Here is a 115,343-nt window from a genome sequence, read left to right as displayed (position 1 = left end):
AGTTCCAGCTTCTCGGTCGCGGGATCGAAACAGAAATCGCGACCACTGATGCCGACCGGCTCCGACTTTGGATATTGGCCCGAACGAATCTGTCCGCCGTTTTTCGAGGTGCTGGCATAAATCTTTCCGTCCAGGCCCCAGGTCAGGCAATTCACCGAGCCTTGTTCGTTCTGCGTTCCAAAGCCAGCGAAGACGACGCGACGCTCGTCTGCCACGCCATCACCGTCGGTATCCTTGAAAAAATAAACGTTCGGCGCCGCAGCGACATAGACTCCATGATTCGAGCAAACGACACCGGTCGGCCACAGCAGTTCGTCGGCGAAGGTTGTGCTACGATCGTAGCGGCCATCGCCATCCGTATCGGTGAGCATGCGAACGCGGCCCGTCGGTTTGTCCCCTTCCTTGGGACGGAACGGATAGTCACGCATCTCGGCAACGAATAGATGCCCTTGCTCGTCGAAGGCCGCCGCCACGGGGTCGACGACATCGGGCTCGTGCGCGGCCAGCTCTATGTGAAATCCAGGTATCGCCTCGAAGGTCTTTAGTGCCTCGGCCGGTTCTTTGGGCGGCGTCGGCTTCAGCAGTTCATCCAATTCCAACTGTGGCAAGACGCTCGCTGGTATGCGCGCAGGCTGATTCGCAGTCGACGCCGTTTGCGTCATGGTCGACGAGGGCGCAGCACGTGCGATCTTCGAGTGCGCGCGATGTCTTCCTGGCAAGAGGCGTCCCGCAAGGAGCGCAACGAAACCAAGCAGACAGATAATAAAAAAACGTGTCGCGGTGGACATGATTCTCCCTACGCCAAACCGGCCTTCGCCGTGCGATTTGTTAGTCTTCACATAATAAGCCAGCGAGCAGCGCCTCGAAAGCCATCGACTTCGAGCCTTTACAAGCGATCTTGGCAGGCTTTACAGTTGAGTTGCTGGAACGAGAAGCGCGCACACGGTTCAGGGGGGCGGCCATGATTGAAGTCCGTCATCTTCGCAAGCAATACGACGGTAAAGTTGCGATCGCTAACCTGAACCTGTCGATTCCGGCCGGCGAAGTCTATGGCCTGATCGGGCCCAATGGTGCGGGCAAAACAACCCTGATCCGCATCCTGGCCACTCTGCTCGAACCGACCTATGGTCAGGTGACCATCGGGGGGATCGATGTTTGCGAGCGGCCACTCGATGTCCATCCGCTGATCGGCTACATGTCCGATTTCTTCAGCCTGTATGACGACATGCTGGTGTGGGAATACCTCGATCACTTCGCTGGCTGCTACCGGATCGAGCGATCGCGGCGCAAGCAGCTCATCGACGATGTGCTTGAACTGGTGAGCTTGGAAGTCCGCCGCGATGACAAGATCAAGGCTCTCTCGCGCGGCATGCGGCAGCGACTGTGCTTCGCCAAGACTCTCTTGCACCAGCCGCAAGTGCTGCTGCTGGACGAGCCGGCATCGGGACTCGATCCGGCCGGGCGCATCGAGTTCCGCGAGATCCTTAAGAAGCTGCACGAGATGGGGCGCACGGTTTTGATCTCGAGCCACATCCTCACCGAGATGGCCGACTTCTGCACCTCGATTGGCATTGTCGAGCAGGGACAGTTGCTTGCCAGCGGCCGCGTCGAAGACATCCTGCGACAGTTGCAATCACGGATGCGGCTGGTGATCGAGGTGGCCGACGGACAAACCTTGCAGTTGGCGCAATTGCTCGAGCAGGAGGTCGCCGCCGAAAAAGTCGATCATTCGAACGGCCAATTGACATGTACTTGGGGAGGTAGTCGCGACGAATTGCCGGCGCTGCATCGCCGCATCGTCAACCAGGGAATACCGCTCGTCTCCTTCAGCATCGAACGTGACAACTTGGAAGATATTTACATGCACATCTCGGGTCATAGGACCAGTTAGCGAGATCTATGCGCCTGGATTATTGGAATAACCCGCTAGTGGTCAGCGCCTATCGGGTTCGCTTTCGCGGCGGAACGCCCGCCTTTATCGCCGCGACATACTTTTTGATCCTAGTGGGTCTCGGCGGCATTCTGCATTACAACCTGGCCGACGATCCGAACGTTTCGTGGGTGGCCGTATACTGCGTCTCGTTGTTTGCCGTCGAAACGGTTATCGCCGGCGTGTCGGCTATGATGGCCACGCATCAATCAATGCATGCCGAGGTCACCAACCGTACCCTCGATTACCAGCGCATTGCCGCGGTGCCGCCGCGCGACATCCTGCTTGGGAAATTGCTGGGCGAGCCAGCCCAGGGATACCTGATGGCGCTGGCCGGGGTGCCGCTACTGATTTGGTGCTGGGGCATGGGAGCGGTGACGTTCGGCGTGCTCTCGGCGCTCGCCTTGCAGATTGTGACCACGGCGTTTTTGCTCGGGTCAATCGGATTGATCTATCCACTGGATGCCGGCGAGAAGACGCGGGGCGCCGGACGAATGATCCGCATTGTGGTCGTGGTGCTGGCCTTTATCTACACCGCGCCGCTCGTGATCATGGCCCCCTTTCTCACGACGAATCCCCTGACGCAAATCCCCGTGGGCTTTCTAACCCCGGTGCTTGGCATTGTCGGCCTGGCACGCGGCAACGCGACGCTCGACCGGCTACCGGTCTTCGACTGGCAGATTCCCTACTTGCTGATTACCCCTCTGACACAAGTGATCGTGGGCGTGGTTTTCTTGCATTCGATCTCGCGACGAATGATCAGTCCCGTCAACGTGGCGCTCGGCAAGCCGCTGGCCTATGGAATTGTTGCAGCTATCGATGTCGTGGCAGCCGGGGTGCTGGGTGACCCGCGCACGATGACGCCGACCTTGGGGGCAAGCGTGGCGACGTTTTGCTTAATTCACATCGCCTTTTCGCTGCTGATGACAATGGCTGTGACTCCCGGGCGTGAATGTCTGCGTAGCTGGGTGTGGAGATTCCGCGGCCGAATGCCGTACTGGCGCGATTTGTGGTACGGCGAGCGATCCGAAAATATCGGGGCGCTAGTCACTTTTTGCGCGATGGGAGTCGTTGCCACGGTGTTGCTAGTAATCATGCCTGTCGGAGCAAAGGCGGCAGCGGGGCCCGATTTCGCGGCCTTGCTTGCCAACGAGTCGGACAAGCTCGTAGCGTTGTGCCTGCTGATTTTAAGCGTTGGCGCCGCGTACCAATTGGTGGTTTCAATCGGGCCGGCACTACCTATGGTCTTTGCAGCCTTTTTAGCCGCGCTAGTCATTGCGCCCCATGTAGCGGGCCTGTACTTGCAATGGCCGATCATGATGGCGATAAGCCCTTCAGCGCAATTCGCTCACTGGATCGGCCACGAGCCATCGGAACTACCGTTTTGGCCCTTTGTGGCAACGTATGGAGTGATTCTCGCCTTGGCGAGAATTGCGATCTCACGGCGCATTGCTTCCGCGATTCGATTGGTCGACGCACGCGTTCTTGAAATGATTGTCGTCGCCGAACCGCCCTCTGGCATTGCCGCGACGCAATCCACCGACTTTTCGGCAAGCGAGGCAGCGCGCTGAATTCATGAACTTGCGGCGCACGAGACGAAGCGTTAAGGACCGTGTCTCGTCACGCTTCGCGACGCACCATGCCGGCCGACCACGCCAAGAATCCATTGCCGCCGCCCGGCTCTGCGAAACGGAACGGGCGGATCCATACGACGTCAAACAGCGACGCAAATTCGGCCCGGATTTCGTCTTCCCGGACACGCGGCGGGCCACCTCCGGGAAGAGTTTCGTTAGCGTTACCAGCCAGCAATAGGAACTTTGAGCCTGGATGCGTCAATCGCTCGACCGCGGCCTGATAACCAGTGAGATCCACGCGCCGGACGGCGTGATAGCAACCGCGGTCGAACACAAAGTCGAGCGGCTCGATTTGCGGCGCCGCAGCCACATCAGCCACGAAAAAATCGACGCGCACCGCCGCGGCCTGTGCCTTCTGCCGCGCGCGGTCGATCGCAAGGGGCGAGAAATCGATCGCCGTGACTTGAAAGCCGCGCTCGGCAAGGTAGATCGCATTCGTGCCAGTGCCGCAACCGAACTCCAGCGTGCGGCACGGCGTTACGAATCCCTCGCCCAGCACGCGCATCAATTCCGCGGAAGGGCGCTGAGTATCCCAAGGGAGATTATTCGTTCGGTAGCTATCGTCCCAATCCTCGGCGGAACTGTGACGGGGTCTGTCGGCGTCGCTCATCATCGCTGGCTCCTTCACGATTAGCCCCCTCGGTCGTCATCCGTGATGGAATTGTATTCCGGCGGACAGCTTCGAACTGTCCATCTAGCAAGGAATGTCAGGCCCTCACCTTTGGGGCATACGATAAAAGCACTTGCGTGAGCACGGATCAGCACGGATACAACGGTTCTAGGGCAGAACGGGCCAGGTTTTAGGCTCCTCCGGTTTGACCATTTCCAGCGGTCCCTTCACAATGGTCACATATGACTTCCCACGATGCCAGCCATGCCGTCGACGTCGCCGAGTACCGGCCCGATTTCCTCGTACGACTGGGTGTTATGCTTCCTTGCTCGGAACAGGACGTGAAAGAGGCTTACCTGGCCAAGGTCAAGCATGCGCATCCTGACGCTGGGGGAAATCAAGAGGATTTTGTTTCGCTCCAAACCGACTTCGAGCGCGCGCTCGAGTACAGCAAGTTTCATTCGGGGCGTAGCCGTTGGCTGGCCGAGAGCATCGAGCGTTACATTGAGCAGCAGCAGCTCGTGACCGCGATCGAAGCACGCGGCGGCCGCGTCACGCTCGAACACATCGATTGGTTGAAGCGCGAAGTGGGCGAGGATTTTGCCCAGGTCCTGGACACGATTGCCGGCATCCGAATGTCCGGGCCGAATGCCACGGACGCCGACATCGACTTCCTACTCACGCACCGCCCAATGCTCGAGACGCTACACTGGCTCGACTTCTCGCGATCGAAAATCACGAATCAAGGATTGGCCAAGCTGGCCTCCTTTTCGAATCTCCGAAAAATCGACCTCCGCGGTACGCACGTCGGCAACGCCGTGAGGCAGCTCGTCAAAGCGCTGCCCAAGCTGGAATGGCTTGGGATTACCGGCAGCGGCCTGGGCTGGTTCGGCCGCTTTCGTCTGCGCCGCGGGCATCCCGAGTTGCAACTCGGTTAGCACCGCGGTTTGACCATTGGCCGTTAGCGCTTAGGCCGCGTCTTCGAGTTTTGACAGCATCTCGATCGCCAGCCGGGCGTTGGCGACGCCGCCGATCTGGTCGACGAATTCGCGGACGGCCAGGATTTCTTCGATACCCAATTCGACGTCCGCAGCGTCGATGGCAGCTTCAATTTCGGCGGGGGTCAAATCTTGGATGCGCATGAATCGATCCATAGCTGGGTCCTTCCTTGGCTCCAGGGGGAAATGCGTGCGTGCTCACATTGAGGCATCGGAAGCACGCGGCCGCGAATTGAGCGATTTGCCCGAAGTGTGGGAGCCATTTCCGATTAGGTAACCTTCGACAGCGCCGTGCCTGCCAGCAGCGAGCGTCGCACTGTCATCAGTGCCACAATTGACAGTAGTACGGATGCCAGTATGTCGTGGCCAGCGCGCATTGCTGTACGACGATCGCGTCGCATACTTGGCAGCATCGAATTGACACCATCGAGCTTGGTGACTTGTTCAACACGCCACGGGCACCAGTGACAACGCCGGCGTGCCCCGCATGCCGATCGCGACGATGTGCGAGACGGCAGGTTCGTCGGATAGCCCATAGCGGGCCAGCACTGCGGGAAGCACGTCGCAAAGACGGCAAACCCCGGAAACAGCCCCTTGGTCTTCTTCAACGCCCAGGTTCGATAGGGGCTTATCGCAAAGTGACGACATAGGCTTGGCCTCCTTGGGGCGAACCGTCGTTTCCTTCGTCGTTCCATTCGCTCTTTGGCGATTGTACGCATTAGTGTACAAACGTCAACTATTTCGTAACGATTGCTGCCTCGGTTCTAGAGACAGGGCCGTTTTCCAACGGCACCGACGTCCGCCGCGACTCGACAATCGGCCCCTCGACTGCAGTTCTGGTCGATTAAGGCAACCTGGCAAGACAGGAAAAATAAACGTCCCACCAAGCTTGCACGAACAAGGTGGGGGTCGATCCGCCGATGCAAACCTTGCGGCGTATAGCGCATCTTCCTGGGGAGTCATCTGCGGATGAAAGTCTCAGTTCCGTTCGACCCCGTTCACCACCTGGTGGTGCGAATCATGGGGGAACTCGGCGAAGCCGTCACAGACGAGTCCCAGATCATCAAAAGTGTTCTGGTCCGCGAGGGGCATTACTGCGGACGGGCTTTCAAATGCGGCGATATTCGCGCCGTATGGTTTGCCGACGCGAATGAATTGAAGTTCTACCGCGATCGCGGGCCATTGCTGCGGGCCGTGCGTCTGAACGAAGCCACGGCGCCGTGCCGGGCGGCCGCCTAGCGCACCGCGCTGCCCAATGCTGCGAGTGGGCATCGTGAACCGCTGGGCCGCGCCCGGGAGGAAAGCCGAGTGCGTGTCGCCGAGCCTAACGTCCGGCGATAGGGTGCGCCGTAGTCGCTAATAGCGGCGCTACTTCGCTCGCGGCGCGTTCGCCCGATTGAATAGCGCCATCGAGATAGCCCAGCCACTCGTCGGCGGTCTCGGTCCCAGACCAATGAATCCGCCCGCAAGGGCGCTGCAAAGCGTGGCCGAAACTGGTCAGAGCGCCGGGGCTGGTGACCCCTACGTAACAGCCCCGGCTCCAAGGATCGTCGTTCCAGTTCTTTTCGACGTAGTCCGTCGGCGTTAAGGCCTGCGGGCCGAAGAATCGCGCAAGCTCTGCCAGCACAGCCGTGCGCCGTTCGTCAGCCGTGCGTTCGCCCCATACCCGGGCTACTTCGCCATCGCTGAATGTCACCAAAGCCGGCTGCGCGCCGTCGTGCGACGAATCATCGAACGTCGTCACAGTGGGCCCGGTGTCACTAAAGGCCTCGCCTGACAGGCCCGCCTCGCGCCAAAAGGCCTTCTCATAGGTAATCACGTACTTGATCACGGACCCCATTGGCATGCGAGCTGTGATCTGATCGCGGGCCGCGGGCAGCGGCGATTCGTAGTGAATCCTGCCGGCCAAAAGTGGCGGCACCGCCACGATCACGCGTTGGGCTGTAAATCGCCCGGCATCGCTGTGTACGACAACGCCGTCGGCGTGTTGCACGATCGTTCGCACCGGGGCACTGGTGACGACGCGTTTGCCGAGTTGCTCCGCCAACTTCTGCGCAATCTGTTGGGCACCGCCGACGAATCGTTCTTGCTGCGCGCCACCCCGAATCGAGATCAGGCTTTCCAACCCCCGGCCCGAGCGCAGGTAGTTGAGAAAGTATAGAAATGATAAATCCCGCGGCTCGGATGTGAGGACAGCTCGCGTCACGATATCGAGAAACAGTCGCGCCCCGGCGGACCGCATATTGCGACGTTTCCACGTTTCGAGCGTGATGCTGTCCCACTCGCGAGCGTGCTGCGCGTCCCAAGGCCGCGCGGCGGGAATCTCACGCTGAAACTTCTCCAGTCGCTTGCTCGCCCACAGCAGTTCCAGTTGCGCCAGGATCGAAAGCCGGGGCAAGTCCCCTTCGTAGCGCTGAATCTTGCCACCCCAAGAGAGAATCTTAGTGCCGGTGTCGTACTGGGGAAAGCGTTCGATTGCGAGCTCGGCAGCCAGCGCGGCCAAACGATTCTGCGTGGGACCGATCCACTGCCCACCTAGGTCGATCGTATCGTTCCCCAGCCGCTGGCTGAGCGTGCGTCCTCCCACGCGATCGCGCGCTTCGAGCACGACACAACGAATCCCGCGTCGCGTCAGATCGCGCGCAGCGCACAGGCCAGCCAGCCCAGCGCCAACGACGATGATATCGACGGTTTTATCTTCGATCGAGGCACTTGAGTCGTGCGCGAGCGTCACGTGCGATTCCTCGGCAGGGGCGGAGATGACTCAGCGCAAGTACCGAATCCGTGCGCGCTGGCTTGCCGTCAGGCTAACCCGCTTAAATGGTGCCGGTCAACCGTGGGGCCTCGAACCGCTGGCCAGGCAGATGGCCAGGAGTTCGCGCTCTACAACTGCCCACAATCCTGAATGACAATCCGCGCCGCAGTGTCGCCCGACTCCGAGCCCAGGCTTTCGATTCTTTGCAGAACGTCGAATCCTTCGACGACCCGACCGAAGACGACGTGCTTGCCGTCGAGCCAGGGTGTTTTCTCGGTACACATGAAAAACTGGGAATTATTCGTGTTCGCACCCGAGTTGGCCATGCTGAGGATTCCAGGGCCGGTGTGCTTGAGAGCGAAATTCTCGTCGGGAAACTTTCCGCCGTAAATCGACTTACCGCCGGTGCCGTCGCCATTGGTGATATCGCCCCCTTGGGCCATAAAGCCGGGGATCACGCGATGGAACTTCGACATCTTGTAACCGTAGCCGCGTTCGCCAGTGCATAAGGCGCGAAAGTTCTCGGCCGTCTTCGGCACCACGTCAGGGCGCAATTCGATCACGATACGGCCCAATTTGCGGCCGTCGGCCGTAACGTCGAAAAAGACACGGGGCAACGGCCGGAGTTGCTGCTGCTGTGGTTGTTGCTGTGGCTGAAACTGTTGACGCTGCTGCAGTTGCTGAGCTTGCATGATCGATGGTGCGAAGGCGAACCCGAGTAGCGTGAGCACTGCGAAACGGTATTTCATCACCATCTCCCGTAGAAGTTTCTCGATCGACTTATCGACCTGGCAACGCGGCATTCGCGCGCACCGCCAACAATTGGGCGAGCATTGTTGCCGCAGCCTCTTAAAGCTGCAAGACGAACTGGCTTGCGAAGTCATCGGCCAAGAGGACGCCGTCACAGCTAGCGGCGCTGCGGCAGATCGTCCGCGACGATTGATTCCGGCGTGTTGACATCGGCCTCGACCGCTTCGGCGTCGGCGACCGAAACCGCCGGGGCTTGCTCATGAGGTTTTGTGGCTCTCTGTCGTTGCCACCAGGCGACGAGCTTAGGTTGTTCGAAGACTTTGTCCCCCTTAATGACTTCGATCGTGCGCACGATCTGCCGCTTGTCGTAGTGGACTTCAACACGAACATCGGTTCCGTCCGCCAGTGATTCGGCCGGAATGCCGACAACTTCCCACAAGCCGAACGTGGCGACGTCTGCCGCCCCGTGGATCAAGGCTCGTCCCGCCTTCACTCCCTTACTGTATCCCTGCTTGAAGGCGAAGACGTCCACGATGTCGCCGTCACGTTCATCGCTCCAGATGGGCGCTCCAAGCTCTGCGATCACATGCGTGCGTGGCATGCCCTGATTGAGCACGCCCAAATCCTTCTTGCCCGGCTGCTGCGTCGCTTTCAGCGCAGCACAACCCGAAACTGATGCCGAGATAGCGGTCAGCATCCACGCGGCGCAAGCGATGCGATGTACGCGGTTCATGCGTCATCCCGGTACGGGGGGCCAAAAGCAGCCCGATAGTAGATCGCCCGTGATTTCAGGGTCAATCGCGAACCGGTGCCCCTTCTGCAAGCAGACCGCATCGCTAGCTGCGATTTGCGGGCGTTTTTCGTCCGCGGCACCGAAAGAAAAAGTGAGACATAAAAGATTCTCAGCCGCCAATCTGATACATGGCGCGCTGCGGCTTCAAGAATTCGTCACTGTTGATGCCATGTCCCGCTTTTTTCGCACCAACGCTTGCCCGGACAAGCGCTGCCAGTTCCGTGTCGCTCGCCCCTCGGCGTAGCAACGCCCGGGCGTCCCACTCGGTCGTTGAGAACAGGCAGTTTCGCACCTGGCCTTCGGCGGTCAGCCGCAGCCGGTTGCAGTCGCCGCAAAACGGCTGCGTCACGGGATTGATAAAGCCGACCGTGCCACCACCATCGACAAATCGATAATCGGTCGCCGGTTGGCTGGGATCGACGACCGGCAGTGGCTCCAAAGGCGCGATCGCGCTTTCGAGCACATGCCGGATCTCTTTTCCGGATAAGACCTGCGAATTATCCCAGGCGTTGTCCGCGTCCAAAGGCATAAACTCGATAAAACGCAGTTCGAAGCCATGCTGTCGGGCGAAACGGCCCAAGGGCACGATTTGCGCCTCGGTGATACCACGAATCGCCACGGCGTTAAGCTTGATGTGATGAAATCCGGCCCGCTGTGCTGCGAACAGGCCGTCCAAGATACGTTCGAACCCATCGCGCCGCGCGATGCGGCGAAAAGTTTCGGCATCGAGCGCGTCGAGGCTGACGTTCAATCGCTTCAGCCCAGCGTCGTGTAAAGCCTGGGCGTGATCGGCTAACAAAATGCCATTGGTTGTCAGTGCGATGTCGTCGATGCCGGGGATGTCGGCCAGGGCTGCCACCAACCGGTCGATGTTCTGCCGCACCAAGGGCTCGCCCCCCGTCAGGCGCACCTTGTTGACCCCCAGCCGGGCGACGACGCCCACAAAGCGCACGATTTCTTCGAACGATAGAATCTCGTGGCGTGGCTTGAACTGTACGTTCTCAGCCGGCATGCAATAGAAGCAGCGAATATTACAGCGATCAGTGACGCTGATTCGCAAGTTATTATGCACGCGACCGAAACTATCGACGAGCGGATCCTTGGCGCCGCGAGGGGCGTCGGCTCGGTGGATGTTCGAGGTCGCGATGCTCATAGGATCAATCATCACGCAATAGCCACGCAATTGCAACGGATCGCCTACTGCGAGGAATCGCGAGGCTCAAGATCGCGTCCGGGCGTAAATCCGGGATGCACCCACTCGGTGGTGCCATCGGCCCAGTTTTCCTTTTTCCAAATCGGCACAACCGCTTTCAGCGTGTCGATCAGCCACTTACCGGCGGCAAACGCCGCGTCCCGATGCGCCGCACTGACGGCCACGGCGACGCTCGCTTCTCCCAATCCGACGTGCCCTAGCCGATGTACGACGGCGCATTCGACGAGCGGCCATTGTCGGCGCGCCTCGGCCTCGAGCTCGGCAAGCTTTTGCTGCGCCATTTCGGGAAAGCACTCGTAGTCGAGTGATGCGGTACGACGTCCGGCCGTGAACTCGCGCGTGGTTCCGACAAATAGCACCACAGCGCCGGCCGCGTTAGAACTGACGCGCGCCAGTAGCGCCCCGGGGTCGATCGGACCGGTCGTTAATTCCACCATCGCTAACCTCCGCTCACCGGAGGAATGCACGCGACTTCGACTCCCTCGACTAGCGGCTGCGCGTCGTCCGCATACTCCGTGCCGATCGCGAACATGACATGTCGCGCCACCTTTTCCAGTTCGGGCGCCGCGACGACAAGCGCCGCGCGCAATCCGCCAACCGTGGCTCCGGCAGGAACCGTAATTTCGAGCACGTCCCGACCTGTCAGCTCGCGCGCCACGGCAAATAATTTCACCCGCACCGTCATGTGACCACCAGTTCCTCGCCGCGCGCCGTCAACAGCGCGGCCGCCTCGGGCATGGCACCATAGGCCAGGGCAAGGATCTTCAGCGGATGAATTGTTGGTTTGGACGTTCCTTGCTCCATCTGCATTTTACATGCGCTGCATTCGGTGGTGCCGGCCTGAAAATTGCCGCTGCGCATCGCCGAAATCAATTCCCAACCGGCGCGCAAGCTGCTGCGGTAATTCTTGCGTGACAGTCCGTAAGTGCCGGCCATGCCTGAACAGCCGTGCTCGGCCCGTTCGACGGACAGGCCGGGGATCAATCGCAGCAGGCTTTCGCCAGGCGAGCCCACCTGCAAGGCCTTCATGTGGCACGGCTGGTGATAGCCGACCGTGGCATTGACGGGCTTAAAATCGAGTTGCAACTGCCCCGTTTGGTGCATCTGCCACAGATAATGGCAGGCTTCGAATGTGTTGGCCGCTACTAGCCGCGTATCGTCGTCATCGAGCAGCAGCGGGTATTCGCGCGTCAGGCACAGCGCCGCCGACGGCTCGGCCGTTACGATCGTGTAGCCCTGCCGGATCGCCTCGGCCAGCAGGCGAACGTTCACCGTGGCAATTTTGCGTGCGGGGTCGATCGCTCCGCGCGACACCAGCGCCATGCCGCTGGCGCGCTGTTCGGGATGCGCGAACACCGGAACTCCGTTGTGCTCCATCACGGCCACGAGCGCCTCGGCCAATTGCGGGTCGTGATAGTTGGCATACACGTCGACAAAATACAGCACCTTGCGGCCGCTGCGCCGCGTCGGTTGCGTCAGGCGGCGTCTCGCGGCGCGGCGCAGAAAGCTGCGAGAAGCGAAACGCGGTAGCTTCCGCCGCTGGGCAATGCCAAGCGTCTTTTCCACTATCCACCGCGCTTGGCGATTGCGAATGATCCAGTTCGTGAACGGGCTCAATAGTCCGCCGATGGCGCCGACCGTCTCAAGACGAGTCATGATCCAATCGTCCAAGCGCAACCCGTTCATGGCAACATAATTGGCCTTGGCTTCGATCATCAGCTTGGGAATATCCACGCCGGCCGGGCACTCCAGCCGACACATCTGACAGTTGACGCACAAGTCGGCGACGGACTTGAACGAATCGGACGCCAGCGTCTGGGGCGACATCTCGCCGGTCAGGATTGCGCGGATTAGGTTCGCCTTGGCCCGCGGCGACGCTTCTTCGCTGGGCGCGAAACGAAAGATCGGACACATACGCACCGTGGCATCCTGCGCGCGACAGGCGCCGCAGCCGTTGCAACTGGTGGCGACGTTGATCAGCTCGGTCGGCGTCCAATTCAATTCGAGCGATATCAATTCTTCAGGCTCTTCGCCAGCCGCTAGGGCGTCTGCCGGCGGCGGAGCCGGAGCAGGAAGCACCGCCGGACGCAGGCTGCGCGTCATCAGGTCGGGATCGTCACCAATGATCTTGCCCGGGTTCAGGACGTTGTGCGGGTCGAAGATGCGCTTGACCTCGCGCAATACCGGATACAGTTCGCCGTACTGCCGCTCGACGAACTGTGTGCGGCTCAATCCGTCGCCGTGTTCACCGCTGATCGTGCCGCCGACTTGAAATACCGCTTCGTACAGATCGCTCGCCAGGGAGGCCATCGTACGCACGTGCTCGGGATCGGCCAGGTCGAGAAATGGTCGAATATGTAGTTGCCCGTGCCCAGCATGGCCGAACAGGGACGCCGTGACTTGATGGCGTTTCAACACATTCTGCATCTCGACCAGGAAGGCCGACAGTGCTGCCGGCGGAATGGCGATATCCTCGACGAACGGCAGCGCCTGAGTCGAACCCTTCAATCGATAAAGGGTCGGCACGACCTTTTGCGCCAATCGCCAGGAGAGTTCGATGTCGTCGTGCCCGAAAGCCGATCGCGAATCAAAGGCCAAACGTTTGCGGCGCCGCAGGCGATCAGTTAACTGGCGCATTCGCTCGCGCAACTCTTGGGCATCTTGCCCCTCGAGTTCGACCAACAACAATGCTTCGGCTTCGGCAGGTATCAGAGCCGCATAGCGCGAGTCGGTTTCGCGCGCCAAGCTTAAATGGCGCCGATCCATGATGTCACAAGCGACGGGGCCTGCTGGCATGATTTCTTCAACAGATCGCGCGGCCTTTTCTAAGAGGTCGAAGAAGAACAGCACCGTACCGACATGCTTGGGAAGCGGGTGCGTGCGCACGGTAATTTCCGAAAACAGCGCCAAGGTTCCTTCGGACCCGGCCAGTAGCCGCGGCATGTCCAAATACCCGTCATTCAAGACGCCCGCCAGTTCGTACCCCGAGCGATTCAGCAAGCTCTTCGATTGATGCGATTGAATCAGATCGGCATGACGCGAAAGTAATTCGGCCAGTTGATTCAGCAAATCACGTTTCGCCGGATCAGGATCGTGACTGGCGCCGGCGACCAACGGCTCGCGTCCGACCGTCATCTCGGCTCCGTCCGCCATCAGGATGCGCAATTGCTCGATGTTGTCGCGCGCCGAGCCGTACTTCAGCCAGTGCGCGCCCGAGGCGTCGATGGCCACCACGCTCCCCATCGTCGTGACGTGACTCATCGCCGGATCAGGGCCCAAGTGGCGGCCAATTTCGCGCAGCTCTTCATTCAGCCGCTCGTGAACCACGCCCGGCTGCACGCGCGCCCAATCGGCGCCGATGCCAATAATGCGGCGAAAATGCCTTGAAAAGTCGATCACCAAACCAGGTCCGAGTGATTCGCCAGCCAATCCGGTGCCGGCCCCCCGCGCGTGGACCGGGATGCCATTCTCGCGGGCGTACCGCAGGCAGGCCGCGACGTCAGCCGTGCTGCGCGGGCGAATTACCCCCAGCGGCTTGATCTGATACAGGCTGGCATCACTGGCATAAAGCTGCAGAAAGACGTCGTCGCAGCGCACTTCACCAGCCACTAGGCCGCGGAGGTCTTCCTGAATTCTCGTGCGCTGTTCGTCCATGGAAACCGATTGGCGACGGCGAGCGTCACGTCAGGCGATTGCGAATTTTAGTTTCCGCTTTCGAAGGGGATTTCAAAGCCGCTGCGCCGGCCGATAAGCGGCGCCCTGCCTTTTGCGCCACTCGATCGTCCAGGTCGCTCGCGCAACTAACCGTTCGACTGGTCGTGGCCGGCTTCCGCTTCGCCCGTCGCGACCCCGGCGGGCACGTTGCGCCCCAGCCGCGCGGCCTGCTGTCGATATCGTTCGTGCGTTTCCAGGCTGAATGGCCCGTGCTCGACCATCGAGGGCAGCCGCCGATATTCGGCCTGGCATCGATAGCAAACCAGGCTATCCCCCACGACAAAAAATAACACCATGTCCACCAGCGCGGTTGTAAATAGCACGGCGAACGTCAGATAGGTCCAATAAAAATACCAGGTCACGCAACTCAGCGCAAAACCACCGACGACAATCGCTAGCCCGAGCCGGTGAGGGAAATCCTTGCGAACGAACAGGTCATGGCTGCCGCAGACCAGGCATCGCGTCAGGTCCTGGCCGGACCAGGCGCCCGGGGGTGTCGGCAACACGGCTTGGCAATGCGAGCAGGCAATCGAGGGACCATCGACGGCAATGGCTGCCTGGGCGGTCTTATCACAACGTGGGCAGGCGAACGTGACGTTCATAGGTCGACAAACTCAAGTCAAACAACGATCGACCGGACGCGGCCGGTCAAGCCTTTATCATAAAGGATAGGTTGCCTGGGCCGACAGTAGCCCTGAAGCCAATTCGCCGAGGAACGTCGTAATCACGGCGACGTAAAGAATTCCGGTCGCGCTCTGCGTATTGGGGATTTTCAAGGTCTGCCAGGCCATGACGGCCAGGATCGCCGTCCCGACAAGCCCTCCGATCCAGCGCATTCCCAGGAAAATCGTTTCGGTCACATCGGGCCGGCCGGCCGCATCAATTTCCAAGCCCAACCCTGCCCCGCACACAATCACGCGCAGTATCACGGCCACGCCCAACAGGCCAATCAGACGCACCAGTGGCGCGAGCGGCATGCCCGGTGCATTCAGGTACCAATGTCCCAATAGCATCGCGGCCATGGTCGTTCCGAGCACCAAACCACCCGAGGCTGGATCGAGCCCAGCAAGCAACCAAGTCGCGGATGACGCGCTGGTCGCGGACGTAGCGCCCCAGGCCGCGGCTAAATCCGTCACGGCGATCGCGCCGAGAAATCCCAATCCGAGCGTCGGACGCTCATAGAGCCACGCCACGGCTCCGAAGTAGCTGAGTATTGCCGCCGCGATCGCGGACGACGCCGCGGCTAACGAATGTTCGGCCGTGCCCAGCGCCAGCGCGGCCAATGAGTTCAAGCCCAGCAGCACGTAGAGATTGTTGCGATAGTAACCGCTCGTCACATCGCGCGGCGGCACCAGCGTCATCGCGGCAGCCATGCCAAAGGAAAGGCGAAGGATGAATTGGATCAGAATAGCCACGGGGCGGGGCCTTCAATTCTTGGCGGCGGGATGCGGGGATCGGAGTACCGTTGCCCTAACCAGCAACGGCTGCGTCACGATCGCTCAAGCATGCGTGAGGAAATGTTGCGCGATTGTCGGTTGACCTCAGCGCCGGTCGCCGTATATCAAATTCATGATTTCCGAGCGGCTCGACAGGTTCGAGCGGAACACGCCACGCATGGCCGAGGTCACACACACGCTGCCGGGCTTGCGCACACCGCGGATCGTCATGCACGAGTGCGACGCCTCGATCACGACCGCCACTCCCTTGGCCTGCAATTCCTCGACCAATAAATCGGCGATAGTTTCGGTCATTCGCTCCTGCACTTGCGGGCGGCGCGACACGACTTCGATCACACGGGCGATCTTGCTGAGCCCCACCACGCGTCCGTTTGGTAGATACCCAACATGCGCCGTGCCCATGAAGGGGAGCATGTGATGCTCGCACATGCTATTGAAGCTGATGTCCTTGACCAGCACGACTTCGTCGTACTTTTCGGTAAAGAACTTCTTCAAATGGTGCCGGGCGTCGTCATGCAGGCCGCTGAAAAGCTCGGCGTACATCCGCGCGACGCGGGCCGGGGTTTCGCGTAGTCCTTCGCGGTCGGGGTCTTCGCCGACGGCAGCCAGGATTTCGCGAACCGCCCGGCGAATGCGAGCCTGATCCACGTGGCCGGCGCCTGTTTCTTGATTTGCGGCGCCTTCGTCAAGTTCCGCCGTCAATGATTCGAAAACCGAATCGGTCGCGTCCGCCATATTAGCCATCCCAAGCCGACCAAGTATTAGGTGTCTCTGGATATTAGGGTGGGCGGGCGGGGGGGTCAAGCGGCCCTCGGATACGCGCGATTTCGCAACTCGTGTCGCCCGCAGATGTTGCGCACCTCTTCCCTGCGCTGCGAGCTTGCGGAATAAAGAAGAACTCCTTGATCGCTGCGCGGTGACGCGGGTCTCGAACAGAGACAGGTCTCCCCATTCGGTCAGTTCGCGCTAAAATCGGGCGGAAACGTCGCCCGGGCCTTCGCATCCTGACCTTCCAGTCGCACGAGTAACTGCTTTGCACGCGCCGATACGCTGCACTCCGCTAACAGCCCGATTTTCGTCGTCAAATCCAGATCGAGCGTGTATGCGATGATGTCCGTGAGCGCTCCCAGGTCAATGTTGTTTTGCAGCAACTGGGTCAACGGCACCTGCGCCTCTTTCGTGTTGGGTAATGCATCGCGAAAGACTGCCAGCAATCGATGCGTCAGCGCCTCGACCATCGACGCGCTCGCCTCGGTTGACACATCCACACACAGCGACGCTGGCGCACTGCGATACAGGGTGGTAACAGGAAGCTCGCAGCCCAGTCGCACTCGCGACACTCCGGCCAACAGCAAATTGTGCCGCCCGTCCGGCAACCGGACATGAGTAACGATCTGGCCCAGGCAGGCCATAGGGTACACGGGTGGCCGCCCCTCGTAATCATTTTCCCAGCCGGCTTGCAGTAATGACATAGCGATCAGACGATCGTCCGCCAACGCCGCTTCGAGCATCTCGCAATAGCGTGGCTCGAAAATGTGCAGCGGTTGCAGCACATGCGGGAACAGCACCAGGTTCGGCAGAGGAAACAACCGCACTACGCCCGAGAAAGAACCGGGATCGAATTTCAAGTTCTCGGGTAATGACATGAGGCGTTCGCGAACGCTAATGCGCGACGAAGAAACGGTGCAGGTTATCGAACCGTGAAAGTCTAACTTTCCGCGGCGCCCGGCGCCGGATCGAGATGTATCTCGGGGATCTCATCGGCCACGATCTCAACCGCCGGAAAATCCTCGTCGCTGTTGATGATACTGGCGAAACAGCGCTGCATCTCTGCAAAGAACTTGTCCAGGTCGATTCCCTCGTGCAGCGGCCGATACGGCTCCAGATACCCCAGGCTGGTGTAATAAAGCTTCTTCGCGCCGCGAATATTGCCGTTGCCAAAATGATGCAAGGCGACGGCCGCTTGGATCAGGCCCTGGTAAAATTTCCGCGACGGGCCTTGATATTCGGTCCACAGCTCTTCCCAGGCCTCGTGACTTTCAAAGAACTCGCAATCGTTAAAAAACTCGATGCCGCGCAAGTAGAGCGGGTCGTATTCGGCCGTCGGCATGACGAATTTGCCTTCACGAGAAGAGGAAAACGGCAACTTGCACGAGCTTTCGCGATTATAGCCGCGCTGCTCTAAGACGACCATGAGCGACCAGATCACCGGCACAGCGTCCATCTGCTTGACAGGATTCTCCGCCCCTTCAAAAATTGAGGCCGGCGCGTCGTGTCTCTGGTTGCGGGAATCATCACGGGAAACGGGTAAGTGGCGTACGGCAATGGCCGGCGCGGCAGGCCCGTCTTGGCACGCATGGGTAGTACCGTCACAGCCCGGACACATGCGGCCCGCGTCGCGCGCAAGCTTGCCGAGCTTTATCCCGACGCCGAATGCTCGCTGGTATACGATTCACCGCTCGAGCTGCTGGTCGCGACGATCCTTTCGGCCCAGTGTACGGATGAACGGGTCAATATCGTGACCCAGGAGCTATTCCGCCGCTATCGCTCGGCCGAAGACTTCGCTAGCGCCCCGCTGCCACAACTCGAAAAAGCCATCAAGAGCACCGGCTTCTTTCGGAACAAAGCCAAGAACATCAAGGCCTGCTGTCAGGCGCTGGTCGACAATCACGGCGGCCAGGTGCCCCACGATCTGCAAAGCTTGGTCGTCCTGCCGGGCGTGGGACGCAAGACGGCCAACGTCGTTCTCGGCACCGCTTTTGGCCTCGCGACGGGGATAGTCGTCGATACTCACGTCGGGCGACTCAGTAATCGCCTCGGTCTGACCAAAAGCGCCGACCCCGTGAAGATCGAACAAGACTTAATACGCGAACTCCCTTCGACGGAGTGGATCGCCTTCAGCCATCGCATGATTCAGCACGGCCGGCGGGTTTGCATGGCACGCAATCCGCAGTGCGAAGTGTGCGCGATGGCGGATATTTGCCCACGCATTGGAGTCGCGGATCGGACGACCACCGCCAGTGCGGCAACAAAAAAAATGCCAGACAAGGTGGGCCGCTTGACCAAAGCAAACGCCACCAAGGCCAAAGTCGCGGCAAAAGTCAAAAAGCCAACGCAACCAAAGAAGGTAAAGGCGAATGCCGGGCGCTAGGCGACGCGCGGCGGTCGTCCGGTTTCGGGTCTCCATTTCGACGGCAAGGAAAGCGAGCGACCACGAATGATTCTCTCAGGCCACGAGATTCGCGCGCAACTCGGCTCGAACATCGTCATCGATCCGTTCGATCCCGCGCGGCTCAACCCGAACAGCTACAACCTGTCGCTGCACGACGAGGTACTGGTCTACGAAGAGGTGGTCCTCGACATGCTGAAGCCCAACCGCGTGCGGCGCATCACGATCCCGCCGCAAGGGCTGGTGCTGAATCCACATCAACTTTATCTGGGACGGACTATCGAACGTACCGAGACGCACAACCTGGTGCCGATGATCGAGGGACGGTCGTCGATCGGCCGGCTCGGCCTATTCGTTCACGTGACGGCCGGCTTTGGCGACGTTGGCTTCTGCGGCTTCTGGACACTCGAAATGTTCGCCGTCCAACCGGTGCGGGTTTATCCCGGTGTGCCGATCTGCCAGATCTTTTACCACCAGATCGCAGGCAGCTACACCGAGTACGAGAGCGACAAGTACCAACACAACCACGACATTCAGCCAAGCATGCTCTTCAAAGAGCTGAATCCCGAATCGTCCAACGATCCGCAATTGCAATTGGCGTTCGGAATGGAGCGAGTGATGGATTGAGCCGGCGCGCTACTCATTTCTCCGGCAAATTCAGCGGCGCGTAGTACGGTTTGTCACCCAGACCGCGGACTTTCGTCAGCCAGTTGCCGAGCGCTTCCTTCGGCGTGTACGACCATTCTTGTCGATGATAGTTCCAACTGTCGGGATTGAGCGCTTGCGCTTCCTTCCAGTGGCGGGCCGCAAGTTCCGGTTCGTTGTGTTCCTTGAAATACGTGGCCAGCTTGAAATGCGCATCCGCAGTGGCTTCTTTTGGGGGACGCACTCCCAGGTTATCGCGAAGCTGTTCGGGAGTCATCGCGTACTTGCTCTTGGCACCGTTTTCGACCCAATCGCGTAAACCCGCGACATAATCCGATCCGTTGACTTTGATCGACATCAGTGCAACATCGCGCGAATAGGCGACCTCGGCCGGGCGAACGACGTGCCCTTGCTCGTCGATCCACACGCCGGTTGGCACGTTGACCATATGAAACAGCGAGCTCACGACATGGTCTGGATCGAGAAGTGTCGTGTAGGTCGCCTTCGCGCGGTCGTACCACTCGCCCGCGGCCTCTTCGCCGGCCGTGTCCTCGGCCACGGCCACGATCGCCAGATTCTTATCCTTCAGTTCTTCATGCAATGCCTGCCAGCCTGACAGGTCCAGCTTGCAGCCACACCACGAGGCCCAGGTTACTAGGAAGACCTTCTTCCCATGAAAGTCCGATAGGTGAACGATTTTTCCAGTGCGATCAGGCAGCGAAAAATCAGGGGCCTCGGCCGTGGCGGCCGCGGCCGATCGAACGGCCGGAATTTCACCGAAGCTGAATACTCCCCGGTCTGCCTCGGCGACGACTGGCTGGTTGAGTGTTCGTGCAAGCTTCGAGAGATTGAAAAAACTCTTACCATCGACATCGCGCACGAATCCGGCCGACGGTGTGCGATCCACCGGAATGCAAATCGCGCCGCAGCAGGCTCCCTGCGGCTTGAGCTCGAAATGGTTGATCTGTTGCAACTCGTCCGGCGTCACCCATAAATCGTTGTCGATAATCTGTGCTTTCGATAATTCGGAGGTATGGTCGGGCGTAATCACTGTGACCCTGCCGGCCGTCGCCCGCCCCGCCGGGATGACCGCCAGCGCGAAGACCAACACAAGCCAATGGCCGAATCCCTGATTAATCATTTCCAAGCTCCACGAGTACAGCACATGACATGCCGAGTGTTTATCGACGGATAAGTTTGAAGATTGCGCACGGTAATACGAGAGAGTGGCACCGTAGGATTCATTTCAACGGCGGTACGATCACGATACTCCAACCGCGAGTCACGGCATAGCATTCGCCACGGACGAATCGCGAATTAAGGATCCTGCCGCCGACGCTTTTGGCATCGCGCGATTACGGTTCCGGCCAGCGCGATAAGAAGTAATCGCACGCCCGGCGGTTCAGGCACTGTCGCCGTGCTGCCCGAGGATTGCAGCTAGTTGGCCGAGATCAGTGCCAGATCCTGCCCATTGACGATACCATCTTCATTGGCGTCCGCGGCAAGCCCGGAACCCGTTTTCAGCCAATTGCTGGCTACCTGCGCTAGGTCTTGCGCATTGACGATGCCGTCGCGGTTCAGGTCGCCGGTCAAAACGACGTGATTCAGGGCCGGATTTACATCAAGCACCATCGTGGCAACGTTGTTGGCGGCGTTGCGGAAGTCGAAATAGGCGTGATTCAAATAACCGTCCGGGCCGCCGAACAGCGTGTTCAGCCAACCGCTGGTCAGAAAGTCCATGCCGAACACTCCGGCAACGCTCGGATCGATGTCATACACGCCGACCTGCAAGCCGGTCCAAATCAGATTCACCCCTTCAGTAGTTTTCACCGCCAAAGATCCCACGTCCACGATCGGCACGGTGACCGTTCCGGCAATGCCGCTCAGATCGAGAGAATCGACCGCGTCACGCGACGGATCGATTCCCAGCGCTGCCGCTGTGGCCGTCGAGATGATGGATATCTGCGCGCCGGTATCGACGATGAACTGCGAGTTGAGGACGTGATTTTGATTCGCAACCGCGACAGGCGCCGTGACCAGCGGAGCGAAAGTGGGCAGCGGATCGCCCGCGTTCTGTTGCCCGGTCGGAGGAAAACTCTGTAGCGTCAGCGGCACGTGATACTGCGCAGCTGCGATCGGCGGAGCGGAATTCGAAAAACTGGTCTGCAACGTATCGAAATTGCCACCCGACCATGCAGACATATTGATATCAGTCGTCCGTCCCATCAAGGCCGGGGTGCCGACGATGCCGTCGAAACCAACGTCGGCATCCGGATTCGACAGCAGCCGAGTATTCGGCAGCGCGATCGGCACGCCATCGTCGCCGGCGAAGTTGAGCTCGTACGGTTTCGAAACGTCCATCGTGGCCGTTCCGCCGATGCCGAAGTCGTTGTACTTGGCCACCGTCTTGTAGCCCGACGATTGCAGTTCGCTGTAAGCGTTACCTCCGACCAGGATGTCATTCGCCCCCGTATCGAGCAGGAAACTGTTCGAAGATTCAGGGCCGAGATTGTTCTGCGTCGCGGGATCGACAACGGCCACGCTCACCCGCGGTTGATCCAGGGCAACGCCGTCCGAGGGCCCTAGCGTGATCGAGCCAGCGGCCTGCAATTGCTGCGGCGCAAGCAAAACCAGGGCGAATAAGAGAAGAGCCAAACTATCGCTGATCGACAAACGGGCAGGCGCAATCATACGGCAATGCTTTCCATAGGGCGACTATAGGCCGCACCCAAAAATCGCAATTGCCCCCGAAGAATTGTCATCACGGCTGTTTCGCCGCGACCGGCTTAGGAGAAATCGTAACGGCTTCTCGCGAATTCGCCCACCACGAATTGCGATTCGATCATCGATTTTCAAAATGTCGGCGGTTACCAAACGGTCGCGGGATGCTTGCTGTACAGCGGCACGCGTGCGAGCAAGAATACCAACAAGCTATGCCGACTTCAAAGAGAACTGATTAGCGAAGGATAGTCCGTGCGCCGAATTTACTTCTTCGTCTTAATGATCTTGATCCCGCTGGCCACAGGCGTGGTAGTTGCGCAACCACCATCGATCCCGCGCAAGCCCTCTGATATTCCCAATCCACGCACCGCGGGCGATTTCCAAACGCGCGGTGAGCTATGGCGCCGCGAGGGAGATTCGGATAAAGCCGTTGCGGATTTCACCGCGGCCATTGAACTCGATCCGCAAAAGCCAATCTTTTACCTGGAACGCGGCCTGACACTGGCGGCCAAGAAGGAGAACGAGAAAGCAATGGCTGATTGCGATCAGGCCTTGCGATTGGACCCCAAGTATCAGTTGGCCTACGTGCTACGTGCGCAGTTATGGACCGAGCAGCGTAAATACATCTCGGTCCGCAACGACCTGGTCACGGCCTGGCGACTCGACAATAAAAATGTCGTCGTCTGCGGCAACCTGGCGTGGTTGCTGAGCACCTGCCCGCTGGACGAAATTCGCAACGGCCGCCGGGCCGTGGAACTGGCAACTTTTGCCTGCGAGTTTGGCAAATATCAGAATCCCGCGGCGATCGATACGCTCGCGGCGGCTTACGCCGAGGTTAGCAATTTCGATGCCGCCATCAAGTGGGAAGAAAAGGCGATCGAGCTGGGCGCGAGCGATCAAGGATTCAAGGACCGACTCACGCTCTACAAGCAAGGCAAACCTTATCGAACGCCGTAACGACGAATTCGCCCCGGCCCCTCACGACTTGCGTTACACGTCACGTTCCACGATCACTTACGCAGAATCAGCTTCCCGCTGCGTGTCACGTTCAAGCGGTATAGCTCATTGCCGTGGCGGATCACGATTTCGCGATCGCCCCGCATCAAGTCCAGCGAGTTAATCTCGCGCGGCACTACCGGCTGCGGCGATGATATCGAGGGCACATCTTGGGGCACGTCGTTTGTCATAGGAAACCTGGCGGATCGCGAGGCGAGTGTGGAGCGATTAAGGTTTGTTCTGCCGCCGCGCAACCATGAGGCCAGCGGCGCTTGAGCCGTTGGCGTCGCACCAGGCGAAAGCCAGCGTGCTGCCGGAGCGCCCGGCGGTTGGTCGCAGACTCTTTGTTCGAACATGGATACCTCGTGTGCAAGAAATAGATGTTGTCACGTTCTTCACGGCTTCGTTCGTCACTGTTTAGTGATTGCGGTCAGCTGGATTCGATTTCAGTTCATAGCTCGCTGTCAGTGCGGCACCCGATTTGGTCGCCGGTACGTCCAATCGAAACGGCGATCTGTGCGAGTAATCAGGCGGTAACTTTCGGCGTTTTACTTTCGGTTTACCCTGCGCCGCGCCAGCCGCAGCGTGCTCGCTCGCGCCGAGCGGCGGGGCATCGACGATCTCGACACGGTACGTACCTGGGAGCAGTCCGTCCTTTACCGGCAATGTGTATTTTCCGTCGACAATCAGGGCCGCCGTCTTGCTGCGACCGTGATCGAGTGGCACGAACATAACAGCCGCTTCTTTCAGTGGATTTCCGTCAAGCGTCACCTCGCCTTCGACCGTTCTCGGCGACGGCGCGCAACCAAGTGCGCTCGCGCAAACGAAGCCCACGATGATCGCACTCACCGTTCTTTTAGAACGGTTCGACCGCTTGCCCATCGTTGCGCTTCGCTAGGTATTTGAGTGTGTCAGGGTGGGTAAATTTCTGCATAAAATGGACCGAGCCATCGACCATCAGCATGTTCACACCATTGATGTGATCGCTTCGAAATGTGTCGAGCTCGAAGAAGGTACCGAGGATCACATTCCGGTTGGCGTCAAAAACGCCGCTCGTCGAGGCGGTACTGCAAAACGGGTAACTGCTTGCCCACTGCCCGGCTCCCCCCTGAGGATTCGTTTCGGTCGGATAATTGAGAATTCCAAAATTCATCTCTCCGGCGAGGAACGTGTGTGTAGTCCCGTCCTCGCTGAGAATCTTGTTTATCGACGTAGGGCCCCAGCCGATGTTGACGATCGCTCCATTGTCGAACTCAGGATCGGTGTCGTTCGCAAAATGGTTAAGAACACTTCCCGTGCAGACGGCGTAACTCGCCCACCCCGGATACAACGCGAGGGCAGCGTCGTTAATCAACATCGACGGACAACTGTAAACGGGCAGCGGGACATTAATCAGTGCCGCGTTCCCCGCGTCCGACATAGGTTTGGAAAGGTTGTATTGTTGGAAGCGCGCCGTTTCCTCGAGAAACGGCAATATGCTGAAGAAGGCGCTCAGGCCGATTAACTTATCTTTATCCTTGTCAGACATTACTGGCGTCCCTGGCGGAATGTACGATGATGGGTCGAGTCTTGCCGGCAAGGCGCCGCGAACCTGGTCGAACATTTGCATTGCCAGGCCGATTTGCTTCAGATTGTTGACGCACTGCGTTCGTCGCGCCGTTTCGCGCGCCGACTGCACCGCTGGCAACAGGATGGCAATCAAGATGCCAATGATCGCGATGACGACCAACAGCTCGACGAGCGTGAATCCGAGGCGCGATCGGCAGCGTAGTAATTGCCTGCGACAATCCATGAATGACGTCTCCCTGCCAGCGATCGGGCGTAGCCAGTAGCGGCTGCACGTTCCGCCGGCGGGAAGGCTCGCGGCGAACTACACCTGCGCGAGTTCGACACTGAATAGGCCGCCGGCACGAATTATTAAGATTCCGGAAGGTGGCGCGCGGGCGAAAAGCGGGCTGGCTGACTATTGAGACTTTGTCTCAATTCCGGTCCGTTGATAATACCCGAGCGCACGCGCTCGTCAAGCGACTTCTGCCGATATCGCGCAAAACTTGCGGCTTTTCCGGGGAAGTTCCGGGGTTACCCCTTGGAACAAAGTTCTTGACAGCAACGTCCACGCAACTAAAATGCGTGCCAGTGAGACTCAGTATCAATAAAGATTTGAGTCCTCAGACAGAGCGGCTCGCCAGCTAATCTCTCGCCCGCCCGCCTCTCTTAAGCGCAGCAACCAAGAGTTGCCCGCGCGGCATCGCGAAGCTCTTCGCTCAATGGCTATTTCGAGGTGGGCCCTCGCGGCCAGAGCGAACGTGTTTTTTCAAAATACGCAGCGGGCTTATCGCTTTTTCCGTAGGGACGCTCTTTACGTTTGATTCGTGTCCATCAAAGCAGTTCACCAGCCATTGGCCCGCTAGCCGCTCGCCCGGTTAACGCCCGGAACGTGGCCTGTCGCGACGACAAGAAATGCGGGAGAGACGCTAATGCAAAGCAACAATTCGACGTGCTTTTGCCAGGCTTAATCGGCCAGTGATCTGATAATCCACCTTTGAAGGACACATATACATGACGCGGACGTTTGTCGGAAAATATTTTTACGCCACGATGACGCTTGTTTCATTGACCATCACGAGCAATTTGGCCCATGCCGGAGCGCTAAACACGCCCGTGCTGCCGGTCTGGGGGCGTCCGACCACCAACGCTCAGGCCACGGCCAATCTCAGCACGTATCAAGAATGGAACTCGATGTCCCCCACCGCCTCGGTCCCCACCTCGGGCAGCCCGTTGGCCGCTCCGACGCTGTTGAATCCGAACGCTGGCGGATCCGTGCAGCCGGTCTTCTACGACAGCACCGCACCCGGCGACGGCGCCTTTCAAGCAGGCACAGATATTTACTCGTTTAGCGGTGTGTTGACCCCCGTGGTTGTAATTCCCGGCTACAACCAGGCGGGGCACAACCTCCGTGTTTCGATCGAAGTGCAGTCATTCGGCAGCCTGATCGATCCGACCAACCTGACTGCGACGTATACCGATCCAGGCGGCAACGCCCATTCGTTCCAGGTAAACACTTTGCCGTCTTATGCGTACTCCCAGGCCTTCAATGACGGTGGCTCGGACTTCGGTGGACTAGGCACTGCTTACACGGTCGACAATCTGTGGACTTTCACCCTTCCGCAAGACACGTCCAGTCTGACGCTGACCTTGGGTTGGGGCGTCACGTCCGCGGCCATCGAAGCCGTGTCGGTCGATACTCACGCGTCTGCCGTGCCCGAACCGTCGACCGTCGCGCTGAGCCTGATGGCCGGCCTGGGGTCGGTCGTGCTATGGAACGTGCGCCGCCGCAAGGAATCGCGTTCGTAATCACTTTTCAACGACGAGGCAAACACGGATGATTCTGCCCAATCCAAGTTCGATCGGTAACGGAATGCCCAAGCGTTCCGTCGTAACTAAACGTCGTGCCCGGGCTGGCGTAGCTGTTAGGGGCCAGCCCGGCACGACGGTTGCTCTCAATTGCGGCGCACCATTGCCGCGGAGGAGTTCCGTTTTGCTATCTCACCGTCGAAATGCAAAACCAATGACCCGTTGGCTGCTGCTGGCAACGCTATGCGGCATGGCGGATGTAGCCCAGGCCCATTTCGTATTTGTCGTCCCGCAGGCGGACGGGGCCAAGGCCAAAGTCGTTCTCAGCGAAGATCTTTCGCCTGACGCCGAGGTCGACTTGATCTTGAAGGACAACGCCAAACTGTATGTTCGCGATGAAAGCGGTCATGATGCACCGCTGGTGCTTCGCAAAACCGCCGATGACAGCGCCGAGACCGAGCTCCCGGGCCACGGCCAGCGCGTCGTCCATGGCATCGCGGACTTGGGGGTTATGCAACGCGGCAACACCAAGCCCTTTCTGCTGGTTTATCATCCGAAGACGATCCTTGGCGACGCATTCGATCCGCACGCCTCGCTCGGGGACAAGGCCCCCGTCGAGATCATTTCAATCGGCAAAGCAGGGGCGGTCGCCTTCCGCGTCGTAGCGCAGGGCAAGCCTGTGGCCAACGCGGAAGTGAACGTGGTTCTGCCCGACGGCGAGCGGACAAAGACTATGACCGACGCCGCTGGCCAGACGACCACCTTTCCTCAGACAGGCCGTTTTGGTGCCTGGACGCGCCACTTCGAAGCCAAAGGGGGCGAAAGCGGTGGCAAACCTTTTGAAGAAACACGACATTACGCGACGCTCGTGATTGACGTTGGCGTTGCAAAATAAGCCGCTAACCTACGAAGCGGCGTACCCGCTGTAGGGCACAGCAATACAACCGCCCAAATTCCGAACCCATTTTTTAAGGCCAGTTATTCATGTCCATTCGCCAATTCGTTTATGCCGTACCTTGCCTGCTGCTTGCGATGCTGCCGGTGGGGATGTCGACCTCCACATTCGCCGAAGAAACGCCCCCGGCGAAGCATTACGCCGACATGCCCGTGGCGGCGTCCAGTTTCGGCGCTGTCGGCTGCGACGGCTGGCTGTACACATACGGCGGCCACATCGCCCGCGTACACACTTACTCGACCGAGGCTGTTTCCGGTCGCTTCGCGCGCTTGAAGCTGGCCGACGGAAAGGCGTGGGAAGAACTCCCGGGCGGTCCCGGACTGCAAGGCATGAATCTGGCCAGCCACGCCGGCAAGGTCTACCGCATCGGCGGCATGGAACCGCGCAATAAGCCTGGTGATCCGACCGACAATCATTCGGTAGCGGACGTCACCTGCTTTGATCCGGCGTCCGGCAAGTGGCAGGCGCTGCCTTCCCTGCCAGTGCCACGGTCGTCACACGACGTGGCCATCATCGACGGCAAACTGTACGTCCTCGGAGGCTGGAACATGCGCGGCGAGGACGGCGAGGATTGGCTCGACAAGGCTCTCGTGCTCGACCTGCAGGGCAAGGAGCCCACCTGGCATGAGATCGAGCAGCCCTTCCAGCGGCGTGCTTTGATCGTCGCCGTTCACGGCGGGCGAATCTTCGTCATCGGCGGATTCAACGAGGATAATCAGCCGCTACGACGCGTTGACATTTACGACCCGGTCACCAAGAAATGGAGCACTGCCCCCGAACTGCCAGGCGCGGATCATAACGGATTCGCGCCCGCGTCCTGTGCGTTGGGAAATAACCTGTACGCCAGCGTCGCGGACGGTTCGCTCCTACGGCTGGACGAAGCCGGCAACAAGTGGGATTTCGTTGTAAAGCTGAAACCGCGCATCGTGCATCGCCTGGTGCCACACGGCGACGAAATCCTGATCGTCGGCGGCGCACGCGGAGGGGATAACCTTGCCACGATCGAAGCCGTGCCCGTTGGCCCGACCAAGCAGGCGAAAGCCGAACGGGCCCTATCAGGCGACGTTGCCCGCTGATCAGATTCGTTGCCTAGAAAAGTGTCGTGGTCGGCAATACGTGTCGCGGCAACGGCTTGTCGGTTTGCCGATGCGCGCCCGTAGGAAGTCGGCAACCTCAGCGCCAGCACGCGAATCGGGAGCACAACTCCCGCGGCTCGGCTTTCGCCGCGACTTACGAAGAAACAGGCGTTGTCGTACTCACTTTTTCCAAACGGCATGCAAGTCGTCCGAGTACTGCTTGCGCACGCCGTTGTCGGTCAGGATATCTTCGGTCGCGTCGAACATCTCTTGCCGACGGAAGACCAGCGTCTCGACTTCGGTCTCGGCGAATTGGAATTCCAGAAACTCGTCCTTGCTGTCACGCAGCAACTCGACCAGGTGCGCCAGGTTCTTTACCGGTACGTCGTTTACTTTTGCCACGACGTGCAGCGCCGGCGAATCGTATCCCTTGGTCAATCGGTGCGAAAAGAACGGAGAGGGAATCATTACCAGTTCCTCTCCTTCGAAAGCCGGCTGATCATTCACGCGCGACACCAGCGGGCTCTTCTTACCAGACATGAACGCCAGGTAGCGCTGATCGCTGAAGATGCCGCCGACCAGTTCCGCGCTGGCGGTCGTGAACACCATCGGTCCCAGGATGAAATACGAGGGATAAGCGCCGTCTAAACGCGGTATCACGCGTGGGCGACGCGCCGCGACCGGCGCATCGATCGCAATCGATTCCCCTCCGCGCAACACCGTCAGCGGCACGATGCCATCATGCGCCAGCTTGGGCACGTAGTAGGTGAACATGACCTGCAGGTCGTCTCCTAGCCGCACATTTCCGCTGCGGTCGAGTACGTGCGGACCGATCTGCGTCACGACATCATGCTCGTGCAGCGGGAGTTCAGTTTCGCTCTTGCGAGATCGGGTGATCATGCACCCGCCGGCCTCCTTGGGAATTTTCAGCCACGTGCGCAGGGCGTCATTCTCCGTGGTTTGAAACTCCTCCCACAATTGCTGCTTACCATCGTAATGGCCGTCGGCAACATCGCTGAGAAAAGTACGTACTTCCTCGGCTGGAATCAAATAACCGATATTGTCGGCCGTGGTCAGCCCGCTAAAGGCCACCCCGATGACACGACCGTCCGAAATGGCCGGACCGCCACTGTTTCCCGGATTCAGCGCGGCATCGATTTGAATTCGTAAACCGGAGACGCCGAAATAATAGCCCGTGTACTCGACGCGCGACGAGATGCCTTCGGTGACGCTCATCTGATCGCCGCCGACGGGAAAGCCATACACGTTGACCGGCGCCTTCACACGCGGCAATCCCTCGTCGAGCGACAGCGCCGGCCGGTCGTCGAAGAACGTCTCGTCTTCGACGCTGAGAATCGCCAGGTCGATTGGCGTGGCGATCGCCACCACCTTGGCCAGAAATTTCTCGGCCGATTGGTACGGCTGCACGTAAATCTGGCTCGGATATCCCACCACATGGGCGTTGGTCAGGATACGCTTGCCGTCGATGACAAATCCGGTTCCCGACATTTCACGCGACGAGGATTTCGTCCACGGCCGGAAGAAGTCGGGCAATCGCTGTGTCGTATGGATTTTGACGACCGACGGGCGAATGGCGTCCTGCTCGGCCTTTGCCGGGAGATTGTGTCCAAGCGAACTTGCGGTCCACGCTATGCAAAACGCTCCCAGGAAACGCAGATGAACTTTTCGGGTCGCGTGCAATCGCGTCATACAAGCCTGAGGGTGCGAAGGAATCATGGACGTGGGAATGCTTCCGTTATTCTGAGGCAACAGATGTAACGTTGCAACCGAGCGGGCGCTATGCGTCGCGATCGCTACTCGGTAATTCGATTGCCGCCAAAGATCCGACGTCATTCTTCGCCCGGCCGATACGACTTGATGGCTTGGGCTTTGATCTCCTCAGCGGTGAAAGCGGCGGGCTTCAAGCGATTGGCGCTGAATAACGGTGCCTGGTCCGCAAAATGTGGCGAGTCCGACACACCACTCTGGCTGTAGGCGACGTTGGTAAACGCACGCGGCGGATCGCTGAACTCCACGGCAAAGACGAAGCTGTCGCCGCTGTTGGCCACCATCCGCCGATCGTGGTCTTTGCGGAATTCGATCACGCGAAAGCAACCCATCAAGCCCGGTCCGCCCGAAACCGGCAAATCGACGTTGCCTTTGCGAATCCGATGCGCGTCGCCCCAAGAGATGTCCGTCGCCCCGTAGGAGCTTATCACGTCATCAAGTCCGCGGCCAAATGCCTTCACAGCGCGCTCACGATCCGCCAGGCCGCGTGGCGTGGTCATCGGCTCGGCGGCGTTCCAGGCTAAGGAAAACGTTTCCTTCGCCTTGTCGTAATACCGATCCCACCAGGCGGCGAACAATGCCCCGCCCCGACTACCCGCGGCCACGGTGTTGTCCCACTTGTCTAAAATCGTTAGTGCCGCTTCGACCTCGGCCGTGGGACCAGTCGCACGCATCACCTCGATCAAGTCCTTCTTCACCCGATCCGCCAGCAACATCCTTGGGCTGTGCTTCAGGCGAATGACTTCGTCCAACGACAGCTTGCGATCGTTATCGATCAGTTGCAGGCTGTGCTGCGTACGCAGACTAAGGTCATTCGGCGAAAAATGGGTGGGGAACCTCGCCGGATCCAACGGTACCCGTAAGTTCGTCAAATAGGGCGGAGAATTGCAGTTCTGCACGTAGCCGCCACGCGGATTCAAAAGCTGTGGCAACTCGTCCGTGCCATGAATCCGCGTCCAAACATCGGCCGTACCCGCGGCAGGTACAGGTTCGGCACGATGGGCCGGGTGGGGCAGGTCCGGAACGGTGCCGTTCCAAATGAAGAAGATATTACCGACCCGATCTGCATAGCAAATGTTGAACATTGGCAGCAGATTCAATGCGAGCGTGCTGCGGAACTCGTCGAGATTCTTTGCCTGCGACATCCTCAGCCATTGCTCGTAAGGCCGATAGTTCTCGTAGCTGGCATTGCGCAGGATGTACGCTTTCTTATCGGTGCGATATACGACAGGTCCAAGAGGTGCATGCCAGAACGTGCGCATACTATCAGTGCGGTCGGTGCCGGAGCGAATGCTGATCGTCACGTCGTCGCGCGTAAGCGGCACTGATCCGCCGTCAAACAGGTAATGATCCGGCCGCGCCGGATCGAGAGCGACTTCGTAGATTTCCTCCAGGTCAGGCTGGTTCACCGTGTGCGACCAACCCAAATGTTCGTTCCAGCCGCTAGTGAGGATCGGGCGCCCGATGAATGTCGAGCCGTAAAAGTTCATCCGCCCCGGCACGATCACATGGGCTTCGTAATAGGTCGAAACCGGCGCCCACGGCTGGTGCGGATTGCCCATCAGCATCGCGTGCCCCGACTCGCTACGACTGGGAGCAAAGGCCCACATGTTCGAGCCCGTCATGGTTTCGTCCGGCTCGTGATCGAACATGGCCGTCTTTACATTCTGCTCGGCCAGAAACTCTTTCAAGATGTTGTTGCGATTAAATGCAAACCGCATCACGCCAGCGACACCATACGCGGCAATGTCATGCGCCGTGACCTCAGGCATCCACGGCGGCAACTGGTCGCGGTGCCGGCCGGCGAAGAAGTTCAGTCCTCCGGCGAATCCGGCGAGCATCTCGCGATAGTCGGGATCCAGCGTGTGATACGAGGCAATCGAGCGCTCGTAAACGCGAAACTGGCGATTGAAGAAATCCGACTCGACGTTTTTGCTCTCTTCCCCTGCGCCGAAAGAGTCGGCCAGCGTGCCGCGAACTGCCAAAACACCGCGCATAATGTCCAGACAATGATCCTCGGCCTGGCAATAGCCCAGGCCGAACGCCGCGGCACCCAGAGTGTCGCCCGTGATATGCGGCACGCCGTATTGCGTCCGCTGGATCTGCACTCGCTTTGCCAAAGGCGGCGCATCGGCGGCTAGCCCGACCGTCGACAGTACAACAGTCACGGCCCCGATCAAAAGCGAGACGCCTACACCACATTTGACTTGTCGATGTCGTGCCATGAAAAGTGACTCCACCCGTATTGAACTGCACCAGGTGCCCATCGCCCGGCCACAACGCCGAGCGCAGCTTAGCCGCCACGACTGACGGCTTCAATAAACTTGCCGGGCGAGCCTCTCGGCGGTTGCTATTCATTGCTTTCCACAATCGACGCCGTGTCGATGAATCCGGAGTCCTGCATGTTGCCACGACTCACGATGCGCCGGACAATACGCCGCGGCCGCTCGCGCCCCTTTCTTCGTCGATACTTCGTTCACACTCGTCGAGGTGGTTGTCATGCCCACATCGTTGCGCGTTCAATTTCGTTCGGCGTTTTGCATACAGGCCTCGCTCCTGCTCCTAGTCGGACCAGGGGCAGCGATTCTGGCTCAAACGGCCAGGGCTGAAGAGCCCCTCACCGTCGAAGGTGGCAAAATCGTCGGTGCTGTCGATCAGCATGGCATACGTAGCTACAAGGGAATCCCCTTCGCCGCTCCACCGGTGGGCGCGCGGCGCTGGCAGTCGCCGCAGCCGATCGTGGTCTGGGAAGGGACGCGCGACGCCACGAAGTTCGGCGCCGTCTGCCCGCAAGCGCCCTATCCCGAAGGGTCGATGTATGTGCAAAAGCCGCAGCCGCAGAGCGAAGACTGTCTCTTCCTGAACGTCTGGACCGCGGCCAAGAGCAACACTGAGAAGCGGCCCGTACTGGTGTGGATTCATGGCGGCGCGCTGACGCGCGGCTCAGGCTCGATCCCCCCCTACGACGGCACTTCTCTTGCGCGACAAGGGGCGGTGGTTGTCACGCTGAACTACCGTCTGGGCCCGTTCGGTTTTTTGGCATTACCGGCCTTGAGCAAGGAATCGGATCACGCCTCGTCGGGCAATTACGGCATGCTCGACCAGATCGCGGCGCTCGAGTGGGTTAAACGAAACATCGCCAGCTTCGGTGGCGATCCAGCGCGAGTGACGATCTTCGGCGAGTCGGCCGGATCGTGGAGCGTTTGCTACCTGGTCGCTTCGCCGCTAGCCAAGGGATTGTTTCACGGCGCGATAGGACAAAGTGGCGGCGCGTTCGCGCCAATGCCATTTTTGAAAGAGGAACGGCACGGCGTCCCCTCGGCCGAAAAGGTCGGTGAGCGTCTGGCACGCGAGCTTGACTGTGATACGGCCGACGATCCGGCGGTAGCCCTGCGCGCTAAATCCGCTGAGGAACTGTTGGCCGCGGCCGACAAAACGGGCATACGCATTCGTCCCAACGTCGATGGCTGGATCCTGCCCTACGATGTTTACGCAATCTTCGCCGCTGGCAAGCAAAACCCGGTGCCCGTAATTGTCGGTTCCACGGCCGACGAAGGGACAACTTTGTTCCCAGGGCCGACTCCCAAGACGATCGACGCCTACACCGCCGCTGTGCGCGCCAAATACGGCGACCTGGCTGATGATTTCCTGGCCGCTTACCCGGCCAAGACAGACGAAGACGTTCGTTCAGCATTCCTGGCGGGCATACGCGACGAATGGTTCACCTGGGAGATGCGCACCTGGGCCCGTCTGGCCGAACGCTCAGGCAATAAGGCCTATCAATATTACTTCTCGCACGTACCGCCGTCGCCGCGGAGTGCCGAAGTAGGTGCTTATCACGCGGCCGAGATTCTGTACGTCTTCAATAATCTGCCGGTAGTAGAGTGGCCATTCACGGACGTCGACCGCAAGCTCGCCGAAGACGTTTCCGGCGCCTGGGTTCGTTTCGCGGCTACAGGCGACCCCAACGGCGGTTCGCTCCCCACCTGGAAGCGGTACGACGCGGCCTCGCAAAGCTATCTCGAATTCGGTGACGCGGTAAGGCCCGAGCATGCGCTGCTTGAAGCCCAGTGCAACTTCTTCGAGAAGTATTACGCCGCGAAACGCGACAAGCCGTAGCTATCGTTTGTGTACCGTGAAAGCCTTGCACGGCTCCCTTCGCGTTGCGAGCTGGCGGCGTCAGTTTGCTGGCTGCGCGGCTGCCACTATTCCTCTCTCTGGTAACCAAAAGCCGAGAGAAACACTTCGTCGCCTGGCGATTTCCCAATTGCGAGACGTTTGGCGCGCCAATTGCAATTCGCAGCAACGCCCAATGCATGGCACGCCAAATCGAGCGGCCGGTATGGGCGGCTAGGCAATCAGTTTCAGGAGGAATCGAACCATGTCGCGCACTCTATCGAATCGTCTGAGGAAAGAGAGCCCCATTAAGGATTCCTGCCGCCGGATGCAAGCATCCTGGTCGAACGAGACGCGTCGGTATCGGCAGCTCGTGGCCAACCGTCGCCAGCAAACGCTGTGGGAAATGCTAACGACGGCCAATCCCAATCCGACGCCCGAAGGAGAGATCCTGGCAATTGGTGCTCCCTCGATGGCCGATCTGGTTCGCTTCGCCGGGTAGTGTTGGCCGACCACCACGCGGCCAATCCTATCGAAGCGCGCAGATGCGTTGCCCGTGAGGAGTCGCGGCTCGTTCGGGACGCGCTCCCCAACGGCTATCGCGAGCATTATCATGCTATTCAGTCGGCCTCACTCCGAATGATCGCCAGCGAATGAAGGAATGCTCGATGGTGCGCGTAGCTGTGTTTAATGCTGCTGGTCAGCTTGTGGGCCCAGTCGAGTCGCCTCGAATCGAACTGTCGGACGCCCAGTGGCAAGAGCGCCTGCCGCGCGATGTGTACGAGATCGCTCGGGATAAGGGGACGGAACGAGCCTTCTGCGGCACGCTCTTAGATAATAAAAAGCAGGGCGTTTACAGCTGCGTATGCTGCAGCTTGCCGCTGTTCTCTTCGGATGCGAAGTTCAACTCAGGCACCGGCTGGCCCAGCTTCTTTCAGCCGATCGCAAAGGAAAATGTGGCCGAAGAGCGCGACACCAGCTACGGCATGGTGCGCGTCGAGATTCTTTGTGCCCGCTGCGATTGCCACCTAGGGCACGTATTTCCGGACGGCCCGCCCCCGACGGGACAGCGGCACTGCCTGAACTCGGCCTCTCTGATCTTTACACCTTCGAGTGATCTGGCTTCGTTGGCAGACGACGCAGCGGCGAGCCAGCCTGCCGGCTAAATTGCCGCGAACTCTCTTCACCCCGGATCACGGTGTGCTCGCCGTTACATCCGCGTGACCGCGGGCTGATCGCGCACGCACTCCCCAAAAAACATCACGATTTTTTTCCTCGACATCATGTGCATTAGTGATATAATGCACCAATGCATCGAGGTCGACGACGAGGAATGTACTTGTGACGGACGCTTCGATCAACTTCCAGATTCAGCCTTCCTCGGGCGTACCCATATACCGTCAGTTGATGGACCAGGTGCGGGCGCTGGTGGCCAGCGAGCGGTTGCGCGCCGGGCAGCTTCTACCTAGCATTCGGCAACTGGCTACCGATTTGGAAGTGAACATGATGACCGTCTCGAAGGCCTATGCCAGGCTCGAGGCGGACGGAGTTCTGGAACGCGTACGTGGCACCGGCATGCGGGTGCGGCAGGTTACCACGCCCGGCAGCGTCGCCGAGCGACAGCGCGAACTGGCCCCGCTGGCCGACGCGATGGTGACACGGGCCGTGCAATTGAATCTCACCGAGCAGCAGGCTTTGGCCGTGGTTAAAAACGTCCTCAGGGAGCGACGAGCGTGGCTGAAACAATCATCGACGTCCGCGAGTTAACCAAAAGTTACGGCCGAACTCAGGTCCTGCGCAGCGTGAATCTGCAAATTCCGCGCGGCGCGATCGTGGGACTGATGGGTACTAATGGTGCTGGCAAGAGCACGCTCATTAAGTGCCTGCTCGGCCTGTTGCGCGCCGACACGGGTTCGGGCCACCTTTTCGGTGACCCTGCCTGGGACCTTTCGCCGGCTTCGAAGGAACGGCTAGGCTACGTCCCGCAGGTGATTTCTTTGTATGCCTGGATGAAAGTGCGGCACGTGATCGCATATACCGCATCGTTCTACGCGAATTGGGATGACGCTTGGGCCGAAGAGCTCACAGCGCGTTGGCGATTGCCTATGAACGCGCGCATGCAGACGCTTTCCACCGGTCAATTGCAGACTGTGGCATTGGTGCTCGCATTAGGGCACAAGCCCGACCTTTTAATCCTGGACGAGCCGGTCGCCAGCCTCGACCCGATTGCCCGCCGCGATTTCTTGCGCTCGCTGATGACATTGACGGCCGATGCCTCGCGAACGGTGCTGTTCTCGACGCACATCAGCTCTGACCTGGAACGCGTGGCCACACACGTGGCGATCCTGCACGAGGGGCGAATCGCCCACTTTGCCGAGCTCGACGACCTGAAGGACAGCGTCAAACGACTGCGGCTGAGCGGCGTGCGCGATTTCCCGCACAATTTCTTCGTGCCTGGCGCGCTACGATTAAAGGTCGAAGGAGCAAGCGCGCTGGCCGCCGTGCCGAACGTTACATCGGAGCTTCTGGACGAACTCCGCGACCGCTGGGAGGCCGAAGTACGGGTCGAAGATTTGAACTTGGAAGAGATCTTCGTGGAGTTGAATAGCCATGCCTGAGAAACTTGGAGTAGCTGGGCGCAACGACCACGAAGTGAGCGACTGCGGCCGATTCCCCACGTTCTATGCGGCGCACGCTTGGATTCGACGAACTTGGTTGGGCTGCACGGCGCGGCGGTTTTGGTGGATCGCAGTTTCGTATCTGACGCGACCGGCGGTGTGGGGAGTATTTGCGCTGGCAATGTTGTTTTGGCTACTAACCCTTACGCAAAAGTCGCGCGAGACTCATTTCCATCAGGCATACCCACAGTTACCCACGGGAAACCTCGCCATTAACTCTGCGCGGACGCTGGAAGAAGTCCGCGCCGCGGGGCGGGAGCGGGACGTGGACACGATCTATTTGTCGTCGCTGTGGTACAGCATGCACGCGCCGCCCCCGGTGGCCGGACAACCTTGGAAGATGATGGTAATCAACGCCAGCCCCGGCGAGGACTACTATCGCATCCTTGACGAATTCCCCAATCTGCGGCAGGTCGAATATACCTGCTATGGCGAGACTCCGATCGGATTCGATCGCGTTACGCAACTGAAGAATATTGAGTATCTCACACTCTATGGCCGTGGCCTCGATCTCGCCCCGCTCAAGTCATGGCAAAAGCTGCGGCGCATCGAGATTTATTCGGATTCACCGCCCCTGAATTTAGCCGCACTTGCCGAATTACCCAACCTGGAAACAATCGTCTTTCACTCGCGCATGGGCGTGAGCGGTGCCGTATTGTCCGATTTAGCCAAGTTGCCACGACTCCAGACTCTCGTCCTCGACTTCGCATATCACTTCCCTTTTGAGAAGCATCTATCCGAAAGCGACTTTGCGCAGTTGGCGCGATCGCCGTCATTATCGCTGCTATATGTGGGAGGGTTGCAAGCCGAGAGTCGCCTTTCCCCGCTGCGCGTCGCCAAGGCGGCCCTACCTCACATGCACGTGAAGGCATCGGTATACGATGAGTTGCCGTGGCCGGCACGGCTGCTGCCGCTCGTGCCCTTTGAACTTCTGACAGTCATTGTTGGCATCCAGCTTTCCAGTCAGTTCCGCAGCCCTCTCACGCGACTTGCCCCGCGATACCGGTCGAGCCATGCCATCATCGGCATATCGCTGGCGTTGATCGCCATTGTTTGCTGCGGCATGTGGTTTCCGCGGGTCGTAGCACAGGTTTGCTGGGACGCGGCGCTGGCCCCCGCCGCGGCGGTTGTCGCATCGGGCATTGGTTGCATGTCGCTGACATCACTGCGTCCGGCTACTCCACCGATACGAGCGCGGTGCCTGACATATGTGCCAATGACGATAGCATTGGGCGCAATGTCCCTGATGTGTTCCTCCGAGCTGTTCGATCGCGCGTTGCGCGGCCGGGACCCGTGGCTGTTGACGATGCTTTGGGGAGGAACGGTCATTGCCGGCGGCGTCACAGTATCGCTGCTTAATCGGCTACCATCATGGGCCGCCAGTTCTGGTGCAGTGCCTGCTAAAACCCGCGATCAGGTCCTGGTTAGTTCAACCTATCGCGAAAGTTGGCTGTTCGCCAAAGATCGACGAGAAATGCAAATCGAATCTTGGCACCATCGCGAAGCTACCGATTGGACGTGGTGGCAGCGAGTGCAGCGCTGGCGGCTGGGAAATAGGGGCCTTCGAGTAGCCCCGGCAATCATCCTCGTGCTACTCATGGCGGTTTTTCAAGTGCCGACCATTCTGCAGGTTGGCCTTGAACGGTATCCACTTTCCTCAGCACTCTGTTTTTTCGCGCTGGGAACGCTAGGAATGGCAGCCTTACATTGCGGCGGAATATGGCGAATGCGATTGCAGGTATTACCCCTCGAAATCACACGCCCCCTATCGCGCCATGACATACTGCTAGAATGGATGGCCGCGTTCGTTGTCGATTTGGTTCCGGGGGCTGTGCTAGCCTCGGCTATCGCGGCCCTGGGGGTCAACATTCAGACGCCGTTACAAATCCGTTGGAACGTGATACCGATCGATTTCGCTCTTCTGTTTCCCATAGCGCTGGCAACCTCGGTTTCGCTTGCAGCAACGCTCGTGGTGATCGGCCGGATGTGGCTTGCACTTCTAGCGTTTTTTGGACTGACCTGCCTCATTTCGCTGATACCGCTGTGGATGGCACTCGTAATAAACGGTACGCCAAACAATTGGGAAGCAGCGAATCTCGCGCCACGACTTCCGCTCTCCTATGCGTGGGCCGGCGGCTTGATGGGCTTACTTCTGGCAGGAATTATGGGGCGTCGATTTCTGCGCATGGAAATAGGCCAACGAGCTTGATCGCACCCCCGCTATGACGTCGACGGTGCAAGACGAACAATCGACGCTTTAGCGGGCGGGCGGCGAAAGAATATTGACTCTATTCGCCTGCAGCGGCCGGCGCTGCCGTCTGGTTTCGGATGCAATACAGACGCTCGGCCGTGCGGATCAGCAGCTTGTCGTCCACGATCACCGGTGTGGCCATGCACATGTCATCGTCGGCCAGTTGGTTCGTGTACATGATTTCGAAACTCTTGCCCGGCGATATGGCGAACGTGACGCCGTCTTCATTGACGCAAAAGATCTTTCCGTTGTAGCTCCAGGGACTGCTGGTAAATGCACGGCCATTCGGGATGCGCTTCTTGTCGTAAACGGTCTCGCCCGTCTTGGCGTCATAGGCCGCCATGAACCCACGGTCCAATAGCATGTACAGCGTGTCGTCCACGATCAGTGGCGTCGGATGATACGGTCCGGCATTTTTCCACCAGGCGATATGCTCGTCCGCTGTTTTCTTATCCTGCGGCGACAGATCTCCTGACCCACCCGGCTTGATGGCGAAGATCTGATTTTCACCCCACACCACGTGCCCCGATGTGACGTACAGCATGCCGAATCGCTCAAACGGCGTAGGAATCGCGAGAATCGACTTCCCTTTGATCTTCCACAGCTCTTTGCCGTCGAGGTCGTAGCTCGTGGCCCAGTTGATGCCTGAGATCACGAGTTCGGTGCGCAAGGGGTTTTTCCAGACGTACGGCGTCGAGTAGTTGGTCTTTTCGTCGCGGATTACTTCCCAGATCACTTTGCCCGTGCGCTTGTCGAGTGCCAGCAACTTCGATTCTTCCTCGTTGTCGTCAACCAGGTAAACCCGGTCCTCGTAGACGATCGGCGACATCGAGGTCCCCCAACCGTAGCGCGTCTCGCGCGGTTTGAGCTCGTGCTTCCATTTCAGATTGCCGTCGAAATCGTAGCAGTACAGGCCGACGTTGCCGAATAGGACGTACAACAACTCGCCGTCAGTGGCCGGCGTTTCCGATGCCAGCGTGTTCTTGATGTGGTGGGGCTTGGCCGGAATCCCCTTATGCGCGTCCCGCTCCCACACAATCGAACCATCGTCCAGGTTCAGGCAGATCACGGTCCAGCGATGCTCGTCCTTCTCGGGCGGATACTTGTTGGCGTCGACGTCCTCGAGATAGAGCCCCTTGCGCGGCTCGGCGTCTTTGCCGGTATTGACGCACGTCGTGAGAAAGACGCGTTTTCCCCACACGATGGGCGACGACCAACCCAGCCCCGGCAGATCGGTCTTCCAGGCAACGTTTTCCGTAGCACTCCAGCGCTCGGGCGGAGAAGCCTTGGAGCCAGCGGCCGGTTGCCGGCTGGACAGAAACAGCGGAGCGTTGGTTTCAGCCCAGCCGACGGACTGGATGGCGAGAACGGTGATGGCCGCGAGAAGTGCGTGGCACAGCGAGGAACGCATGGAAATGCCCTCCGATAAGAATCATTGACAGGACCGCGCCACGGCCGAGCGTCATTGTGGCTGAAACCAAATCAGAAAGCTAGTCCGTCGCGTGATTGGCTGCGGAATCCGCGTTACGATGAAGTGACACCACGCTACAGCATTTCTCGGGGAGCCAGCAAACGATGACGGACGATCCACGGGGCGGCAACGCCTATCGCCTTTCGCGCCGCAGCGTGATTTCCGCGGCCTTGGCGGCGGCGGGCGGGGCACAGGCCTTCGGCCAGGTGGCGGCCGCGCCCAAGCCGGCTCATGCGACAACGGATAGCCCGGCCGGCAAGCGCTACGACATGAAGAAGAGCATCAACCTGTGGGCTTTTCCCTATCCGGACAAGATGTCGCTCGAACAGTGCTTACAACTGGCGCACGATGCCGGCTTCGACGCCATCGAGCTGAATTACGACCTGGACAACGACCTGTCGCCCAAGTCCGGCACCAAGGAATTCACAGCCATTCGCAAAATGGCCGAACGGATTGGCATCCAGATCAGCGGCGTCTGCTCGTTCTTGTTCTGGCCCTATCCGATGACCAGTCACGACCCGGCCATCCGCACGCGCTCGCTCGAACTAGCAGGCAAAATGGTCACCGCGGCGCATGATCTGGGGACCGAAAACCTGTTGGTCGTGCCTGGCGCAGTGACCATTCCCTGGCGCACCGACTACGACCCTGTCCCGAACGACGTCTGCGAAGAACGAGCCATCGAAGCCGTCCGCAAGCTGGTGCCGCACGCCGAGCAGCAGAAGGTGAACCTGAACATCGAGAACATCTTCTTCAACGGCTTCCTGATGACACCCGATGAGATGAACTCATTCGTCGATTGCTTTGAGAGCGAACGGGTGCGCGTACACTTCGATACTGGCAACATCATGCTCTTCCAGTATCCCGAGCATTGGATTCCGATCCTCGGCGCGCGAATACAGAACGTACATCTCAAGGAATTCACAAAGAAGGGGACCGACTACTCGCTCGAATCATTCCGCCCGCTGTTGGACGGCACCACCAACTGGCCGGCCGTGATGGACGAGTTTCAAACGCTCGGTTACCGCGGCTATCTGACGTTCGAATACTTTCACCCGTGGCAACACTATCCCGAGGCGCTGATTTACCAAACCTCGGACTCGATGGACCGGCTGCTGGGACGAAAGACATCTCGCGTGTAACTTGCCCTAGGGGGCGGACGTCCCGCCCGCCTTCTTGCGCGTGTGCCTGAAAACTCGGTAGCGAAAACGCCCGGCTCCGCAACGACAGGTCGCAAATCATGCTTTGCGATCCAGGCGGGCGAGACGCCCGCGCCCCCCGACTAAGCGTGCCCCCCGGCTCGTTGCTTCCGGCTTAGCGTCGCACGGTGATCACGCCCACGGCCAATCGGCCGTCGGTGCGGTAGGGATCGCCGCCGCCGTTGCGCCCTTCGAGGATCTGGTGAAATCCCTCGACCCAATAGGCGCCGGCCAAGTTCCCAGCTTCACCGGTATCACGGATCAGCTTGTCTCGTTCGTTGTCGACGTCAGGCGATATTCGATGGGTGATGCCGCCCGTCGTACGGCTGATCTCGACCCGTTCGTCGTAGGTCGCCGCGCCCATCCATAACGGTTCGCCGTTGGCGTCAACTTCGGCTGAGCGCCAGAAACGGACATGATGCCGCTGCTTCGGACTGCGCCCCACAGGCTGCTCGAATGCCAGGTCCTGTACCCGCCCGTAAAGAAACAGGTGGCTCACCGGCGCGTCAGGGTACGGCTTGCGTTCCAGTACGTCCGCTACCAAACGGACCGAAGTCTTCAGCGTGATCGGATCGGCCGGAAACCAATGGGCCTCGGCCATCGCCCGGTGCAATTCCTCTTCGGTGCCGATGAAAGCAATGTTCAGCGGGTCCCCCTGGCGCCCTTGTTTCGTCGCCGTGTATTGCGGCGCGTTGCGCAGGGCCGGATGCGCGATGATTTGCGGTTGTTGCTGCGGCGGCGGTGCCGATTCCGGAGCCCGCAACGGATTTTGCCAGGCCTGTACGACACCGGGCGTTACGTCCGCGCCGATGAGAGTCGCGCCGACGAACAGCGCGCATGTTTCAAGGACCGCGCGACGTGTAAACGAACCGCCAGCAATCAACTTGCCTGGATTCGGCATGCGACACCCGTTCGAAAAGAAAAGCCACGCCCGGAATTGGGCAGGCCAAGCCGGAAAAGCCGCGACAGAGGGCGGGAATCGTAGCGGGCCCGACCGGTGCGCTCAAGATCGGAAGGCACCAGCTTGCACGCTAGCTAGGCCGATCGATCGGCCCTCACGTTGTCCCTAAGAAAGCAGATCGGCAATCAGGCCGTCGAATGCTTTTTCAAATCTGCGAAAATCTGCGGACTATTCCCTTCTCAAATTGAGAAGCGAGTTCTTCCTGCTTACAGCTTCCACGGCCCACGGTACTCGACCGCATTTAATAACTGCTCAGCTTCGGCGTCGTCGATAACCGTGCGGCGGCTGGCATCCCAGCTCACCGGGCGCCCCAGGCATTGGGACACATATCCCAAAAAGCCGGGTGTGATCGATTGCCAGGCGACCTCGGGGGGCGCGATTGCACGCTGGCGAGACTTCACGCTGTCAATGAAATTGCGATGGTGCCCGGCCGAGGCCCCGACATGAAAGCTTCCCACGTTGAAGTCAGGCGCCTGCCAGCGCGGGTCCGAGGCTTTGATGATCGAGCGAGTCACGAACAGCCAACCGCGCTCGCCAATCCATTTCGTCCCTTGCTCGTGCCGGTCCGAGATCGAGGACTCGACACCGCCCGTGTATTGGCAGCGAATATCGAAATGGACAGGCGTGTTGTAAATGTCCATTTCGGGAAATGTCCAGCCGACAGCCTCGACGCGGGAAAGTTTCGCTTGCTCGGGTCCCAGCCCCCATTCGGCAATGTCATTATGGTGCCCAATCCAGTCCATCAACGTTCCGCCACCGTAGGCCCGATGGCCGCGCCACCAGCGATGATGTCGGGCGCGCATATAGGACAGCAGCGGCGCCGGGCCGGTCCACATCTCGTAGTCGAGTCGGGCCGGTGGCTCCGTGACCGTGGCGTCTCCCATCGGTTTGTCGTAACCGTCAGGCAGCCCCACCTCGACACGCTCGATGCGTCCCAGGTGGCCATTGCGCACGATTTCCACGGCCCGGCGAAACACCGGCATCGACCGCTGCTGTGTGCCCGTTTGAAAGATGGCGTTGCGACGGGCCACCTCGTCGCACAGCACTCGCGCCTCGTCGAACAAATGGGTAAGCGGCTTCTCGCCGTACACATCTTTGCCGCTGCGCAGCGCTTCGAGCGCGCACAAAGCGTGCCAATGATCCGGCGTCGAAACTACGATCGCATCAATGTCGGGCCGGCCACATAGATCTCGAAAATCGGTGATCGCGGCGCAACCCGCGTACTCGCCGGACTTCTGCTGGCCAGCATAATGCCGCTCGACGTGCTCCTTGGCAGGATCGCGGCCGTAGGGAGGCCCTTTCTCCCACTCGTTATCGCGATAGTGCAGCGGATCGATGTCGCAAACGGCCACGACCTGTACGTCCGACAAACGCAGCATTTGCCGCAGGTTGTCGAAACCTTGCGCGCCCAGGCCAATCACGCCGACCGTAACGCGTTCATTTGCCGCTGGGCGGTGGCAGCCAGATAGCCCTAGGGCTGCAGCCGAAGCGAAGCAGGGTGCCGCCAGCATAGCCGAGCTGCGGCCGAGAAACTCACGACGGCAGATCCGCGGGGCGTTGCGCATGCGGCGACTAATGAACGGAAAAGGAGGTGGCCTGACAGCCGTTCATTGTACCATCGAAGGCAAGGGCATTCTGCCTTGGCACCGCAGTTGCATAGCCTTTGAGTGCGTATCGGGGAAGCAGGGCGCTGCTGCAGTCAGTGCGCTGGTTTCGAAAAGAGAATCGGCTATAAGTCGCGCCCCGACGTTCAACGGCGATGAAGAATACTGGATCGCTGCCGTCCAGTCTGTAAGGCGAACGAGCAGTCTCGGCAGGACTAATTCAGAACGATCTCAGGCGAAACCTGTAACTAAAAAGGAGGGGATCATGGATCGTCGTCACATGCTAGGCACCGTGGCTGCTGGAGCAGCGTCGATGGCCTTTGTTAAAGCGAATGCCTTGGCGGCCGACAAAGATGACAAAGGGCATGAACATTCGCATCACGGCGACCACTTGCAAAAATGCATGGATACCTGCGCCAGTTGCATGAACGAATGCAACATGACGGCCCACTATTGTTACGAAAAGTCGCAAGGGTCGGGCAAACTGCTTGACGCGATGCACGTCGCAATCGACTGTCAGGAATTTTGTGCAAACTCGGCCAAGCTGATTGGCCGGGCGAGCCCGCTGATGAACATTGGTTGCACCGCTTGCGCGGCCGCCTGTGAAATGTGTGCGACCGAATGCGAAAAGCACGGCGACGACGAGCAACTTGCCCGCTGCGCGAAAGAATGCCGGACCTGCGCCGCCAGTTGCAAAGAGATGGTAGCCCACATGGGCCACCAGGCGGCCGCAGCGAAGGAAAAGGGGGCGGCGAGGTAGTATTACCGCAAAGCCAATCATAAGGCCTTGCGACTTCCCTCCCGAGTAAGTGTAGAATCGCGACACGATTCCCTTGCTCGTGGGAGGGTTCTTTGTTGGACGATCAAACTCTTTCAGATATCACGAAAATTTGGTCAAAGACCGGCCGGTACGCATCAATCGCTGGCCGCAAGATTTTTTACTTTGAGCGCCAGCCGGTAGTGTGCGACGAAAACACGCGTACCGTGCTCCTGCTGCACGGCTATCCAACTTCGTGCCATGACTGGCGGGGCGTAGCTGAGCATCTCAGCCCCCATTTCCGTACCATCGCGCCTGACTTTCTCGGCTTCGGCTTGTCCGACAAGCCCGAGGCTTTCGGCTATTCTCTGTTTCAACAGGCGGACCTAATCGAGGCGCTGCTACATAAACTAGACGTCACAGCCGCGCACGTCGTTAGCCACGACATGGGCACGAGCGTTCACGACGAGTTGCTGGCCCGGCAGGCCGAAGGACGATTGGGTTTTCGGCTCCTGACGTCGACGTTTCTCAATGGCAGCATGCTGCAATGGCTGGCCAAGATCACCCCCTTTCAAGAGTTGATGGCCAACAATGCGACGCTGCCACAGGCGATCGCCTTCTGCACCGAAGTGATGCCCGGCATTTACGTCCACGCTTTGAGCGGGCTGATGCAAAAGCCTGAGGTAATTACGCCCGCCGACGCGCAAGTGATGGAAGAGCTGTTGCGCTACCAGGATGGGCATCTGCGCTTGCCGGCCCTGGGGGGCTACATGCGCGAGCGATATTTGCACGCCGACCGCTGGATCGGCGCAATGGAACTCGCAACGACCCCCGTGCAATTCGTGTGGGCCGATAGTGACCCCATCGCGCATGTCGAAATGGGACGCGAATTAGCCCGCCGCTGCCCGCGTGCCGAGTACCACGAGTTGCCAGACCTGGGGCATTTCCTTTTGGTCGAAGATCCCCCAACCGTGGCCAAAAAGATTGCCACGTTTGTCGAAGCGCACGCGACGGTGTAGAGCCGCGTAACTATTGCGGGCCTGGCACTGCGGTGATCGCCACGCCGCGCTCGGTCAAAGCTGCAGCCAGCGCGCCCGATGGATCGCGCCGCGCTTGATCGAGTAGAGCCGCTTCCAGAATCGGCATTGCGCCGGCTACGCCGGCGATCCGCAACATTTCGCCGTCGACCTTCGCCAGGTTTTCCGGTTCCTGGGTCGTGGCTGACGCCGCGAGCGCGCGGGCACGTAATCCACCACCTCCCCCGGGATTCGGTTGCGGTTTGGGGGGCCCTCCGGCAAGTCGTATCTTGCGAACTCTATCCAGACCGCGTTCCATCAACCCGGCCCAAGTCGGCGCCACGCGCTTCGCCGACTCCACATCCGTAACCTGCTTCAAATTGTCAGCTAATTGCGTTTCGACTTCCATGACTTCGATGACCCATGCCATCGGATCCGATGGATTCGCGGGAGGCACCGGCGTTTCGCCGGCGCGAGGGTTTCCATCCCCCTCGACGCGGACCACGGGCATTCTTTGTCGCCAATTGGCCGGATCGGCCGAGACCGCTGGCGCCGTGGCCGGCGCGCCCGGCGAACCTCCGGCCGTCGGTGTTCCCGCCGGCATCGGCTGGGCAGGCATGCCGGCGGGGACCGCGTTTTCCGCAGACGGTTGCTGTCCGCTCGCTGCTGATTGTGCCTGAACGCGCGCTCGCAATCCCCCCAGGCCAGGGCCAGCAGGCGGCGCGGGCGTGCTCGGATTCGGTGGCACTGTTGTCGGATTGGGGGGCATTCCACCTGCCATTGGCGCCGGGGCTACTGCGCCCTGAGTCGTTGGCATCGGCGCCGCCGGTGGAGCAGTAGTTGTTGGTCCCGGCGATGCCGAAGGAGGCGCCGCTTGTCCAGCAGACGCAGTCGGAGCACCGGCCGGAGCTTGCGAGACGCTCGTTGTACTGCTACTAAAGCCACCCAACAAAAACACCAGCAACAGCGACAAGACCAAGGCCAATCCCGCTGCCCCGCCATACACGGCCAAGGGGGGCAATCCAAGGATGCCCCCGCTGCTAGATTTCGTTGCCAGCTTCGGACCGCCTAACCCTGCACCTTGCCCGTCGAGCGCTGGCGATTTAGCGGACGATAAAGCGCCATCCCCCAACATATCGAGCATTCCATCGCCGAGGTCCCCGCTCGACGATGGCGTATCGCTGATCGCCAGCGTGTCGCTATCGGTAATCTTCGAGCTGGGCGAAGCAACGCTTGGGGCGGATTCGGGAACGCGAAACTTGTTTTTGCATTTCGGACAGACGACGGTCCGTCCCGCGGCGTTCGCCGGAGCGCGCATCCTGGCGCCACACTTGGTACAGGCAATCCGCGCCGGGTCTTCGCTAGGCGCGGCGGGCTTTGCAGGCCCATTACCGGCCGCGCCCCCTTTGGCTGTTGTCGTCGCTGCAGCAGGGACTGCCGGCTTCGCGCCTTGCGCGCCTTCCAACGGCGCCAGGCCGAATTCTTCTGTGTCTTCTTTGCTCGCCGGGGACTTGGCCGGCGCTCGCGCCGGCGCGGAAGCCGGCTTATTTTTCACGTCTTCCAGCGGGGCTAAACCTATCGCGCTCTCGCCGGCTTGCGACTTAACGGCTGGCGCCTGCGGCACCGCGCTGACCGGCTTTTTCGTCGGTTCGTCGAGCGGGGCAAGTCCCAAATTGCTGTCGATCTTCGACGACGGCGCGCCGGCCGTCGACGTCACGCTCGATGTTGCGGGCGATGCCTTCGCCGGTCGCTCTTCAAGAGGCGCTAAGCCAATATTGCTGTCGCCCCCCATTGTCGCGCCTTGCGCCTCCGAGGATGCACCTTGCGATCCGGAGAAACGGGACGGCGTCGAATAGCTGCTCGCTGGCGTTTGCGAAGGTGACGCCTCGGCGGAAGAACTACTTCCCTTGTCGTCCGCCCCTTCTTCAAGCGGCAGAAGGTCCATGCCGGCGTCGGTCTCGATCGCGGGCACGGTAATCGCCCCCTGACAGTGCGGACAGCGGCCTCGGCGACCGCCGTATTCCTCCTTCATGCGGAGGATGGCACCGCAGCCAGGGCAGTTGAAGACGATGTTCATGACCGCGGCACAGCGAAGAAAACGTGTCGATGTCGGAGCTTGGATTCGAGAATGCGCAGGCACCCGACCGACAGCCACCGCCAGACAAGCCCCCGGGCGCACCACTCATCATGGCCTGTTCGCGCGCTAAAGACAAGGATCGACGGCGCAACAGTTAACGTCGCTGGGGGGCACCACTGCAAACTCGACGGAAACACATCCGGCGGATTCAGAATTGAGAGATTCCGACCAAGTGTAAGGCAGCATGTAAAACACGCCGGCCGCGCCCCCAGACGGGTTTCCGCAAATTGACGTAAATCCGCGGGTAGGCTGGCACCGTACTATTTCCCGGGAAAAACGCTGCAAACTCTTGCTGCATTGCAGGTTTGTCACTTAGGTGAAATTGCCCTGCCGTGGCAGGGTGATATAGTTAAACAGGTCAGTTTGCTTGCGCGACATCGGGACCACGACTCGCTTTTTGGTTGCCAACTGCCACCGTCGTATAATGGCCCGCAAGGGAACGGCCGTTCTTTCCTCCTCGAGGAGTGCCGTCGATGCGTATGACTTTCATGCTAAGTGTGGCAATGGTCTTGGCCACGGCGATCTTTCCCACCGGCGCGCGCCTTGATGCCGGCGAAACGGATGCGGATCAAGCGGAGAAGCATGCCGCGTCGGATCGCGCTCATCATGTCACTCCCCCCGCGAAACATGATGCGCACCACGTCAGCGTTTTTGTTTTCAATGCCGAGGGGAAGTTCGTCGGGCCGGTCGATTCGCCGAGGGTTGTGCTGACAGCCGGACAATGGCGGCGCAAATTAACCGCCGAGCAATACCATGTGTTGCGTGCCAAAGACACTGAGCCTGCCTTCTGCGGCAACATGGTCGACAACAAGAAGGAAGGCGTGTATGTCTGCGCCGGTTGTGGGCTGCCGCTATTCTCTTCGAGTTCGAAATTCGACTCTGGCACCGGTTGGCCCAGCTTCATGCATCCGGTAGCCAAGGAGAACGTCAAAACGCAACGCGACATGAGTGATGGCACCTTGCGTTATGAAGTAAAATGCGTCCGCTGCGATGGGCACCTGGGTCACGTCTTTGACGATGGACCAGCGCCCGTCGGTTTGCGATTCTGCATGAACTCGGCCTCGCTGAACTTCACCGACGATCATCACCTGGCCAGCCTTGCCGATCCGGCCGCCGACAAGGCCACGGATAAAAAATCCGATAAGGATGGCGTGTCAGGGATCGGCGCCGGCCGGAAGAGTTCAACGTTACTAGCTGCCGCGACAGGTGAAACAGTCGATGGCGCGGACAATAGAAAAACAAAATCAACCGTAGCCGCCGACGACGAAAAGCCGGCCGCCACGAAGGAGAAGGGCATGAACGAGACAGCCGTATTTGCCGGCGGATGCTTTTGGTGTACCGAGGCGGCGTTTCAACAACTGCGCGGCGTCAGCGACGTGGAAAGCGGCTACTCCGGAGGCCGCGCCAACACCGCCACCTACGAACAGGTGTCGCTGGGAAACACGGGGCACGCCGAGGCGATTCGCGTGACCTACGATCCCGAAAAGATCACGTACGATCAGCTACTAACCGTGTTTTTCGACGCCCACGATCCGACGACGCTCAACCGCCAGGGACCCGACGTCGGTTCGCAATATCGCTCAGCGATTTTTTACGAGAACGACGAGCAAAAGAAGGCCGCTGAAGCGAAGATTCATGAACTCACCGAGAAGAAGGCTTACGGAAACCGGCGCGTCGTGACCAAGCTCGAACATCTGGGCGCCTTCTACCCGGCCGAGGCCTACCACCAGGACTTCGTCGTCAATAACCCATTCCAGCCGTACGTGCGAGGGCATTCCCTCCCCAAGGCCTGCTCGGTGCAGAAGCGTCATCCGGAATTGATGGACCCTGAAAAGGCCGCGAAGATCTCGGGCCTGGCACAGTAACGCTGCGGCACACGGCACGTTGCGTATTGCGCCGGCTACTTCACCACGAAGTTGACCAGCCGGCCGGGCACAACGACCACTTTGACAACCGTCTTGCCCCCGAGTTGTTCGGCGACCTTCTCGTCTGCTCGGGCAGCAGCTTCTGTTGCCACGGCGTCGGCCTCGGCTGGCACGCGGACTCGGCCGCGCAGCTTGCCGTTGACCTGCACTGGCACCTCGATCGAATCCTCTTTAATCGCGGCCTCGTCGAACACGGGCCAAGGCTCGTGGGCCAGCGACTTCGGGTGCCCTAACAGTTGCCACAACTCTTCGGCCGTATGCGGCGCGAAGGGAGACAATAATAGCACCAGCGATTCCATCGCCGCGCGCGGGCGGTGATCTTCTTTCAAGAAGAAGTTCGTAAACTCCATCATCTTCGAGATGGCGGTGTTGAAGAACATCCGCTCAATATCTTGCGTCACGCCCTGGATGGTGCGGTGCAGCATTCGGTTCTGGTCAACCGTCGGCAGCGTATCTACGACCGCGGCATTCAACTCCAGCGTTTCGCTGCGTTCAGCCGTTATCATGCGCCACACGCGGTCCAAAAATCCGCGCACGCCGTTGACCCCCTCCATGCTCCACGGTTTTACCGCTTCGAGTGGGCCCATGAACATTTCGTAGAGCCGCAGCGAGTCCGCGCCGTATTCGGCCACGACCGCGTCGGGGTTCACGACATTACCACGGCTTTTCGACATCTTGGACGACTGAGATTGAAGCTTGATATCCGTCGATCTCAGAAAGAAGTCGCCATCACGTTTCTCAACTTGCGCGGCAGGGACCTTCTCGATCGTAGCAGCGTCATCTGGAATGAATCCTGTGGCTCGCTCGTTTTGCGGCGCCGGAACCCAATGCCCCTCCTTGTTTCTGTATCCGTAATACTCCACCTCGCCCAGGATCATCCCCTGGTTCACCAGTTTCTGAAACGGCTCGGGCGAACTGACCAGCTTCAAGTCGAACAGCACCTTGTGCCAAAAGCGCGAGTACAACAAGTGCAACACGGCGTGCTCGGCCCCGCCGACATACAGGTCGACCGGCATCCACGCCTTTTCAAGCGCCGGGTCGATCAACGCTTGATCATTCTTCGGGTCGATGAAGCGCAAGTAATACCAGCACGATCCGGCCCATTGCGGCATGGTGTTTGTTTCGCGCTTGTATTTCACGCCGTCGATGACCGGGTAAAGCCAGTCTTGCGGCGCTTCTTCGAGCGGGGGCTCCGGGCGGCCATGCGGCTTGAAATGCTTCATCTCGGGCAGATCGAGGGGCAGGTCATTTTCCGAGAGCGCGCGAAGTTCGCCGTTGGGCTCGCCGTCCGGGCCCAACTCGTGCAGGATCGGAAATGGCTCGCCCCAAAAATGCTGCCGGCTGAACAGCCAATCACGCAGCTTGTAGTTCACCGCCGCGCGGCCAACGCCCTTCGCGGCCAGGTCGGCAGTGATCTTCTTTTTAAACTCGACCGTCGTCAGGCCGTCATAGACGCCGGAATTGATAGCCGTTCCCTGGTCCGTGAACGGAAATTCGCCGGCCAGCACTGCGGTGCGATCGACATCCTTGGCCTTGACCGGGTCAACGACAGCGATAACGGGAATTTGGAATTGCTTCGCGAATTCGAAATCGCGCGTGTCGTGCCCCGGCACGGCCATAATCGCGCCGGTGCCATATCCCATTACGACATAATCAGCTACCCAGATCGGGACGGGCTTTCCGTTCACAGGATTGATGGCATGCGAACCGGTGAAGACACCGGTTTTCGTCTTGGCCAGGTCCGTACGATCCAGGTCGCTCTTGCGCGCCGCCTGCTCGCGATACGCTTGCACTTCTGCACGCTGCGCGGCGGCCGTTAGCCGCTCGACCTGCGGATGCTCGGGCGCAATGACCATGTACGTGGCACCGAAGAGCGTGTCAGGACGCGTCGTATAGATGCGCAGTACGTCCTCGCCAGGCTTGCGTGGGAAGCCTGCCGCTTTGCGCTGCACTTGCCAAGCGGCAAAGTCCGCACCCTGCGATGTAGCGGTTTGCGGCTGCGTAGAAATATAGAAGTCGACCTCGGCTCCCACGCTCCGGCCAATCCAATTGCGTTGCAGCGCCTTGATCCCTTCGGACCAATCGACCTGCTCGAGGTCCTTTTCCAGCCGCTCGGCATAGGCCGTGATGCGCAGCATCCATTGCCGCAGCGGAATGCGCACCACCGGGTGCGATCCGCGCTCGCTGAGCCCGTCCTTGACTTCTTCGTTCGACAATACGGTGCCCAGGTTCGGGCACCAGTTGACCGGGGCTTCGAGCTGATATGCCAGGCGCTGCTCGTCACGGTAGCGGCGCACGGCCGCTTCCCCCTCGGCCGCGACGTCGGCCGGAATCGGCAATTCGCCGATCGCGCGGGCGCGCTGCTGTTCCGGATCAAACCAAGAGTTGAACAGCTTCAAGAAGATCCACTGCGTCCAGCGGAAATAATTCGTGTCGGTCGTGCTCAGCTCACGTTCCCAGTCATAGCTGAACCCGAGCATCTGCAACTGCCGACGAAACGTGCTGATATTCTTTTCCGTCGTCGTCCGCGGCGGCGTGCCGGTACGAATGGCATGTTGCTCGGCAGGCAAGCCAAAGGCGTCCCAACCCATCGGGTGCAACACGCTCCGTCCGCGCATGCGGTTGTAACGGCAAACAATATCTGTCGCGGTGTACCCTTCGGGGTGACCGACGTGCAGACCGTCACCGCTGGGATAGGGAAACATGTCGAGCACGTAGAGTTTCGGCCCGACCGGCATTCGCGGCGCCGCGAACGTCCGCTCGCGTTGCCAGTACTGCTGCCATTTAGGCTCGATCGTGGCGGGATTGTATCGGGGCATAGCGATGTCATCTGCCGCGCGGATGCGGTCGGAAAAGTGCCAGAAAAAGCCCGCCGCGACAGCGGCCACGGCGACGGAGGGCTGATTCTAATGCGTCAGGCCAATAGCGGCAAACCCCGCCGATTGCGCGGTTTTCCTCGACCGGCCCTGCCGTGAACGGCGCAGTACGCGGCCAAATGACTGCCCACTGAGCGGCGTTACGACTGCTCTTGAGAGGACCTTGGGATTCCGCTACAAGTTCGACCCCTTCTACCCGTTTTGTTTCCATTACGTTACCGCACGCAACTCGCCGCGTTCGTCTGGCGAGGAGGCTGTCGATGCCACTCCGTCTGCTTCTCGCAGCGATCGTTCTCTTTGCTCTAAGCGGCGCCACAGGGGCCGAAGAGTTCGACAACGATTCGAGCGATGTGCAATTTCCCTACGATGCCTTCGTCAATACCGACGACGTTTATCTGCGCAGCGGGCCCGGGCAGAATTATTACCCCGTGTTGCGATTGAAGCGCGGCGAACGTGTCCAGATCTATCGCCACGATCCAGGCGGTTGGTACGCGATCCGGCCGCCGGCGGAATGCTTTAGCTGGGTGTCGGCCGAGTTCGTCGAGCCCGGCGAAGGCAAGATGGCCGTGATCAAGGGCGAGCGTGTCGTAGCCCGCGTCGGAAGCGCGTTCAGCGATATACGTGACGTGATCCAGGTCCGATTAGACGAGGGCGAACTGGTCGAAGTTCTGGAAGCCAAGCGGATTGGCACCGGGCCGGCCGCACAGACCTGGTACAAGGTATCGCCGCCGGCAGGCGAATTCCGCTGGGTGTCAGGGCAGTTTATCGGTCACGACCGTCCGGAACGCGAAGTGCGCAAGCGCGACCCGGACAACAACATCCTGATTGCCAAGCACTCGAAAAAGCAGGAAGCGGAACTTGACAAGCGCAGCGCCGCTCGGCGAGAGCGCGCCCGCGACGACGAACGGGATGAACTCGACCGAGACAACGACGACGAACCACGTCGCGGCCGCGCCGAGGCGAGACAAGTTCGGTCGCGCGATGAAGATCGGGACCACGATCCCGACGCTGACTGGGACGGTTCAGCAAGCATGCGTAAGCTGGCATCGCTCCACGTTAAACGCGAGGATGATCGCGAGTGGTCCGCGCCAGAATCGCGCAAGGCAAGTTCACCACCACGCCGCTCGACAAATTCGGCCGGCGATGCCGATCTACTCAAGGAACTCGAATCAATCGATATCGATCTCTCGACCGAGGTGGCCAAGGAGCCCTCGAGTTGGAACCTATCATCGCTCCGTAGCCGGACAGAGTCGCTGCTTACCCACAGCGATACCGCGCTCGACCGGGGCCGCGTCAGGCTGGTGCAGCGAAAGATCTCGCGCTTCGAGGACATCCAGCAACGTGCGAATAAGATCGCCAGCGCTCAGATGGCCACGGATTTACGCAACCAGGATGCGATCCACGCTTCATTGGGAGGCTCGCTCGGCGTCCCCCTGGATCAGCGGTTCGACGGTGTCGGCAAGTTGACGCAGATTTATCCCGCGCAGTCGGGAGTGGCCAGCTATGCTTTGCTCGACAAGGAAGGCAAAGTCAAGCAGTACGTCACGGCGGCCCCAGGCGTCAATCTGCGACCGTACATCGGACGCGAAATAGGAGTGCAAGGAGCGCTGGGCTTCATGCCAGACGCCCGCACCAGCCACGTCACGGCCAAACGCGTCGCCCCGATCGAAGAAGGGGTCACGCTGCGCTAGCTGGGATCAGCCCGCCCGGAGACTTCGACGCAGTTGCCGTCCCGGCGATGGCAACTATATTGCGGACTTGGACTCGAGGCCTCGGCCATGCCGAACCGTCCAGCGAGCAAGCCCCGCTGGCGTTACTTCGCCTCGTCCGATTCTGGCGGACTCACAGCGGTACAGCATGAATTGGCAGTCGGGATTCACTTTATTCGTGCTGGGCGCCGTCTTGGCATCGCTCGTCTTTACGGCGATCGGTCCCGACGTAGCGTTGATCGGCGGCCTAATCGCACTGATGGCTGCGGGCATTCTCACGCCCGCCGAGATGGTCCACGGCCTTTCGAACGAGGGGCTCGTCACCGTGGCCGTGCTGTTCGTGGTCAGCGCCGGCATGCGCGAGACAGGAGCCATCGACCTGATCGCGTCCCGTGTCTTGGGCCGGCCAAAATCGACCACCGCTGCGATCGCCCGGTTGTTGATTCCCGTCACCGGGATCAGCGCCTTCGTCAACAACACACCGCTAGTGGCGATGCTGATTCCCGTTGTAAACGATTGGGCCAAGCGGCAACAAATCGCCGCTTCGAAGTTGATGATTCCCCTCAGCTATGCCGCGATCCTCGGTGGCACTTGTTCGCTGATTGGCACCAGCACGAATCTGGTCGTCGACGGACTCTTCATCAAATCCCAGGGCTACGGCTTGGCGATGTTCGAGATCAGCAAGGTGGGAATTCCCGCCGCGATCGCCGGCTGCATTTATTTACTTCTCACCAGTCGTTGGCTACTGCCCGATCGTCGACCAGCCATTAGCCAAACCGATGACCCACGCAGCTATACCGCCGAAATGATGGTGGCGCCGGACAGTCCGTTGATCGGCAAATCGATCGAAGACGCCGGTCTGCGCCATCTGCCGGGCGTTTACCTGGCCGAGATCGATCGCGACGGGATCGTCTTACCGGCCGTCTCACCCCAGGAACGATTGCGCGAGAACGACCGGCTGGTATTTGTCGGCATTGTCGAATCCGTGGTCGACTTGCAGAAGACGCGGGGACTAGTGCCGGCCACGGATCAGGTCTTCAAGCTCGAGTCGCCGCGCGACGTGCGTTGCCTGATCGAGGCCGTGGTGTCGAACACCTGCCCGGTGGTTGGCAAATCGATCCGAGACGGAGGCTTTCGCACCGCCTACAACGCCGTGGTCGTGGCCGTGGCCCGCAATGGTGAACGGATCAACAAGAAAATCGGCGATGTCGTGCTATGGCCCGGCGATACGCTGCTGTTGGAAGCGCATCCCTCGTTCGTCAATCAGCAGCGCAATAGTCGCGATTTCTTCCTGGTCAGCCAACTGGAAAACTCCCAGCCGATGCGCCACGAGCGGGCGTTCGTGGCCCTGGGAATCATGATCGGAATGGTCGTCCTGACGGCAAGCGGCTACATGAGCATGCTGAAGGCGTCACTCGTAGCGGCAGCGGCCATGCTGATCACCCGCTGCTGTACGGCCGACGTCGCGCGGCGCAATATCGATTGGCCGGTGCTCTTGGCCATCGCCGCATCGTTCGCCTTCGGCGACGCCCTACAGAACACGGGCGCTGCACAAGCCATTGCCGACGGATTGATCGGCGCCGCGCAGGGCAAGCCCTTCTTCGCGCTCGCCATGTTTTATCTTGTGACGTTGTTGCTGACGGAATTGATTACGAACAACGCGGCAGCGGCCTTGATGTTTCCGTTAGGCATTGCCACGGCGACCAACATGAATGTCAGCGTGATGCCATTTGTAATCGCGACCATGATGGCAGCCTCAGCCGGCTTCGCCACACCGATCGGATATCAAACGAACCTGATGGTCTATGGTCCCGGCGGATACAGGTTTAACGATTACGTAAAGATTGGCGTCCCGCTCGATATTTTGATTGGACTAATTACGGTCGGTCTTAGTCCTTTTATCTGGCCGTTTTAAATGCAACATGCGCACGATTTGCCGCGTAAACGTCAATAAAAAGCGCTATAACGACATGCTGGCACGCATCGTTCTCCTTGCGCTTCGGTCTGGACGAGGTCGTGATTTCGCTGTAACCTCGTAGAATTCGTGGTGCTATCAGCCGCGCGCTGCATGACCTGCCCAGGACGAGGCTGGACCCTCGAGTTTGTATCTCGAAACTGCGGACCGCTGTGGTGGTGCCCTCGGTAAAAGTTGCTGGGAGCGCCCCACGCAAGGAAGCACTTCATTGATTGCGATCCGGTTGCTCGGCGAATGACTAAACGCGACTTCTACGCCCGTCACAGTCCCGCGATTCTATTGATCGCGGTATTCTTGCTGCCGATCTCATTTGCCGGCGCACGTCGCGCGCTGAATAACAATCAGAATCGCGTCGAGCAATGGCTGCCAGATCAATACGAAGAGACGAAGGTCTATCAAGAGTTCCGCAAGCACTTCCAAGGCGAGGAATTTGTCCTCGTCAGTTGGGATGGTTGCACGCTGGATGATGAGCGACTGGCGCTCTTATCCGCCAAGCTGGTGCCGCCTGCGGACATCGAGGCGCCGGCCGAGGGCCGCTACTTCTCCAAGGCGCTTTCCGGCCCCGCGATCATCGACACTCTCGTCAATCCGCCCATCAATATCACGCGTAGCGAGGCCATTGAGCGGTTGCGCGGCTCACTGATCGGCGGCGACGGCAAGCAAACCTGCCTGGTGCTGACACTCTCGCCTGAAGGCAAGAAGAGCCTGCGTAAGACGATCGCCAAGATTTACAACACCGCCGAAAAAGAGTGCAACATCAAGCATGACGCCCTGCACATGGGCGGGCCGCCATCGGACAACGTCGCCATCGATCTAGCCGGCGAGCAGAGCCTGGTCCGACTGGCGTCGTTGGCGGGGTTCATCGGGCTGGTGATTTCCTGGTGGTGCCTGCGCAGCGTCAAGCTGGTGGCCATTGTTCTCACGGCAGGCATCTATAGCGCGATGGCCAGCCTGGCCTTCGTCTGGTATTCGGGCGGAGAGATGAACGCCATCGTGCTGACGATGCCGTCGCTGGTCTATGTTGCCGCGATTTCGGGGGCCATTCACCTGGCCAATTATTACCGCGATTCGATCCATGAATTAGGCCTCGAAGGTGCCCCAATGCGTGCTATCAAGCACGCCTGGCTCCCCTTGAGTCTGGCCACGGGGACGACCGCCGTCGGTTTGCTGACGTTGTGCTACAGCGAGCTAGTGCCGATCCAACTTTTCGGCTTCTACTCGGCCGTTGGCGTGGTCATCAGCCTGCTATTTTTGTTCTTCTTCATGCCGGCCGCGTTCGAGCGCTGGCCGCTGGCGGACGAAGTTGAGAAAAAAGCCGAAGCGCCGGCCATCGATCCCGCGTTCTTCGGCAACTGGGACAAGGTTGGCGATTGGATAATCTCGCACCATGGCATTATGACCGCCGGTGGACTGGCGGTGATCGCCTTCTGCGCATTCGGAATGTCGCGGATGGAAACGTCCGTCCAATTGATGCGGCTCTTCTCGCCGAAAGCCAAAGTTGTCACCGATTATGAATGGCTCGAAGAGCATCTCGGCAACCTGATACCGATGGAAGTCGTTATCAATGTCGACCCACTCAGTTCGCGATTAAACTTCCTCGAGCGGATGGAGCTGGTGCAGCGAGTCCAAAAGGAAGTCGAAACTATTCCCGAGGTCGGCAAGAGCCTGTCGGCGGCCACCTTCTCGGCCAATTTGGGGCCGCCGGTCCAGGCCGATGCGCCTAAGCCGAAGAAGGCGCGCCGCGGGATCGCCGGGCTCGTAAAGTCGGTGGCCGGCGTCAAGGACGAGGAAGCGCTTGCGCGCAAGTTGCGAAACGAAAAGCTGGAAGAGCATCGCGACGAGTATTTGAAGAGCGACTACCTGCGCGAGAAAGACGGCCGCGAAATGTGGCGCGTCAGTGCCCGCGTCAGCGCTCTAAAGAATGTCGATTACGCCAAGTTCGTCAAAGACATTCGCGCCAAAGTCGAGCCGGTCATGGACGACATGCGGGCCAGATTGGGCGAGAAAGAGGCCGCCAGCCTGCAAGCGACTTATACCGGACTCGTGCCATTGGTCTACAAGGCGCAGAACTCGTTGCTCGACGGGCTGGTCACCGGCTTTATTACCGACCTGATCTTGATCTTCATCGCGATCGTCGTGGCGATGCGGTCGTTCACCTCGGGCATCATCCTGGCCGTGCCCAGCGTGTTTCCGCCGATCGTGATCTTCGGCCTAATGGGCTGGCTGGGAATCGTGGTCGACATCGGTACCGTGATGACTCCGAGCGTCGCCCTAGGCGTCTCGGTTGACGATATTGTGCACTTCATGTTGCAGTACCGCCGTGCGATCGCGGATGGCGCCACGCAACGTGAAGCCGTGAAGGCCGCTTATCACCATTGCGGCCGCGCCATGTATCAAAGCTGGGGCGTGATCGGCCTGGGCCTGAGCGTTTTTGCCCTCAGCCCGTTCACGCCGACCCAACGCTTCGGCTGCATGACGATCGCACTGTTGACGGCCACGCTACTGGCGAACTTGCTGATGCTGCCGGCCATTCTTGCAGGGCCGCTGGGTTATTTGTTTGCTCGAGGGGTCAAAGTAAAAAAACCTCAGGCGGCCGACGAGCCGCCACGGCAGACGCCGCCCGCTCCGAAGAGCCTTCGCCCGTTGGATGAGGCGCCGCGCGTCGAGCCGACGCGCCGCTCCATCACGACGTAGCGTCCCCGAGGCCAGCCGTCTTTTATGGCTGACTGCCAGCACGAAATTCAGAATGGCAGTGCGACGCCGCGCTTTTGTTCCTTGGCCAACTGCAGCAGCCGGGCCGCCATAGCGACGTCCTCCACGGCCAGACCGACCGATTTGAAGATCGCGACGCCGCCGGTTCGCGGCTTTCCGCTGGCGCGGCCCACGACCACCTCGGCCAGGTCGACCGCGCGGCGCCAGTCGTAGATTCCCTTTTCCAGCGCTTCCGTAAAATCCCCGGCCTCACCGCGACAAGCCTGCACACTATCGCACACGATTGCGTCAGCGCGGCGTACTGTCGTGGTGTCGATCTCGGCACGCGACAAGGCATTGGCCCCCACGGCACAAACAATAGTCCCCTCGGCCAGTGTGGCCCCGTCGAAGACCGGTGTCGAGCTGGTCGTAGCCGTGATCACGATCGGCAGATCCTCGGCCGCTTCCTGCGGCCGGTCGACCGGTATTACCTCGATGCCCAACTGCATCTGCATCTTTTCAGCGAACAGCGTGCGGCGCTCTTCCGATCGGCTGTAGATGAATGCCCGCCGTAGCGGCAAAACGGCGGCAGCGGCCGCTACCTGTGTCTCGGCCTGGCGGCCGACGCCAAACAGACCGAGCTCGTGCGATTCGGCCGGCGCCATTGCGCGTAGAGCAACGCCCGTCGTTGCCCCAGTGCGCAGCCGGCCTAGTTGATCGGCTTCGATCAGGGCCACCATCTGCCCAGTCGTCTGATCGTAAAGCCCGACATGAAAGCGCGCCGCGTCGCGCGTCGTCGTATAACATTTCCAACCGACGTATCCCAGGTATCCGGCCGAGGCGATCATGGCATGCAGGATGATGCCGCGGGCCCGGGTACGTACGCGCGGAATGTTCTCGGCTTCCCCCACGGCCAGATGGCGAAACGCCTCCTCGACCACCGCAATCGTGCCGGGCATATCGATCAGCGCCGTCACGTCGGCTTCGGTCAAATACAGCGCACTCATGGATATTCTCCTGCGCGCGAGAAGGCCTGCAGTTTCATGTTGCGATGCCGGCGCGATCGGCGTTTCGATTTCCCGTACACCTGACGCAGGCGCGATCTCGGACTGCAGCCTATTGTTGCATCTCGGCGATGCGGCGGAAATCGTCACGCAGCGAGCGATAGAGCTGTTGATACTCGGGAAAGCCCCGGTCATACATCTTCACCGCCGCGCGCTGGGGGGACGTATGATCGACGACGCGAATCGTGGCTGCGCAGGCTTCGCGAACGTCCTTGAACGCGCCGGCCCCAACGGCCGCTAGCAAGGCCACCCCATAAGCCGGTCCCTCCTCGGCATTGATTGTCGAGACCTTCTGTCCGAAGACGTCAGCTTGAATATGTCGCCAGAGAGCGCTTTTCGAACCGCCTCCCGACGCACGAATCTCGCGCACGGGGATGCCTAGCCCCCGAATAATCTCCAGACAATCGCGCAGCGAGTACGCGACCCCCTCCATGATCGAGCGCAGCATGTGCCCACGCCGATGGGCAAGCGACAGGCCGATGAAGCAACCGCGTGCAAAGGGATCAGCATGGGGCGTGCGTTCTCCGGACAAGTAGGGAAGAAAGAACAATCCTTCACTTCCGGCCGGGGAGCCTTCCGCCTCGCGATTGAGAATCTCGTACGAATCGGCCGTCGGCGCCTCGTCCGTCGCGCCATTCTTATGGCACAGCTCGTTCTGAAACCATTGGAGCGAGCCGCCGGCGGCCAGGGTGACACCCATCACGTGCCATTTGCCGCGCACAGCATGGCAAAATGTATGCACGCGTCCCTCGGGATCGATTTCCACCGTATCGCTGTGGGCGAACATCACGCCCGAGGTGCCAATCGACGTCGAAAGGATCCCTTTCGAGACGATGCCGTTTCCCACGGCCCCCGCGGCGCAGTCCCCTGCCCCGCCGACGACCAGGCAATCGGTCGACAGGCCCAATTCCTCGGCGGCTTCGCGCGTCAGACGGCCGGTGACCTCTTCCGATTCGTAGCAGCGTGGCAACAAGCTCTCGTCGAGTTCCAGCTTTGAGAGCAAAGCGCTCGACCACCGCCGCTTGGCAACGTCCAACAACAAGGTGCCGCTGGCGTCGCTCACCTCGGTGGCGTATTCCCCAGTCAGCCGGCGGCGGATCTCATCCTTCGGCAGCAGCACCTTGGCTAGCTTGTCAAAATTTCGCGGCTCATGATTGCGCAACCAAAGGACCTTAGGCGCGGTAAAGCCGGTCAAAGCCGGGTTGGCCACCATCTTGATCAGTTTGCGCCGTCCGCCGGCGCGCTGTTCAATCTCGGCACATTCGGCCGCGGTCCGCTGGTCGTTCCACAACAGAGCCCGACGGATAACGCGATCGCGTTTATCGAGAAAGACCGAGCCGTGCATCTGGCCTGACAGGCCGATCGCCGCGACGTCAGCCGGGCGAAGCTTGGCCTTCTTGACGACCGATTGAATCGCCGACGTCGTTGCTCGCCACCAATCGTTAGGGTCCTGCTCGCTCCAGGCGGGCTTAGGGTGATAACAAGGGTACGTCTCCATGGCGCTCGCCTGGATCGTGCCCGTCTCGTCAATGACGAGGGCCTTGGTGCCCGAGGTGCCGACGTCGATGCCGAGAAAATGACTCATGAAAATGCGAACAGGGTTAAATGCAGGATAGACCGAGATAAGTAGAGCATAACTTCCGCGAGCGAAACCGCTTGCCGCGCCATGATTTGCCGGCGGATTTCCACGACGTCGCGGATTGTAACCCGCCACGAGCTAGGGGGGCAACCCGCGCGCGCGACGCAAAACTTGCCGCCGTTGTAGCTTGTGCCTACCGTAGGAAAAGCATGCGTGCCGACGATTCGGCCCGAAATCGCACCAATGTCGAGCTATCTCTCGATCGTCGGCGCGCATGCTTTTGTTCTCAAGACATCAGCAGAAAAGGCTTGCAGCCGAGTAGAATTCACCGCTTTTGGACGGCGTGTCGTCACTCGATTATCATCGTGGTATGAGCGGAGAAGTCACGACATCTCAACGACCGCGTATCGGGCGCGACGTTTGGCTGCGGTATCTTCGGCCACACGAAACCATCGTCGTCAACGTGCCAATGTCGCGCGAGCAGGCAACCGACTGCCTGCAATCACACGTGCAGGCTCCGAAGCTCCGAACGTCGCTGCTGGCCGGTATCGCGCCATCGGCATTAGGGCCATTTCGGACCTTTCAAGGTGATGTCGGACCGTCCGCGTTCGAAATCTCGCTCGTGTTGCCGGAGAATGGGACCTTTTGGTTGCCGCGTCCGGTCGTGCGCGGTGTTGTAGACCATGCCGACGGCATAACGCGGGTTACCGCGACCATCGAGCAGGACCGTGGAGTTGGCGAATTCGTGCTGGCGCTGTCGCTGATCCTGCTCTCGTTATTCGTGGTCGTATCACTTTTCTATCAACCGTTGCGCATCACTTTGCTGATCCTCTCAGCGATGATTGCGGTCGTGCTCCTGGCGGTTTTTTGGTACGTCACAACTCGGAGCGCCTTTACGCGCGAATCGGCGCAGATTCGCCGCGACTTGGAATTTGCGCTAACTCATAAGCGCACTGATTTGCAGGCCGCTGAGCCGCGCGTATAACTTTAATTCGGCAGTCCGCTTAACCTCCAACGATCCGCAGAATCTATGACCGCAACGCCAGTGGCACTCGTGACAGGCGCTTCGCGGGGAATCGGCCGCGGGATTGCGCTCGAGTTGGCACGCCTCGGTCACGTCGTACTCGTGAACTACCACGCCCGTCGGGACGCCGCTGACGAAGTCGTGGCCACGATTCATCGCGCCGGCGGGCACGCCATCAGCGTTCACGGAGACGTCTCGAACACGGAGGATCGCCGCGTGCTCGTCGAACGCGCGCTCGAGTTCGGCGGCCGGCTGGACGTGCTCGTAAACAACGCCGGTATTACGTCGCCAGGCCGCCAGGACTTGCTCGACGCGACCGAACAGAACTGGGATCAAGTGCTGGGCACGAATCTTAAGGGTCCGTTTTTCCTGGCCCAGCTCGCCGCACGGCGAATGATCGAGTTGATTCACGCGGGAACTATCGCCGGCGCAAAGATCATCAATATCTCCTCGATCTCGGCCTACGCCATCAGCACCGATCGCGCCGACTATTGCATCGCCAAGGCGGGCATGGGAGCCATGACCTGGCTGTTGGCCGATCGATTGGCCGGTGAGCGAATCCAGGTTTTTGAGATCTGCCCCGGCCTGATCGCTACCGACATGACTGAGCCGGTGCGGAAGAAATACGATCAGCAACTGGGGGCCGGCATGGTACCCCAGCGTCGGTGGGGACAGCCCGAGGACGTGGCTCGCGCCGTCGGCGCGATCGTCAGCGACGCGTTTCCTTATAGTACCGGCGAGAGAATCAACGTCGACGGCGGTTTTCACATCCGGCGGCTATAGCGAGCACCTCGTTGTCCAGAATCCCGCCCAGTTTCGGGCGCCGGCGCATTTAGAATCGGGCTCTTCGCCGCAGCTTCTGTCGATTTGGGCCTGCGGGGGCTTGTGCCCGTCCGCGGATGGTTAAAATCCAAAGGGATTAAAGAACGATCACGTTCAGTTTCCCTGCCACGCCGGCGGCCGAAGGACCTTTGATGAAATTCGCACTTCTTGGATTCGACGCTGACTCGCTGGAATTGGCCCACGGGATCGCGCGGCATCCCGCGCATCAGCTCACAAGCGGCTGCGAGGTCAACGGGGCCGAGAGCGAGTTACGGACGATTGCACCTCACTTGCAAATCGTCGAATTCTGGGAGGCCTTGTTGGCTAGCGATACGGCCGAGGCCGTGATCGTCAGCTATGGTGCGAACTCCGACGAGCGGGCCGATCAACTGCGCAAGTTGGTGCAAGCCGGCGTCCCGCTGATCCTCACGCACCCGGTCGATGATTCGATGCTCATTTGCTATGAGCTCGATATGATCCGTCGCGAGACCGGCTGTGTGATGCTGCCCTATATCCCCTTTCGTTGGCACGCAGGGCTGCAGCGATTGGCCGCGATCGTGACCGCGGGGGCCGATTCGCCGATCGGCGCCGCCGAACAGATCGTCATGGAACGGGCCATCGAGAATCGAGAGCGCGTGCCGGTTCTGCGGCAATTCGCGCGCGATGTCGAATTGCTGCGAGCCTTGTCGGGCGAGTTAACCAGCGTTTCGGCCCACGCCCCCGGCGGCAAGGAGGAAGCCGACTACGCGAACCTGGGCGTGCAACTTACCGGTTCCGGCAGCGTGTTGGCACGGTGGAGCGTTGGTTCTGCCGATCACGGCGCAGGGGCGGCAATTGTCATACGCGGTAATAAAGGAAAGGCGTCTCTGGCCCTCGCGCATGCCGGCGAACCGACCGAGTTGGAGATTGTCACGGGCGGCCAAACCTCGCATGAATCTTTTCCGGCCTGGGATCCAGTTGCGGCGGCCCTCGACGAATTTCAAAACGCGATCGCGGCGCAACCAGCGCTCCCCACCTGGTCCGATGCTTGCCGCGACGTCGAGTTGACCGAAGCCATCGCGCGTAGCCTGGCCAAGGGTCGCACGATCGAGCTTCATGACGAAGAGCACTCCGAGCACGGCACGTTCAAAGGAACGATGACGTCGGTTGGCTGCGGCCTGCTATTGGCGTCGCTGGTCTTGCTGCTCGTGGCCGCGGCGCTCGCAAAGATCACGGGCAACGCGTTTTTTGGCTACGCCCCTTATCTGATTCTGGGCGTGCTGGGAATCTTCCTCGTCCTGCAATCGCTGACGCTCGTCTTTCCCGACGGCGAGTGATCGTACGTCCGCAGGCGATTCGTAGGGTGCCCTCTGGGCACCAGTATTTTTTAGAAGGCCGTGGCGCCCCTAGTGCCCCCCTACTCGACGAGAGTCTGGCCTTACGATCTGGCATTGAGCTGAAGCGCGCAAAAAAAGCGGCCAGGCTCACCTTTCGAGCCTGGCCGCTTGAATTACAGATTCTCGCCGAGGCAAGTCGTTCGTTAGTGGGCCTTCGCACCCGGCTTCTGCGGAATCCGCATCGAGTAGAACGATCGCCAGACGAAGACCAAGGCAATGACGAGCATGACCGCGCCCACGACCGGCGTGTAGTCTTGCGTCCCCTTAGTATGCGCGGCTTCCTTCATCTCGACAGCGATCTCGACCGCCAGCAAGCCGAACAGAGTCGAGAACTTGATGATCGGATTCAACGCCACCGACGTGGTGTCCTTGAACGGATCGCCCACGGTATCGCCGACAACGGTCGCGGCGTGCAGCGGGGTTCCCTTTTCACGCAAGTCGACTTCGACGTACTTCTTGGCATTGTCCCACGATCCGCCCGTGTTAGCCATCGAAATGGCTTGGAACAGGCCGAACACGGCAATCGCGATCAGGTAGGCGACAAAGAAGTTCGGATCGAAGAAGGCAAAAGCCAGAGTAATCGACATCAAGGCGATGAAGATATTCCACATGCCGCTCTGGGCATACTGCGTGCAGATGCGAACAACGGTCTTCGAGTCCTCGATATCGGCCTCGGTCTTATTGAGGTCGAGGTTCTTCTTGATGAATTCCACGGCCCGGTAGGCACCGGTCGTCACGGCCTGCATCGAGGCGCCCGAGAACCAGAAGATCACGGCCCCGCCGCAGATGAAGCCCAGCAACACGGGGGCGTCGGTCAAGCTGATGTGCAGCAGCCCGGCCTTACCTAACATGAGGATGATCGAAAAGATCATCGTCGTGGCACCGACAACGGCCGTACCGATGAGCACCGGCTTGGCCGTGGCCTTGAACGTATTACCGGCCGAGTCGTTAGCTTCTAGATAGTGCTTGCCCCCTTCGAAGTCGGGAGTAAAGCCGAACTGGGATTTGATCTTCTCCTTAATGCCCGGGATCGATTCGATCTGCGATAGTTCGAACACCGATTGGGCATTGTCCGTCACCGGGCCATAGCTATCGACCGCGATCGTGACCGGCCCCATGCACAGGAAGCCGAACGCCACGAGGCCGAAGGCAAAAATCGAGCCGACGCCCACGAGCGGCGCGTCCGGGCCAAACAGGGCCACTTGCATAATGCTGTCGAGCCCTTGTTGGCTGACGAAGAACGCACCGCCCATCAGGCCCGCAATCAGCAGTCCCATCCAGAACGCACTGAAGTAACCGGCCACCATGCCGGAGAGAATTGTCAGCGAAGCGCCACCTTCACGCGAGGCTGTGACGATTTCGTGAACGTGCTTCGAGTGCGAGCTCGTAAACACCTTGGTGAACTCGGGAATCAGCACCGCAGCCAACGTGCCGCAACTGATGATCGAGGCCAACTGCCACCACAGGGTCGGCATCGGCTTGTCCGCAACGACCAGGTCGCCGATAAGCAACCAGCTCATGAAGAATGACGTGGTGATGCACAATGTAGCTGCGATCCAGATCAGACGGGTCAGCGGAACTTCGAAGTTGAATTCCTTCAACCCGCGATATTGCCTCTCGGAGATCGTCTGGTTGATGAAGTACGACACGCCTGACATGAAATCCATCAAGAACCGCATGGCGAAAATCCACACGATCAGCTTGGCTTGCAGGTCAGACTGGGCCACGGGAATTGCAAGCACGATAAACGAAATCAGCGCCACGCCCGTCACGCCGTACGTTTCGAAACCGTCGGCAGTCGGCCCGACCGAGTCGCCGGCGTTGTCGCCCGTGCAGTCCGCGATCACGCCCGGGTTACGCGGATCGTCTTCCTTGACGTTGAAGACGATCTTCATCAAGTCGGCACCAATGTCGGCGATCTTGGTGAAAATACCGCCGGCGATTCGCAATGCCGAGGCACCCAACGATTCGCCGATGGCGAAGCCCAGGAAGCAGATACCGACGATCTCTCGATCGACGAACAGCAAGATGATGACCATCATCACCAGCTCGAGCGAGATCAAGAACAGGCCGATCGACATGCCGGCACGCAGCGGAATGCTCACCACGTCCCACGGCTCGCCCCGCAGCGAAGCGAACGCAGTCCGCGAATTCGCGTAGGTATTCACGCGGATACCGTACCAGGCCACCCAGTACGATCCCACGATGCCCACCAAGGCGAAGGCAAGCACGGTCAGCGCGGTTTCCACGCTCTTATGCTGCAAGCCGACGAAGTAATACATCATCGCCACCGAGATGATGGCGAACAGCATCATCAAGAACTTGCCCTGCTGGATCAGGTAGGTTTTGCAGGTCTGGAAAATGATTTCCGAGATGGCCAGCATCGATTCGTGTGCCGGCAGATTCTTGATTTGCCGCCGCAAGAACAGGCTGATGCCCAACGTGCCGATGATCACGAACGAACCGTAGAACAACAGATGCCAGGCATCAATCTCGGTGCCGCCGATTTTGAAATTTCCCAGGCTCAGATCGGGAATGGCCAAATCGGCCTCGCTCGCCATGGCGGTCGATCCCAAAACGAGCAGAGCAATCGAGGCGAGGACCAGGCGAATCGCTATCGTGGGTAAAAGACGAAACGATCTCACGGCTTGTCTCCGGTACAGTGTTGGACTCGAACGTGTTCGGGCTGAAGCGCTTGTCAGGCCGCCGCAAATCAACACGGCGACACCGTTAACGATTTCAGGACTCGCGGTCGCGCTCGAGACGAACGTGGCAACCGCGCTTCAAGAGGGCCCGATCGACTGGCCAGCGCCCGCCGGGAACTTAAACCCCAACGCCGCTGCCACACCCTAAAGGCAAAAGACTGCCCTGACCAACGACCCCCCTTGCATGGGCAGTAGTGTAACTACAGCTCCCTAATCGGGGAAGGTGTCATGTGCCTAATTGGCGGTCGCCGCCCACAGCCACCGACCCGCGGCGTCCTCGTCTCAGGTGTCGGCCACCGGAATTGCGCAACGTCGAAGCTGCTCCGAACCGGCAAAATTAACGGAAGATCCAAACGGCGGCCGGCCTGTTACGCGCCAATCACTCCCCCCACAACCCGCCCCGCCACGTCCGTGAGTCGGAAATCCCGGCCGGCGTATCGGTAGGTCAGGCGTTCGTGGTCGAGCCCCAATTGGTGCAGAATCGTAGCGTGGAGGTCATGCATGTGGACCTTACCCGTCACGGCAATGTGGCCAAATTCGTCGGTGGCTCCGTGAGAAAAACCGGCCCGAAACCCACCGCCGGCCAGCCACACTGTAAACCCACGAGGGTTATGATCCCGGCCCGTGCCGTTCTTCTCAGCATAGGGAGTTCGGCCGAACTCGCCCCCCCACCAAACGATCGTGTCGTCGAGCAGGCCGCGCTGCTTCAAATCCGTAAGCAGGCCCGCGATCGGGAGATCCACAGCCCGGGCATGCTCGGCATGCTTGGGCAGATTTGAATGCTGATCCCAGGCCGGATTGGCCGTATTGTCACCGTAGGTCACCTGGATGTAGCGGGATCCCGCTTCGCACAGCCGCCGCGCGAGCAGGCATTGCCGGCCAAAATTATCGGTCGAAGGCGATCCGATACCGTATTGGGCCAGCGTCTCGGACGTTTCATCCGCCAGATCCAATACCCGAGGTGCCGTCTCTTGCATGCGCCAGGCCAGTTCATAGGAACGGATCGCGGCCTCGAGTTGGGAATCCTCCGGGTGGCGCTCGCGCTGCAGCTCGTTCAACGCCTGCAGATGGTCGAGCCGTACACGTTGTGCAGCGCGCCCTATAGTCGTCGGCGCGAGATTGCGCAGGCCCGACTGCATAATCGGCGTTCCGGCCCGGCCGATCGCGGTGCCCTGAAAGGCCGCAGGCAGAAAAGCCGTGCCGTAGTTACGGGCTCCGCCGTTCCCGGCCGACGGCGCGATCGTGACGAATCCTGGCAAGCTCTCGTTTTCGGATCCCAGCCCGTACAGAACCCAGGAGCCGATCGAGGGCCGAATGAATTGCGTGGCCCCGCAGTGCAAGAAGAGCGTTGCCGGACCGTGAGCGACCCCTTCGGTATGTACGCCATGCAGCAGGCACATATCGTCGACGTGCCGGGCCATTTCGGGGAACAGGTCCGAAACCCAGCGGCCGCTCTCGCCATGCTGCGCGAATTTCCAGGGCGATTTCATCACACGATGCGTCGACTCGCCCATGCCGGTATTGGCTGCCTGCCGCGCATCGTCGAACGACATCTTTTTGCCGTCGTCGGCCGCCAGCCGCGGCTTGTAATCGAACGAGTCGACATGGCTTACGCCCCCCTGCATAAACAGGAAGATCACGCGCTTCGCACGCGGCGCGAAATGCGGCGTCTGCAGGCTACTTGTGCTTGCGGCGCGCGATTCCGCCGTGGCCAGTGCCGACCACGCTAGCCCGCCAAAGCCGCAGGCCGCCCCCTGCAAGAACGCACGCCGCGAAATGTCGTACTGGTTTCCCATGCTCGCTGGACCGTCAATCGCGATAGCGGAAATCGAGGGACGAGAATAACATATGGTACACGTCGGCCCAGGCTAGTTCACGATCGTTGCTCGTCGCCAGTGTTTCGGACAGTAATTTGCGGACGACTTCGCATTCGGCCATGCGTGGCGCCCTTCCCAACGTTTGGCGAAACGCATGTTCGCATCGCGTGTCGTCATCCGCCAAGTCTAGCGCAAGCAATCGGCGTGCTGCAGCCATCGCTTGCTCCTTCACAAACGGACTGTTCATCATGAACAACGCTTGCTGCACCACTGTGCTGGTGTTGCGACGACCGGTGACCATGCTCGAATCGGCACCGTCGAACGCCTCGAACAGTTCCGGTAGCGAATTTCGCAATACCGGCACGTAGATGCTGCGAAGCGTGTCGTGATCGACGTATTCGTAGTCGGTCTTCGCATCCGAACGGATCGTCGAGTCGGCGTATACGCACCGCAATTGCCCGCTGACGGCCAGCATCGCGTCGCGCAAACATTCGGCCTCGAGCCGCTGCCGGTTCTGCCGCGCCAACCGACGATTCTCCGGATCAGCCGCCCGGGTTGCTTCCACTTCCTCAGAGCGTTGCCTGTAAGCTCGCGATGTGACCAGGTAGCGGACAAGTTGCTTGATGGACGAATCATGCGTCGCGAAATATAGCGCCAGGTGGTCGAGCAACTCTGGGTGAGAAGGCAATTCGCCCGTGGTTCCAAAATTATCGACCGTGCGGACCAGGCCTTGCCCGAAAAGCCAATGCCAGGCGCGATTCGCAAAGACGCGAGCCGTGAGCGGATTCGCAGGCGAAGCGATCCAATCGGCCAGTTCCCGGCGACCGCTTTGGTCAGCCGGTAGCGGCGTGACAGCCTGGGGTGCCACGACCTGTAAAAATCCGCGTGGCACAATTTCTCCCAGCGAATGGACGGTGCCGCGGATATGAAGTGGCGCGTCCTCGATCTTCGCGCGCTCGATCACGGTCATGACCTGCGGGCGATTCGGACCCGTCGAGCGCAAATGCTTGAGATCTTTTTCGAGTTTTATGAGCTCCCCGCGCCGCCTAACGAGATTTACGTCAGGCTTGATCTCGTCCTGGGACGGCGCGATTCGTTGGGCAAGCTCTTCGCGACGGGCGGCGGGCTTGTCGTCGTCGGCCGACAGGTACTGCACGGCATCGACGACCACATGCCCCGTGGTTCCTTCGTTAGCGACCAGCACAAAATTCTGGCCTGCCGCCTCGCAACGATACTGGCCTAGCGAAATGAAACGGCCGTCGATCGGAGGCCGCTCGCGCATGTTCACGCGAATCAGCCTATCGCCTTCGGCGCTAAATACCGTGACCGGCACGTCCTTGGCGCGATTGTCGGCCGCCGTGTACGCCAGCCGTACCTCGTAGCGACCATTCTTGGGCAATTCTGGCGCGAACGTCGCCGTCTTTTCCCCTTTTCCCTGGTCGGAATCGTGTACATAGCCTGCGCCGATATACGGCTTCACACTTTGCGACGTCTGCCACGCGCCAACGAGCTTGGCCTGACTATCATCAATGACGATTCCCGGTAGATCGGCTGCGGCGGCAACTTTCGCGTCGTCTGCCTTCTGGCCATCGGCACGAGCCAATTGTTCCTTCAGCTTGGCAACCTTGGTTTCGACCGCGGCGACCTGCGCCTCGAACTCCGCGAATTTCCCTTCATCTTCATGCGCTAGCGGCAAATTCACGCTCATCCATTTCGAAACATTCTCGTGGGCCAGCGTTTGCACGTTTCGCAAGATCCCGGCCAAGGCGTAATAGTCGCGAGTCGGAATGGGATCGAACTTGTGGTCGTGGCAACGGGCGCAGCCGATCGTCTGACCGAGAAATGCTTTGCCGATTACGTCCAGTTGCTCGTCGACGACGTCCATATCGAGCTGACGCTTGTCCTGCTCTTCGAGATTCGTATTTCCCAGCGCCAAAAACGTCGTCGCTACCAGTTGTCGTTGCCGGTCGGCGATCGTGTCAGCCGGCAAGAGATCACCCGCCACCTGTTCGCGCAGAAACTGCACGTACGGTCGATCGCCGTTGAACGACTCGATCACGTAATTTCTGTATCGCCAGGCGTCCGGCAGAATGAACCCTCGTAGAGTCAATGATTCGCCAAATCGGACCACGTCGAGCCAATGCCGCGCCCACCGCTCGCCAAAGCGCGGCGACGCCAGCAGCCGATCGACAAGCCGTTCGTACCAATCCGGCGATTGATCGCTCTCGACAGCGATCAGATCATCGACATCGGGCGGTAGTCCCCATAGGTCGAAGTACAGCCGCCGCACGAGGGTCGCTCGCTCGGCGGGCGTTTGCGGGCGCAAACCCGCCTCTTGCAGTTTTGAAAATATGAATCGATCCATCGGATGCACGGACCATACTGGATCATCCACCTGCGGTGGCGCCGTGGCGTGCGGCGGTTGATAGGCCCAGAATTGACGTCCGGCTTCGATATCGATCGTGCGGGAAACCTTTGCCGGGATAGGCTTCCCTGCATCGGCCGGCGCCGGCGCGCCGCGGACGACCCATTCTTCGAGCGCACGAATTGCCTGGTCGGGCAACTTGCCAGTCGGCGGCATTTCGAGCCCCTCGCGACGCACGGCCGCGATGAGCAGGCTCTCGTCTGGTTTTCCAGCGACGACCGCTGGCCCCGAATCGCCCCCGCGTTGCCAACCGGCCGCGACATCGAGCCGCAATCCGCCCTTCGATTTCTTTACGCCGTGACACTCGTAGCAATGCTGCGCCAGTAAGGGACGAATTTGCTTTTCGAAAAACTCGAGGTCGGCGGCGGCAGGCGCCAGTACCGTTCCCTCGGCTCCAATCGCCGAGGCGGACGCCAAAATAAGGATCGCCACCGTCCGCAGTACGAATGGGCCGCCATCCACCACCCCGCCAGCGCGCCGCCAGAAGCGGCCGGCGATTCTTCCAGTTAGCGGAAGGGGTTTGGTCACGGTAAGCCGTTGGTGGTGTGAGGCTTGGGGCGGAAATGTCAGACGCTCGGACTCATTCTATCCCGTCAGAATGCGTTACTCCAAGTATTTTTGGCGCGGCGCCGCGGGAAGCGAAAAAGCTTGATTTCCAAGAGCTTGACATGTATATACTTTACATGTCAAGTATTACAAGGTGAGGCAACCATGACGACTACCCGACTACAACACGAACTAAAAAAGCGACGCCCCTTCGACTCCGTCGAGCAGGAAGCGGCGCTGAATATCGTACGCACCAACGATCAACTGCAAATTCGCTTTAGCCGGCTGTTTCGCGAATTCGAGTTGACCCCTTCGCAGTACAACGTGCTGCGAATCTTGCGCGGCGAGGGGCAACCGCTACCGATTCTCGAAATTGCCAATCGCACGATCACGGTCGTGCCAGGCATCACCGGGTTGATCGATCGTTTGGAAGAAGCCGGCCTGGTCGCCCGCCAACGATGCGAAGAAGACCGCCGCGTGGTGTACGTCTCGTTGACGGCAAAAGCTACGAAACTACTTGCCAAGATCGACCAACCTCTCTTGGACATGCACAAACGGCTGCTGGCCGGACTGTCGGTCGGCGAACTTACGCAACTTAATGCGCTGCTGGAGAAGATTCGCACGTCGTTCGCTGACGCGCCTGAGTAGCCGGCCCGATCACCTGACCCGACCAAGCGCGAACTTCGCTAAATACTTGACGTATCAACTATTGAGCGACGGGCACCAGTTAGCTTCATCCGCGAATGCGAAATCGAGGAGACTTCCATGTTCCAGGTTCGACGAGCCAACGAGCGAGGGCATTTCAATCACGGCTGGTTGGATACGTTCCACACATTTTCCTTCGGTGACTACTATGATCCCGCAAATACCCAGTTCAGCGCGCTGCGCGTGATGAATGAGGACACCGTGGCACCGGGTCAGGGATTCGGTATGCACGGCCATCGCGACATGGAGATCGTCACCTATGTACTGTCGGGCGCTCTCGAGCATCGCGACAGTCTAGGCAACGGCGAAGTCCTGCGTCCCGGCGAGTTGCAACACATGACCGCGGGCACCGGCATCCGGCACAGCGAGTTCAACCCATCCGCGACGGAACCGGTCCACCTGTACCAGATCTGGCTACTTCCGGAACGAGCGGGGCTGACACCTAGTTACGAACAGAAGTCCTTTGCAGACGCGATGCGGCCAGGAAAGTGGCTGCTAGTCGCGTCGCCGAATACGGCCGAGGGATCGCTCGCCATCCACCAGGATGCGCGTCTTTTCCTGGCCACGCTCGAAGCGGGACTCGAACTGTCGCACGAGCTTGCCGCTGGCCGGCACGCCTGGCTGCAAGTCCTGCGTGGCAAGGTAAACGCAGGCGGTGCGGCGCTCTCGGCTGGCGACGGCGTGGCTGTAAGCAACGAGAAGAGGATCTCGCTCGCCAGCGAGGGGGCCAGCGAAGTGCTGCTATTCGATCTCGCTTGAACGAGGCGAGATCAAAGGCGCGCGATGTCGATCGGTTTTGAAAAGTCTAGCAGGCGGGTTTTGCGGTTCACCACTTCCACAATCCTTAAGACGAGGATCCGATGTCCAATCCCTTGACACCCGTCGTAAGCATCGCCGGACGTGTGCTGCTTTGTATCATCTTTTGCATGAGTGCCGTCGGCAACAAAATCCCCCACTTCGATCAGGTCGCCGAGGTGATGGGCAAGGTCGGAATGCCCTCGCCGCGGCTGCTATTGGTCGGCGCGATTACGTTTCTGTTGCTCGGCAGCGCCTCGGTGATCTTGGGCTATCAGGCGCGCATTGGCGCGGTGATGCTGCTGGTCTTTCTGGCCATGGCAAGCTACTACTTCCACGCCTTCTGGAAACTACCCGAAGCGGAGCAGCAGGCCCAGATGATTCACTTCATGAAGAACCTGTCGATGATCGGCGCGATGCTCTTCATCATCGCCAATGGCTCAGGCGCTGGCAGCCTGGACACGCTATTGGCGCGGCACGCGGCTGCAAACGAATTGCCAGCCTAGCGGCCGGGTAGCTGACATAACGAAAAGCCGCGCCAAATATACCGGCAACTCACCGCATAGTGCCTCTCCAAGGTCGAACGCCTTGGGAATATCAAAATACACCCGGCAGGACTCGAACCTGCAATCTTCGCCTCCGGAGGGCGACGCCTTATCCATTGGGCTACGGGTGCCTGAACCTACATTCTAGATTTGCGCTCGTCATGCCGCAATGAGTCGCCCAGCCGACTTGGTGTTACGCGCGCTGCCTGGGATCGCGATTGCTGGCATGCGACTGTAGGCACGCTCCAGGCGTCACAGGTTCGTTAAAGCGATCAACCGGCGCGTGGCCGCTCCAGGCGATGCCGCGCAAAAGACTCTTGCTAAGTATTGGATCCTCGAAGCTCCAGGCGAAATGGCCCTGAATCGACACGAACACGCGTGCTGCTATTTGATTCTCTGGTCCACCGGTTATGAAGTTTTCCGGCCCATCGAACAAAAAGAACGATCGAAAAACCCTCGACGACGGATGCGACATAATTCAAAGCGACTTGTTCGTAAGCTGCGTGAAGTCGCTGCGACTCCGAATGCGGGCAAGGAACAGACTGTGGTCTTCCAAGCCTTGAAGATCAGTCAGCGAACGCCCAATTACTGGGGCACGCAACACGGCGGGATAATGGCCGAGGAGTCCAAGCGCCAGCAGGAGTTGGAGGAGAAGGTTTCCACGGCGCCAGCAAACAGCGAGATGACCGCGATGAACACTGTCGCGGGCACTGCCAGGCGCATCCCATGCGGACTCGGGTATTTTTCGCCATACGAACGAATTCTTGCCTGTTTGTTTTCGGCATCTCGTCGTGATCCGCGAATCCAGACTTTCTTCTCGCCAATTGTCGCCGAGGCACCCCTCGCGGGCAGCCGATCGAGGACGCCAAAGAGCCTGCACATCAATGGCTTCAAGCCCCTTCGTTCCCGCAGTTCATATTACAAAACGGTAAAAAAGTGCGTGCCAAACAGCGATATTCGTGCTTGCGACTGTCGTAGTTATTGAACTTACGATGATCCGGCGCGCCGCAAGTCCCGAATATTTCTTGGGCTAGCCAAATCGCGATAAACCTCGCACGTCGCACCCGATTATTTTTACGCGTGGCGAGATTAGGTGGTTGGCGCAGTGATCTCGATCAGTATGCTCGACACTCAATACGCGATTTGAAGGATCATATCGGCGAATACCCTATAGGGTGAATACAGGATACGCCGGACGCGTGGGCCGTGCTACGGCGCGGTGGCTGCAAGGATGCGCAGCCTTTTTGAGAGCGTGCTTACGAATCGGCCGAACGTCGGGCCGGTGGTACGCTCACCGTCATAATGAGTGTGTTTCGCCGTCGTTCTCCGGTGGGTGGAACCCATCACCGCTAGAACTATCGGGACCGGCGAAGCCCCGCATTTTCAGCCAGGGAGGACCCTAGATGTACAGCGAGATGTTATTGTTGGCGCTCGTTTGGAACGTGGCCCCGACCGATAAGCTATTGACCACCCCCGGCGTCGTATTGATGCACCCGGTCGAAGAACGAGTCGTCGCCAAGACCAATGCCGAGCGCAAGCGACATGGCTTGCCCCCGTTGGAAGTCGACGGCAAGCTGGTTCGTTCGGCACGGCGCCACACGGCCTGGATGACCCGATCCCATTCACTGCAGCACACTACGGCTCCGGTGGGCGAGAACATTGCCATGGGTCAGCAATCGAGCACCGAGGCGGTTCGCTCCTGGATGAATTCCTCAGGGCATCGGGCGAATATTCTCAGTTCCTCGTACCGCAAAATCGGCGTCGCGGCCTATACGGCCAGCGATGGAACCGTCTACTGGTGCCAGCAATTCCTGCGGTAAACCCGACGACGAAACTCTGATTGAGCCGTGCGAGAGCGCGTTGCCACGGTCAATGAATAGCGCGGCGAAAAAACGATCGGCCGGAGCGAGCGGGAGCAAAGCGCTCGTTCCGGCCGGATCTTGATCGCTCGCGAGGGGCTAGCCTAACGAGCGATACCGGGCGCACGTTTTGTGTCACGCCGGTGCCAGGCGCGAATTCTCGTTACTGCACGATCTTCAGCGGGCGATTGTCGGCCACTTGTTTCCACACCGCGTTCAATTGTGCCGAATACTGCGCGGCCGTTTGTCCGCCCGGGATGTCAAAGTACACGCCGTTGGTGATCGAGGCCACCTGACTCATCAGCGCCGTATCGGCCAAGGCGCCCATGCTGATCGTGACCACGGGGATACTGGCGGCCGCGGCGGCGTTCGCCTCTTGAATTACCAGGTTCTTGGCATTGGTCGTCGAGCCGGGCAGGTTCGCCACGCCGTCTGTCATCAGGACCATCATCTTGAACGCGTTGGTCCGGGCGTTGTTCTGCAATTGCAAACGCGCGGTTTGCATGCCGTTGTAGATGTTTGTGCCGCCGATGTAATGCCCGGCCTGCCGGGCCGCAACGATCGTAGACAGCGTGCTGTAGTTAGGCGTCAGTGCGCTTTCTAGGACTGCCGTACTATCGGAGTACGTATAAATCGACAGGCCGATCCGATCATCCTCGGCCGCGGCCGAGATGTAGCCCATGAAGTTCGTCACTGAATCCTTCAGGGCGCTGACCGGCTGCTCGTGCGTGTTGGCTAGTGCCGGCGTTTGCTGGTGCGTGTACCGGCTGGCCTGCAAGTAATTCAGCCAGGTCATGTAGCCGTACATGTTCGTATAGCCGGCAGCCGCCACGTAGCTATCCGACTGGACGTAGCTGAAGTAGTTCGCCCAACTGTCGCCCGAATACGGGTACGTAACGTTCGTCAGGCCAAGGGCTTTCGCCAATGTTGTCGCATCGGTGCCGAAACGTTCGCCCGACCCAGTAGGGTTGCCGCTGTCGTTCGTGCCAGACTTCACCCAGGCGATGCTAACTGTCTTGCTGGCATTATTACCAGTGGCATTGAAAGTGCCGCTGGTGCCGCTGCCGGATAGTGTTTGCGTGGTGCCGTCCGTGAATTGCAGCTTGACCTGAGTAATGTTCTTGGTCGATGTCACCTGCACGCCGTTGTCTTGAATCTGGGTCTTGATCTGGGCCATGTTGCCATTGGTCGGCGCCATGCCCGTGATCGTTGCGTACTGAGGCGTGAACGTCAGGTTCCCATAAACAGGACTACCCAAATCGGTGTAGATCTGCTGCAAGCAGCTCTGCACGTATGGCAGCCCCAAAAGCTTCATGTTATAGAACTGGCTGTCGTAGCACATCGAGGCCGAGAAATCGAGCACTAGCATGATGTCGCGCGGCTGGTGCATGGCCACGGCCTGGGCCGACAAATTGACGGAGCTTTTGTTTAGCACCCGACCGAAGAACAACGGCTCGTTATTGTCGAGCAGCGTGACGCGGATCGCCGAGGGCGTGCTGCTGGACGTCGAAAAGCTACTTGTTGTCGTGCTCCATTGACCATGCTCGACAGTCATGCTCGTCGGATCGATGGCCTTGCCGGCGACGTTATTGAGCGCCAGGTAACTGGTGGCAGCCGCATCGGCAGCACCATTACCGTTGACCAGGGCCTTCGCCGCTGCGAGCGCCGCCGCGTCGCAGGCACGCTGCAACTCAGCCTGCGTCTTGGCGACGTGCCCGACGTCGACACTGAAGGCCACCATGCCTAACATTGCCACCATGAAAATGGCAGCCAGAATCGTGATAGTTCCCTTGCGCCCCCAACGGTTCTTGGTCGTCCAGCGAACCGCGGCGCGATGCAAGCTGCGCATGATCCACCTGCCTTCTTTCGAGTCAATTCAGAGGTGTTTTTCAGGCGTCGGTGATCGACGTCGATGGGTTTTAGCGATATGCAACTAAAACATAGGTCAATTTCGTTCTGCGGGTCGTCTGATTTGATCGATACGTCCCGTCAACCAAGCCACTTTCACTGCCCTGCGTTTGGTAAACTGGTCCTCGATCGATGACTTTTCGCAACGCCACTTCCGGGTCGCTGCTTATTCTGGGGGCCAGTACGCGCGCCGCGGCGTTTTCGGCCTTGGCAGCCGGACTGCGGCCCTCGTGCGCCGATCAGTTTGCCGACGCCGACCTTGCATCGCACAGTCCCGTCGTGGCGGTGGAAGGCTACCCGCAGGGCCTAGACGCCGCCGCCCGGAACGCTCCAGACGGTCCCTGGATGTACACCGGGGCGCTCGAAAATCACCCCACGTTGATCGATCGCATCGCCGCACAGCGGCCGTTGCTGGGAATGGGTGGGGCCGTATTGTCGCGAATTCGCGACCCTTGGACCGTTAGCCGCGTGTTACGCGCGGCGCACCTGGCCGTCCCCGAAATTCGCCGCACTCCCCAAGACCTAGGGCATGCAGAGCGATGGCTGCGAAAATCTCGCAGCTTGAGCGCCGGCGCAGGGATCGGGCACTGGCAACTGCAACCGGCCGGAACGCAGCGACCTACGTCCGACAGACGCCAGCGTACGCATTACTTTCAGCGTTACGTCGAAGGACGCGCCTGCGCTGCGATCTACCTCGCCGCCGCGGGTCAAGCGCGACTGCTCGGTGCCACCGAGCAACTATTAGTCTCGGGCACCGCACAAGGCGGCCACTTTCGCTATGCGGGCTCTCTCGGACCGCTGCCGGCCGATGCACGGCGTGACAGCCGATTGCAGCGACTCGGGAATGTGCTGGCCGAATTCTTCCACCTGCGCGGTTTGTTCGGCGTCGATTTCATCGACGATGGACGCGAAATCTGGCCCGTCGAAATCAATCCACGCTATACAGCCTCGATCGAAATCCTCGAACGAGCGGCCTCGTTCTCGGCCGTCGGCGCCCACGTCGCGGCATGTCGTGACGAGCAGATTCCCGAGATCCCACCGCCGGCCGGCGACTCCTGGCACGGCAAACGAATTCTTTATGCCAACCACGACATCCAGATCGACGACGCGTTAACGGCCAAGGCGCTCGCCGCGCGCGACAGCGACGCAAAACCGCTAGTTGCCGATATTCCGCACGCGGGCACGGCGATCAAGCGTGGGCAGCCCGTCATGACAGTGTTCGCCGCGGCCGCGACGCACGACGAAATGGTCAGCGCGTTGGCCAGCACGACGCACTCGTGGAACGACGCCCTGATGGGGTGCCGGACGAAACCGTTCGCCTGACCCATTGCCGCTCGGCGGAACTATTGTCTCGCATAGGGTATCGCCCCGCTTACGGCAGCTCGCGAATCTCGATGTCCTTGAACCACACGCGCATGGGGGGCCCGACGTGCAATTGCAACGCGATGATGCCCTCTTTAGCGCCGACTTCTTCTTTCTCGGTGTAATCGACGGTCGTAAAGCCGTTTAAGACTTGCGTGATGTGTGGGCCGTCAGCAGTGATGACGTACTCATTCCAATCATCTTTCTTGACGTGTTCGGCGACTTCGCTGGCCTTGACGTTCACCAGGATGCCGCGCCCCCCTTCTTCGTAGAGGATGCCCATGAACACGTTCTCGGCGATATCAGCTTGGTAGCCGCGGACCACATGCTCGGGGAATGACTTACTACGAAATTGAATGCCAGAATTGCCGTTTCGCAGCTTGAACTTAACCTTCAGAACGAAATTCTTGTAGGTTTTTTCGGTCGCCAAAAACGTGTTTTTCTGAAGCTTCACACCTTCGGTAGTACCTGCGATCGTGCCGTCCTCGACGCTCCACAATTTGTCGTCTCCGGTCCAACCCGTCAGCGTGCGTCCGTCGAAGAGCGGTTTAAAACCTTCGTCCGCCGTCGCGTGGGTCACGGCGACAAAAGAGAGAAGCAATGCAAATAGAAACGAGTGACGGGCAGGCATGGTGTCGCTCCGGCGATTGATGACGAAATTCGCGTAAATGGCTTTGTGGCTCACAATGTAAACTGTCGCCCACCGCAACTCAAACCGGCGGTGGGATGGGGCAGGAATTCGCCGTCGCAATAGCGCCGGGTGGCCCCGCGTCAGGCCGACACGTCGGCGACATGTTCTTTCTCCACGTCGGCGGCGGTGCGCCAACGACGGCCTGCCAGTTCAGGCTCGTAATTCTCGACCCCGGCAAGACGCGCAATCTCGATCATGAACCGTCGCGTCAAATCGGCGAGTACTTCCTTGTCGTTCTCTCGGCCAAAGAACTCCGAAATATCCAACGGCTTGCCGATCTTAAGCCGTGCTTTGGCCGGCAGGAAAAACGCGCCCGTCGAAGTGCCATCATTCGGAGCGCCGCGCAAATAACAAGGCACGACCGGTACCCGCGCCTTAAGCGCGATCAGTGCCGCGCCAGGACGGCCCGGCAACAGCAACCGGTCCGAGTCGTTGATGCGGCCCTCGGGAAACAGCCCCACCAACCCCCCTTGCGACGCGTAGCGGATCGCCAACTTTGTGGCGGCCGTATCGACTCCGCGGCGATTGACGGGTATTGACTGCATGATCTTGAAAAACCAGGACATCGCCGGGTGGACGACATACTCTTTGGCTACCATCCAATGCACGATACGGTTGGTGGCCAGCGCAATGAACGAAGGATCGATCGGACCAATGTGATTGCAAACAATCACGGCCCCCTGCCCCGGCGGAATGTCGATCGTGCCGGTCACTTGCGCACGCCACAGGACGCGAGCCATGACGAGGTTAAACGGATAGAACAGCGGAAACTGCGCGAGCGTAAAGTGCATGCGGCGATACATCCGCACCACCCACACCACGAGCGCAACAGCCATCAACGAAATCGTTCCAATAGCCAGCCAGGTTGTCTGGGTTCCCGACATCTTCGCTTATGCTGTGAATGAAATTGTGCTGTGATCGATGTTGTCGCGGTATCAAGGCGGGCGTCAACGGCATGGCAGGCAAAACGCGCCCGGCAGAGCACAACGCCCGGACGGTACCGCTCATCGAGCGGCAGGTGGGATCCTGCGTCCGCGATCAGCCCCCGAGGTCCGCGGACGCGGGCAGACGGCCATTCGAGCGATGCCCCTACACGCCGAAGCCGTCTGACAACTATAACTTGCCAAGGGAGTTCGCGCAAGCACGGCGCATTGATGCCGATTATTTACCTAAACCGCGGGGAAGCGGACCGTCCTGGGCCATTTAGGTGGTAATTCGTCCATCCGCCGTCGCTTTGTGTCTGACCTACGAAATGGGGGGCCCGGCATGCTATTGGGAGTCGTCAGCGACACGCACGGTCACGTTGCCAACACGCGCCAAGCGATTCGCATGCTGGAAAGTTTCGATCCCGTGGCCGTCATCCATTGTGGCGATATCGGCACGGCCGAGATCATTCCCTTGTTCGCCACATGGCCCACGCACTTCGTGCTGGGAAATGTGGACGAAGAAGTCGACGAAATCGACGAGGCGATCCGCGCCGCAGGGCAAACGAATCACGGTGCCTTCGGCCAGTTGGAATTAGAGCAGCGTAGAATCGCCTTCCTGCACGGTCACGACCTGCCCCGGCTGCGCGAGACCATTGCCAGCGACCGCTGGGATCTGGTCTGCTCGGGCCATACCCACAAGCGCGATTTGCGCCGCGAGAAAAAGACGGTCGTGCTCAACCCGGGAGCGTTGTACCGCGCCACTCCGCATTCGCTGGCGATCGTCGATCTAACGACGCTCGAAGTGACCGACGTGACGTTGTGAAACACGGCTCGCGCCGGCGAACTAGCCCGCGCGACGCGTGACCTGGCTGAAGGGAACTACGTCAGGCACCTCGGCCATGCGGTACCGATACTGCATGACATAGGCATCTTCGGGAGTGTCTTCGTAGAACCCGCGCAGCACCGATACGGCCCGAAAACCGAGTGATCGGAAAAACAGTTGCGCGTCGAGGTTCGTTTCGCGGACTTCGAGCAACAAACGGCTGCGCCTTTGCTGTGACAACTTGCCGGTCAACTTCATGATCATCTGCCGACCAATGCCTTGGCGGCGATACTCGCGGGCGACCGCGAAATTCAATACGTGCAGCCGCGTTTTATGCAGCTCGTAAATCATGAACCCGACGACCTGGTCGTCGCAATCGGCCACCATGCCGATGCAATTGCGCTGACGCAACTGACGGAGGAAATCATCCTCGGACCAGGGAAATTCAAAGCTTTCGGCTTCGGTCGCCAACACCTCAGCCATGTCACGGCGAATCATCCACCGAATATGAGCGCGGAGCTCCTGCCTTTGATCCGAACGCATCGACGACGGCCTCCTTCCTTGTCGGCCCAATTCCGCCGGAACGATCATCGACGAGGTCCGTCGCAAAACACTCTTCGCCACATCGGCGGAAGGTCGTTTACGACACACAGCGCTGGTTCGATGTCAGCTTCCGTGCGGTTGAATTCAAACGTGGGGCGTACACTAACAAATGCCCGTAAGCCTGCCTAGGCGAGTGCTGCAGGCACCTCGGCCGACGGAACGTATCGCGACAGAGCGGCGCCGATCACCAGATTTCCCTAACGGAATTGAGCAAGGTGCCGGTACACGCGTTCAGTGTCGCGGCGAGAATCCGGCGCCACCGAGCACTGCTACGAGGCCGGCGACTCGCTAGCACTCTGTCTGATGCCGTCGCGCCACTCGCGCATCTTCGGCCATAGGATTAATCCCGCACTGGCAATCAGAATCATGCTGCCCAGCCACGTCGGTTGAAGCCAGTCCGCGGCCAACAGGCCGACCGCGACGCCGATCAACGCAAGGCCGATCGTAGCTGTCTCGCGCTGAGAGATATCCGTGCGACGGCCGATTGCCACGGCAACCACGACGAGCAGAATCGCCGCGCCCCAGTGCAGCCCAACACCCGATTGCGATGCGGTCGGAAAGCGAATCGTGACCGCCGGAACGAGGCCCGCGAAGTCGAATCGATCGCGTGCCTGGTTGCCGAACGCCGCCTCAATAAACTTGCTTTCCGAAAAAAGGGCATCCCCCGAGGGCGCTACTGGCACGGCCTCGTCGGACGAAATCAGTTGCGCTGCACCACGAAAGCCCGACGAGTAAACGAACCACGTCGTTTGTCCAATGTCCGCGCCATCCAATGACGGTGCTTGCAATTTCCTTGGGCCTGATCGCGTTTCCTCGGCCGCGGTGATCTCAAATGCGACCTCGATCTCTTGTGGACCTTCTCTTGGGTCAATCTGGATTTCCCAGCCATCGTTGCCGCGCGACGGAGTCACGATTCGATCTCCGACGCGCAATCCCCATACCTGAGCCCCGTCGGGCATCCGCAAGCTAAGCGTCTGCTCATCACTGCCATTAACGACAAACGACACGACTCCCCGATCGTCCCCGTGCTGGCCGCACATCCAATGGACCACTGCGCTGCCTGGCGCCGATGACGAAGCTGCTATCGAAGCCGCGGACCACGCTGCGGCGTCAGGTCCATCGACACGAAACACCTGCCAACCACTTGCTGGCGTGGCGGTCACCGATCCCTCGGGAAGCCGATCGGCCTGCATCTCGCGGCCACTCCAACGCAGCCGCTCATTCCCCCATTGCGCCGGTAACACGAGGTAAGAATTGCACACCTCACCTTCGTTCTGTACCAACGTCGGCGGCGAAACTGGTTCGGAGGTATCGAACTGCAAGGGACTGCGGAGCGAAAACTGGAACTCCCCTTCGATCGGGGTTTTCGGGCGCACGATCAAGCGGCGAATATTTACTGCTTCGGTGACAACTTCCCAGGGGCTGGCTGGCGTGATTTCGAAGGGACCGGTCCAGACCGCTGGCAGGTCGATCGCGATCGTGTCGAGCGAACCATCGTCAATCATGGCCCGGTATTCAATCTGCCCCTCCGCGCCGTTGCCACTAGATTTGATCGTCGCGATCAACGACGACCGCACATGCGGCGCATTGGGCGTGATGCGCAGTTTCGCATCGTATTCATCCTGCTTCGAGACGAAACTGGCGACCAACCGCCCCGGCAGCGCGATATCATCGGTCGGCCGCGCGCTGCGCTCGGTCTCGGCAAGGCCGGTCAAAGCCTCGACGACGACCTGGACCGACGGCCGGCGGCAAAGACTAATCGACGTCTCGCGACGTGATGCCGATTCGACTTCGAAGCGAGGCAGCAACCACTCGCCCAGACGCGGCGCCGGAAGCCAGCCCTCGATCGCGAGTTGCTGCCGGCCCGTGACAGGCCCTGTGAGAAAGACTGTGATGGTGCCCGTCTCCTCGCGCGTCCAGCGACTGACGCGATCGATGCCGTCTTGAAGCACCGTGAGCTTTTCGATGTCTAGATCGGCCGGAGCTTGCACGCGATGTTGCAGAATATAGCCGGCCGTCTGCGATTGTCCTTCCGCCGGCGCGATTTGCGCCTCGAAGGTGACCGTGGCCCGCGCCTCGCCAACGCCGACGAGCAATCGTTGTTTGGCCACGGTCGCGATGCCTCTGGGCCGCGTCGCTATCGTCCAAGCTTGGTCTGGTGTCAATTGCACAACGGATTGCGGCGGTGCCGGCGCTCCCCCCCAATGCGTCAGGAACTCGGTGATATTCACCGCGGTCGTCGGATCTGCCGGGGGAATCTCGAATTGCAAGGCAGGCTCGACCGATAGCGCTAGCACGCGACTGACCACCTTAACCCCCTGCGGCTCGATGCGTGGCAGCGAGAGCTGACCGATACCCGAACTTCCGACCAGCAGGAACGATAAAGGAATCGTGACGTGATCCGTGACAGGACGCGTTAGTTCGACGCGCACCGTCTGCGAATCTCCTGGCAAAGATTGCACGCTGACCACCGTGCCCGATCGATCGACAACTGGCAATGCCCGCAGACGGGGATCGACCGATAACCATAACTCCGAGAGCGGCGCCTTGAGGCCCTTGATATCCAGACGTGCGTGCAGCACCACCGAGGCCGGTTGGATTTGCAGCCACAGCCATAGGTTCGCGTCTCCCGCGACGTTCGTTCCACGCGATTGCCGCGAACGAGCCCAACGCAAAGACAGACGGCTCGCAGGGCCCAACTGTGCCGTCAGCGTGCGTCCGTCGTCAGATAGCTGCGAGGCCCCGTACGCCGTGGGAATTTCGACCGTCGGCATACCGGCCGGCATTTGCACGACCAGGCTGTTGTGCGGGACTGGTGGAATCGGCATCTCGAACGATCCTGCCGTCGAGTCGCTGCGTTGCGTCCTCAACGAAAGCTCCAACCGGTACAAGCCCGGCTCTTCGAATTGGCAGAAAAAACCGTCCTCGTCCGTGTCCCATTCCAGGTCGACCTCGCGCCCCTCGCGCGTCGCCACTGGTCGCACCCCCACGGTCGGCAGGCGAAACACGACATCTGCGCGCAGCGCCAACACGTCGTATTGGGCGCGCACATCGCTCGTGACAAAGCCCTCGCCCGTCGCGTCACGATTAAAGGAAAGCTGGTAGCTAGCCCCGCGAATCAACCATCCCTGCCCGCTGCCCACGGTATCTGCCGCACGACGTTGCAACTCGTCGTAGAGCTGTTCGGGAATCTGGTACTTGTCTTTGGTCGGCATTTCTTTCTCGTCGACCGGGATGAAGACCCGATGTACGATGTCCGCGGCCTCCTCGCGCAGCGCCGGCTTTGCCGCCTGCTGTGCGACAGCCAACGAGGCAATGGCGACGAATCCCAACGACAAAACGACAACGAGCGCAACGGGGGCCGCTTCGACCAACCGACGCGATGCGCTGGCGCTTGACGATGTGGATATGACGCGCGGCGGCGTGCGCGGTTTCAGCCACTGCCAGGCGAAAGCAATCGTTGTGCCCCACAATGCGCCCGTCGACCAAGGCACGAGAGCTTCGGGGGTTACCAACGTTAATGCCACGGCGCAAACTAGCACGCTGAGAAGGATCGTGCGCCGCCGCACAAAGCACAGGCACGCGGCCAAGGCCAAAACGCAACTGGCCGCTCGCCAGATGTCCCGACTCGGCCGGTAGACGGCGCGCACCGTGGGCGGCAACTTGTCAGCGGATCGAATCAAAAATGGCACCCCTGCGTCGCCGTCATGATCGAACGCGGGCGCGCCGACCTCGATGGCATTCGGTTCCAGGCCGTCGCGAGCCCAATCGGCTGCGTCAAGACAAACCGCTGGTTTTCCTGCGCTCGCAGTGAGTGACAATTGAAGCGGCCCGGGCAGCAAGATGCCCAATACACCGGGTTCGATCCAGCTAATCTGATCGCGATCTACCAGGGCCGAGAGCCGACTCGTCAGCAGAACGACGTCTTGAGAATATAACAGCGTCAGATTTGCGCGCTCCAGCAGATTCGGTCGCCCTGCAATCGGCGACTCGCCCACGGTCGTGCCCAGCGGAGTTCGTGGACCGATACCAGCGGCTGCCAGCGAGGGCCCATCGACAACAATGCGAATCGTTTTCTCGCTCGCTAACACCTGAGCCGCGGTGAGCAATGCGGACCACTCCACGGGGGCTGGCCCCTCGTCTGTTGGACGCGACAGGCTGGCAAAGCGGACCGCGAGCTCGCTTGCCGCGGCACGCGTGGCCGGCGCAGTGCGTTGTACCAGACTGCTCCAGCTTCGTGGCGAAAACAACGCTAGAGGTTGCGTGGCGTCGCCGCGCGCCAGCGGACCGAAGATTCGCTCGCCCCACGAAACACCGTCCGGTACCAACTCGCAACTTCCGCCTGCAACGATTGATAGGTCGTAGCTCGGAGGTAACCATAACAGCCACTGGCTGTCGACGATCGGCAAGTTGATCTCTGGCATCGGCGCGACGAGTGGGTCCGTCGACAATCGCCATTTTTTATCGGCGCGATACTCGGCGACGACCGTGATATTCGCCTGGTCAACCGGGAGCAAGATTCTCGCCCGTTGCGGTCCCTGCTCGGGATACGGCTGCCCGTTCAACCATAGTCGCGTTAACGTACAGCCGTCAGGAACGCTCAGCGTCATCGACGCTTGCCCCGCGCTGCGCATCGTGAAAGTGGCGCTGTGCCAGGCGCGGCCGGCGACGTCGAAATGCGATTCCAGGCGTCGACTTCCCACCACACCGGCCACCGGCGGGACGAGCATCAGGGCGTCTCGCACCACCTCGATCTTCGCCGTCGGATCGCCAGGTGCATATTGAAACGCGCCACGTGTCGTCGGTGACATGGGATCGTCGACGTCGGCAAATCTTGTCAACTTCGACGTGCGCAGGAAAAGCCCCACGTCCGCCGCGGCCTCGACAACTACTTGCGCCTGCTGAACGCTGACGTCATTCAGCGAAACCAGGCTCAATTCGACAAGATCCCGACCGGCGGTGCTGCGCTCGGCCACGATTTCGAAGGCCGCGTTCTGCGGACGGGCCAGCACGATCTCCCACGTCTCACCAGCTTCAGGCGTCTGTGCCGGCGGCTTTTCCCCATTCAAGCGTCGCGCTGACAAGGCGCCCTCGCCGGCGCCAACGATTCGAAAACGGGGCGGCTCAGGCCGGGCCGTGCTGAAATGAACGACAAGCCGATCGATCGGATCATCCTGCGTTTGGCAACGAATCGAGTTGGTTTCGACGATGGTCGACGCATCGACGGACGTCGTCCCGACAATCTTGGCCGCGAACGTCGGTCGTTCTGGTTCGATCGAAGCCGTGAAGCGCCCCCCGGCGGGATCGACGCGGTAGACGTCGTTCGGCGGTTCGCTGAACAATTCCTGTTGCGTGAAATCCATCGCGCGCGGATCCACGCGCGCCATGTTTTCGAGATCCGAGATTGCCAAACCGTATCCCGCTGCGGCGTGCAAACTGAACAATTGTTCGTCAAGTTCAACGTCTCGGAAACGCAAAAAGTTGAGTTCGTCGGACTGCCAACGTCCCACGGATTTGTCGTGACCCGGACGGTGCCCGTGAATCACAAATTGGCAAGGCGTATCCGCGGAAAGAGGGCGACTGGGTCGAATCACTAATTGCGCCGACTCCTCGCCCGTCTCGACGCGCCAGTCACTCGGAGCCTCGCGCGGTGTTGACTCGACGGTATCGACTACCCAATCCGCGCCTAAGTCCGCGGCGAGCGTCGAACGGCGCCCCTGCAAGACGTGGGCCGTGGCGAGCAGTTCGGCCTGGGCGGCATCCTCGCCGAGTTCGAGGTTCAAACCAGTCGAAACGTGTACGCGCGATTTTGCGCGTGCAAGTTCCAACTCGACAGCGCTTTCGTCCGAGAACAATTGCACCTCGAACGATTCACCACGATTCGGCTCCGGCAGCAACGAATACTTCGTCTGTCGGCTGTCGTGCGGATTCAGACGGCGCACTTCCATCGGCTCATGTACCAGCAAAGTACATGTCCCTTCCTGCCAGGTCACGTTGGTGGCATGGATGCGTGGCAGCGAGAACGGCTTATTGTCCGCTGGCAATGTGCCGATGGCCGACAAGCGCAACGGCCGGTCCGATCCGGAAAGTGCATCCGCCAGTTGCAGGACGACTTGCGTTCTCGTTTGCCCGGTATCGGCTGACGTCGTAAACGGAACGTCGGTTTCTCCCAGTCGAGCCGAAACAAGCTGCAATCCAGGATCAAGCGACAAAGTGATCTGGCGGACGGGCGTCGAGTGTACGTCCAGCTTCCAGACGGTTACCAAATCGAGCCCGCGCATCGATAAATCGTAGACCGAGGACTCGCGCAGTAAGACCGATGGTTGGTTCGATGTCGCCGTGGCGGGATCCGGTATCCGCAACGTAACGTCGGCGGCGCTTCCCAGCAGAATGCGATAGATGTGCCTTGTGTCCTGCTGCTCGACCAGGGTCGTCAGCCCGGCGCCTGCCGTGGGGACCACGCCCGGCGGTACCGTTAGCAGCATGGTCGAAGCGCCGGTTCCCGGCAGTTCGAAACGGAAGGCGAACTGACCGTCGCTATCGCGCCGACTTCGTAGCGACCAGGTGCCGGTCACCGTGCCAGAACGATTGGCCAGCAGCATTGCCGCCCCCCCCTCTCCTAGCCCGAACTCGACGGGCGCAGGTGAGTCGCTCCAGCGAACACTATCGATCGCCAGGTTCAGCGCCTCGATAGGGATCCAGGCCGATGTCTCACCGGACCGCTCGACCTCCCAGGCCAGCGACCCCCGCAAGTTCTCGGTGCCATCGAATTGTGCCGTGTATTCGGCGCGCGCGAGCGCCGCTGCCGGTGGACCGTTCTCCCCCTGCGCCTGGGCTGCTTTCAAAAGTCGCTCGAACTCTTCTCCCTCGACGGGCACGTAGCGCGCGGCGCCTCGTGGCCAGTCTTGCACCCGCTCGGCGGGCGCGTAGACCCGGCGAAATCGCAGCGGCGCACCCTCCGGCGGAGTTTTCGGTTCCTGCGCTCGACCTTCGTTGGCCTGTGCCGCACAAATTGCGGCGACCGTCAGCGCAAGCGCAAGATTAAGCAGCACGAAATGACACGCACGTCGCATCATGAGTCCCCTGGAGACGCGGACGCCTGGGGAATACGCGGGACGGATTGGCCGCTGCTAGAAGAGGCCTGCACGCGTAGATGCGTCTTCGTCGAACCTGGCTCGTGAACCGAGCTGGGCCCCGTGCGGATTACCAGCGGTGATCGATGGCGCGAGTTGAGATATCGTGCCAGCAGCGCCGATAGGCCTGCCAGAACAGCGCCCAATGCCGCCACCTGTGCGATGAGCATCGCGACTTCGGGAAACATAGCCGCCGCGGCGAGCAGCAAAATGCCCACTATAAACAGTGCCGCCGGATGCCGCAGCGATTTGAAGTTCAGCAGCAAAAGGCCCGCTGTCAAAACAGTCCCGGCTGCGGCAGCCACGAGCGTGACGCGACTGACGACGTAAATATTCAACTCCTCGATCGGTCCCATCGCCGTCAGGACGTATCGATTGGTCTGCCTGGGAATATCGGGACCGGCCGTCGTCTGCGTCCAAGCCTCGAGGTGGGGCTGCTCGACCAGTGGCTGGCGTACCCAGATCCCATTTTCAAGACGCCATTGAAACATGCCCGTCAAATCGGCCGGCCAGCCCAGCAAATGCTCGTCGCGCGGAAGAACAAGCTGCCAATACGTCTGCCGCATCCATGGAGCGTCCTCAATGCTGGGAGGCACGAGTTGCAAATGCCCCTGCTCAGCACTGCGCGTGGCAAAACGATAACTAACGTCCAGGACATGCGTTTGCACTCCTGCAGGAATTGCCACCGACAGCGTGTCGCGCGCGGCGCTGCTGGCCGCGACGGATGTGCCATCGAGAATCACTTGCGCCTCAGCCGCGATCGCTCCGGGCGGAAGGTGCAACGTGAGTGAGTTTTCAGCCCCTTGAATCTTGAATACCGCGCGGTCCCAGCGTTCGCCCCCGGCCAGCCGCGACTGAATCCATGCTCGTTCAACAACGGCTGGACTCGCATTTCTTGTCTCTTCGCGTCGGGCCGCCAGAGCGACCTCACCGCTTGCCAGCGGATTCGTCAGACGCATTCCCGCAGGGTGAGAGCGATCCGCCCCTACGACTTCGGCGTTCCAACCAGAGTCCCGCTGCTCGACCTTGATACCAGGCGAAGCCTTGACGGTTAATACGTTCGAAGCCAGCTCCGTAACGGTCGGCATGACCAAGGGAACATCGATCGGCAGATCCCGGTCAGCCGTTAGCGTTCCGATCCGTAGCGGATACTTGATGCTGAGACGGAATTTTCCCTGCCGTTTTTCCGGTAATACGAGCCGGTACCGCACCGTGCGCTCCACGCTTGATTCACTGGTATCGCTCGTCGGCGTGACTGGTTGGTCGTCCAGTTGCCACTCGATGCGGTCCGCGCTGGACAGCCAGGTGGGCACGTCCAGCGACAGTGCACCGAGCGGTTCGTTCATTACCGAGTAGTCGATCGTTTCGTCGACGTGCGCTGCCTCGGCGTCGAGCGTGAATTGAGTACGAATGTCCGCCACCACAGTGCGAGTTTCGATTTGCAGATCCGCCGCGAAGTGCAGTTTGCCCGACTGACCGCGGAACTTGAGCGGTTGTCGGCCGGCCTCATCAAAGGTCGCGTCCAACGAATCACCACGGATCTGCATCAAACCCACCAGTTCGGTCTCGCGAACCGTGAGCGACACATTCTCGGCCGGCATCACGGACAGTTGCGCCGGCGCCGTGGCATCGGTTACTGGACGAGGCAAATCGAACTCAATTTGCGTCGCAGCAGGTGCAATCTTGCGGTGCGCGCGCAGCAACAATTCGATCCCGCCGGTCGTCGGCTGCAGCAACGGGACGCGGATCGGTTTGTCGGCTTCCACCGCCACACGATCGACATCGAATGTGCCACGGGGCGCGACGTCATCCAGTTCCCAGCCGGGCATGGCAATCTCGAGGGCAAACACTTTGGCGCCGCGTGCCTGATAGGTCAGCCGGGACTGCAGACGAATCTGTTGGCCATCGACATCAACACTGTAAAAGGGCTCGACCGAAAGATGGGTTTTCAGCGGGGCCAACCGGCCCGCGATCGAATACGGCTTGCCGAAGTACTCGAACGAGGCCAACACACCGTCGCGTTCAAGCTCCTTGGGAATCTCCTCGACCTGGCGCGCCTGGCGTAACTCCCCCCAATCGATGTGCCAGCCGTCAGTCACACGAACCGCGACATAGCCGGATTGGCGCGCCGCTCCGACCAACTCGACGCCAGTCAGGTCGAAGTCGCGCTGGCCCGCCTCTTCGTCCAGCGGTTGGTCCAGGGCAAAGCGGACGGTGAGGGGAGTGGCGACCTTGTCGCGTAATCGCACTTCGCATAATTGTGTTTGCCCGACCTCGCCTTTTCCGCGCTCGCTGGGAGCCGATTCGATGGTATAGCCCGGCTGCTCGGTCGAGGTGACGGTGGCGTTTGCCGGCACTTTCAGGCGGAACGAGTCGAGCTTGCTACCAAAAGTTCGCACCGTTAGTTGCACGTCGGTGTGAATGCCCGTGGCATCGACTCGCACGTCCAAAATGCCCGCCCCCTCGAGCGGCGCAACAATTTCGTTGTCGCCGGCATTCTGCTTGTGCCAGACCAGGGCGAAGTCTCGCTCCATGCCCAGCACCTTGAAGTCGGTCGAATTCTTGCCGTGCGACGTGCTATCGAGCAGCCCCCCTTCGCGCACCGTAGCGACCGCGCTCGGGTCTGGCACGGTAAAAACAAATTCCGACACGGCGGCGCGGGGCAGTCCGAGCCTCAATTCGGTTTGATCGGCCAACTTTTCTAACGGCGCGGCCAAATCCAAGGTCAACTGGTGCGGCTTGTCGCCATCGCCGCGCAGCCAGAGAACGTACTCCTTGGCCGCCGAATCGAACTCCAGGCGATAGTCGCCCGGCCCCTGGTAGCGAGGCTTCGACCGCATCACGGCCTGCGACAGACGTAACGGTACTCGGACCCACCCTGGTTGGTTGACCGCGACCGAGAGTTCGACCGACAGTTCGGCCTGGCGCTCTCCGGCGTGCCCGTTGGCGACCAATCGTTCAAGCTGAAACCGTGGAGGCTGCTGACCGAGCCCCAATTGGGCCCGCTGGTTCATGAACCGCTCGAAATCTTCGAGCGTGAACCCCAAGACGGCCTGTAGCAGCCCGCCGTCCTTATTGCGAAGAAACAAGACCGGAGGCTGGGCCTCTTGTACGGGCCCCTCGCTCGACATCGGTGCTTCTTGCGAATTACCCCGGCGCGGCGTCTCCATCGGCTGGGCGGCCATGCCGGGCGCGGCGCAGCCGACCGCCAGCAAATAGCCCCAGAGCGCAATGGTCCGAAACCAAGGGATTCGCAAGACGACACTTTCCTACAGCAGCGCGGCCAGCTGAATGCTCGGTAACTGCCCGTTACCGCTAGCCGCGACCAGAAGTGATGCGGACGACTGCTGTTCTATCTGGTCTAGTGTACCCAGGGGTTGGAGCGCCTTGAAGCAAGAATCGCTCGACGCAACTCCTTTTGCTATCTCGGGCTTGCCCCTGCCCTGCCCCGCTTTTGGCGGGGGCTAACCGGTGGCCAAGGCCAGAATCTGGCACAATTCCTGGTGTAGCGCAGCCGTAGCCGCCGCCACGAAACTGGCTTCCAGCAGACGAAAATCGCCTCCTCCTGGCCCGGTGAGCACACCCTGCGCTTCCCGCACCATTAATGCCCCGGCGGCCACGTCCCAGCTCTTGGTGTCGTACGACCAAAACGCATCGAACCGCCCCGCCGCCACTGAGCAAAGGTTCAACGCCGACGAGCCACTACGGCGCGTCGCACGACAGCGACCAAGGACCTCGAGAAACCGCGCAACCTCAGGGGAATTTCGGTCCGAACGGGGAGGAAAACTCGTCGCGACAACAGCTTGCGAAAGCTGTGTCGTGCGACTCGCGTGCAAGGGACTGCCATTCAGAAACGCGCCTTCCCCCGCGGCCGCCAGGTAACACTCGTCATGGACCGGTGCGTAAACAACGCCGACAACCAGTTCTCCGGCTCGTTCCAATCCAATCGAGACGGCGTAGTCGGGGATGCCGTGAACGAAATTCGTGGTGCCATCCAGTGGATCGACGATCCACCGCAGGCCATCAGGGCCTGGCGGGATCGACTCATTTTCTTCGGCCAGAAATCCGTGGTGCGGGAATACCGCTAAGAGCGTGTCCCGGATCGCCCGCTGCGACGCCACATCCGCGTCAGTTACGAGATCGGCCGGGTTCTTCTCGCGGGCTTCGACGCGTCCCGCATGATCGCGAAGCACCTGCCCGCCTACGCGTGCCGCTTCCTCGCACAGCTTGCCAAACTCGGCGATTAAAGCCATTTTTCGCTCGTGGGGTCCGGGTCCGTGGACATGGTCAGGATTATATGGCTACCGCCACAGCAGACAACGCCCTTGCCACTGTAGCGAAAAGTGTTGCAAGTTCGTGGTATTTCTTCGGCCCTATCTGTCAAGAGTCCAAGGGTTGCGGGTTTGCATCGGCCCGCGCGTGGCGAAGCGGTGGCGGTGCCAAAATCCCCCGAAATGGTCAGCTCTTTAGGGAACGAATTATTTTTGAACAAAAGTGTGGACAACAGATTTCAAGTTGGTAATATCAGGGCGGCTGAGATGAGGACGTCCGATCGGAAGCGCGTCAGTCGTCAGGTCAGTGCTATTCATCGTGTGACTTCATAATAGCGTTCGTATTCGACGGCCTCTTCTCTGTTCCGGCCCCGCCGTTCCGCCTCGCAGCGAGCGGCGGGGTTTTTTTATTCACAGAGAGCCGCAGTCACACATTCCACAGCATCTCATTGCACGTAACGCGCGAACGTGACCACTTCGGCTGTGTGGAATCTGTCTGGGAATTACGCCCATCTCAAATTTGGCGATCTACGCGCGACCGTCGATATCACACGCCCCGGGCTAGGACTGCACGAGATTATTGTGCGCGGCCAGTCGCTGACCGACGCCCACCTGCTCACCGCGCAATTCGCCGAGCCCCAGCCAAACGCGGAGCAACCGCTCACCGACTCGTTTATTCGTGGCAACGATCTGGTACTTACGTACTCGCCGACACCGACGCGTCCTGTGCGGCTGCAAGTTTATTGGCGTGTGCTCACTGAAGCCGACACCCTGAATTGCGCTGGCGGTGTCGAGATGCAAGTTTCTGTGCAAACGAGCCTGCTGCACGCTTGGCCTGCGCTAGTCATCAAAACGCATCTCTCCAATACGGTTGTCGCGCCGATTGATTGCGATTCGATATCAGCGTCTTTATTGCCGGTGCGATCCGCCGCTCCGCGCCCGAGCGCCGATTGCTGGTTATGCCACCCGCGCGACGCCGGATGGAGTTACGTCGAAATGGCGCATCCGGCCGATGTCGAACGGGCCGAACTCCAACACTCCGCCGAAGGTGCTGAACTATCGCACTACTTATTCTCAGACTCTTTGGAGAAGGGCGTCATTCTCCGGGCTCGCTCGCGTGGCATCTTCGCGCTTGCAACCGGTGACGAGGCCACAGCCCGCAATCTTTACGAACGGTTTCTTGCGGCGCCTCTACCGCTAACGACGTAACGTCCCGAACCGTGCCAGGACGTGGCCCCTCCCGCGTCTCGCCCGGTGGCAAAGGCCCTTTGGCCCTGCGGCCCTATGTGTCATCGCCGTGGCCGTTACGTTCGGAATAACCGCTAGCTCCCCAAAGTTCGTTGCCACTGCCTGAACGGGCAGCAAGGGTGACGTATATCTCCGCGGGGAAGAATCTCGAGGCGAAGGTTTCCCGGTCGTCGCCGACGCGGTATCGACCGACACCATGTCGAATACGCTCATGTCACGAAAAGCGGTCTGGCTCGCGGCGGCGCTGGCCCTCTGGGGTCTCTGCGGCGTTATCGCTTGGGGCGCACTGATGCTTTTCCAACAAACGCCCGGCATATCTGCACAAGCTCCGAGCCAGTGGCCAGCCTCGACCAATATCAGGCCCTCCCCAGGACGTGCGCAGTTGGTGGTGTTCGTCCATCCGCGCTGCCCCTGCACGCGCGCGACGCTCGATGAATTGAAAGAGCTTGTCGAGAACGCCACGACGCCGGTCGATGTGCACCTGCTTTATTATCGTCCAGCAGGCACTGAGAAGGATTGGCTGCGCACCGACCTGTGGGATTCCGCGTCAAGGATTTCCAACGCCGTCGTACACGAGGACATAAACGGCGAGCTGGCGCGACGTTTTGGCGTGAAGACATCCGGACAGGTGCTGTACTACGACGGTCGCGGCCGGCTGTTGCTGGCAACCGGTATTACGGCCGGACGCGGGAACACTGGAGCCAACCAGGGCCGAGACGCCGTCGCCGCGCTGCTCGCCGGCCACGTACCGTCCACAGACCAGGCAGCGGTATTTGGCTGTCCGCTGGGTAATGACACTCTATTTACCTCACGACTTGGGAGCGTGCCGTGACGAATCAGAATTCGATCTGCATTCAAGATCGCGCGCGCATCTCGGATCGCGCCACAGGGATCCTGGCCGGCGAACTGCACACGATCCGCGCCCGTACGGACCGTGTCTTCGCGGTACTGTTGACACTGGAATGGATCGTTGGACTGGCAACGGCATTGTGGATCTCGCCCTACACGTGGGCCGGCAGCGAGAGTCGCGTCCATCCGCATGTGCTGGCTGCGGCGGCGCTCGGCGTATTGTTTACGCTGGTACCACTCTTTCTTATCTGGCGCAAGCCCGGCGATGTGCTGACCCGGCAGGTTGTCGCCTTTTCGCAAATGTCATGGTCCGCGCTGCTGATCCATCTCTCGGCAGGGCGCATTGAGACCCATTTCCATATCTTCGGATCGTTGGCCTTTCTGGCCTGGTATATGGACGTGCGCGTCCTGGTTACCGCGACAGCGGTGGTCGTGGCCGATCATTTGGCGCGCGGCACTTATTGGCCCGAGTCGGTCTTCGGCAGCGCGACGGCCAGTAATTGGCGTGCCATCGAGCACTCGGCCTGGGTGCTTTTTGAAGATGTGTTTCTTGCGATTTGGATCCATTTCGGCCTGCGCACGCTGTGGAGCAGTTCGCTGCAACAAGCCCGCCTGCGACATACGAACTTCTTAATCGAAAACAAGGTCCGCGACCGCACCGGCGAACTTCAGGCCTATGCCGATGAGATGCAAACGGCGCAGCGCAAATTACAGAAGCAAGCCCGGGCGCTCGCCTCGCAGGCCGACGAGTTGAAGCGAGCCAATCAGGAAGCCCAGCAGGCTAATCGCGCGAAAAGCGAGTTTCTCGCGAACATGAGCCACGAGATTCGCACGCCTATGACGGCAATTCTCGGATTTGCCGACATATTGTCCGATAGCCTCGACAAGCCAGAACAGCTAGATGCCATAACGACGATCAAGCGCAATGGCGCTTATTTGCTGGAACTGGTGAACGACATCCTCGATCTCTCGAAAATCGAGGCCGGTAAATTCCAGGTCGAAAAGATTCGTTGCACCACGTTGGGAATCATCGCCGACGTGGCCAGCCTGATGCGGGTACGAGCCGCCGCCAAGGGGCTGCCTCTGGACGTCGAGTACATCGGGCCGATTCCTGAATCGATCGAGACGGATCCCACCCGACTGCGACAGATATTGATCAATCTGATCGGCAACGCGATTAAATTCACCGAAATCGGCCGCGTTCGCTTGCTCGTCACGACGCGTTACCTACCGCAAGGCCCGCGCCTGCGCATCGACGTTGTGGACACAGGCCTGGGCATGACCCCCGACCAAGTATCGCGACTCTTCACCCCCTTCACCCAGGCGGATGCCAGCACGACGCGACGATTTGGCGGCACCGGCCTCGGACTATCGATCAGCAAACGCTTCGCGCAGATGCTCGATGGCGACCTCTCGGCCAACAGCACCCTGGGCAAAGGGAGCACGTTCCGGCTTGAGATTTCGGTTGGAGATCTAGAAGGCGTCCCTCTGATGGCCGGCCCATTCGAGGCCTCGTCGAGTCGAGCTCACGCAACCGCGGAACAGGAATTTGGCGTGCAAGGAAGTGTCCTGCTGGCCGAAGATGGTCCGGACAATCAGCGTCTGATTTCCTTTGTCCTCCGCCACGCCGGCGCCGAGGTTGCGGTTGCCGATAACGGTCAGATGGCTCTTGAAATGGCACTAGCTGCGCGCGATGAGGGAAAGCCGTTCGATTGCATACTGATGGACATGCAAATGCCGATTCTGGACGGCTACGAGGCCACGCGCCGCTTACGTTCCGCCGGCTATACGCAACCGATCGTCGCTTTAACGGCCCATGCCATGGCCGGAGACGAAATGAAATGCCTGGCCGCCGGTTGCAATGACTACACGACCAAGCCCATCCAGCGCCAAAACCTGGTGAACATCGTCGCCCGGTATTGCAGCCACACGGCAGAACCGGTCAACGAACATTGAACGGACGGCGGTGTGAAACTGTCGCGGCCTGCTCTAGCGACCGAGAAACCCCTCGCCCGCGCGAAAGCGGCAAGCCAGCACGCAACCGCTGGTGACGTGCTCGTACTCTTGCTTCCACCAATGAGGATCGTTCAGGTCCACGACGCGCACGCCAGGTGGCATTTGGGCTGGCGAATTGTGAAACGGCGCGGCCAGTAGTACCCAGACCGAGTTGGGCAGCGGCCACCCTTTGGTCGTCTCGGCAATGCGGTTGCCCGCGGCGAGTTCCGCTTCCAGCAGAACGCGCAGTTCGCAGCACAACGCCTCGACGTGCGCAGGGTCGATCATCCTCGCATCTGTCTTCATGCTCGCTTCCGTGCATGGCTCGTCCACCGAGCGCGACGTAACATCCGTGCGCGGCACGGCGTCTGACGTCGGCGAGCCCGGAAGCGCGCCTCTTCGTGTTCCCGTTCCTGAATCTCCAGATAGCATGTGATAATTATACGTCTTGCTCAAGGAGCCAAACGCTCGCTGCGCCAATCATTGCGGTGATTTAATCTGTAGTCGATCCTGGTCGTCGGTCAGCCACTCGAGGTTGAAACGAGCCAGCGTGAGGCGGTCGCCGGCAAAATCGCTTTTCTCCGAGCGGCCGTAGAAGCACAGAATCGTGCCATCCGCCGCCAGCCCCATATCGCTGTACGCGCTCCAGCCAGCCTCGACGCTCTTCGACGCGGGCCACGAGGTCCCTTCGTCATAACTCAGACGTACGGTCAAATTGCGTCGATCACGACTCTTGCCGGGCGAGACTTTTCCATCAGCGCGCGAAAGATTATTGGGATTCACAAATAGTATCCGATCTCGATCTCCTGTTCTCTTCGTCGACAGACGCAGCAAACTCCCCATGCAGATGGGTTCGACCAACGCTTCGTCGAAACGAGGCTCTGACCAGTGCGTGGCGCCATCCGCGCTGACGGTCACCAGCCGACGCTGTTGTGCCGATTCGTTACGCACGTTCAGCATCACACGCCCGTCGGCCAATTCGACTGCTGTCGCTTCATTCGGGTTGACCCATTCATCCGTACAGGGGACCGCAATCTCTCCGGCTCGCCACGATCGACCATGATCGTCACTGTAGATCGTCGACACGACCGATGGCCGATGGGCATTCCCGCCCGTAGCGGTTGACAACCAGACCGGCACCAACAATCGGCCACTGGCCAATTGAATGCCATGATCGGGCCCGGTCGCCAACACTTTCCAGGGGTAGTTCTCACAGAACGATTCGAAGACCTCAGTAATCTCGACCGGCTCACTCCAGGTCAATCCTTCGTCCGTGCTGCGCGCGGCGAAGCACCGACAGTACTCCAGGCAAAACATAAAGGTCACGCTGCCGTCGCGATCCGCGATCATCACCGGATTGTTGTAGGTGACGTCGCTCGACTTCACGTCCTTGAGGTGCAGTGCGACGGGATTCTTCGTCTTCGGACCAGGCACATCCGCGATTTTTTGCGCGACCGACCAGGTCTTTCCGTGGTTGGTCGACCTGCGCAACAAGATGTCGATCGCTCCCCAGTCGCTGCGACCGCGCCGCGCCTCGGCCCAAGCCAGCACCGTTCCCCGGGCAGTGACCGTGATCCCGGGAATGTGGTAGAGGGCATAGCCATCATCGCCGGCATGAAAAAGATCGACCTTTTCCATCCAGGGCTCAGCGGCGTTTGCTGATGCAACGATCATCAAGCAGCAAAAGGCCGCCACTAGTAAATGCCCAAAATTAAAGCAACGACATTTCTCGTCCATCCCAAGCATCTTCGCGTCCCGTCGGTAAATCATCACGTCCACAAACTTCGATCGAGCATGCGGTAGTTGATCGCCTCGCTCACATGCACGGCCGAAATGTTGTCGGCCGCATCCAGGTCCGAGATCGTGCGCGCCACGCGCAAAATCTTGTCGTGCGCCCGGGCCGACAGGCCGAGTTCCGTCATCGAGGCCTTGAGCAAATCCATGCCGGCCGCATCCAGCACGCATTGCGTGCGAATCTGCCGGTGCGACATGTGGGCGTTCGAGCGTGTCTTCGTGCCGGCAAAACGTGCCCGCTGCCGGATGCGTGCGTCGATCACTTGCGCGCGCATTACGGCGCTGGTCGTGCCAGGCGCGGCCGCCGACAATTCGCGAAACGGTACGGCCGGCACCTCAAGGTGTAAATCGATTCGGTCCAACAGCGGGCCGCTGATTTTCGCCATATAGCGTTCGATCTGCGGCACGGTGCAGTGGCATTCTCGTCGCGGATCGTTGCGATACCCACACGGACAGGGGTTCAAGGCCGCGATCAAAATGAAGTTCGCCGGAAAGCGAGAACTGTTCAAGGCCCGGCTAATCGTGATCGTGCCATCCTCCAGCGGCTGCCGCAATACTTCAAGCGTGCGGCGATTGAATTCCGGCAACTCATCCAGGAACAGCACACCGTTGTGCGCGAGGCTGATTTCGCCGGGCGTCGGCGTCGATCCGCCTCCAACCAAACCGGCATCGCTGACCGTGTGGTGTGGACTGCGAAACGGGCGCACGGCCAATAGTGGCTGACCGGCAGGCAACAGCCCCATCGCACTGTAAATGCGGCTAGTCTCGATCGATTCCGTAGCAGAAAGATCGGGCAGGATCGTTGGCAACCGTTTGGCCAACATGGTTTTGCCCGACCCTGGTGGCCCCAGCATCAGTAGATTATGTGATCCGGCGGCGGCGATCGTGATCGCTCGCTTCGCCATTTCCTGGCCGCGCACATCTGCAAAATCGACTTCGTAGTGGGCGAGTTCCTGGAACCATTCGCTCACCCGCGGCGGCGTCGGCTCCAGATCGATCTGGCCGGTGAGAAAGGCCACGGCCTGCGATAAGCTGGAAACGGCAATGACGTCCAGCCCCTCGACCACAGCTGCCTCGACGGCGCTGGCGCTTGGCACCAGCAAACCGCTGAGACCTTCCTCGCGCGCCGCCGCAATCGCGATCGACAGGGCGCCGCGCGTGGGGCGCGTCGAACCGTCGAGCGCCAGTTCTCCCACGACCGCGTATTGCGAAAATCGTTCGTGGGCGCCATCCAACTGACCGCTGCCAGCCAGGATGCCCAGCGTGATTGGCAAATCGAACGAAGCGGCCTGCTTGGGGAGTTCCGCAGGCGCAAGGTTTATTATGACCCGATTCTGCGGACGGACGAAGCCGGAGTTCACCAGTGCCCGTTCGACACGATGGGTGCTTTCTTTGACCGCGGCCTCGGGCAGACCCACGAGAACGGTTTTCGGCAATGCACCATCGGAGATATCGACTTCCACTTCGACCGGGACGGCGTCGATCCCGACCAGGGAAAAGGTCCGCAGTTTCGCGAGCATGCGCCGCGCCGCTCCGACTCGTATCAGTGGATGTGATTGCCTGCCCCTGGCACGCCTGCGCGGAGGGAAATCGTATTGTGGGTCGATGTGTAACGCACCGCAAGTAGTTAGAAGGCACGAGAAAGGCCGGCCCAACTTCCAAAACATGAGCACGGCCGGCCTTATCGATGTCGATCCAGACTCCGAATGACGTCGCAATCGGCGCTACGTCGCGAAATATGTCGCAAGAAACGTCGAGAAGCGAAACACCACAGGCCATTCCCGATCACGGAACCGCTTTCACTACTTTATTTGCACTGGCCTTTTCGGACGAGCCCTTATGTGCGGCATGGATCCGAGCAACCTCATCGTTCAGACGTGAGTTGCCAGGCCGGGTATGGAGAAACTGGAACTGCTGCCGACGGAAGTCGTGATTCGAAAGTTGCTGCCGGAGCAACGCTTCCCTTTGATTCATTTGCTGCATGTTTTGCGCATTGTTGACGCTTTGATAGCCACGACCGGCGTAGCCTTGCTGTAGGACCTTTTGTTCCATTCTCTGATCGTCCCGCAAGCGTTGTTCGTTCTGCTGCAGCCGCACGTTATTTCCCGTGGCCAGGTCGTTCTTGATGGCTATTTTGTCGGCCTGCACTTCCTTGCGTAGTACTGCACCCGTGTTCCCCTCGAACGGGCGGACATTAGCTGATTGTGGCATGATGACGTCGCCATTAGTGCGCGGAGTAACGCGGTTTGACGTGTACGGAAGGCCCTCGTGCCCATAGCCATGCATCCGTGTATACGGAACGACCATATTCTGCGAATGGGCAGGGCCATTCGTCGTCGCGCCGGTGTTCACCACGCTTGCCGGTTGAGCAAAAGGAACTCCATGGCGATAGTACCCCGCCTGCTCCACGGCTCCTCTGACGAAGTGATTCATGTGGCCATTGTGGCCGGCAGTGCTCAAGGCAGTCGCGCTCGGATAATTGACGCCTGCCACGCCTGGGTGTGCCGCGCCCCATCCCGGGTTTGTTCCCGACGGCCAATGCGTGTTGTTGTGATGCTGAGCTTGCGCTGTCCCTGTGATGGAAGCAACGCTACCGATCAGAGCTGCACATAATTGCCATTTCATCGCCGTGCTCCTTTTTGTGCGACCCGCACTGTAAACCCGGCTCGACTGAGCCCCTGCTTCAATTAACACTTTTGCGAACAAGAAGTCACTGCTTCGGCGGCACCTAAGGTGATTACTTCTCTGACAGGATTACAGCGGCGTAAGCGATCTCGCGCTAACTCGCTCTTGATGAGCGTTCGAAGGCCTCCTGCCTTCACCAGCTAACAAACTGCACGACATCGCTTTCATAGAGTAAAGACCCTAACTATTGATGCATTTAATCAGACATCTTGGGCATGCAATTCCACGAAGATTCAGAGCGAAAAACGGAAATCGAGAGAACAGCTCACCGTCGAAAGCCACGGCACCGGCCTGGCTCAACCAGAAAAATTAGGCGGCCAATTATCAGTTCTCCTGCCCCACTTGCTGGCACCTGTTTGCCCAGCCCACGCGAACTGACATTTTCTTAAGCCTTGTCATTTGTTCTAATCCCGCACCTCTTCCACCCTTTTTCCGGGGTACTCCTCAATGCTCGACGTCGGCCGTTGTCTGTTGATTACCGGATTGCTCGTAATCGCCGTTGGCTGCTCGCGAGCACCAACAGAACCTGTCGCGGACGCTTCGACCGCCGAAGGTGTCCAGCAAATGGCATCGTCCACGACCTCTCCCGAGAAAGCCGAGACCGACAGAGCAGCGAACAAAGCCGTCAACAGTGCCGATCGGCGCGCGGCGCAGCTGGCGCGGGAAATCGACGGTCATCGCCGCCGCGGTTACACGGAACAGGCCCTTGTCGCGCGGCAAGAAATGGTGCAACTGATCGAGGAGTCGTACGGCAAAGACTCTTGGCAGACATGCAGCGCCCGACTGGCGCTATGGCGAGAGCAATCCATCACTGCGTTCACGCCCGAAAAAAGACAGGCCAACGAAACCGCCGAAGCCCGCACGCGTTCCGCGAACGAGTCATGGCAGAATGGCAATGCCGACGAAGCGCTCGCGTCGATCGTCTCGGCACGGTCCCTGGCAACTCAGGTTTGGGGCGCCGACACCTATGGCGTAGCGAACTTGCTCGATCAGGAAGCTCACTGGCGACAGGCCAAGGGGGACGCGCCCACCGCCGAAACCTTGTTTCGCCAGGCACTGAAGATCCGCGAACAAGTATTCACGCGTCTGCATCCAGAAACGATCTCGACGGCCAGCTCGTTGGGTCGCTTATTGCTGGCCACGCAGCACCGCGACGAGGCCGGCACACTCCTCAAGCAGTGCGTCGACGATGCGGCGAAAGTGTGGGGAGAAGAGCATCCGGATTACGGCGGCCACTTGAATAATCTGGCACTCCTCTATCTGGACTCGGGAGACCATAAGCAAGCGGCCACACTTTTTGCGCGCACTGCCGAAATCTGGCTTGCCACGCTGGGAGACAAAAGCCCACGTGTGGGCGAAGCGCAGTTGAATCTGGGCCGCACCTGGTACGCGGCTGGCGACTACGCCCAGGCCGTGACAGCCCTCAACGATTCGCTAACCAGCCTCGAGGCTTCCCTGGGGAAAGAGAACGCCATCACGCGAAAGGCACGTAGCACGCTCGGGCTGGCGCAAATAGCAGTCCGGAATTATCCCGAAGCGGAATCGCTTCTCCAAACTGACGTGGAACTGACGCGCCGACAATTCGGCGAAGATCATCCGGAAACCGCCGAAGGGCTGCTCCGCCTGGCAATTCTTTACGGCAATCAGGGGCGCTATCCCGAGGCGATGCCGCTGGTTGAGCGGGCGGCAGCGATTCATCACGCCAAGCTGGGTCCCGATAGCGCCCTGTCAAAAAATGCGAACTCGATCGCTGCGATGGTCCGCAGTCGTTTGGCGCGGGATGCCAGAACTCGGCCTGCCGGCGTCCCAGCCTCTTCAGCCGCCGAGTCAGGCGGCACCGTTCGCACCAGCTTCGAGCAACCGGTCAAACGCTAAGCGTTACTTGGCCATGCCCGACTGCTAACCATAACGCTCGTTCGGCATTTACTACGGGAAGATGAGCAGTGGAGCGACCAGCGCATCCATTGTTGCGGCGGTTGTCGCCGCCACCGAGCCGACGCTTAGCGAAGTGTCGAAGAGTCCCGCATTCAGGCCGCCATCGGCGAAGGTAATCAAAGCCGTGTTTGGCGTTATTCCTTGCAAGTTCAGGAAGTGATACCGCAAGGACGACTCGTTGTGCGTCAGCTCGACGCCCAACGTCGAGACGTTCGGTCCTGGCGGGGTGCCGATATTCGGCGTCACGGCTTGGACGCCAGCGTCGCCGCCGTTGAACATGATAAAGTTGTCGTGAATGATCGCTCCCATCGACAGCGCTGTACCGACCCCCGGATTGATCACGTTGTTGTCCGTCAACAGGATGCCGTCATGCTGGTTGCCGTTGATCTGGTTGCCGATGATCTGCAAGCCCATAAGTCCGTTGGACTCGTCGATCGTGGCCGCAATACCATTAATTCCGCTAGCACGTGGCGAATTGGTGGAGTTGTTGGGCGTCAGGCCGTTGGCGTTGATCACATTGTTCTCGATGATACCCACCAACCGTCCCGAATTGGATTCCAGCGACAGACCGCCGTCGTTGCTGGGCAATCCCTGGCCGCCTGAAGTAGGTGAGACGTTGTTGTTGATCTGATTGTTCGTCACCGTGAGACGCATCACGCCCGCTGAGCTGCCCTGGAAGGCGTACAGGCCCGAGAAAAAGTTATTCGAAATGTTGTTGTTATCGAAGGTAGCATCGAGCAGCGTGCTCGTAATCCCCGGATGCAACCGGCCCGCAGTGCTAAGCTGAAAGCCAAGACCCTTGTTATTGACGATCTGATTGTTCGTAACCAACAGATTCTGGATAATCGAGTTCGTGATCTCATAGTCGAGCCAGACACCGTCACCGTACGGGCGACCGACGGCCACGTTCGTGCCTAACCCGTCGATGTTGTTGTTCGTGATGATGAAGGACGTGACGCTGTTGCCGTCGAATTGTCCTTGAATGCCCGCGGCCTGATCGACCTCGTTGCCTACCGGGTTGCCGGTGCCCGCATTATCGATGATTCCGTTGTGGTTGATGATGCCCCCCATTGAAGAGTCAAGGGTATACAGGCGAATCCCGGCACCACCGGCTGTTGTACGCCCGACTCCGACTCCTTCCGGATAACCGTTGTAGCTGATGTTGGGGTTGTCATGGATATTGAAGTCGGCGGTCGCGTCATGACGAGCTGCGATCTGGATGCCGTCTCCCTGGTTGTAGGATATTTCGGGGTTGTCGTGGATGTCGGCGTTGATCGTCGCGCCGTTTCCACCCGCGTTGTCGGCGGTCAGATAGATACCTTCGGTGTTGTACTGAATGGTGTTGTTCTTGATCTCGATATCCATTGTGCCTGACGTCTGGGCCACTTGCACGCCCGCCCAGTTGCCGCGGCCGTTCGAACCCAACGTATTGTCGTCGACCACGGCCGAGCCGTGTGTGTCGTCAAAGAAGATGCCATTGCGAACGTTGCTGTCGACCGTGTTGCCGACCAGGCTGTAGGTGGCGTTGGCGGCGCCTTCGATGATATGAATACCATCTTGGGCGTTCTGGCGGATCGAGTTGTTGACGATGCTCGCAGCGCCTGAGAAGTTCGTCAACTGGATACCATCGATCAGACCACCGTAGACCGTGTTCTGCTCGAGTGTCGTGTTCGTAATGTTGTTGCCCACGATGCCCACATTCGCGACGCTGATCGTGATACCGCCGACGCGATCGTTGTTGGCCAAGGTGACGCCGGCGCCGTTGGGATTCGAAATCACCGGCTGGCTCGAATCAAGCGCCTTGAGCAGCATCGGCCCGATCTCGGTCGTTTGAACCACGTAGTTGTTGCCGCTGCCCAGCAGCATCTGATTGTCTTTCAAGATGATGCCGTTGGCGTAATCGTGCGAGGTGCCATCCCCCTTGTGCACATAAATGATGTCGTGAATGGCCGAGGCCGCCTGGGCGGCCGCCAGGGTTTGGAAGGGATGATCGATTGTGCCGTTGCCGCCGGCCGCTGCCGTGTTATCAACGTGAATCACGTTATACGCAACGCTCGTCTGCGGATTGGTCGCGATTTCTGGCTGCTGGTTGAAACGCACAATGTGGTCGTTACGGCGGGTCGGTTCCAACAGGCGCGAGCCGGTGCGCGTATTGCCTGGCGAGCCACGTAGACCGAAGGCCACACGGACAAAGCCCGTGGTGCCGAACAACTGGTCATGATTTACTTCCAGGTTCACGGCCAGACCCGGCAAAGGCTGCACGCCGAAGCCGCTGGACACACCGCCAAACCCTTCGATCGCCGACGACTTGAAGAAGTAACCACCAATATCGATGTACCCGTTCAGTGGCCCGAGAATGGCGGGGCGGACGCTGAACTTCGCATCGCCGCCGCGTAGCGCAGTATCGATGCCGTTGACGTACAGCAAGTAGTTTTGCTCGAACTGATTCAACACATGGGTCGTGTTGCCCATCGGCATGTAGCCGTTGAAGCGGAAATCGAAGGCGGGATTGAAAACTTCCGCCGTCACGCCCAACTGGTTGTAGCGGTAGCCGTAATTCTGATACGCGTCACCGTCGTAGTCGTACCAGCCACTGAGCCCCACGATCGAATTTAAAAAGCCAATATATTGTCGCCGCCCGATGCCGGCGTTACTGAAGAACTGTGCGTTGTCCGTCGTGACGTGGGCCCGCCCGTCGAAGAACCACGTACCGTCCAACATGTCGGTCGTAATCGGCAGCAAGCCACCGAACGAAAAGTACTGGCCTTGAAAGCCGAGGCCACGATCGGCGCCGACATAGCCTACCCAGAACGGTTGCAGGCCGGGCATGCTCAACGGAGCCATAAAGCTCGACGTCGGAGCCCCCGTGTCCGTGACGATCGTCTGCCCCTGCGCGAACCCGCCAAGTGCGGACCATGTCGCCAGTAGCGACACGGCCAGCACCTGGGCTGCGCCGAGACGACGATGGCCGCGGCATTCGCACGCGGCTGGCGATCCGGCCGTCTTGGACCGGAAGCGCAACTTGATGACAAGCTGGATTGCCTTCACAAACAGACCCCCCTCGAAACATGGACGGACTAGCACCGTCACAATCGTCAGATGCGGTAAGGTCCATCGTCACGGCACAACTTGCCGGTTGAGACTTTTCGATACAATCCGCAAGGTCGACTAGAAATTGCGGCAAAAATGCGGCGTGGGGGATTCTGCGCAAACTTTGCGGGCTATCGGCCTACCTATCCCGCAATAGCAAAATTGCCCGACCTTTCACCGCTCAGGCAAAAACATTGCTAGCAGGCATGCAGGCGCCCGACGTCGCGCCGGCAGTCAAACCGGGCGTTCGGCCCTCAGGAACAAAGGCGTAGTACGACACTGGCGGTTGCTGGGCCCGCGGCCCGCGGTGGCCAAAAGATCCACGGCGCGATTCCGCCCCGTATCAGACGTCCGCGACCGTCTCAACCAATGGCACCTCTTCGAAGGCACCTGCCGCTCACAGGGTCGCGAAACTGGCGAGTTGTCGCAAAGGGTGTGCCCGCGGTGCCGCGCGCGATGGGGTCCCAAAGCGTTTTGACCGGATTTGCGCTCTGTAGGGCGCACGTTCACGTCCCTTTCGAATAGCGTGCCCGACAAACGCTGCCGGCTATTAGGGTCCTAAGGAATGCTAACGGTCCATCAAACCCCACAGAGCATCCTGGACGATTCCCCCCAAGGCAGTTACTGGCGCAAGGTGGCGTCAGGCGCGGTTACCGCGAATTCTCATGGAGGGGGCAAGTCGATGCCGTTTCGTACCGCGTCATGGCTGTTATTACTCGCTGTCGGACTGTCGCTAAGCACGCCACAGGCGTACGCCCAGTCGGCCGACGATAGCGACATCCAACGCCGTCTGGCAGAGTTGGAACGGCAAGTCGCGACGATGCAAAGCCCCGCGCGGTCGCGGCTGACGTCCAGGTTCGGCGATCAACCACCGGTGCTCGCACCCGAGCCTACAGACAAGCTTACAGACGAGATTGCGGACTCCACGATCTCGCCCGATGGTGCATTGAACGACTCTTGCAACCGCTGGTGCTTGCCCGATTGCTCCACTCGCCCGGCGCTAGTCGGTCAGGACTTTCTCAATACCGGCTGCCGGCAGTGCGGCGTGGTCTTCGGTAGCGAGCTTCTATTTTTGAAGCCAACCGCGACCAATGGCGACCTACCGGGCGCCACGGCCAACGTTAACACGAACTTAGGCCTGTTGCCGCCAACGGCGATCGTTAATTTCAACGTGCATAACAGTTTCACCTTCGAAACGGCGCCCCGCTTTTGGCTGGGTTACGTGACAAAGTCGGGGCTCGGATTTCGCGTACAGTATTGGGAATTCCGTCATAGTTCCGATACCGAATTTCTCGATCCCGTGGGACTTGTTGCCTTCGGGGGCGCAATGCGATTTCGCACCTTCGATTGGGAGGTAACGCAACAGATCGATTTTCGCCGCTGGCGAATGCTTGCCTTTGGCGGCTTCCGCTACGGTGAAATTCGACAATCCGAGTCGCTGAACGTGCTCGGCACGCTCGCCACGCTCCAGCAGAGTCAGGCCTTTAACGGGATCGGCCTGACGGGCGGAGTGAACCTGAACCGTTCACTCTTTAATTCCAAGAGCTTTACCTGGTATACGAATACGCGGGGCTCGATCCTGTTCGGCGATCGCAGCTACAACTATCAAGCCGGGGCGGACATTCTCTTTCCTGTATCAGCCACGGCCAACTATAAACTCAGCGGCGAGACGCTCGGAATTCTCGAGATAGCCACCGGCCCCCAATGGCAAAAGCAATTGGCGCGCGGCGGCCAGTTCTTCGTCCGCGGCGGCTTCGAAGGACAACTCTGGCTTAACGCCGGCACGATCGACAACACGCCCTATGATTCCGCGCTGGGCAATATCGGCTTTGGTGGATTCAGCGTCGCGACGGGCATCATTCGCTAAACGTAACGATTCGCGTTGCGCACTGCGGCGCCACCATTCAGGAACAGTTCTTCTTACCGACATCACTCTGGCAGCCAGCGGCGGAAAAATCGCAGCCAATTGCCGTGAAAGATATTCGTGATGTCCGAGTCCGAATAGCCGCGAACGGATAGCAGCGGTTCCAGCATTTGCAGATCCGTGATCGTGCGCAGGTCGTTGGGCGTTTGTTCTGTGCCGTAACCGCCGTCCAGATCGCTGCCGATGCCCGCATGTAGCGTGTTACCTGCCAACTGGCAGATATGGTCGATGTGGTCGGCCAGCGCCGCCAACGTCAACCGATCCGGCCGTGTGACGCCGATCGTCCAGCCGGGCTGTAGCATCCAAGCATCGCACACGACGCCGATCACGGCGCCGCGGCCGATGATCAGGCGCAATTGCTCGTCCGAAAACTGCCGGTCCGCCGGCACCAGGGCGCGACAATTGTTGTGGCTAGCCATCACCGGGCCTGAAAAGCAGTCGAGCGCCTGGAAGAAACTCTGATCCGATAGGTGGGTCACGTCGAGGATCATTCCCACGCGCTCGAATTCCTTCAACAGCTGCACGCCGCGCGGCGTCAACGGACCGTTACCCCCGGTTCCCATCGAGTAATGACTTTGCCCGTAGTGTGAGGGCATCACGCTGCGCAATCCGGCGGCGAACCATTCGTCGACCTGCGTGGGATCGACGATCGGGTCGGCCCCTTCCATCGCGAGGATGTTTCCGATCGGCAGCGTCGCGGTTGGATCGGCTTCCCAGCGACGCCAGTGATCATCGAGTTGGCGCCGCGTGCCGATCATCTTCATCTCGCCCTGCTCTTCCAACAGGCGATAATAGGCCAACTGCCCCTGCGCTACGGCATAAGCGATTCCTTGCGTGCCGTAATCCAGATCCGAGCGGCGATGCCCCACGGCCGGTTGCACCTGGCGCTTCGCCCGCGCCAGCAGCGTCCCCAGGCAAACAGCAATCCTGCCCGCACGCATCTCGGGCAGGCTAGTCGTGGCATGCCCCCGCCCCCCGGCGGGGTCCATCCCTCGTTCGCGCTCGTTGATCTGGTCAACCGTTTCCGTTTGATCGCGGTTGTAGGCCAGCGCGTTCCAGGACAAATCGAGATGAGAATCAAAGATCAATCGCATCGTGCATCAACAGTGAGAATGGTGAATGAAGCCGAAAAGAAAGCCGGTATCTGCCGAGAATCAAGCGAGAAGCGCCGCCACATCGCGTTCTAAACGCGCGGGCCGAGCGAACATCGAGTAGCGTTTCACCACCCGCCCCGCGCGATCGACCAGGAATTTGCCGAAATTCCACTTGATGGTTTTGGTGCCCAGCAAGCCTGGTCGGGCCGACTTCAAAAACTGATACAAGGGGTGCGCGGCCGGCCCGTTAACGTTTACCTTTGCGAACATCGGAAACGTCACGTCGTATTTGGTCGAGCAGAAGCTTTGAATCTCGGCCTCGTCGCCCGGTTCCTGATGCATGAACTGATCGCACGGAAAGCCGAGCACGGCGAATCCCTGCTCTTTATGTTGACGATAAAGCGTTTCGAGGCCGGCGTATTGCGGCGTAAAACTGCACCGGCTGGCCACATTGACGATCAGCATCACTCGACCGCGATACGGTTCCAGCGTTTCCGTGTGGCCATCGATCGTCACGACCGGAAAATCGTAGATCGTGCTCATACCTGCACCGTTTGTCGCATGTCGCCAGACAGAATCGGGGATTGCATCACTTGGCGCGCTGCCGTGCGTAACGGATGCCGCAGCCCCGGGCGAACGTTTCCGCCGTCGCCGGCTTCGTGCCAGCGAGCGCCGCCTGCACGGCATCGCCCACGTAGTTCGCCTTTGCCACGGCCGGATCGTTATTGTCATCCAGCGATCCCATATAGACGACCTTGCGATCGGGCGACAACACGAAGAAGTCGGGCGTGGCGCTCGCACCATAAGCACGGCCAATCGCCTGGCTCTCGTCCGCCAGATAGAGATAAGGGAACGCGCGTTCTTTGGCCCGCTCGGTCATCTTCGCCAGGCTGTCCTCCGGGCCCCGATTAACGTTAATTGCGACGATGGCCAACTCTTCCGGATTCTGCTTTGCCAAGGCGATGATCCGGTCCTCGTAATCGCGCGCCACCGGACAACTGTTGCACGTGAAGACGACAACCACGACCTTTTTGTCCTTTAGATCGGCCAACGCATGCTGTTGACCGTCGGTGCCCGGGAGAGCAGTCCAAGCAGGCGCCGCGTCGCCGGCACTCAAAACACCATTGAACTCGCCGGCCACGGCGTACGTCGCGGTCAAGCTCATGATGATCGTGAATAATGCGCGAAACATAGATAATCTCCTGGTCGCAATAACCTTGCCGCCAGCACGCTGGCTCGCTTGTTTGTCCGACCAACGATAGCGCGCGCCACGCGAATCGTCAATTGACGACCCTGCTACCCATGCCCCACGAGCTGGATCGCTTGCGCTTTGATCAGTACCGTCACCTGGTCATTGACCTGCAGGTTTAACTCTTCGCAGGCCGGGCGGGTCACGAGGGCCGTCAGCCGAAAACCGCAATCCAGCCCGATGCGCACGAGCGGCCCTTCGTCCACGCGCGCCGTAACGCGAGCCGGCAGACGATTGCGAGCACTCGTGCTGGCCGGAGCTTCCCTCTGTACGAGCACGTCTTCACCCCGAATGCAGACAAATACTTCCCGGCCAACCGCGGGCGGTGCAAGGGCGGTCAGCGTGGCACCGGCCACTTGCACTGTGGCGAGCCCGTTGTCGATCTGAAGGATTGTGCCCGGCTCAACGGTTTCGATGCCCACCACTTGCGCGATGGACAAATCGCGAGGGCGGCTGAATACCTCATGAACCGGGCCGGATTGCCGGACCTGTCCTTCGGTAATCACGACGACCGTATCGGCCAGTGCCAGTGCCTCGACCCGATCGTGCGTGACCATGATCGCCGGCCCCCCCAATTCCAGCAGCATCCGTCGCAACTCGCCTCGTAATTGCTCGCGCACCGGCGCATCGAGCGCCGACAAGGGCTCATCCAGCAAAATCAATTTCGGCGCACACGCAATCGTTCGCGCTAGCGCTACTCGTTGCTGCTGACCGCCCGACAACTGTGCCGGATAGCGATTGGCCAGGTCGGCAATGCGCAGTCGGGTCAGGACATTCATGGAGCGCGAGCGCGCCAAATCGCTCCTACGTTGCGGCAGCCCGTACGCTACGTTTTCACTGACCGTGAGATGCGGAAACAGCGCGTAGTGCTGAAACAGGAAACCGACGCCGCGTTCTTGGGGCGAGCGTGAAACCTTCGACGCCGCGTCGAACCACAATTCCTCACCGAACGTGATGCGACCGCTTGCCGGTCGCGCGAGTCCGGCGAGCGCTCGCAGGATGGTCGTCTTACCACAGCCCGACGGGCCGAACAGAACCGTGACGCCCGCTCCTTCGACCGGCAAGTGCAACTGGCCGTGGATCGTGGGCCCGCGGTCAAAGCGCATTTCAAAATCGGCCGCCAACTGCCAGCTCATAGCGGCATCGTCCGCCGCGAGAGCGCGTAGGTAACGCACAATGCCGTAAAGGCAAAGATCAACAGCACCGCGGCGCTGTTTGCGGCGGCAGCGTAATTCAGAGCTTGCACGTCATCATAGATCGCCACCGAAATCGTCCGAGTTACCCCCGGCCGGTTACCCCCGATCATCAGCACGACGCCAAACTCGCCGACCGTGTGCGCAAAGGCCAGCACCATGCCGGTGAGAATGCCCGGCCAGCACAAGGGTACGGTCACGCGGCGGAACGTCTCGCCGCGCGACACTCCCAAGCACCAGGAGGCCTCGATTAAGCGCCGGTCGACCGAGGCGAACGCCGCCGTAAACGGACGCACGGCGAACGGCAGGTTGTAAATGACCGATCCAATGAGAATGCCCAAAAACGAAAACGGCAACGTTTGCCCCGCCAGTTTTTCATACCATCGCCCGAGTAAACTGTGCGGTCCCATGCCCACCAGCAGGTAATATCCCAACACCGTCGGCGGAAGTAAGAGCGGCAGGGCCACGGCCGCGTCCACGGCAAACCGCCATCGGCGTGTGCTGCTGGCCAGCCAATACGCCAGCGGTAGGCCGATCACCATCAGCACGAGCGTCGTACACGTGGCCAATTTCAAAGTAAGCCAAACGGCGGTGGCGTCCAAACGTTATTCTCCCGGCAGGGCGAAGCCGTATTCCCGCAAGATCGTCTTTCCTTCCTCGCCGGTCATAAACCCGCGAAACTCTCCTGCAGCCGCCGCATCCTTCGCATCGTTCATGATCACGCCCCCTTGTTCGAGTCGCGAATACGCGTCCGTTGGAACCGACCAATACCGTCCGCGCGCTTTCATTTCCGGCGCGAGCGCCAGAGATAAGGCAATCAACCCCGCATCGGCGGCCCCCGATTGCACGAAATGCGCCGTCTGCGAGACGTTCTCACCCAGCACTAGCCGATCCTTCACGTCGTCATAGACGCCCTGGCTTTTCAGGGCCTCTTCGGCCACGCGACCATAAGGGGCATGCTTGGGGTTCGCCATCGCAATCACCTTCACCGCAGGATCGGCGAGCGCCTTGATACCGTCGGTGTCGAGATTCAATTTCGACGCACTCGGCACCCACACGACGAGATGCCCGATGGCGTACAGGAATTCAGACTCCTTGGCCGCCAGTCCCGCCTCGATCAACTTGCGCGGGTAGCTCATGTCAGCCGACAAAAACATGTCAAACGGCGCCTTGTTCGCCAGTTGCGCGTACAGGCTGCCGCTCGAACCGAACGTTGCTTCGACCCGCTTCTTCGGATGCGTATCGTTGAACTTCGCCACAAGGCCCTTGAGCGCGAACTGCAGATCACTGGCCGCGGCAATGCGCACCGTAGCATCGGCCGCGACGTCTGAGGTAGCGCCTTTTTCGGCAGGCTCTTGCTTCGCGCCGCAACCAGAGAGCGCCAGGA

At 60.0% G+C, this 115,343-nt stretch carries 88 protein-coding genes, 1 tRNA gene and 1 pseudogene (2 of these 90 only partly in view); 38 read left to right on the top strand and 52 right to left on the bottom strand.

Features of this window, described 5'->3' with window-relative positions:
* On the bottom strand, positions 1–608 hold the 5' end (the start) of the coding sequence (locus VGN12_23665; GenBank protein HEY4312466.1) for a PVC-type heme-binding CxxCH protein. It extends 2,341 nt beyond the left edge of the window; only the first 608 of its 2,949 coding nucleotides appear in the window; the start codon lies at positions 606–608; the stop codon falls past the left edge of the window.
* A gap of 353 nt (positions 609–961) precedes the next feature.
* Between VGN12_23665 and VGN12_23660 the strand changes: the two genes are divergently transcribed.
* Both VGN12_23660 and VGN12_23655 read left to right on the top strand, forming a co-directional pair.
* Positions 962–1,891: an ABC transporter ATP-binding protein gene (locus VGN12_23660; protein HEY4312465.1), complete on the top strand. Its 930-nt coding sequence runs from the start codon at positions 962–964 to the stop codon at positions 1,889–1,891.
* Between the two features lie 8 nt (positions 1,892–1,899).
* A complete protein-coding gene (locus VGN12_23655; GenBank protein ID HEY4312464.1) occupies positions 1,900–3,501 on the top strand; it encodes a hypothetical protein in 1,602 nt (533 codons plus the stop codon).
* A gap of 49 nt (positions 3,502–3,550) precedes the next feature.
* On the opposite strand, the gene VGN12_23650 is transcribed toward VGN12_23655, so the two are convergent.
* Complete coding sequence (locus tag VGN12_23650) at positions 3,551–4,177, bottom strand: class I SAM-dependent methyltransferase (protein HEY4312463.1); 627 nt, start codon at positions 4,175–4,177, stop codon at positions 3,551–3,553.
* A 239-nt stretch (positions 4,178–4,416) separates the two neighbouring features.
* Between VGN12_23650 and VGN12_23645 the strand changes: the two genes are divergently transcribed.
* On the top strand, positions 4,417–5,112 hold the full coding sequence (locus tag VGN12_23645) for a hypothetical protein (protein HEY4312462.1): 696 nt from the start codon (positions 4,417–4,419) through the stop codon (positions 5,110–5,112).
* A 30-nt stretch (positions 5,113–5,142) separates the two neighbouring features.
* Here VGN12_23645 and VGN12_23640 read toward each other — a convergent pair whose 3' ends face one another.
* A complete protein-coding gene (locus VGN12_23640; protein ID HEY4312461.1) occupies positions 5,143–5,328 on the bottom strand; it encodes a hypothetical protein in 186 nt (61 codons plus the stop codon).
* Between the two features lie 288 nt (positions 5,329–5,616).
* Positions 5,617–5,820 carry a hypothetical protein gene (locus VGN12_23635; GenBank protein HEY4312460.1) on the bottom strand — a complete coding sequence of 68 codons (204 nt, stop codon included), beginning with the start codon at positions 5,818–5,820 and terminating at the stop codon, positions 5,617–5,619.
* Between the two features lie 321 nt (positions 5,821–6,141).
* Between VGN12_23635 and VGN12_23630 the strand changes: the two genes are divergently transcribed.
* Positions 6,142–6,411, top strand: a complete 270-nt coding sequence (locus VGN12_23630; protein ID HEY4312459.1) for a hypothetical protein — start codon at positions 6,142–6,144, stop codon at positions 6,409–6,411.
* An 85-nt stretch (positions 6,412–6,496) separates the two neighbouring features.
* Here VGN12_23630 and VGN12_23625 read toward each other — a convergent pair whose 3' ends face one another.
* The 12 genes and pseudogenes from VGN12_23625 to VGN12_23570 form a co-directional block, all read right to left on the bottom strand.
* Positions 6,497–7,906 (bottom strand): flavin monoamine oxidase family protein, encoded by a 1,410-nt coding sequence (locus tag VGN12_23625; GenBank protein HEY4312458.1) that lies wholly within the window; start codon positions 7,904–7,906, stop codon positions 6,497–6,499.
* 149 nt (positions 7,907–8,055) lie between these two features.
* Positions 8,056–8,626, bottom strand: a pseudogene (locus VGN12_23620) (peptidylprolyl isomerase).
* A gap of 208 nt (positions 8,627–8,834) precedes the next feature.
* The gene (locus tag VGN12_23615; protein HEY4312457.1) at positions 8,835–9,410 is read right to left on the bottom strand and encodes a hypothetical protein; all 576 of its coding nucleotides are present in this window, start codon (positions 9,408–9,410) and stop codon (positions 8,835–8,837) included.
* A gap of 169 nt (positions 9,411–9,579) precedes the next feature.
* Positions 9,580–10,623: a GTP 3',8-cyclase MoaA gene (gene moaA / locus VGN12_23610; GenBank protein HEY4312456.1), complete on the bottom strand. Its 1,044-nt coding sequence runs from the start codon at positions 10,621–10,623 to the stop codon at positions 9,580–9,582.
* A gap of 44 nt (positions 10,624–10,667) precedes the next feature.
* Entirely contained in the window at positions 10,668–11,120 is a 453-nt protein-coding gene (locus VGN12_23605) for a molybdenum cofactor biosynthesis protein MoaE (protein HEY4312455.1), read from the bottom strand.
* 2 nt (positions 11,121–11,122) lie between these two features.
* Positions 11,123–11,368 (bottom strand): MoaD/ThiS family protein, encoded by a 246-nt coding sequence (locus VGN12_23600; protein HEY4312454.1) that lies wholly within the window; start codon positions 11,366–11,368, stop codon positions 11,123–11,125.
* Positions 11,365–14,337: an anaerobic glycerol-3-phosphate dehydrogenase subunit C gene (locus tag VGN12_23595; protein ID HEY4312453.1), complete on the bottom strand. Its 2,973-nt coding sequence runs from the start codon at positions 14,335–14,337 to the stop codon at positions 11,365–11,367. The genes VGN12_23600 and VGN12_23595 overlap by 4 nt, the downstream gene beginning before the upstream one ends.
* A 146-nt stretch (positions 14,338–14,483) precedes the next feature.
* Positions 14,484–14,999: a hypothetical protein gene (locus VGN12_23590; protein ID HEY4312452.1), complete on the bottom strand. Its 516-nt coding sequence runs from the start codon at positions 14,997–14,999 to the stop codon at positions 14,484–14,486.
* 57 nt (positions 15,000–15,056) lie between these two features.
* Positions 15,057–15,812, bottom strand: coding sequence for a hypothetical protein (locus tag VGN12_23585; GenBank protein HEY4312451.1), 756 nt, complete (start codon positions 15,810–15,812; stop codon positions 15,057–15,059).
* 126 nt (positions 15,813–15,938) lie between these two features.
* The gene (gene folE, locus VGN12_23580; protein HEY4312450.1) at positions 15,939–16,589 is read right to left on the bottom strand and encodes a GTP cyclohydrolase I FolE; all 651 of its coding nucleotides are present in this window, start codon (positions 16,587–16,589) and stop codon (positions 15,939–15,941) included.
* Positions 16,590–16,810: 221 nt separating this feature from the next.
* Positions 16,811–17,500, bottom strand: a complete 690-nt coding sequence (locus VGN12_23575; GenBank protein ID HEY4312449.1) for an LON peptidase substrate-binding domain-containing protein — start codon at positions 17,498–17,500, stop codon at positions 16,811–16,813.
* Between the two features lie 62 nt (positions 17,501–17,562).
* Positions 17,563–18,063 carry a DUF309 domain-containing protein gene (locus tag VGN12_23570; protein HEY4312448.1) on the bottom strand — a complete coding sequence of 167 codons (501 nt, stop codon included), beginning with the start codon at positions 18,061–18,063 and terminating at the stop codon, positions 17,563–17,565.
* 102 nt (positions 18,064–18,165) lie between these two features.
* On the opposite strand from VGN12_23570, the gene nth reads away from it, so the two are divergent.
* Positions 18,166–19,005, top strand: a complete 840-nt coding sequence (gene nth / locus VGN12_23565) for an endonuclease III (GenBank protein ID HEY4312447.1) — start codon at positions 18,166–18,168, stop codon at positions 19,003–19,005.
* Positions 19,006–19,071: 66 nt separating this feature from the next.
* A complete protein-coding gene (gene dcd / locus VGN12_23560; protein HEY4312446.1) occupies positions 19,072–19,650 on the top strand; it encodes a dCTP deaminase in 579 nt (192 codons plus the stop codon).
* 13 nt (positions 19,651–19,663) lie between these two features.
* On the opposite strand, the gene VGN12_23555 is transcribed toward dcd, so the two are convergent.
* Positions 19,664–20,809 carry a TlpA disulfide reductase family protein gene (locus VGN12_23555; GenBank protein HEY4312445.1) on the bottom strand — a complete coding sequence of 382 codons (1,146 nt, stop codon included), beginning with the start codon at positions 20,807–20,809 and terminating at the stop codon, positions 19,664–19,666.
* Positions 20,810–21,105: 296 nt separating this feature from the next.
* The gene (locus tag VGN12_23550) at positions 21,106–22,359 is read right to left on the bottom strand and encodes an aspartyl protease family protein (protein HEY4312444.1); all 1,254 of its coding nucleotides are present in this window, start codon (positions 22,357–22,359) and stop codon (positions 21,106–21,108) included.
* 282 nt (positions 22,360–22,641) lie between these two features.
* On the opposite strand from VGN12_23550, the gene VGN12_23545 reads away from it, so the two are divergent.
* Positions 22,642–23,346: a tetratricopeptide repeat protein gene (locus VGN12_23545; protein HEY4312443.1), complete on the top strand. Its 705-nt coding sequence runs from the start codon at positions 22,642–22,644 to the stop codon at positions 23,344–23,346.
* Between the two features lie 53 nt (positions 23,347–23,399).
* Here the strand turns inward: VGN12_23545 and VGN12_23540 are convergent, their stop codons facing one another.
* From VGN12_23540 to VGN12_23530, 3 genes are all read right to left on the bottom strand, one after another.
* A complete protein-coding gene (locus VGN12_23540) occupies positions 23,400–23,576 on the bottom strand; it encodes a hemin uptake protein HemP (GenBank protein ID HEY4312442.1) in 177 nt (58 codons plus the stop codon).
* A gap of 226 nt (positions 23,577–23,802) precedes the next feature.
* Positions 23,803–24,117, bottom strand: coding sequence for a hypothetical protein (locus VGN12_23535; protein HEY4312441.1), 315 nt, complete (start codon positions 24,115–24,117; stop codon positions 23,803–23,805).
* 124 nt (positions 24,118–24,241) lie between these two features.
* Positions 24,242–25,177: a DUF1559 domain-containing protein gene (locus VGN12_23530; GenBank protein ID HEY4312440.1), complete on the bottom strand. Its 936-nt coding sequence runs from the start codon at positions 25,175–25,177 to the stop codon at positions 24,242–24,244.
* A 767-nt stretch (positions 25,178–25,944) separates the two neighbouring features.
* On the opposite strand from VGN12_23530, the gene VGN12_23525 reads away from it, so the two are divergent.
* From VGN12_23525 to VGN12_23515, 3 genes are all read left to right on the top strand, one after another.
* Positions 25,945–26,739, top strand: coding sequence for a PEP-CTERM sorting domain-containing protein (locus VGN12_23525; GenBank protein HEY4312439.1), 795 nt, complete (start codon positions 25,945–25,947; stop codon positions 26,737–26,739).
* A gap of 214 nt (positions 26,740–26,953) precedes the next feature.
* Entirely contained in the window at positions 26,954–27,634 is a 681-nt protein-coding gene (locus VGN12_23520; GenBank protein HEY4312438.1) for a hypothetical protein, read from the top strand.
* 89 nt (positions 27,635–27,723) lie between these two features.
* Positions 27,724–28,770 (top strand): kelch repeat-containing protein, encoded by a 1,047-nt coding sequence (locus VGN12_23515; protein ID HEY4312437.1) that lies wholly within the window; start codon positions 27,724–27,726, stop codon positions 28,768–28,770.
* Positions 28,771–28,950: 180 nt separating this feature from the next.
* Here the strand turns inward: VGN12_23515 and VGN12_23510 are convergent, their stop codons facing one another.
* Positions 28,951–30,480 (bottom strand): trypsin-like peptidase domain-containing protein, encoded by a 1,530-nt coding sequence (locus tag VGN12_23510; protein ID HEY4312436.1) that lies wholly within the window; start codon positions 30,478–30,480, stop codon positions 28,951–28,953.
* 140 nt (positions 30,481–30,620) lie between these two features.
* The gene (locus VGN12_23505) at positions 30,621–32,783 is read right to left on the bottom strand and encodes a penicillin acylase family protein (protein HEY4312435.1); all 2,163 of its coding nucleotides are present in this window, start codon (positions 32,781–32,783) and stop codon (positions 30,621–30,623) included.
* A gap of 274 nt (positions 32,784–33,057) precedes the next feature.
* Between VGN12_23505 and VGN12_23500 the strand changes: the two genes are divergently transcribed.
* The 6 genes from VGN12_23500 to VGN12_23475 all read left to right on the top strand — a co-directional run bounded on the left by VGN12_23500 (position 33,058) and on the right by VGN12_23475 (position 39,561).
* On the top strand, positions 33,058–34,677 hold the full coding sequence (locus VGN12_23500) for a carboxylesterase/lipase family protein (protein ID HEY4312434.1): 1,620 nt from the start codon (positions 33,058–33,060) through the stop codon (positions 34,675–34,677).
* 262 nt (positions 34,678–34,939) lie between these two features.
* Positions 34,940–35,176 (top strand): hypothetical protein, encoded by a 237-nt coding sequence (locus tag VGN12_23495; GenBank protein HEY4312433.1) that lies wholly within the window; start codon positions 34,940–34,942, stop codon positions 35,174–35,176.
* Between the two features lie 166 nt (positions 35,177–35,342).
* A complete protein-coding gene (gene msrB / locus VGN12_23490; protein HEY4312432.1) occupies positions 35,343–35,840 on the top strand; it encodes a peptide-methionine (R)-S-oxide reductase MsrB in 498 nt (165 codons plus the stop codon).
* Between the two features lie 175 nt (positions 35,841–36,015).
* The gene (locus VGN12_23485) at positions 36,016–36,441 is read left to right on the top strand and encodes a GntR family transcriptional regulator (GenBank protein HEY4312431.1); all 426 of its coding nucleotides are present in this window, start codon (positions 36,016–36,018) and stop codon (positions 36,439–36,441) included.
* Complete coding sequence (locus VGN12_23480) at positions 36,408–37,292, top strand: ABC transporter ATP-binding protein (GenBank protein ID HEY4312430.1); 885 nt, start codon at positions 36,408–36,410, stop codon at positions 37,290–37,292. Before VGN12_23485 ends, VGN12_23480 begins: the two co-directional genes overlap by 34 nt.
* Positions 37,285–39,561, top strand: a complete 2,277-nt coding sequence (locus VGN12_23475; GenBank protein ID HEY4312429.1) for a hypothetical protein — start codon at positions 37,285–37,287, stop codon at positions 39,559–39,561. The genes VGN12_23480 and VGN12_23475 overlap by 8 nt, the downstream gene beginning before the upstream one ends.
* A 79-nt stretch (positions 39,562–39,640) precedes the next feature.
* Here the strand turns inward: VGN12_23475 and VGN12_23470 are convergent, their stop codons facing one another.
* Positions 39,641–41,014 carry a PQQ-binding-like beta-propeller repeat protein gene (locus VGN12_23470; protein HEY4312428.1) on the bottom strand — a complete coding sequence of 458 codons (1,374 nt, stop codon included), beginning with the start codon at positions 41,012–41,014 and terminating at the stop codon, positions 39,641–39,643.
* Positions 41,015–41,178: 164 nt separating this feature from the next.
* On the opposite strand from VGN12_23470, the gene VGN12_23465 reads away from it, so the two are divergent.
* Complete coding sequence (locus tag VGN12_23465; protein HEY4312427.1) at positions 41,179–42,213, top strand: sugar phosphate isomerase/epimerase family protein; 1,035 nt, start codon at positions 41,179–41,181, stop codon at positions 42,211–42,213.
* Between the two features lie 172 nt (positions 42,214–42,385).
* Here the strand turns inward: VGN12_23465 and VGN12_23460 are convergent, their stop codons facing one another.
* Positions 42,386–43,171, bottom strand: a complete 786-nt coding sequence (locus VGN12_23460; protein ID HEY4312426.1) for an LssY C-terminal domain-containing protein — start codon at positions 43,169–43,171, stop codon at positions 42,386–42,388.
* A gap of 266 nt (positions 43,172–43,437) precedes the next feature.
* A complete protein-coding gene (locus tag VGN12_23455) occupies positions 43,438–44,742 on the bottom strand; it encodes a Gfo/Idh/MocA family oxidoreductase (GenBank protein HEY4312425.1) in 1,305 nt (434 codons plus the stop codon).
* 64 nt (positions 44,743–44,806) lie between these two features.
* Between VGN12_23455 and VGN12_23450 the strand changes: the two genes are divergently transcribed.
* Entirely contained in the window at positions 44,807–45,595 is a 789-nt protein-coding gene (locus VGN12_23450) for a hypothetical protein (protein ID HEY4312424.1), read from the top strand.
* 224 nt (positions 45,596–45,819) lie between these two features.
* Positions 45,820–46,611 (top strand): alpha/beta hydrolase, encoded by a 792-nt coding sequence (locus tag VGN12_23445; GenBank protein ID HEY4312423.1) that lies wholly within the window; start codon positions 45,820–45,822, stop codon positions 46,609–46,611.
* A gap of 10 nt (positions 46,612–46,621) precedes the next feature.
* Here the strand turns inward: VGN12_23445 and VGN12_23440 are convergent, their stop codons facing one another.
* On the bottom strand, positions 46,622–48,685 hold the full coding sequence (locus tag VGN12_23440) for a hypothetical protein (protein ID HEY4312422.1): 2,064 nt from the start codon (positions 48,683–48,685) through the stop codon (positions 46,622–46,624).
* Positions 48,686–49,218: 533 nt separating this feature from the next.
* Here VGN12_23440 and VGN12_23435 point away from each other — a divergent pair.
* Positions 49,219–50,610 (top strand): bifunctional methionine sulfoxide reductase B/A protein, encoded by a 1,392-nt coding sequence (locus VGN12_23435; protein ID HEY4312421.1) that lies wholly within the window; start codon positions 49,219–49,221, stop codon positions 50,608–50,610.
* A gap of 35 nt (positions 50,611–50,645) precedes the next feature.
* Here the strand turns inward: VGN12_23435 and leuS are convergent, their stop codons facing one another.
* Positions 50,646–53,489 carry a leucine--tRNA ligase gene (leuS, locus tag VGN12_23430; GenBank protein HEY4312420.1) on the bottom strand — a complete coding sequence of 948 codons (2,844 nt, stop codon included), beginning with the start codon at positions 53,487–53,489 and terminating at the stop codon, positions 50,646–50,648.
* 317 nt (positions 53,490–53,806) lie between these two features.
* On the opposite strand from leuS, the gene VGN12_23425 reads away from it, so the two are divergent.
* From VGN12_23425 to VGN12_23415, 3 genes are all read left to right on the top strand, one after another.
* A complete protein-coding gene (locus tag VGN12_23425) occupies positions 53,807–55,237 on the top strand; it encodes an SH3 domain-containing protein (GenBank protein HEY4312419.1) in 1,431 nt (476 codons plus the stop codon).
* Positions 55,238–55,403: 166 nt separating this feature from the next.
* Positions 55,404–57,170, top strand: coding sequence for an SLC13 family permease (locus VGN12_23420; GenBank protein ID HEY4312418.1), 1,767 nt, complete (start codon positions 55,404–55,406; stop codon positions 57,168–57,170).
* 294 nt (positions 57,171–57,464) lie between these two features.
* Positions 57,465–59,924, top strand: a complete 2,460-nt coding sequence (locus tag VGN12_23415; GenBank protein HEY4312417.1) for an MMPL family transporter — start codon at positions 57,465–57,467, stop codon at positions 59,922–59,924.
* Positions 59,925–59,971: 47 nt separating this feature from the next.
* On the opposite strand, the gene VGN12_23410 is transcribed toward VGN12_23415, so the two are convergent.
* Entirely contained in the window at positions 59,972–60,928 is a 957-nt protein-coding gene (locus VGN12_23410) for an ornithine cyclodeaminase family protein (protein ID HEY4312416.1), read from the bottom strand.
* Positions 60,929–61,037: 109 nt separating this feature from the next.
* Positions 61,038–62,570, bottom strand: coding sequence for a xylulokinase (xylB, locus tag VGN12_23405; GenBank protein ID HEY4312415.1), 1,533 nt, complete (start codon positions 62,568–62,570; stop codon positions 61,038–61,040).
* Between the two features lie 463 nt (positions 62,571–63,033).
* Here xylB and VGN12_23400 point away from each other — a divergent pair, with 463 nt between their 5' ends.
* From VGN12_23400 to VGN12_23390, 3 genes are all read left to right on the top strand, one after another.
* Positions 63,034–63,549: a hypothetical protein gene (locus VGN12_23400; protein ID HEY4312414.1), complete on the top strand. Its 516-nt coding sequence runs from the start codon at positions 63,034–63,036 to the stop codon at positions 63,547–63,549.
* 45 nt (positions 63,550–63,594) lie between these two features.
* Positions 63,595–64,371: a 3-ketoacyl-ACP reductase gene (locus VGN12_23395; GenBank protein HEY4312413.1), complete on the top strand. Its 777-nt coding sequence runs from the start codon at positions 63,595–63,597 to the stop codon at positions 64,369–64,371.
* A 191-nt stretch (positions 64,372–64,562) separates the two neighbouring features.
* Entirely contained in the window at positions 64,563–65,726 is a 1,164-nt protein-coding gene (locus VGN12_23390) for a hypothetical protein (GenBank protein HEY4312412.1), read from the top strand.
* 203 nt (positions 65,727–65,929) lie between these two features.
* Here VGN12_23390 and VGN12_23385 read toward each other — a convergent pair whose 3' ends face one another.
* The 3 genes from VGN12_23385 to VGN12_23375 form a co-directional block, all read right to left on the bottom strand.
* Positions 65,930–68,431, bottom strand: coding sequence for a sodium-translocating pyrophosphatase (locus VGN12_23385; protein HEY4312411.1), 2,502 nt, complete (start codon positions 68,429–68,431; stop codon positions 65,930–65,932).
* A gap of 428 nt (positions 68,432–68,859) precedes the next feature.
* Positions 68,860–70,287, bottom strand: a complete 1,428-nt coding sequence (locus VGN12_23380) for a DUF1501 domain-containing protein (protein ID HEY4312410.1) — start codon at positions 70,285–70,287, stop codon at positions 68,860–68,862.
* A gap of 13 nt (positions 70,288–70,300) precedes the next feature.
* Positions 70,301–73,261: a DUF1553 domain-containing protein gene (locus VGN12_23375; GenBank protein HEY4312409.1), complete on the bottom strand. Its 2,961-nt coding sequence runs from the start codon at positions 73,259–73,261 to the stop codon at positions 70,301–70,303.
* 183 nt (positions 73,262–73,444) lie between these two features.
* Between VGN12_23375 and VGN12_23370 the strand changes: the two genes are divergently transcribed.
* The 3 genes from VGN12_23370 to VGN12_23360 all read left to right on the top strand — a co-directional run bounded on the left by VGN12_23370 (position 73,445) and on the right by VGN12_23360 (position 75,285).
* The gene (locus tag VGN12_23370; protein ID HEY4312408.1) at positions 73,445–73,927 is read left to right on the top strand and encodes a MarR family transcriptional regulator; all 483 of its coding nucleotides are present in this window, start codon (positions 73,445–73,447) and stop codon (positions 73,925–73,927) included.
* A 117-nt stretch (positions 73,928–74,044) separates the two neighbouring features.
* Positions 74,045–74,743, top strand: a complete 699-nt coding sequence (locus VGN12_23365) for a pirin family protein (protein ID HEY4312407.1) — start codon at positions 74,045–74,047, stop codon at positions 74,741–74,743.
* A 101-nt stretch (positions 74,744–74,844) separates the two neighbouring features.
* Complete coding sequence (locus VGN12_23360; GenBank protein HEY4312406.1) at positions 74,845–75,285, top strand: DoxX family protein; 441 nt, start codon at positions 74,845–74,847, stop codon at positions 75,283–75,285.
* A 97-nt stretch (positions 75,286–75,382) separates the two neighbouring features.
* On the opposite strand, the gene VGN12_23355 is transcribed toward VGN12_23360, so the two are convergent.
* A tRNA-Arg gene (locus VGN12_23355) sits at positions 75,383–75,455 on the bottom strand.
* A gap of 152 nt (positions 75,456–75,607) precedes the next feature.
* Between VGN12_23355 and VGN12_23350 the strand changes: the two genes are divergently transcribed.
* Together VGN12_23350 and VGN12_23345 are read left to right on the top strand one after the other, a co-directional pair.
* Positions 75,608–76,309 (top strand): hypothetical protein, encoded by a 702-nt coding sequence (locus VGN12_23350; GenBank protein ID HEY4312405.1) that lies wholly within the window; start codon positions 75,608–75,610, stop codon positions 76,307–76,309.
* A 418-nt stretch (positions 76,310–76,727) separates the two neighbouring features.
* The gene (locus VGN12_23345; protein HEY4312404.1) at positions 76,728–77,144 is read left to right on the top strand and encodes a CAP domain-containing protein; all 417 of its coding nucleotides are present in this window, start codon (positions 76,728–76,730) and stop codon (positions 77,142–77,144) included.
* A gap of 202 nt (positions 77,145–77,346) precedes the next feature.
* Here the strand turns inward: VGN12_23345 and VGN12_23340 are convergent, their stop codons facing one another.
* On the bottom strand, positions 77,347–79,032 hold the full coding sequence (locus VGN12_23340) for a vWA domain-containing protein (GenBank protein HEY4312403.1): 1,686 nt from the start codon (positions 79,030–79,032) through the stop codon (positions 77,347–77,349).
* A gap of 191 nt (positions 79,033–79,223) precedes the next feature.
* On the opposite strand from VGN12_23340, the gene VGN12_23335 reads away from it, so the two are divergent.
* Positions 79,224–80,414, top strand: a complete 1,191-nt coding sequence (locus VGN12_23335; GenBank protein ID HEY4312402.1) for an ATP-grasp domain-containing protein — start codon at positions 79,224–79,226, stop codon at positions 80,412–80,414.
* Between the two features lie 49 nt (positions 80,415–80,463).
* Here the strand turns inward: VGN12_23335 and VGN12_23330 are convergent, their stop codons facing one another.
* Both VGN12_23330 and VGN12_23325 read right to left on the bottom strand, forming a co-directional pair.
* Entirely contained in the window at positions 80,464–81,084 is a 621-nt protein-coding gene (locus VGN12_23330) for a DUF1080 domain-containing protein (GenBank protein ID HEY4312401.1), read from the bottom strand.
* Positions 81,085–81,224: 140 nt separating this feature from the next.
* Entirely contained in the window at positions 81,225–81,980 is a 756-nt protein-coding gene (locus VGN12_23325) for a lysophospholipid acyltransferase family protein (protein HEY4312400.1), read from the bottom strand.
* Positions 81,981–82,410: 430 nt separating this feature from the next.
* On the opposite strand from VGN12_23325, the gene VGN12_23320 reads away from it, so the two are divergent.
* Positions 82,411–82,893, top strand: a complete 483-nt coding sequence (locus tag VGN12_23320; GenBank protein ID HEY4312399.1) for a YfcE family phosphodiesterase — start codon at positions 82,411–82,413, stop codon at positions 82,891–82,893.
* Between the two features lie 21 nt (positions 82,894–82,914).
* Here VGN12_23320 and rimI read toward each other — a convergent pair whose 3' ends face one another.
* The 4 genes from rimI to VGN12_23300 all read right to left on the bottom strand — a co-directional run bounded on the left by rimI (position 82,915) and on the right by VGN12_23300 (position 94,882).
* The gene (rimI, locus tag VGN12_23315) at positions 82,915–83,436 is read right to left on the bottom strand and encodes a ribosomal protein S18-alanine N-acetyltransferase (protein HEY4312398.1); all 522 of its coding nucleotides are present in this window, start codon (positions 83,434–83,436) and stop codon (positions 82,915–82,917) included.
* A gap of 329 nt (positions 83,437–83,765) precedes the next feature.
* Positions 83,766–90,572 carry a hypothetical protein gene (locus tag VGN12_23310; GenBank protein ID HEY4312397.1) on the bottom strand — a complete coding sequence of 2,269 codons (6,807 nt, stop codon included), beginning with the start codon at positions 90,570–90,572 and terminating at the stop codon, positions 83,766–83,768.
* Positions 90,569–93,886, bottom strand: a complete 3,318-nt coding sequence (locus VGN12_23305; GenBank protein HEY4312396.1) for a hypothetical protein — start codon at positions 93,884–93,886, stop codon at positions 90,569–90,571. Before VGN12_23305 ends, VGN12_23310 begins: the two co-directional genes overlap by 4 nt.
* A 207-nt stretch (positions 93,887–94,093) precedes the next feature.
* Entirely contained in the window at positions 94,094–94,882 is a 789-nt protein-coding gene (locus tag VGN12_23300; protein HEY4312395.1) for an inositol monophosphatase family protein, read from the bottom strand.
* Positions 94,883–95,368: 486 nt separating this feature from the next.
* On the opposite strand from VGN12_23300, the gene VGN12_23295 reads away from it, so the two are divergent.
* From VGN12_23295 to VGN12_23285, 3 genes are all read left to right on the top strand, one after another.
* On the top strand, positions 95,369–96,109 hold the full coding sequence (locus VGN12_23295; protein HEY4312394.1) for a hypothetical protein: 741 nt from the start codon (positions 95,369–95,371) through the stop codon (positions 96,107–96,109).
* A 250-nt stretch (positions 96,110–96,359) separates the two neighbouring features.
* Positions 96,360–96,980, top strand: a complete 621-nt coding sequence (locus tag VGN12_23290) for a hypothetical protein (protein ID HEY4312393.1) — start codon at positions 96,360–96,362, stop codon at positions 96,978–96,980.
* Positions 96,977–98,953, top strand: coding sequence for an ATP-binding protein (locus VGN12_23285; GenBank protein HEY4312392.1), 1,977 nt, complete (start codon positions 96,977–96,979; stop codon positions 98,951–98,953). Before VGN12_23290 ends, VGN12_23285 begins: the two co-directional genes overlap by 4 nt.
* 33 nt (positions 98,954–98,986) lie before the next feature.
* On the opposite strand, the gene VGN12_23280 is transcribed toward VGN12_23285, so the two are convergent.
* The 4 genes from VGN12_23280 to VGN12_23265 form a co-directional block, all read right to left on the bottom strand.
* Entirely contained in the window at positions 98,987–99,298 is a 312-nt protein-coding gene (locus VGN12_23280; GenBank protein HEY4312391.1) for a hypothetical protein, read from the bottom strand.
* 174 nt (positions 99,299–99,472) lie between these two features.
* A complete protein-coding gene (locus VGN12_23275; protein HEY4312390.1) occupies positions 99,473–100,729 on the bottom strand; it encodes a sialidase family protein in 1,257 nt (418 codons plus the stop codon).
* A gap of 32 nt (positions 100,730–100,761) precedes the next feature.
* On the bottom strand, positions 100,762–102,306 hold the full coding sequence (locus VGN12_23270) for a YifB family Mg chelatase-like AAA ATPase (protein HEY4312389.1): 1,545 nt from the start codon (positions 102,304–102,306) through the stop codon (positions 100,762–100,764).
* Positions 102,307–102,571: 265 nt separating this feature from the next.
* Positions 102,572–103,411 carry a hypothetical protein gene (locus VGN12_23265; protein ID HEY4312388.1) on the bottom strand — a complete coding sequence of 280 codons (840 nt, stop codon included), beginning with the start codon at positions 103,409–103,411 and terminating at the stop codon, positions 102,572–102,574.
* Positions 103,412–104,035: 624 nt separating this feature from the next.
* On the opposite strand from VGN12_23265, the gene VGN12_23260 reads away from it, so the two are divergent.
* Positions 104,036–105,346: a tetratricopeptide repeat protein gene (locus VGN12_23260; protein ID HEY4312387.1), complete on the top strand. Its 1,311-nt coding sequence runs from the start codon at positions 104,036–104,038 to the stop codon at positions 105,344–105,346.
* A gap of 51 nt (positions 105,347–105,397) precedes the next feature.
* On the opposite strand, the gene VGN12_23255 is transcribed toward VGN12_23260, so the two are convergent.
* Positions 105,398–108,490, bottom strand: coding sequence for a right-handed parallel beta-helix repeat-containing protein (locus VGN12_23255; GenBank protein ID HEY4312386.1), 3,093 nt, complete (start codon positions 108,488–108,490; stop codon positions 105,398–105,400).
* 688 nt (positions 108,491–109,178) lie between these two features.
* On the opposite strand from VGN12_23255, the gene VGN12_23250 reads away from it, so the two are divergent.
* On the top strand, positions 109,179–110,363 hold the full coding sequence (locus tag VGN12_23250) for an Lpg1974 family pore-forming outer membrane protein (GenBank protein HEY4312385.1): 1,185 nt from the start codon (positions 109,179–109,181) through the stop codon (positions 110,361–110,363).
* Positions 110,364–110,425: 62 nt separating this feature from the next.
* Here the strand turns inward: VGN12_23250 and VGN12_23245 are convergent, their stop codons facing one another.
* From VGN12_23245 to modA, 6 genes are all read right to left on the bottom strand, one after another.
* Positions 110,426–111,514 (bottom strand): membrane dipeptidase, encoded by a 1,089-nt coding sequence (locus tag VGN12_23245; protein ID HEY4312384.1) that lies wholly within the window; start codon positions 111,512–111,514, stop codon positions 110,426–110,428.
* Between the two features lie 60 nt (positions 111,515–111,574).
* Positions 111,575–112,057, bottom strand: a complete 483-nt coding sequence (locus VGN12_23240; GenBank protein ID HEY4312383.1) for a glutathione peroxidase — start codon at positions 112,055–112,057, stop codon at positions 111,575–111,577.
* A 46-nt stretch (positions 112,058–112,103) separates the two neighbouring features.
* Positions 112,104–112,706 (bottom strand): thioredoxin family protein, encoded by a 603-nt coding sequence (locus tag VGN12_23235; GenBank protein ID HEY4312382.1) that lies wholly within the window; start codon positions 112,704–112,706, stop codon positions 112,104–112,106.
* Between the two features lie 104 nt (positions 112,707–112,810).
* Positions 112,811–113,899 (bottom strand): ABC transporter ATP-binding protein, encoded by a 1,089-nt coding sequence (locus VGN12_23230; GenBank protein ID HEY4312381.1) that lies wholly within the window; start codon positions 113,897–113,899, stop codon positions 112,811–112,813.
* Positions 113,896–114,558 (bottom strand): molybdate ABC transporter permease subunit, encoded by a 663-nt coding sequence (gene modB, locus VGN12_23225; GenBank protein HEY4312380.1) that lies wholly within the window; start codon positions 114,556–114,558, stop codon positions 113,896–113,898. Before modB ends, VGN12_23230 begins: the two co-directional genes overlap by 4 nt.
* A 3-nt stretch (positions 114,559–114,561) precedes the next feature.
* Positions 114,562–115,343, bottom strand: the 3' portion of a protein-coding gene (gene modA / locus VGN12_23220; protein HEY4312379.1) for a molybdate ABC transporter substrate-binding protein. 79 nt of this gene lie beyond the right edge of the window; 782 of the gene's 861 nt are visible here — the last part of the coding sequence; its start codon lies beyond the right edge, outside the window; it ends in the stop codon at positions 114,562–114,564.

This window comes from Pirellulales bacterium, assembly GCA_036499395.1.
Taxonomy (GTDB): Bacteria; Planctomycetota; Planctomycetia; order Pirellulales; family JACPPG01; genus JACPPG01.
This window is presented reverse-complemented; position numbering and strand designations above follow the sequence as displayed.

Excerpts from the sequence above, each read along its gene's own strand:
- VGN12_23275 (HEY4312390.1), bottom strand. The coding sequence starts at position 100,729 with ATGGACGAGAAATGTCGTTGCTTTAATTTTGGGCATTTACTAGTGGCG.
- VGN12_23525 (HEY4312439.1), top strand. The coding sequence starts at position 25,945 with ATGACGCGGACGTTTGTCGGAAAATATTTTTACGCCACGATGACGCTT.
- VGN12_23650 (HEY4312463.1), bottom strand. The coding sequence starts at position 4,177 with ATGATGAGCGACGCCGACAGACCCCGTCACAGTTCCGCCGAGGATTGG.
- VGN12_23330 (HEY4312401.1), bottom strand. The coding sequence starts at position 81,084 with ATGCCTGCCCGTCACTCGTTTCTATTTGCATTGCTTCTCTCTTTTGTC.
- leuS (HEY4312420.1), bottom strand. The coding sequence starts at position 53,489 with ATGCCCCGATACAATCCCGCCACGATCGAGCCTAAATGGCAGCAGTAC.
- VGN12_23245 (HEY4312384.1), bottom strand. The coding sequence starts at position 111,514 with ATGCGATTGATCTTTGATTCTCATCTCGATTTGTCCTGGAACGCGCTG.
- VGN12_23230 (HEY4312381.1), bottom strand. The coding sequence starts at position 113,899 with ATGAGCTGGCAGTTGGCGGCCGATTTTGAAATGCGCTTTGACCGCGGG.
- VGN12_23515 (HEY4312437.1), top strand. The coding sequence starts at position 27,724 with ATGTCCATTCGCCAATTCGTTTATGCCGTACCTTGCCTGCTGCTTGCG.
- VGN12_23235 (HEY4312382.1), bottom strand. The coding sequence starts at position 112,706 with ATGTTTCGCGCATTATTCACGATCATCATGAGCTTGACCGCGACGTAC.
- VGN12_23590 (HEY4312452.1), bottom strand. The coding sequence starts at position 14,999 with ATGAACGTCACGTTCGCCTGCCCACGTTGTGATAAGACCGCCCAGGCA.
- VGN12_23390 (HEY4312412.1), top strand. The coding sequence starts at position 64,563 with ATGAAATTCGCACTTCTTGGATTCGACGCTGACTCGCTGGAATTGGCC.
- VGN12_23340 (HEY4312403.1), bottom strand. The coding sequence starts at position 79,032 with ATGCGCAGCTTGCATCGCGCCGCGGTTCGCTGGACGACCAAGAACCGT.
- VGN12_23325 (HEY4312400.1), bottom strand. The coding sequence starts at position 81,980 with ATGGCTGTTGCGCTCGTGGTGTGGGTGGTGCGGATGTATCGCCGCATG.
- VGN12_23550 (HEY4312444.1), bottom strand. The coding sequence starts at position 22,359 with ATGATTGCGCCTGCCCGTTTGTCGATCAGCGATAGTTTGGCTCTTCTC.
- VGN12_23345 (HEY4312404.1), top strand. The coding sequence starts at position 76,728 with ATGTACAGCGAGATGTTATTGTTGGCGCTCGTTTGGAACGTGGCCCCG.
- VGN12_23645 (HEY4312462.1), top strand. The coding sequence starts at position 4,417 with ATGACTTCCCACGATGCCAGCCATGCCGTCGACGTCGCCGAGTACCGG.
- VGN12_23535 (HEY4312441.1), bottom strand. The coding sequence starts at position 24,117 with ATGTTCGTGCCACTCGATCACGGTCGCAGCAAGACGGCGGCCCTGATT.
- VGN12_23420 (HEY4312418.1), top strand. The coding sequence starts at position 55,404 with ATGAATTGGCAGTCGGGATTCACTTTATTCGTGCTGGGCGCCGTCTTG.
- VGN12_23510 (HEY4312436.1), bottom strand. The coding sequence starts at position 30,480 with ATGACGCGATTGCACGCGACCCGAAAAGTTCATCTGCGTTTCCTGGGA.
- VGN12_23260 (HEY4312387.1), top strand. The coding sequence starts at position 104,036 with ATGGCATCGTCCACGACCTCTCCCGAGAAAGCCGAGACCGACAGAGCA.
- VGN12_23520 (HEY4312438.1), top strand. The coding sequence starts at position 26,954 with ATGACCCGTTGGCTGCTGCTGGCAACGCTATGCGGCATGGCGGATGTA.
- VGN12_23540 (HEY4312442.1), bottom strand. The coding sequence starts at position 23,576 with ATGACAAACGACGTGCCCCAAGATGTGCCCTCGATATCATCGCCGCAG.
- VGN12_23460 (HEY4312426.1), bottom strand. The coding sequence starts at position 43,171 with ATGCCGAATCCAGGCAAGTTGATTGCTGGCGGTTCGTTTACACGTCGC.
- VGN12_23455 (HEY4312425.1), bottom strand. The coding sequence starts at position 44,742 with ATGCTGGCGGCACCCTGCTTCGCTTCGGCTGCAGCCCTAGGGCTATCT.
- VGN12_23440 (HEY4312422.1), bottom strand. The coding sequence starts at position 48,685 with ATGAACATCGTCTTCAACTGCCCTGGCTGCGGTGCCATCCTCCGCATG.
- VGN12_23595 (HEY4312453.1), bottom strand. The coding sequence starts at position 14,337 with ATGGACGAACAGCGCACGAGAATTCAGGAAGACCTCCGCGGCCTAGTG.
- VGN12_23470 (HEY4312428.1), bottom strand. The coding sequence starts at position 41,014 with ATGCGTTCCTCGCTGTGCCACGCACTTCTCGCGGCCATCACCGTTCTC.
- VGN12_23640 (HEY4312461.1), bottom strand. The coding sequence starts at position 5,328 with ATGGATCGATTCATGCGCATCCAAGATTTGACCCCCGCCGAAATTGAA.
- VGN12_23410 (HEY4312416.1), bottom strand. The coding sequence starts at position 60,928 with ATGAGTGCGCTGTATTTGACCGAAGCCGACGTGACGGCGCTGATCGAT.
- VGN12_23575 (HEY4312449.1), bottom strand. The coding sequence starts at position 17,500 with ATGTCATTACCCGAGAACTTGAAATTCGATCCCGGTTCTTTCTCGGGC.
- VGN12_23660 (HEY4312465.1), top strand. The coding sequence starts at position 962 with ATGATTGAAGTCCGTCATCTTCGCAAGCAATACGACGGTAAAGTTGCG.
- VGN12_23655 (HEY4312464.1), top strand. The coding sequence starts at position 1,900 with ATGCGCCTGGATTATTGGAATAACCCGCTAGTGGTCAGCGCCTATCGG.
- dcd (HEY4312446.1), top strand. The coding sequence starts at position 19,072 with ATGATTCTCTCAGGCCACGAGATTCGCGCGCAACTCGGCTCGAACATC.
- VGN12_23290 (HEY4312393.1), top strand. The coding sequence starts at position 96,360 with ATGTCACGAAAAGCGGTCTGGCTCGCGGCGGCGCTGGCCCTCTGGGGT.
- VGN12_23435 (HEY4312421.1), top strand. The coding sequence starts at position 49,219 with ATGCGTATGACTTTCATGCTAAGTGTGGCAATGGTCTTGGCCACGGCG.
- VGN12_23320 (HEY4312399.1), top strand. The coding sequence starts at position 82,411 with ATGCTATTGGGAGTCGTCAGCGACACGCACGGTCACGTTGCCAACACG.
- VGN12_23530 (HEY4312440.1), bottom strand. The coding sequence starts at position 25,177 with ATGGATTGTCGCAGGCAATTACTACGCTGCCGATCGCGCCTCGGATTC.
- VGN12_23360 (HEY4312406.1), top strand. The coding sequence starts at position 74,845 with ATGTCCAATCCCTTGACACCCGTCGTAAGCATCGCCGGACGTGTGCTG.
- VGN12_23395 (HEY4312413.1), top strand. The coding sequence starts at position 63,595 with ATGACCGCAACGCCAGTGGCACTCGTGACAGGCGCTTCGCGGGGAATC.
- VGN12_23605 (HEY4312455.1), bottom strand. The coding sequence starts at position 11,120 with ATGGTGGAATTAACGACCGGTCCGATCGACCCCGGGGCGCTACTGGCG.
- VGN12_23465 (HEY4312427.1), top strand. The coding sequence starts at position 41,179 with ATGACGGACGATCCACGGGGCGGCAACGCCTATCGCCTTTCGCGCCGC.
- VGN12_23475 (HEY4312429.1), top strand. The coding sequence starts at position 37,285 with ATGCCTGAGAAACTTGGAGTAGCTGGGCGCAACGACCACGAAGTGAGC.
- VGN12_23600 (HEY4312454.1), bottom strand. The coding sequence starts at position 11,368 with ATGACGGTGCGGGTGAAATTATTTGCCGTGGCGCGCGAGCTGACAGGT.
- VGN12_23555 (HEY4312445.1), bottom strand. The coding sequence starts at position 20,809 with ATGATTAATCAGGGATTCGGCCATTGGCTTGTGTTGGTCTTCGCGCTG.
- VGN12_23635 (HEY4312460.1), bottom strand. The coding sequence starts at position 5,820 with ATGTCGTCACTTTGCGATAAGCCCCTATCGAACCTGGGCGTTGAAGAA.
- rimI (HEY4312398.1), bottom strand. The coding sequence starts at position 83,436 with ATGCGTTCGGATCAAAGGCAGGAGCTCCGCGCTCATATTCGGTGGATG.
- folE (HEY4312450.1), bottom strand. The coding sequence starts at position 16,589 with ATGGCGGACGCGACCGATTCGGTTTTCGAATCATTGACGGCGGAACTT.
- VGN12_23270 (HEY4312389.1), bottom strand. The coding sequence starts at position 102,306 with ATGCTCGCGAAACTGCGGACCTTTTCCCTGGTCGGGATCGACGCCGTC.
- xylB (HEY4312415.1), bottom strand. The coding sequence starts at position 62,570 with ATGAGTCATTTTCTCGGCATCGACGTCGGCACCTCGGGCACCAAGGCC.
- VGN12_23310 (HEY4312397.1), bottom strand. The coding sequence starts at position 90,572 with ATGATGCGACGTGCGTGTCATTTCGTGCTGCTTAATCTTGCGCTTGCG.
- VGN12_23505 (HEY4312435.1), bottom strand. The coding sequence starts at position 32,783 with ATGGCACGACATCGACAAGTCAAATGTGGTGTAGGCGTCTCGCTTTTG.
- VGN12_23370 (HEY4312408.1), top strand. The coding sequence starts at position 73,445 with ATGACGACTACCCGACTACAACACGAACTAAAAAAGCGACGCCCCTTC.
- VGN12_23630 (HEY4312459.1), top strand. The coding sequence starts at position 6,142 with ATGAAAGTCTCAGTTCCGTTCGACCCCGTTCACCACCTGGTGGTGCGA.
- VGN12_23450 (HEY4312424.1), top strand. The coding sequence starts at position 44,807 with ATGAACGGAAAAGGAGGTGGCCTGACAGCCGTTCATTGTACCATCGAA.
- VGN12_23265 (HEY4312388.1), bottom strand. The coding sequence starts at position 103,411 with ATGAAATGGCAATTATGTGCAGCTCTGATCGGTAGCGTTGCTTCCATC.
- VGN12_23615 (HEY4312457.1), bottom strand. The coding sequence starts at position 9,410 with ATGAACCGCGTACATCGCATCGCTTGCGCCGCGTGGATGCTGACCGCT.
- msrB (HEY4312432.1), top strand. The coding sequence starts at position 35,343 with ATGGTGCGCGTAGCTGTGTTTAATGCTGCTGGTCAGCTTGTGGGCCCA.
- VGN12_23400 (HEY4312414.1), top strand. The coding sequence starts at position 63,034 with ATGTCGCGCGAGCAGGCAACCGACTGCCTGCAATCACACGTGCAGGCT.
- VGN12_23280 (HEY4312391.1), bottom strand. The coding sequence starts at position 99,298 with ATGAAGACAGATGCGAGGATGATCGACCCTGCGCACGTCGAGGCGTTG.
- VGN12_23500 (HEY4312434.1), top strand. The coding sequence starts at position 33,058 with ATGCCCACATCGTTGCGCGTTCAATTTCGTTCGGCGTTTTGCATACAG.
- VGN12_23415 (HEY4312417.1), top strand. The coding sequence starts at position 57,465 with ATGACTAAACGCGACTTCTACGCCCGTCACAGTCCCGCGATTCTATTG.
- VGN12_23365 (HEY4312407.1), top strand. The coding sequence starts at position 74,045 with ATGTTCCAGGTTCGACGAGCCAACGAGCGAGGGCATTTCAATCACGGC.
- VGN12_23240 (HEY4312383.1), bottom strand. The coding sequence starts at position 112,057 with ATGAGCACGATCTACGATTTTCCGGTCGTGACGATCGATGGCCACACG.
- VGN12_23300 (HEY4312395.1), bottom strand. The coding sequence starts at position 94,882 with ATGGCTTTAATCGCCGAGTTTGGCAAGCTGTGCGAGGAAGCGGCACGC.
- VGN12_23250 (HEY4312385.1), top strand. The coding sequence starts at position 109,179 with ATGCCGTTTCGTACCGCGTCATGGCTGTTATTACTCGCTGTCGGACTG.
- VGN12_23425 (HEY4312419.1), top strand. The coding sequence starts at position 53,807 with ATGCCACTCCGTCTGCTTCTCGCAGCGATCGTTCTCTTTGCTCTAAGC.
- moaA (HEY4312456.1), bottom strand. The coding sequence starts at position 10,623 with ATGAGCATCGCGACCTCGAACATCCACCGAGCCGACGCCCCTCGCGGC.
- VGN12_23335 (HEY4312402.1), top strand. The coding sequence starts at position 79,224 with ATGACTTTTCGCAACGCCACTTCCGGGTCGCTGCTTATTCTGGGGGCC.
- VGN12_23380 (HEY4312410.1), bottom strand. The coding sequence starts at position 70,287 with ATGGGAAACCAGTACGACATTTCGCGGCGTGCGTTCTTGCAGGGGGCG.
- VGN12_23495 (HEY4312433.1), top strand. The coding sequence starts at position 34,940 with ATGTCGCGCACTCTATCGAATCGTCTGAGGAAAGAGAGCCCCATTAAG.